Annotated in this window: 116 protein-coding genes, 3 tRNA genes and 1 pseudogene (1 of these 120 running past the window's edge); 25 read left to right on the top strand and 95 right to left on the bottom strand. The window is 41.3% G+C overall.

The genetic code is table 11. The features are described from left to right. Positions 1-215 carry the 5' end (the start) of a 6-phosphofructokinase gene (locus RF007C_RS08470; protein WP_037299115.1) on the bottom strand. Its footprint begins 1,003 nt before the window's first position, so only the first 215 of its 1,218 coding nucleotides appear in the window; it begins with the start codon at positions 213-215; its stop codon lies beyond the left edge, outside the window. 180 nt (positions 216-395) lie between these two features. Further along, positions 396-1,184 (bottom strand): HAD-IIB family hydrolase, encoded by a 789-nt coding sequence (locus RF007C_RS08465; RefSeq protein WP_037299113.1) that lies wholly within the window; start codon positions 1,182-1,184, stop codon positions 396-398. 112 nt (positions 1,185-1,296) lie between these two features. Here RF007C_RS08465 and RF007C_RS08460 point away from each other — a divergent pair, with 112 nt between their 5' ends. Further along, positions 1,297-1,812: a cob(I)yrinic acid a,c-diamide adenosyltransferase gene (locus RF007C_RS08460; protein WP_037299111.1), complete on the top strand. Its 516-nt coding sequence runs from the start codon at positions 1,297-1,299 to the stop codon at positions 1,810-1,812. 29 nt (positions 1,813-1,841) lie between these two features. On the opposite strand, the gene RF007C_RS08455 is transcribed toward RF007C_RS08460, so the two are convergent. From RF007C_RS08455 to RF007C_RS08415, 9 genes are all read right to left on the bottom strand, one after another. Then, complete coding sequence (locus RF007C_RS08455) at positions 1,842-2,063, bottom strand: hypothetical protein (RefSeq protein WP_037299109.1); 222 nt, start codon at positions 2,061-2,063, stop codon at positions 1,842-1,844. Positions 2,064-2,102: 39 nt separating this feature from the next. Beyond that, a complete protein-coding gene (locus RF007C_RS08450; protein ID WP_037299107.1) occupies positions 2,103-2,609 on the bottom strand; it encodes a Gx transporter family protein in 507 nt (168 codons plus the stop codon). Further along, positions 2,610-2,966 (bottom strand): NusG domain II-containing protein, encoded by a 357-nt coding sequence (locus RF007C_RS08445; RefSeq protein ID WP_019678653.1) that lies wholly within the window; start codon positions 2,964-2,966, stop codon positions 2,610-2,612. Further along, the gene (locus RF007C_RS08440; protein ID WP_037299106.1) at positions 2,959-4,002 is read right to left on the bottom strand and encodes an FAD:protein FMN transferase; all 1,044 of its coding nucleotides are present in this window, start codon (positions 4,000-4,002) and stop codon (positions 2,959-2,961) included. The genes RF007C_RS08445 and RF007C_RS08440 overlap by 8 nt, the downstream gene beginning before the upstream one ends. Positions 4,003-4,115: 113 nt before the next feature. Further along, entirely contained in the window at positions 4,116-5,636 is a 1,521-nt protein-coding gene (gene gpmI / locus RF007C_RS08435; protein WP_037299104.1) for a 2,3-bisphosphoglycerate-independent phosphoglycerate mutase, read from the bottom strand. Positions 5,637-5,695: 59 nt separating this feature from the next. Then, positions 5,696-6,448 (bottom strand): hypothetical protein, encoded by a 753-nt coding sequence (locus RF007C_RS08430; RefSeq protein WP_037299101.1) that lies wholly within the window; start codon positions 6,446-6,448, stop codon positions 5,696-5,698. 4 nt (positions 6,449-6,452) lie between these two features. Next, complete coding sequence (gene tpiA / locus RF007C_RS08425) at positions 6,453-7,229, bottom strand: triose-phosphate isomerase (protein ID WP_019678649.1); 777 nt, start codon at positions 7,227-7,229, stop codon at positions 6,453-6,455. Between the two features lie 16 nt (positions 7,230-7,245). Continuing rightward, positions 7,246-7,470: a hypothetical protein gene (locus RF007C_RS08420; RefSeq protein ID WP_019678648.1), complete on the bottom strand. Its 225-nt coding sequence runs from the start codon at positions 7,468-7,470 to the stop codon at positions 7,246-7,248. Between the two features lie 63 nt (positions 7,471-7,533). After that, positions 7,534-8,754: a phosphoglycerate kinase gene (locus RF007C_RS08415; protein WP_019678647.1), complete on the bottom strand. Its 1,221-nt coding sequence runs from the start codon at positions 8,752-8,754 to the stop codon at positions 7,534-7,536. A gap of 270 nt (positions 8,755-9,024) precedes the next feature. Between RF007C_RS08415 and tsaA the strand changes: the two genes are divergently transcribed. Then, positions 9,025-9,480, top strand: a complete 456-nt coding sequence (tsaA, locus tag RF007C_RS08410) for a tRNA (N6-threonylcarbamoyladenosine(37)-N6)-methyltransferase TrmO (protein WP_037299100.1) — start codon at positions 9,025-9,027, stop codon at positions 9,478-9,480. A 32-nt stretch (positions 9,481-9,512) separates the two neighbouring features. Further along, positions 9,513-10,172, top strand: coding sequence for a DNA alkylation repair protein (locus tag RF007C_RS08405; RefSeq protein WP_037299098.1), 660 nt, complete (start codon positions 9,513-9,515; stop codon positions 10,170-10,172). A 55-nt stretch (positions 10,173-10,227) separates the two neighbouring features. On the opposite strand, the gene RF007C_RS08400 is transcribed toward RF007C_RS08405, so the two are convergent. From RF007C_RS08400 to RF007C_RS08380, 5 genes are all read right to left on the bottom strand, one after another. Beyond that, positions 10,228-11,445: a sodium ion-translocating decarboxylase subunit beta gene (locus RF007C_RS08400; protein WP_019678645.1), complete on the bottom strand. Its 1,218-nt coding sequence runs from the start codon at positions 11,443-11,445 to the stop codon at positions 10,228-10,230. 12 nt (positions 11,446-11,457) lie between these two features. Then, on the bottom strand, positions 11,458-11,856 hold the full coding sequence (locus RF007C_RS08395; protein WP_019678644.1) for a biotin/lipoyl-containing protein: 399 nt from the start codon (positions 11,854-11,856) through the stop codon (positions 11,458-11,460). A 2-nt stretch (positions 11,857-11,858) separates the two neighbouring features. Next, positions 11,859-12,248 carry an OadG family transporter subunit gene (locus tag RF007C_RS08390; RefSeq protein ID WP_019678643.1) on the bottom strand — a complete coding sequence of 130 codons (390 nt, stop codon included), beginning with the start codon at positions 12,246-12,248 and terminating at the stop codon, positions 11,859-11,861. Between the two features lie 12 nt (positions 12,249-12,260). Then, positions 12,261-13,658: a pyruvate carboxylase subunit B gene (locus RF007C_RS08385; protein WP_037299097.1), complete on the bottom strand. Its 1,398-nt coding sequence runs from the start codon at positions 13,656-13,658 to the stop codon at positions 12,261-12,263. Between the two features lie 242 nt (positions 13,659-13,900). Next, complete coding sequence (locus RF007C_RS08380; RefSeq protein WP_037299095.1) at positions 13,901-16,465, bottom strand: translation factor GTPase family protein; 2,565 nt, start codon at positions 16,463-16,465, stop codon at positions 13,901-13,903. Positions 16,466-16,603: 138 nt separating this feature from the next. On the opposite strand from RF007C_RS08380, the gene yunB reads away from it, so the two are divergent. Beyond that, complete coding sequence (yunB, locus tag RF007C_RS08375; protein WP_037299092.1) at positions 16,604-17,248, top strand: sporulation protein YunB; 645 nt, start codon at positions 16,604-16,606, stop codon at positions 17,246-17,248. Positions 17,249-17,251: 3 nt separating this feature from the next. Here the strand turns inward: yunB and RF007C_RS17485 are convergent, their stop codons facing one another. The 9 genes from RF007C_RS17485 to nrdD form a co-directional block, all read right to left on the bottom strand. Continuing rightward, entirely contained in the window at positions 17,252-18,697 is a 1,446-nt protein-coding gene (locus tag RF007C_RS17485) for an HAD-IIB family hydrolase (RefSeq protein ID WP_161634884.1), read from the bottom strand. A gap of 58 nt (positions 18,698-18,755) precedes the next feature. Next, positions 18,756-20,594 carry a glutamine--fructose-6-phosphate transaminase (isomerizing) gene (glmS, locus tag RF007C_RS08365; RefSeq protein ID WP_037299091.1) on the bottom strand — a complete coding sequence of 613 codons (1,839 nt, stop codon included), beginning with the start codon at positions 20,592-20,594 and terminating at the stop codon, positions 18,756-18,758. Between the two features lie 112 nt (positions 20,595-20,706). Continuing rightward, the gene (locus RF007C_RS08360) at positions 20,707-21,198 is read right to left on the bottom strand and encodes a hypothetical protein (RefSeq protein ID WP_037299089.1); all 492 of its coding nucleotides are present in this window, start codon (positions 21,196-21,198) and stop codon (positions 20,707-20,709) included. Between the two features lie 9 nt (positions 21,199-21,207). Further along, positions 21,208-22,290, bottom strand: coding sequence for a zinc finger domain, LSD1 subclass (locus RF007C_RS08355; RefSeq protein ID WP_037299087.1), 1,083 nt, complete (start codon positions 22,288-22,290; stop codon positions 21,208-21,210). Between the two features lie 96 nt (positions 22,291-22,386). After that, the gene (locus RF007C_RS08350; RefSeq protein ID WP_037299086.1) at positions 22,387-23,739 is read right to left on the bottom strand and encodes an SPFH domain-containing protein; all 1,353 of its coding nucleotides are present in this window, start codon (positions 23,737-23,739) and stop codon (positions 22,387-22,389) included. 185 nt (positions 23,740-23,924) lie between these two features. Next, the gene (locus tag RF007C_RS08345; protein WP_037299084.1) at positions 23,925-24,266 is read right to left on the bottom strand and encodes an arsenate reductase family protein; all 342 of its coding nucleotides are present in this window, start codon (positions 24,264-24,266) and stop codon (positions 23,925-23,927) included. Position 24,267: 1 nt separating this feature from the next. Continuing rightward, positions 24,268-27,036: a glycoside hydrolase family 3 protein gene (locus tag RF007C_RS08340; protein WP_037299083.1), complete on the bottom strand. Its 2,769-nt coding sequence runs from the start codon at positions 27,034-27,036 to the stop codon at positions 24,268-24,270. Positions 27,037-27,174: 138 nt separating this feature from the next. Beyond that, entirely contained in the window at positions 27,175-27,726 is a 552-nt protein-coding gene (locus RF007C_RS08335; protein ID WP_019678632.1) for an NADH peroxidase, read from the bottom strand. Positions 27,727-27,794: 68 nt separating this feature from the next. Beyond that, positions 27,795-28,061: an anaerobic ribonucleoside-triphosphate reductase gene (nrdD, locus tag RF007C_RS08330; RefSeq protein ID WP_019678631.1), complete on the bottom strand. Its 267-nt coding sequence runs from the start codon at positions 28,059-28,061 to the stop codon at positions 27,795-27,797. A 101-nt stretch (positions 28,062-28,162) separates the two neighbouring features. Between nrdD and RF007C_RS08325 the strand changes: the two genes are divergently transcribed. Beyond that, positions 28,163-28,831, top strand: a complete 669-nt coding sequence (locus tag RF007C_RS08325) for a Crp/Fnr family transcriptional regulator (RefSeq protein ID WP_037299081.1) — start codon at positions 28,163-28,165, stop codon at positions 28,829-28,831. A 58-nt stretch (positions 28,832-28,889) separates the two neighbouring features. Beyond that, positions 28,890-29,753: an undecaprenyl-diphosphate phosphatase gene (locus RF007C_RS08320; protein WP_037299080.1), complete on the top strand. Its 864-nt coding sequence runs from the start codon at positions 28,890-28,892 to the stop codon at positions 29,751-29,753. Between the two features lie 102 nt (positions 29,754-29,855). Here RF007C_RS08320 and RF007C_RS08315 read toward each other — a convergent pair whose 3' ends face one another. The 8 genes from RF007C_RS08315 to RF007C_RS08280 all read right to left on the bottom strand — a co-directional run bounded on the left by RF007C_RS08315 (position 29,856) and on the right by RF007C_RS08280 (position 39,936). Continuing rightward, on the bottom strand, positions 29,856-31,955 hold the full coding sequence (locus RF007C_RS08315; RefSeq protein ID WP_037299078.1) for a glutamine synthetase III: 2,100 nt from the start codon (positions 31,953-31,955) through the stop codon (positions 29,856-29,858). A gap of 224 nt (positions 31,956-32,179) precedes the next feature. After that, entirely contained in the window at positions 32,180-34,117 is a 1,938-nt protein-coding gene (locus RF007C_RS08310) for a polysaccharide biosynthesis protein (RefSeq protein ID WP_037299077.1), read from the bottom strand. A 377-nt stretch (positions 34,118-34,494) separates the two neighbouring features. Then, entirely contained in the window at positions 34,495-35,121 is a 627-nt protein-coding gene (locus tag RF007C_RS08305; RefSeq protein WP_037299075.1) for a hypothetical protein, read from the bottom strand. Next, positions 35,118-35,792 (bottom strand): CDP-alcohol phosphatidyltransferase family protein, encoded by a 675-nt coding sequence (locus RF007C_RS08300; RefSeq protein WP_037299072.1) that lies wholly within the window; start codon positions 35,790-35,792, stop codon positions 35,118-35,120. Before RF007C_RS08300 ends, RF007C_RS08305 begins: the two co-directional genes overlap by 4 nt. A gap of 1 nt (position 35,793) precedes the next feature. Continuing rightward, positions 35,794-37,119 (bottom strand): B12-binding domain-containing radical SAM protein, encoded by a 1,326-nt coding sequence (locus RF007C_RS08295; protein WP_037299071.1) that lies wholly within the window; start codon positions 37,117-37,119, stop codon positions 35,794-35,796. After that, positions 37,116-38,762 carry a class I adenylate-forming enzyme family protein gene (locus RF007C_RS08290; RefSeq protein ID WP_037299070.1) on the bottom strand — a complete coding sequence of 549 codons (1,647 nt, stop codon included), beginning with the start codon at positions 38,760-38,762 and terminating at the stop codon, positions 37,116-37,118. Before RF007C_RS08290 ends, RF007C_RS08295 begins: the two co-directional genes overlap by 4 nt. Further along, entirely contained in the window at positions 38,746-39,405 is a 660-nt protein-coding gene (locus RF007C_RS08285) for a lysophospholipid acyltransferase family protein (protein ID WP_037299068.1), read from the bottom strand. Before RF007C_RS08285 ends, RF007C_RS08290 begins: the two co-directional genes overlap by 17 nt. 15 nt (positions 39,406-39,420) lie before the next feature. Next, positions 39,421-39,936, bottom strand: a complete 516-nt coding sequence (locus RF007C_RS08280) for a nitroreductase family protein (RefSeq protein WP_037299067.1) — start codon at positions 39,934-39,936, stop codon at positions 39,421-39,423. Between the two features lie 239 nt (positions 39,937-40,175). Here RF007C_RS08280 and RF007C_RS08275 point away from each other — a divergent pair, with 239 nt between their 5' ends. From RF007C_RS08275 to RF007C_RS08260, 4 genes are all read left to right on the top strand, one after another. Beyond that, positions 40,176-42,650 (top strand): hypothetical protein, encoded by a 2,475-nt coding sequence (locus RF007C_RS08275; protein WP_037299065.1) that lies wholly within the window; start codon positions 40,176-40,178, stop codon positions 42,648-42,650. A 107-nt stretch (positions 42,651-42,757) separates the two neighbouring features. Continuing rightward, positions 42,758-44,371, top strand: coding sequence for a sensor histidine kinase (locus tag RF007C_RS08270; protein ID WP_037299064.1), 1,614 nt, complete (start codon positions 42,758-42,760; stop codon positions 44,369-44,371). Next, a complete protein-coding gene (locus RF007C_RS08265; protein WP_037299062.1) occupies positions 44,368-44,994 on the top strand; it encodes a response regulator in 627 nt (208 codons plus the stop codon). The genes RF007C_RS08270 and RF007C_RS08265 overlap by 4 nt, the downstream gene beginning before the upstream one ends. A 109-nt stretch (positions 44,995-45,103) precedes the next feature. Then, positions 45,104-46,426, top strand: a complete 1,323-nt coding sequence (locus RF007C_RS08260) for a threonine/serine ThrE exporter family protein (protein WP_152537162.1) — start codon at positions 45,104-45,106, stop codon at positions 46,424-46,426. 239 nt (positions 46,427-46,665) lie between these two features. Here the strand turns inward: RF007C_RS08260 and RF007C_RS08255 are convergent, their stop codons facing one another. After that, positions 46,666-47,337 (bottom strand): UDP-N-acetylglucosamine pyrophosphorylase, encoded by a 672-nt coding sequence (locus RF007C_RS08255; RefSeq protein WP_037299059.1) that lies wholly within the window; start codon positions 47,335-47,337, stop codon positions 46,666-46,668. Between the two features lie 198 nt (positions 47,338-47,535). Between RF007C_RS08255 and RF007C_RS08250 the strand changes: the two genes are divergently transcribed. After that, positions 47,536-48,426 (top strand): SGNH/GDSL hydrolase family protein, encoded by an 891-nt coding sequence (locus RF007C_RS08250; protein ID WP_037299058.1) that lies wholly within the window; start codon positions 47,536-47,538, stop codon positions 48,424-48,426. A gap of 37 nt (positions 48,427-48,463) precedes the next feature. Here RF007C_RS08250 and hisE read toward each other — a convergent pair whose 3' ends face one another. The 24 genes from hisE to pyrH form a co-directional block, all read right to left on the bottom strand. After that, complete coding sequence (gene hisE, locus RF007C_RS08245) at positions 48,464-48,802, bottom strand: phosphoribosyl-ATP diphosphatase (protein WP_028516514.1); 339 nt, start codon at positions 48,800-48,802, stop codon at positions 48,464-48,466. Beyond that, complete coding sequence (hisI, locus tag RF007C_RS08240; RefSeq protein ID WP_037299057.1) at positions 48,802-49,152, bottom strand: phosphoribosyl-AMP cyclohydrolase; 351 nt, start codon at positions 49,150-49,152, stop codon at positions 48,802-48,804. Before hisI ends, hisE begins: the two co-directional genes overlap by 1 nt. 30 nt (positions 49,153-49,182) lie before the next feature. Beyond that, entirely contained in the window at positions 49,183-49,971 is a 789-nt protein-coding gene (locus RF007C_RS18245) for a GNAT family N-acetyltransferase (RefSeq protein ID WP_343203234.1), read from the bottom strand. Positions 49,972-50,010: 39 nt separating this feature from the next. Next, the gene (locus tag RF007C_RS08225) at positions 50,011-50,403 is read right to left on the bottom strand and encodes a cytidine deaminase family protein (protein WP_019678611.1); all 393 of its coding nucleotides are present in this window, start codon (positions 50,401-50,403) and stop codon (positions 50,011-50,013) included. Positions 50,404-50,406: 3 nt separating this feature from the next. Beyond that, positions 50,407-51,162: an imidazole glycerol phosphate synthase subunit HisF gene (gene hisF, locus RF007C_RS08220; RefSeq protein WP_019678610.1), complete on the bottom strand. Its 756-nt coding sequence runs from the start codon at positions 51,160-51,162 to the stop codon at positions 50,407-50,409. Positions 51,163-51,289: 127 nt separating this feature from the next. Then, a complete protein-coding gene (hisA, locus tag RF007C_RS08215) occupies positions 51,290-52,015 on the bottom strand; it encodes a 1-(5-phosphoribosyl)-5-[(5-phosphoribosylamino)methylideneamino]imidazole-4-carboxamide isomerase (protein ID WP_037299055.1) in 726 nt (241 codons plus the stop codon). Positions 52,016-52,038: 23 nt separating this feature from the next. Continuing rightward, complete coding sequence (locus tag RF007C_RS08210) at positions 52,039-52,494, bottom strand: pyridoxamine 5'-phosphate oxidase family protein (RefSeq protein WP_037299054.1); 456 nt, start codon at positions 52,492-52,494, stop codon at positions 52,039-52,041. 1 nt (position 52,495) lies between these two features. Then, a complete protein-coding gene (locus RF007C_RS08205; RefSeq protein ID WP_037299052.1) occupies positions 52,496-53,191 on the bottom strand; it encodes a tyrosine-protein phosphatase in 696 nt (231 codons plus the stop codon). Further along, entirely contained in the window at positions 53,188-53,790 is a 603-nt protein-coding gene (gene hisH, locus RF007C_RS08200; protein ID WP_037299051.1) for an imidazole glycerol phosphate synthase subunit HisH, read from the bottom strand. The genes RF007C_RS08205 and hisH overlap by 4 nt, the downstream gene beginning before the upstream one ends. Next, on the bottom strand, positions 53,790-54,371 hold the full coding sequence (gene hisB, locus RF007C_RS08195; protein WP_019678605.1) for an imidazoleglycerol-phosphate dehydratase HisB: 582 nt from the start codon (positions 54,369-54,371) through the stop codon (positions 53,790-53,792). The genes hisH and hisB overlap by 1 nt, the downstream gene beginning before the upstream one ends. Positions 54,372-54,383: 12 nt before the next feature. Continuing rightward, positions 54,384-55,442 (bottom strand): pyridoxal phosphate-dependent aminotransferase, encoded by a 1,059-nt coding sequence (locus RF007C_RS08190; protein WP_037299049.1) that lies wholly within the window; start codon positions 55,440-55,442, stop codon positions 54,384-54,386. Positions 55,443-55,501: 59 nt separating this feature from the next. Beyond that, the gene (locus RF007C_RS08185) at positions 55,502-56,272 is read right to left on the bottom strand and encodes a hypothetical protein (protein WP_037299047.1); all 771 of its coding nucleotides are present in this window, start codon (positions 56,270-56,272) and stop codon (positions 55,502-55,504) included. A gap of 2 nt (positions 56,273-56,274) precedes the next feature. Continuing rightward, positions 56,275-57,561, bottom strand: a complete 1,287-nt coding sequence (gene hisD / locus RF007C_RS08180) for a histidinol dehydrogenase (RefSeq protein WP_037299046.1) — start codon at positions 57,559-57,561, stop codon at positions 56,275-56,277. After that, positions 57,558-58,187, bottom strand: a complete 630-nt coding sequence (gene hisG, locus RF007C_RS08175) for an ATP phosphoribosyltransferase (RefSeq protein WP_037299045.1) — start codon at positions 58,185-58,187, stop codon at positions 57,558-57,560. The genes hisD and hisG overlap by 4 nt, the downstream gene beginning before the upstream one ends. Next, positions 58,184-59,380: an ATP phosphoribosyltransferase regulatory subunit gene (hisZ, locus tag RF007C_RS08170; protein ID WP_037299044.1), complete on the bottom strand. Its 1,197-nt coding sequence runs from the start codon at positions 59,378-59,380 to the stop codon at positions 58,184-58,186. Before hisZ ends, hisG begins: the two co-directional genes overlap by 4 nt. A gap of 75 nt (positions 59,381-59,455) precedes the next feature. Then, a complete protein-coding gene (locus RF007C_RS08165) occupies positions 59,456-63,781 on the bottom strand; it encodes a PolC-type DNA polymerase III (RefSeq protein WP_037299043.1) in 4,326 nt (1,441 codons plus the stop codon). A 64-nt stretch (positions 63,782-63,845) separates the two neighbouring features. Beyond that, a complete protein-coding gene (ispG, locus tag RF007C_RS08160; protein ID WP_037299042.1) occupies positions 63,846-64,883 on the bottom strand; it encodes a flavodoxin-dependent (E)-4-hydroxy-3-methylbut-2-enyl-diphosphate synthase in 1,038 nt (345 codons plus the stop codon). Between the two features lie 22 nt (positions 64,884-64,905). Further along, complete coding sequence (locus RF007C_RS08155) at positions 64,906-65,820, bottom strand: ribonuclease Z (protein WP_037299041.1); 915 nt, start codon at positions 65,818-65,820, stop codon at positions 64,906-64,908. Next, entirely contained in the window at positions 65,813-66,886 is a 1,074-nt protein-coding gene (locus RF007C_RS08150; RefSeq protein WP_037299040.1) for a M50 family metallopeptidase, read from the bottom strand. Before RF007C_RS08150 ends, RF007C_RS08155 begins: the two co-directional genes overlap by 8 nt. A 28-nt stretch (positions 66,887-66,914) precedes the next feature. Further along, a complete protein-coding gene (locus RF007C_RS08145; RefSeq protein ID WP_037299039.1) occupies positions 66,915-68,066 on the bottom strand; it encodes a 1-deoxy-D-xylulose-5-phosphate reductoisomerase in 1,152 nt (383 codons plus the stop codon). Between the two features lie 95 nt (positions 68,067-68,161). Continuing rightward, positions 68,162-69,049 carry a phosphatidate cytidylyltransferase gene (locus RF007C_RS08140; RefSeq protein WP_037299037.1) on the bottom strand — a complete coding sequence of 296 codons (888 nt, stop codon included), beginning with the start codon at positions 69,047-69,049 and terminating at the stop codon, positions 68,162-68,164. Then, positions 69,049-69,789 (bottom strand): polyprenyl diphosphate synthase, encoded by a 741-nt coding sequence (uppS, locus tag RF007C_RS08135; RefSeq protein ID WP_037299035.1) that lies wholly within the window; start codon positions 69,787-69,789, stop codon positions 69,049-69,051. Before uppS ends, RF007C_RS08140 begins: the two co-directional genes overlap by 1 nt. An 11-nt stretch (positions 69,790-69,800) precedes the next feature. Beyond that, positions 69,801-70,355, bottom strand: coding sequence for a ribosome recycling factor (gene frr, locus RF007C_RS08130; RefSeq protein ID WP_019678593.1), 555 nt, complete (start codon positions 70,353-70,355; stop codon positions 69,801-69,803). Positions 70,356-70,386: 31 nt separating this feature from the next. Next, positions 70,387-71,097 carry a UMP kinase gene (gene pyrH, locus RF007C_RS08125; RefSeq protein ID WP_019678592.1) on the bottom strand — a complete coding sequence of 237 codons (711 nt, stop codon included), beginning with the start codon at positions 71,095-71,097 and terminating at the stop codon, positions 70,387-70,389. 268 nt (positions 71,098-71,365) lie between these two features. Here pyrH and RF007C_RS08120 point away from each other — a divergent pair. From RF007C_RS08120 to RF007C_RS08100, 5 genes are all read left to right on the top strand, one after another. Next, positions 71,366-71,454: transfer RNA gene (locus RF007C_RS08120), tRNA-Ser, on the top strand. A gap of 35 nt (positions 71,455-71,489) precedes the next feature. Beyond that, positions 71,490-71,579, top strand: a tRNA-Ser gene (locus tag RF007C_RS08115). Positions 71,580-71,711: 132 nt separating this feature from the next. Further along, complete coding sequence (locus tag RF007C_RS08110; protein WP_019678591.1) at positions 71,712-72,269, top strand: RNA polymerase sigma factor; 558 nt, start codon at positions 71,712-71,714, stop codon at positions 72,267-72,269. Positions 72,270-72,282: 13 nt separating this feature from the next. Further along, positions 72,283-74,076, top strand: coding sequence for a hypothetical protein (locus RF007C_RS08105; protein WP_037299034.1), 1,794 nt, complete (start codon positions 72,283-72,285; stop codon positions 74,074-74,076). A gap of 168 nt (positions 74,077-74,244) precedes the next feature. Next, positions 74,245-75,198 (top strand): glycoside hydrolase family 5 protein, encoded by a 954-nt coding sequence (locus RF007C_RS08100; RefSeq protein ID WP_037299032.1) that lies wholly within the window; start codon positions 74,245-74,247, stop codon positions 75,196-75,198. Between the two features lie 37 nt (positions 75,199-75,235). On the opposite strand, the gene RF007C_RS08095 is transcribed toward RF007C_RS08100, so the two are convergent. Both RF007C_RS08095 and RF007C_RS08090 read right to left on the bottom strand, forming a co-directional pair. Next, complete coding sequence (locus tag RF007C_RS08095) at positions 75,236-77,182, bottom strand: hypothetical protein (RefSeq protein WP_037299030.1); 1,947 nt, start codon at positions 77,180-77,182, stop codon at positions 75,236-75,238. Positions 77,183-77,193: 11 nt separating this feature from the next. Beyond that, entirely contained in the window at positions 77,194-77,751 is a 558-nt protein-coding gene (locus RF007C_RS08090) for an RNA polymerase sigma factor (protein WP_037299029.1), read from the bottom strand. Positions 77,752-77,993: 242 nt separating this feature from the next. Here RF007C_RS08090 and RF007C_RS08085 point away from each other — a divergent pair, with 242 nt between their 5' ends. Further along, a complete protein-coding gene (locus tag RF007C_RS08085; protein ID WP_019678586.1) occupies positions 77,994-78,629 on the top strand; it encodes a glycerol-3-phosphate acyltransferase in 636 nt (211 codons plus the stop codon). Between the two features lie 81 nt (positions 78,630-78,710). Further along, complete coding sequence (locus RF007C_RS08080) at positions 78,711-80,066, top strand: MATE family efflux transporter (protein WP_037299027.1); 1,356 nt, start codon at positions 78,711-78,713, stop codon at positions 80,064-80,066. 41 nt (positions 80,067-80,107) lie between these two features. Here RF007C_RS08080 and RF007C_RS08075 read toward each other — a convergent pair whose 3' ends face one another. The 5 genes from RF007C_RS08075 to RF007C_RS08055 form a co-directional block, all read right to left on the bottom strand. Next, positions 80,108-80,722 (bottom strand): rubrerythrin family protein, encoded by a 615-nt coding sequence (locus tag RF007C_RS08075; protein ID WP_037299025.1) that lies wholly within the window; start codon positions 80,720-80,722, stop codon positions 80,108-80,110. 56 nt (positions 80,723-80,778) lie between these two features. Continuing rightward, positions 80,779-81,000 carry a hypothetical protein gene (locus RF007C_RS08070; RefSeq protein WP_019678583.1) on the bottom strand — a complete coding sequence of 74 codons (222 nt, stop codon included), beginning with the start codon at positions 80,998-81,000 and terminating at the stop codon, positions 80,779-80,781. A gap of 107 nt (positions 81,001-81,107) precedes the next feature. Continuing rightward, entirely contained in the window at positions 81,108-82,856 is a 1,749-nt protein-coding gene (locus tag RF007C_RS08065; protein WP_037299023.1) for an NADH-dependent [FeFe] hydrogenase, group A6, read from the bottom strand. A gap of 14 nt (positions 82,857-82,870) precedes the next feature. Then, on the bottom strand, positions 82,871-84,730 hold the full coding sequence (locus RF007C_RS08060) for an NADH-quinone oxidoreductase subunit NuoF (RefSeq protein WP_051456604.1): 1,860 nt from the start codon (positions 84,728-84,730) through the stop codon (positions 82,871-82,873). Between the two features lie 70 nt (positions 84,731-84,800). Beyond that, entirely contained in the window at positions 84,801-85,295 is a 495-nt protein-coding gene (locus RF007C_RS08055; RefSeq protein WP_019678580.1) for a complex I 24 kDa subunit family protein, read from the bottom strand. Positions 85,296-85,899: 604 nt separating this feature from the next. On the opposite strand from RF007C_RS08055, the gene RF007C_RS16965 reads away from it, so the two are divergent. Beyond that, positions 85,900-86,076 (top strand): DUF4250 domain-containing protein, encoded by a 177-nt coding sequence (locus RF007C_RS16965; RefSeq protein WP_019678579.1) that lies wholly within the window; start codon positions 85,900-85,902, stop codon positions 86,074-86,076. A 50-nt stretch (positions 86,077-86,126) separates the two neighbouring features. After that, positions 86,127-87,584, top strand: a complete 1,458-nt coding sequence (locus RF007C_RS08050) for a dockerin type I repeat-containing protein (RefSeq protein ID WP_037299019.1) — start codon at positions 86,127-86,129, stop codon at positions 87,582-87,584. 72 nt (positions 87,585-87,656) lie between these two features. On the opposite strand, the gene RF007C_RS08045 is transcribed toward RF007C_RS08050, so the two are convergent. The 23 genes from RF007C_RS08045 to RF007C_RS07940 all read right to left on the bottom strand — a co-directional run bounded on the left by RF007C_RS08045 (position 87,657) and on the right by RF007C_RS07940 (position 107,562). Beyond that, positions 87,657-88,226, bottom strand: a complete 570-nt coding sequence (locus RF007C_RS08045; RefSeq protein ID WP_037299017.1) for a manganese efflux pump MntP family protein — start codon at positions 88,224-88,226, stop codon at positions 87,657-87,659. 225 nt (positions 88,227-88,451) lie between these two features. Further along, on the bottom strand, positions 88,452-88,952 hold the full coding sequence (locus tag RF007C_RS08040; RefSeq protein WP_037299015.1) for a GNAT family N-acetyltransferase: 501 nt from the start codon (positions 88,950-88,952) through the stop codon (positions 88,452-88,454). Between the two features lie 65 nt (positions 88,953-89,017). Next, positions 89,018-89,752 (bottom strand): YebC/PmpR family DNA-binding transcriptional regulator, encoded by a 735-nt coding sequence (locus RF007C_RS08035; RefSeq protein ID WP_019678575.1) that lies wholly within the window; start codon positions 89,750-89,752, stop codon positions 89,018-89,020. A 4-nt stretch (positions 89,753-89,756) separates the two neighbouring features. Next, a complete protein-coding gene (locus tag RF007C_RS08030; protein ID WP_019678574.1) occupies positions 89,757-90,179 on the bottom strand; it encodes a Mini-ribonuclease 3 in 423 nt (140 codons plus the stop codon). A 1-nt stretch (position 90,180) separates the two neighbouring features. Next, a complete protein-coding gene (gene obgE, locus RF007C_RS08025; protein WP_037299013.1) occupies positions 90,181-91,458 on the bottom strand; it encodes a GTPase ObgE in 1,278 nt (425 codons plus the stop codon). Positions 91,459-91,525: 67 nt separating this feature from the next. Beyond that, positions 91,526-91,810, bottom strand: coding sequence for a 50S ribosomal protein L27 (rpmA, locus tag RF007C_RS08020; RefSeq protein ID WP_019678572.1), 285 nt, complete (start codon positions 91,808-91,810; stop codon positions 91,526-91,528). 2 nt (positions 91,811-91,812) lie between these two features. Next, the gene (locus RF007C_RS08015) at positions 91,813-92,124 is read right to left on the bottom strand and encodes a ribosomal-processing cysteine protease Prp (RefSeq protein WP_037299011.1); all 312 of its coding nucleotides are present in this window, start codon (positions 92,122-92,124) and stop codon (positions 91,813-91,815) included. A 2-nt stretch (positions 92,125-92,126) separates the two neighbouring features. Continuing rightward, the gene (gene rplU, locus RF007C_RS08010) at positions 92,127-92,438 is read right to left on the bottom strand and encodes a 50S ribosomal protein L21 (RefSeq protein ID WP_019678570.1); all 312 of its coding nucleotides are present in this window, start codon (positions 92,436-92,438) and stop codon (positions 92,127-92,129) included. A gap of 252 nt (positions 92,439-92,690) precedes the next feature. Continuing rightward, positions 92,691-93,893, bottom strand: coding sequence for a DUF6348 family protein (locus RF007C_RS08005; RefSeq protein ID WP_019678569.1), 1,203 nt, complete (start codon positions 93,891-93,893; stop codon positions 92,691-92,693). Positions 93,894-93,940: 47 nt separating this feature from the next. After that, on the bottom strand, positions 93,941-94,906 hold the full coding sequence (prmA, locus tag RF007C_RS08000) for a 50S ribosomal protein L11 methyltransferase (RefSeq protein ID WP_037299009.1): 966 nt from the start codon (positions 94,904-94,906) through the stop codon (positions 93,941-93,943). Between the two features lie 15 nt (positions 94,907-94,921). Next, positions 94,922-96,157 carry a dockerin type I repeat-containing protein gene (locus tag RF007C_RS07995; protein WP_037299008.1) on the bottom strand — a complete coding sequence of 412 codons (1,236 nt, stop codon included), beginning with the start codon at positions 96,155-96,157 and terminating at the stop codon, positions 94,922-94,924. 15 nt (positions 96,158-96,172) lie between these two features. Further along, the gene (locus RF007C_RS07990) at positions 96,173-98,476 is read right to left on the bottom strand and encodes a transglutaminase domain-containing protein (RefSeq protein ID WP_037299006.1); all 2,304 of its coding nucleotides are present in this window, start codon (positions 98,474-98,476) and stop codon (positions 96,173-96,175) included. Between the two features lie 3 nt (positions 98,477-98,479). After that, positions 98,480-99,568: a DUF58 domain-containing protein gene (locus tag RF007C_RS07985; protein ID WP_161634883.1), complete on the bottom strand. Its 1,089-nt coding sequence runs from the start codon at positions 99,566-99,568 to the stop codon at positions 98,480-98,482. 83 nt (positions 99,569-99,651) lie between these two features. After that, a complete protein-coding gene (locus RF007C_RS07980; RefSeq protein ID WP_019678564.1) occupies positions 99,652-100,587 on the bottom strand; it encodes an AAA family ATPase in 936 nt (311 codons plus the stop codon). A 214-nt stretch (positions 100,588-100,801) separates the two neighbouring features. Continuing rightward, a complete protein-coding gene (locus RF007C_RS07975) occupies positions 100,802-101,506 on the bottom strand; it encodes a hypothetical protein (RefSeq protein ID WP_037299003.1) in 705 nt (234 codons plus the stop codon). Between the two features lie 63 nt (positions 101,507-101,569). Continuing rightward, positions 101,570-102,487, bottom strand: a complete 918-nt coding sequence (gene tsf / locus RF007C_RS07970; protein WP_037299001.1) for a translation elongation factor Ts — start codon at positions 102,485-102,487, stop codon at positions 101,570-101,572. Positions 102,488-102,571: 84 nt separating this feature from the next. Next, positions 102,572-103,333, bottom strand: a complete 762-nt coding sequence (gene rpsB / locus RF007C_RS07965) for a 30S ribosomal protein S2 (RefSeq protein ID WP_019678561.1) — start codon at positions 103,331-103,333, stop codon at positions 102,572-102,574. A 159-nt stretch (positions 103,334-103,492) separates the two neighbouring features. After that, a complete protein-coding gene (locus RF007C_RS07960) occupies positions 103,493-103,792 on the bottom strand; it encodes a YlmC/YmxH family sporulation protein (RefSeq protein WP_019678560.1) in 300 nt (99 codons plus the stop codon). A 146-nt stretch (positions 103,793-103,938) separates the two neighbouring features. Then, positions 103,939-105,000: a leucine-rich repeat protein gene (locus RF007C_RS07955; protein WP_037298999.1), complete on the bottom strand. Its 1,062-nt coding sequence runs from the start codon at positions 104,998-105,000 to the stop codon at positions 103,939-103,941. Between the two features lie 95 nt (positions 105,001-105,095). Beyond that, complete coding sequence (locus RF007C_RS17265; RefSeq protein WP_019678558.1) at positions 105,096-105,266, bottom strand: LPXTG cell wall anchor domain-containing protein; 171 nt, start codon at positions 105,264-105,266, stop codon at positions 105,096-105,098. A gap of 100 nt (positions 105,267-105,366) precedes the next feature. Next, positions 105,367-106,818 carry a [FeFe] hydrogenase H-cluster radical SAM maturase HydG gene (hydG, locus tag RF007C_RS07950; RefSeq protein ID WP_037298996.1) on the bottom strand — a complete coding sequence of 484 codons (1,452 nt, stop codon included), beginning with the start codon at positions 106,816-106,818 and terminating at the stop codon, positions 105,367-105,369. 18 nt (positions 106,819-106,836) lie between these two features. Next, on the bottom strand, positions 106,837-107,304 hold the full coding sequence (locus RF007C_RS07945) for a pyridoxamine 5'-phosphate oxidase family protein (RefSeq protein WP_019678556.1): 468 nt from the start codon (positions 107,302-107,304) through the stop codon (positions 106,837-106,839). A gap of 9 nt (positions 107,305-107,313) precedes the next feature. Continuing rightward, positions 107,314-107,562, bottom strand: coding sequence for a TM1266 family iron-only hydrogenase system putative regulator (locus tag RF007C_RS07940; RefSeq protein WP_037298995.1), 249 nt, complete (start codon positions 107,560-107,562; stop codon positions 107,314-107,316). A 412-nt stretch (positions 107,563-107,974) separates the two neighbouring features. On the opposite strand from RF007C_RS07940, the gene RF007C_RS07935 reads away from it, so the two are divergent. From RF007C_RS07935 to RF007C_RS07925, 3 genes are all read left to right on the top strand, one after another. Further along, complete coding sequence (locus RF007C_RS07935) at positions 107,975-108,445, top strand: hypothetical protein (protein ID WP_037298993.1); 471 nt, start codon at positions 107,975-107,977, stop codon at positions 108,443-108,445. Positions 108,446-108,719: 274 nt separating this feature from the next. Next, positions 108,720-109,226: a hypothetical protein gene (locus RF007C_RS07930; RefSeq protein ID WP_037298990.1), complete on the top strand. Its 507-nt coding sequence runs from the start codon at positions 108,720-108,722 to the stop codon at positions 109,224-109,226. A gap of 132 nt (positions 109,227-109,358) precedes the next feature. After that, positions 109,359-109,440 (top strand) — tRNA-Leu (locus tag RF007C_RS07925). Between the two features lie 201 nt (positions 109,441-109,641). Here RF007C_RS07925 and RF007C_RS17745 read toward each other — a convergent pair. Then, positions 109,642-109,818 carry a hypothetical protein gene (locus RF007C_RS17745; protein WP_193385752.1) on the bottom strand — a complete coding sequence of 59 codons (177 nt, stop codon included), beginning with the start codon at positions 109,816-109,818 and terminating at the stop codon, positions 109,642-109,644. A gap of 87 nt (positions 109,819-109,905) precedes the next feature. Here RF007C_RS17745 and RF007C_RS18310 point away from each other — a divergent pair, with 87 nt between their 5' ends. Next, positions 109,906-110,475: an N-6 DNA methylase gene (locus RF007C_RS18310; RefSeq protein WP_152537161.1), complete on the top strand. Its 570-nt coding sequence runs from the start codon at positions 109,906-109,908 to the stop codon at positions 110,473-110,475. On the opposite strand, the pseudogene RF007C_RS07915 reads toward RF007C_RS18310, so the two are convergent. From RF007C_RS07915 to RF007C_RS07895, 6 genes and pseudogenes are all read right to left on the bottom strand, one after another. Continuing rightward, positions 110,409-110,585 (bottom strand): annotated as a pseudogene (locus RF007C_RS07915) (macro domain-containing protein); the annotation flags it as partial. The gene RF007C_RS18310 and the pseudogene RF007C_RS07915 overlap by 67 nt on opposite strands. Positions 110,586-110,825: 240 nt before the next feature. Continuing rightward, positions 110,826-111,488 carry an alpha/beta hydrolase gene (locus RF007C_RS18060; protein ID WP_242836289.1) on the bottom strand — a complete coding sequence of 221 codons (663 nt, stop codon included), beginning with the start codon at positions 111,486-111,488 and terminating at the stop codon, positions 110,826-110,828. Between the two features lie 20 nt (positions 111,489-111,508). Next, positions 111,509-111,880 (bottom strand): hypothetical protein, encoded by a 372-nt coding sequence (locus tag RF007C_RS18055; RefSeq protein ID WP_051456597.1) that lies wholly within the window; start codon positions 111,878-111,880, stop codon positions 111,509-111,511. Positions 111,881-111,942: 62 nt separating this feature from the next. Beyond that, positions 111,943-112,692, bottom strand: coding sequence for a hypothetical protein (locus tag RF007C_RS07905; RefSeq protein WP_242836288.1), 750 nt, complete (start codon positions 112,690-112,692; stop codon positions 111,943-111,945). Positions 112,693-112,774: 82 nt separating this feature from the next. Next, on the bottom strand, positions 112,775-113,452 hold the full coding sequence (locus RF007C_RS07900; protein WP_037298987.1) for a CPBP family intramembrane glutamic endopeptidase: 678 nt from the start codon (positions 113,450-113,452) through the stop codon (positions 112,775-112,777). A 195-nt stretch (positions 113,453-113,647) separates the two neighbouring features. Continuing rightward, on the bottom strand, positions 113,648-114,253 hold the full coding sequence (locus RF007C_RS07895; RefSeq protein ID WP_430344444.1) for an SOS response-associated peptidase: 606 nt from the start codon (positions 114,251-114,253) through the stop codon (positions 113,648-113,650). Between the two features lie 640 nt (positions 114,254-114,893). On the opposite strand from RF007C_RS07895, the gene RF007C_RS07890 reads away from it, so the two are divergent. Next, positions 114,894-115,343: hypothetical protein (locus tag RF007C_RS07890; protein ID WP_037298985.1), on the top strand; the 450-nt coding region annotated here is incomplete at its 3' end.

Genomic DNA, 115,343 nt, shown 5'->3' with positions numbered 1-115,343 from the left:
GCAGAAGGCGTTCTCAGCAGAAGCTGATAATTTACATCGCTGGATATTTTTTCCGAAAGATCAACCATTTCGTCGTTAATAATACCCTCGATACCGTTTAAAACACCGTATATCTTATCAATACTTGCTTCCTTCTGAGCTGCACTATAAACGCCTGCCAATGAAGCATTTATAGCGCAGGTAGGTCCACCTGACTGAGCAACTGCAATATTCATTATTTCTCCGTAACTGGTCAAAAACCAGAACGTCCCTCCCCTGAATTATTTGCCATAGGCATCATTTATATTATAACATAAGCCGTATAGGCATTTCAAGGACAAGAAACGCCAAAAAAAACGGGCAAAAAAGCGCAATATTTGATTATTATAGCAATATTTGCATAATATATGCAGTTTTTATATCAGATCAAAGTGCTTCAGAGCATTATAGATACCGTCATTTTCGATAGGAGTTGTTATGTATGAAACATACGGATATAAGACTTCTGCTCCTCCCATAGCAATACTGTTAGGAACAGCCTTCAGCATCGAAAGATCATTCATACTGTCCCCTATTGCATAGGCATTTTCCAAAGGTATACCGAGTATATCAAGAATTTTTGCAATACCCGTTGCCTTGGAATATCCAAGAGGAACATTTTCATAAAAACCATTACCGCGATCGATTATAGTATAATTCTTGCCAATTTCCCTGTTGAACAGTTCCATATCGCTGTTTTCATTTGTCCATATGACGAATTTATCGAATATAAACTCATCATCTTCTACTCTCCTACTGACATCGATCCCGCTGTCAACGAACACTTCCATAAAATAACGCAGCCCATCTGTCATAGGAGCCTTATCGTCAAAGAAATAACCGTCAGTATGTTCATATACAGGTGTGACATTGCATTTACGCATCAATTGGGCTATACGAAGACATTCATCTTTTTCTATGATACTTCTGAACATTAATTCGTTATTGTATTCTATATATGTTCCGCAGCCGCAGATATACCCGTCAAACCCAAGCTCTTTTATTCGAGGACTAATATTGAATGCTGTGCGTCCCGAATTTATAAAAGTAAGATTTCCGAGTTCACGTGTACGTTTTATAGCATCGCGGGTACTCTGTGGTATAAAGGCACGTTCATCTTCAGTGGCAATAGTGCCGTCTATATCGAAAAATACTATTGATTTCATTAAAACACTCCTTAATTGCATATCAAATATTATTATATTCCATAAAAAAATGAATGTCAAGTATTGCGTATATTCGCACATTATGCTATAATGGCATAAAGGAGAGGATATCATGCTTCACATTTATTACGGAAACGGAAAAGGAAAAACAACAGCCGCGATCGGTCTTACCATAAGAGCTGTAGGTGCGGGAATGAAGGCTGCTTTTTTTCAATTTCTCAAAAACGGTTCTTCGTCTGAGATCAACATTCTGCGTAATATAGGTAATATTCATGTCATGTGCTGTGAAAAGTGTAACAAGTTTACATATGCCATGAATGAATTCGAAAAAAAGGAAGTAACTCTGTGCCATAACGAAATGCTGAAAAAAGGTATTGATCTGCTTAAATCCGGCGAAATACAGCTTGTAGTGCTCGATGAGTTCCTTGATGCCTGCAATAAAAAACTTATTGACCATGAGCTATGCAATTTATTTCTTGATCATTGGACAGACAAGGCTGAAATAATCATAACAGGAAGAGATCCCTCCCAGTCAATGATAAACAAAGCTGATTACATTACAGAAATGAAAGCTGTAAAGCATCCTTTTAACAGAGGAATATCTGCCCGCAAAGGCATAGAATACTAAAAGCTGCCATTAGATATGGCAGCTTTTTTTCATCTTATTTCTTTTAATTCTTCAACAATAGACATATCATCAGCACAGATCTTTATATTTGATAATATAGTCTTGTTTTCGGGACTTATAACTTTTATTTCGATTATTGTTCCTTCACGTACCTCACCCATAGCAGCCTTAAAAAACATAGGCAGTTTCGGATGATTTGCAATAAATCTTTCAAAAAGAGATTTCAGCTTTAAAGCGTTCAATGGATTCATTATATTTTCACCTCAGTGATAATTATAGCACATAAAATATCATTTTTCAACTGTTTTGTCAGGTATATGACGTTTTATAATGTACTGTGCGCAAAGTCCTGTAAAAGCTCCTGCAATTGTACCCGTAATTATAAGAAAAGGATAAAATGAGAGCACAGCAAATGACCGCATCAAGAGGATCGCCATCAATATCTGGCCTGTATTATGAAGTATAGCACCAATTACGCTGCTCAGCCATATAAAGTTCAACGGAATGATCCTGCGTATCAGCAGCATACAGATCAGACAGAACATGGCACCTGCCATGCTGTACATTATTGCAGAAACATTTCCGCCGAACAGGCTTCCGAGAATTACTCTTGTAATGACGAGCAGTATAGTTTCCCTGGCATTGTACTTATATACTGCGTATACTGTTATAATGTTTGCAAGCCCGAGTTTTGCTCCGGGAATAGGAAGCAGGTCCGGAATCCTGAGCTCGATAATAAAGATAATGAGAGCGATTGCCGTCAGAAGCGAAAGCCGTGCAATTTTTTTTGTTTTCATTTACTTCTGCTCCTTATCCGCGAAACGTATAACAAGTTTGTGTGGAAGACAAACTATCGGAATATTCTCCGAGCGAAGAACTCCTGCTTTTACGCATGTATGGTCGGGGCAGTCCGCATCTGTTATACTTATTTTTCCGTCCTCTATCCTTACCTCATTCCAGCCGCCCTGCTGACCTGCAATTCTGAATGTTCTATTCTTTTCTTCGGAGAGATCAAAACTGTAAATAATTTCATTGTTCTGAACGATCTCGACATATGTCCCCTTAGGCTTGCGTACAATAATAATTACTGCTATCACCGAACCTATAAATAGTAATAAAACAGAAACAAGAAGCACTTTTACACTTTTAGTCAAGCTTTATCACCTCTGCCTCCATATCACTGATATTGGAAAAACTTTCAATCAGACCTTCGGTATAAAATATTATATTATCGTCAGTAACAAGAATCAGATCATAACCATCGTTATTGCGCAAGAAATCTTTTGTATTCTCGTATCCTTCAACAAAAAGCGCTGTTGACAAAGCGTCACAGTCAAGTCCGCAGTCTCCAATCACTGTCACCGAAACAAGGCCGTTATCTGCTGGTCTTCCGTCAGCAGGATCCAGAATATGCCAGTATCTGTTCCCGTTATCATCAGTAAAAAAACGCTCGTAATTTCCTGAAGTTATGACAGCTTTATCAGATATTGTTATAACACACATATCTGTATCAGGGGAAAAAGGGTTTCTCACAGCAACTTTCCAGTCAGAACCGTCAGGCTTCGAACCAAGAGCCTGTACATTGCCGCCTAAGCTTACAATTGCGGATTTCACACCGTTTTCCTTGAAAATTTTCATAATTTCATCGCCTGTATAGCCCTTTGCAACAGCTCCAAGGTCTATTTCGGCTTTTTCCGGAACAATAATAGTATTTCCCTCAATATCAATTTTACTGTAATCTACATATGAAAGCAGTTCATTCAGAACGCTCTGTTCGGGAATTTTATACTCTTCTCCAGTAAATCCCCATTCTTTCAGCACAGGATATAATGTAATATCAAGGGCACCGTTGGTTTTATCACCTATTTCGATAGCCTTGTTCACAAGCTTTGCTGTATCGTCACATATCGTAACAGCTTCACCTTGGCTATGATTTATTGACCATATATCGCTTGACTCAGAAGTTACAGAGAGTTCGTTTTCCAGAGAATATACTCTTTTCTCGGCTTCTGAAAGCGCTTTTTCAGCATTGCTCCCATATGCTTTCATATTCATAAATGTATCCATTGCAAATACATCGCGCGTCATCGATATATCATCCGAGACATTCGGTTCAGCTTTACTTTCACACCCGCAAAGTAAAAAGACGATAAACACAGACGTCATAACAACTGTTTTAAATTTTGCCATATTTTAACTCCTAATCATTACTAAAAAACATTATAGCATATTTTGTTAGTATTTGCAACCACATTTGATTTTTTGCAAGAAAAAGCGGATCATATGATCCGCTTTTTATGTTATTACTTCTTTATAAGGCTCTTTCCTGTCATTTCAGCAGGCTGAGGAACTCCCATTATATCAAGCATTGTAGGTGCAAGATCAGCTAGCACACCACCATCCATGAGTTCTCCCTCTACGCCAACTGCGATAAGAGGAACAGGATTTGTTGTATGAGCAGTAAACGGACTTCCATCAGGCTCCATCATCTTGTCAGCATTACCGTGATCGGCTGTGATAAGAGCTGCGCCACCCTTTGTAAGTATCTTGTCCACCATACGGCCTACGCAAGTGTCTGTAGCTTCAACAGCCTTTACAGCTGCATCGAATATACCTGTATGACCAACCATGTCACAGTTTGCATAGTTGAGTATGATAACATCATACTTGTCAGAATCGATAGCCTCGCATACAGCATCGCAAACTTCATAAGCGCTCATTTCAGGCTTAAGATCAAATGTAGGAACGTCGGGAGACTTGATAAGAATTCTGTCCTCTCCCTCGAACTGCTTCTCCTCGCCACCGTTAAAGAAAAATGTAACATGAGCATACTTCTGAGTTTCAGCGATACGAAGCTGTGTCTTGCCGAGTTTAGCGAGATACTCACCCATTGTCATAGTGAGCTGCTCAGGCGGATATGCAACTGAAACATTAGGCATTGTAGCGTCATACTGCGCCATGCAGACAAAATTAACGTGGAAGAAGCCGTTTCTTCTTTCAAAACCTGCAAAATTAGGATCAACAAATGAACGTGTGATCTGTCTTGCTCTGTCAGGACGGAAGTTGAAGAAGATAACGCTGTCATCAGCCTTTATCTGTGCACCGCACTCAATAACAGTAGGAAGCATGAATTCGTCTGTAACTTCATTTGCGTATGAATTCTTGATAGCCTGTACAGGATCAGATTCCTTAACGCCCTCACCGTAAACCAGTGCAGCATAAGCCTTTTCAACTCTGTCCCAGGCATTGTCTCTGTCCATAGCATAGAAACGTCCCGAGATAGTTGCTATCTTACCAACGCCTATCTTTTTGAGCTCAGCAACAGCCTCCTCCATATACTCAGCAGCTGATGATGGAGGAACATCTCGTCCGTCGAGGAATGCATGGATGTACACCTTGTCAAGGCCGTTCTTCTTAGCCATCTCAACGATTCCGTAGAGATGCTCCATATGGCTGTGAACACCGCCGGGAGAGAGAAGTCCCATAAGGTGAAGAGCACTGCCCTTTGCCTTACAATTGTTCATAGCGTCCAGAACAGCTTTGTTATTGAAGAAAGTACCGTCCTTGATATCCTTCGATATCTTAACGAGCATCTGATAAACTATGCGTCCAGCACCGATATTTGTGTGACCGACCTCTGAGTTACCCATCTGTCCGTCGGGCAGTCCTACATCAAGACCGCTTGCTCCGATTATAGTGTTCGGGCACTCAGCCATATACTTGTCAAGATTCGGCTTTTTTGCGGCAGCTATAGCGTTGCCGTATGTATCCGGATTGTAGCCGAAGCCGTCCATGATTATAAGTGCTACAGGTTTCTTTGACATTCTAATTTTCCTTTCATACATAAGGGCGGAATCGCTCCCGCCCTTTCATAATTATGTGTTTAAGTCCAGAAAACGACAAGTCCCGAATCATAGTCGAGAAGGCAACCATGAGTATAATAATCTCCTGCGATATAAATCTTTGCATTTTCCATATTTTTGAATTTTTCTCTATGGATATCATCAAGTCTCCAGAAAACATGATCAGGAAAGTTTTTTGGATAGAAAAAAACTTCATTTTGAAATTGATAATAGTCATGCTCCTTACATTCGCCAGAAGCTATATTAACATCTGGAATAGTTTTGAAATTTTTTTCATACTGCATAAGTGTATCATTATCCGTGTAGAACATAAGATACACCGAAGGGTGATAATCCTGAGCAATACTGCCAAGCTGAGTAATAAATTTATACTCACGACACTCTAACGGTAAATGCTTAGGTAGCATTTCGTCAATATTCGAACTTAATGTATAAACTCCATAGGTGTATATGATCTTTTTGGGAGTATAAAAAAACTTGTTATATTTAAATTTCAAACCAATATATGGTAAGACAACAAATAATAAGCTTATCAATACAAAGGCTATGCGCACCGTCCACAATGGAATTTTATATTTTCCATCTTTTTGATTTTTTCTATATAACACAGGAATCATTAAAAAAAGTACAAGCAGTACAATGAAAAAATACGGAAATAAGCCTGCGACGGATAACGTCCATATACCTACAAAGCACGAGCTTAAAACGAAAAATAAACTTATAATTAAATTTGCAATCCAAAAGCCAGACTTTTTGGGCTTGTCATTTTCCATGCAATTAGCCGTTTACAGCAGCCTGAACGATAGTATTGAAATCAGCAGCCTTCAGTGAAGCACCGCCGATGAGACCTCCGTCAATATCTGGCTGTGCAAGAAGCTCTGCTGCATTGCCAGCATTCATAGAGCCGCCGTACTGGATGGTTACAGCATCAGCTGTAGCCTGATCATACTTCTTAGCGAGCTGTGCACGGATAAATGCACAAACTTCCTGAGCCTGGTCAGGTGTAGCTGTAAGACCTGTACCGATAGCCCATACAGGCTCGTAAGCGATAACAACGTTCTTTACCTGCTCAGCAGTTACATCCCAAAGATCAAGCTTGATCTGACGAGCGATAACCTCCTCAGTGATGTTGCACTGACGCTCCCACTTGAGCTCACCAACGCATACAATAGGCTTAAGACCAGCCTCAAGAGCAGCCAGAGTTCTCTTGTTTACTGTCTCGTCTGTCTCGCCGAAGTACTGTCTTCTCTCGCTGTGACCGATAACAACGTACTCAACTCCGAGTTCTGTAAGCATATCAGCGGAGATCTCACCTGTGAAAGCACCGCTCTTTTCAAAATGAACGTTCTCAGCGCCAACCTTAACATTGCTGCCTGCTGTTGTATTGATAGCTGTCTCAAGGTTTGTAAAAGGAACGCAAGCGATAACCTCGATCTTGCCCTCAGCATTTGCTACGAGAGGCTTAATAGCTTCGAGAAGCTCCTTTGCCTCTGGACGAGTCTTGTTCATTTTCCAGTTACCGGCAATAATAGCCTTTCTGAGTGACTTGTTCATGTTATTTTACTCCTTTTTAAAATTTTACTTCGTCGTCATCGTAATAAGGAAGCATGTCCGGTTCCTGCGGGTATGTATTATTACCGTTATTGCAGCCGATCTTCACGCCCTTCTTTATCGGAGAAAACATAAAACCTACGATGACGCCTATGAGAAAACTGCAAAGTGCAAACAGCCATAATGCTGCACTGCTGCTTCTGATCTCCTCATTGAATTTACACATACAATTACATTTTTTCATAATAGTTTCCTCATTTACTGCAACAAGGGCGAATATCTCTATCCGCCCTATTGTTGATATGGTTTACTTTTCAGCGATAGCTGCAACACCGGGAAGTACCTTGCCTTCAAGGTATTCAAGTGAAGCACCGCCGCCTGTTGAAATGTGGCTCATCTTGTCAGCAAAGCCGAGCTGAATAGCAGCTGTAGCAGAGTCGCCGCCGCCGATGATTGTTGTAGCATCAGCCTGTGCAAGAGCCTCACAAACAGCAACTGTACCCTTCTTGAGGGTAGGATTCTCAAATACACCCATAGGTCCGTTCCAAACAACTGTCTTAGCAGACTTTGCAGCCTCAGCAAAGATAGCAGCTGTCTTAGGTCCGATGTCAAGACCCATCTTATCAGCAGGGATCTTGTCAGCATCAACATAGTCTACGCTGATCTCTGCATCGATAGGATCCGGGAATGAATCAGCAACAGCTGTATCAACAGGGAGAAGGATCTTCTTGCCGAGCTTTTCAGCCTTAGCGAGCATTTCCTTACAGTAGTCAAGCTTTTCTTCGTCAACAAGAGACTTACCGATAGAGCCGCCCTGTGCCTTAATGAATGTATAAGCCATACCGCCGCCGATGATAAGTGTATCACACTTTTCGAGAAGATTGGAGATAACATTGAGCTTATCAGCAACCTTAGCACCACCGAGGATAGCAACGAAAGGTCTCTCGGGAACCTCTACTGCATTACCGAGATACTGGATCTCCTTCTGCATAAGGTAACCAACAGCTGTTTCCTTAACGAACTTTGTAACACCTGCTGTGGAAGCATGAGCTCTGTGAGCAGAACCGAAAGCGTCCATAACGAATACTTCACCATCGATAAGATCAGCAAGCTCCTTGGAGAAGTTCTCGCCGTTCTTTGTCTCCTCGTCTCCGCGGAAACGTGTATTCTCAAGAACTACGATCTCGCCGTCCTTCATTGCAGCAACTGCCTTCTTTGCGTTGTCGCCTACAACAGTATCATCAGCTGCAAAGATAACATTTGTCTTAACGAGCTCGCCGAGTCTCTTAGCTGCGGGAGCAAGTGAGAATTTAGCCTCAGGACCGTTCTTGGGCTTTCCGAGGTGTGAGCAGAGAACAACCTTTGCACCGTTCTCTACAAGCTTATTGATAGTGGGAAGAGCAGCCTGGATTCTGTTATCATTAGTGATAACGCCGTCCTTCATAGGAACGTTGAAATCAACTCTAACGAGAACCTTTCTGCCCTTAACGTTAATGTCTTCTACAGTAACCTTGTTTAATCCTGCCATGGGTATGACATCCTTTCGTAATATGATACATTCTTAGCTGTTGTTATATTATTAACAACGTACATTTCTATTTTACACTATTTTGAAAGATTTTGCAAGCCTTTCCGTAATTTTTTTCATGTTAAAGATGTAAAATTTTTTTGGTCGGAGCCAATATATAAAAATCTCCATGTTAAAACACTGTTCATTCGATAAAATAACATATTCTGTGTTGACAAAGTATTTTATGTAAAGTATAATTTATAAAAAGTTATATTTAAGGAGAAACAAATGGAAAACTTTATTATGTCACCTGTCGGAACGGTAAAAAACAATGTTCATGAAAAGAAAGACATATCATGGGGTGTGGATATTTCGACAATTGAAATAAAAGCTGAATTCATATCTGGTCTCAAAGGTCTTGAAGACTTTTCACACTGTATCATTCTTTTCTATCTTGATCAGGCCAATTACGAATGTGAAAAACACCTTCAAAGGCGACCTCAGAACCGCTCTGATATGCCTTTAGTCGGAATCTTCTCGCAACGAAGCAAAGATCGACCGAATAAGATCGGCATAACAGCTGTGGAAATAGTTTCCGTATCAGATGACGAGCTTGTTGTAAAAGGGCTCGATGCAGTTGACGGAACACCGGTTCTTGATATAAAGCCGTATTATCCTGTATACGATAAAAAAGACGCATCTGTACCCGAATGGGCAGATTGCCTTATGAAAAATTATTTTTGAAAATAACCAAACAATTATGAACGGAGATTTCTATGGATAAATTCAACGTAATCACAGAATTGTTTAAGCAATCAAAAGACTCGGAAAAAGCTTCTGCAATGTCAGCGTACATGAAAAACAAGTTTGATTTTTACGGTATACCATCACCTGAAAGAAAAGAACTGTGTAAAGACTTCATTAAGTCTGAAAAGGCTGCCAAAGGAATCGACTGGGAGCTTCTTGATAAATGCTATGAAGATAATCACAGAGAAATGCAGTATCTTGTTTACGATTATCTGCTCGCCATGAAGAAATATCTTTCTTATGAAGATATTGATAAAATAAAGACATATATCACTGCCAAATCATGGTGGGATACTATTGATTTTCTGTGCAAAGTCATTGGCGATATAGGTTTAAGAGATAACAGAGTTGGCAGAATGATGATCGATTGGTCAAAAAGCGATAATATCTGGCTTAAAAGAACAGCTATCCAGCACCAGCTGACATATAAAGATAAAACCAACACAGAGCTGTTAGAAGAAATAATCCAAAATTGTCTTGATACTGACGAATTCTTCGTCAATAAAGCTATCGGCTGGGCGTTGAGGGAATACTCAAAAACTTCTCCTGAATGGGTGAAGGTCTTTATAACCAAGTACCAAAACGAGCTTAGCAGTCTCAGCATAAAGGAAGCAAGCAAATACATATAAAAATAAACCCGAAAGCAAGTCTTTGCGACCGCTTTCGGGTATTTTTATACTTTTATCACTTAAATACTGCAAGGAGGAAGCCTGCTGCGATAGCAGAGCCGATAACACCTGCAACATTCGGACCCATAGCATGCATGAGCAGGAAGTTTGAAGGATTAGCCTTCTGACCTTCCATCTGAGATACACGAGCAGCCATAGGTACAGCAGAAACACCTGCGGAACCGATAAGAGGATTTACCTTGCCGCCTGTAACCTTATACATAATCTTACCGACAAGAAGTCCGCCTACTGTTGAGAAGCAGAATGCTGTAAGACCAAGAACGATTATCTTGATAGTCTCAAGTGAAAGGAAACGCTCAGCAGCTGTTGTTGCACCAACTGAGATTCCGAGGAATACAGTTACGATGTTCATAAGGGCATTTTGTACTGTATCAGAAAGTCTCTCTGTAACGCCGCACTCTCTCCAAAGGTTTCCGAGCATAAGACAACCAATAAGAGGAGCTGTAGAAGGCAGAAGAAGTATTACGAACATTGCAACAATGATCGGGAAAAGTATCTTCTCTGTCTTGGACACAGTTCTTGACTGCTCCATTTTGACTTCTCTTTCCTTCTTGGTTGTGAGAAGCTTCATAAGCGGAGGCTGAATCATAGGTATAAGAGCCATGTATGAATAAGCCGCAATAGCGATAGGTCCAAGAAGCTCGGGAGCCAGCTTTGTTGTGAGGAAGATAGCAGTAGGACCATCGGCACCGCCGATGATGCCGATAGAAGCTGCCTGATTTCCGCTGAATCCAAGGCAAACAGCTCCGAAAAATGCAAGGAATACACCCATCTGAGCAGCAGCTCCGAGAAGGAGACTCTTAGGATTCGAGATGAGAGGACCGAAGTCAGTCATAGCGCCAACACCCATAAAGATGAGTGAAGGATATATACCTGCCTTTACACCGATGTAAAGGATATCAAGAAGTCCGCCGTTACGCATAATAGCGCCGTAGCTGTGATAATCGGGATGATCATGGTTAAGGAAATTATCCCAAAGGTCCATGTGATAAAGTGCGTCTGCCGAACCTGCGCCAAAATATGAAAGATTTACGAGGAGACAGCCGAACGCTATACCAACGAGAAGAAGAGGTTCAAACTTCTTCTTTATTCCGAGATAGAGGAGTACGCAGGAAACCGCTATCATTATAAGGTTTTTCCAGCCTCCGTCTACGAGAAAGCTGTGGAAACCGGAGCTTTCCCAAAGGGTTTTCAGGGTTTCAAGTATGTCCATTTTCTGTCCCCCTTATGCTATAACAACAAGAGGAGCACCAGTATCTACAACTGAACCCTTGCTTGTAACTACCTGTGCAACTGTGCCGTCCTTCGGAGCAACTATCTCGTTCTCCATTTTCATTGCCTCAAGGATAATAAGTATCTGTCCGGCCTTTACTGTGTCGCCCTGAGCAACATCAACTCTGAGGATATTACCCGGCATAGGAGCAGTTACAGTCTCGCCTGCTGCAAGATTTACGGGAGCAGCAGGTGCAGCCGCAGGAGCGGGAGCTGCCGCCGGAGCAGCGGCAACGGGAGCAGCTGCTGCAGGTGCAGGAGCAAGTGCCTCATATTCATCAAGCAGAACAGCCTTTCCCTGCTCTACCTCAACCTCATAGGTTTTACCGTTAAGAGTAACTTTATACTTCATGATTATTTGACCTCCTTAATGGAAATAAAGTGCAGCTCATTGAGCGGCTTCTGCATTTTATCGGCAACAATTGCCATTATCATTGCAGCTTCCTTATCAGGAACGTCAAAGAGCTTTACATGACCTGCCGAACCGGGTGCAAGCGGAAGTTCAGCCTTTGTTTCAGCAGCAGGTTCAGCGGGAACAGCCTTCTTTGCAGCAGCTTCGGCAGCTGCTTTGGCTTTTGCATCCTTAGACTTGAATATAGCACCTGTGCAGTAAAGAACTATCATAAGAATGACAAGGCCGGCAAAAACAACAGAATAACCAAAAACGGCTGTTACCGCTGCATCACCTATAGAAAGTTCATCAGCTTTTTCAACTGCGGCAGGAATCAGCATATTATCTAACATACCTCTTCCTCCTTACATTTCTTCGATAGTGTAAACAGCTTCGTTTTCTTCCTTAGCCTTGCGGTCATTAAGGAATTTTACGGTCTGATCGGGATAGCAGATGTAGCTCATTACATCTTCCTCACTTCTGCAAAGGTCGCCTAGAGCTTCTCTTGCAGCTGCGAATTCTTCACCTGTACGCTTCTGATCCTCGATACGGCAGTCAACAGCTTCACCGTCGCCAAGAACCTTCTCTACAAGCTCCTGCGCAATAGGAGCAGGAGGATTACCGTATTCGCCCTTTATGTAATTCTTGATCTCCTTGGAAATGTTCTTGTATCTCTCACCTACAAGCACGTTTGTAACAGCCTGATTGCCGACCATCTGTGAAAGAGGTGTAACAAGCGGAGGATAGCCCATATCGGCTCTTACCTTCGGGATCTCCGCGAGAGCGTCATCAAATTTGTCCATAGCGTGCATATCTGTAAGGTTAGCTATCATATTTGAAAGCATACCGCCCGGAACCTTATATACTAGAGCCTGAGCGTCTGTTCCGAGGCTCTTGGGATTGAGCTGACCGTTGTCGATGTACTTCTGCTTTATGGGCTTAAAGTAGTCATTTACCTTATTGATTATATCCTCGTTAAGGCCTGATTCTATGCCATACTGCTCGAGAGCATAGAACATAGTCTCAGTTGCAGGCTGTGATGTACCGCCTGAGAAGCATGATGTAGCTGTATCAATTACATCAATACCTGACTCGATAGCCTTTGTAATTGTCATGTAAGCCATACCTGTTGTGCAATGAGTATGAAGAATAAGGGTCATATCGCCGATAGCGTCCTTGATGCCCTTGATAAGGTGTTCTGCCTCGTATGGAGACATTGTGCCAGCCATATCCTTGAGGCATATAGTATCAAAGCCCATAGTCTTGAGCTCCTTGCACATCTCGATGTACTTGTCAACGGTATGTACAGGACTCTGAGTATAAGAGATACAGCCTGATGCAATAGTCTTTTCAGTTGCATACTTCTTTGTAGCATTCAGAGCGGTCTCAATGTTTCTGAAGTCATTGAGAGCATCGAAAATACGTATAACATCGATACCATTCTTGATAGAGAGCTCAATGAACTTCTCAACTACGTCATCATGGTAGTGCTTATAGCCCAGAAGATTCTGACCTCTGAGAAGCATCTGAAGTCTGCTGTTGGGAAGATTTTTTCTCAGATTACGGAGTCTCTCCCAAGGATCTTCACCAAGATAGCGCAGGCAGGAATCAAATGTAGCTCCGCCCCAACATTCTATGGAATAATAACCTGCCTTGTCCATATCGGAAAGGATACCCTCATAATCCGAATAAGGCAGACGCGTAGCCATCAGTGACTGATTGGCATCACGTAAAACAGTTTCTGTCAGTTGCACTTTTTTCATGTACAAGCCTCCTCAAAATAAATCTGCATTGCAGAAAAAATACTAAACTACGATCAGAGGTAAAGAAATATATTTATTTCCTTAAAAAAACCCCAATCAAATCTTATTATAACATATCCGATTTTAAATTTCCACTATTTTTTCATATTTTATAATTATTTTTTTAATTTAAGCAAATAAGAAATCTATTTAAACAAAAAAAAAGAAAATCAGACCTGTTTCGGGCAGATCTGATTTTTTTGTTATAAGCTGTCAATAAATTCGTGTATTGCTTTCTCAGCAACCCGATATCTTTTCCTGAATTCCTCTGCTGAGATTCTCATTGCTCCGTTTCCAAGAATTATCATTTGTTCCGTACCGTCCGAAGTTGCAACGCGGACGCGGTGATTCTTTGAAAGCTCATGTGAAACGCGCTCAATATATGTATCAGCCGTTTCTGACTCCTTGGTGTATACAATATTAATATTACAATATTTTTCAACATCCCTGTGTTTTCCCTTGACTTTATAGGCATCAAACACAAGTATCAGTTCACAGCCTGCATAGCCCTGATAATTGCACATACGATTTATTAGTTCTCCCCTTGCAGCATCAAGGTTCTCCTCAGCTATCTTTTTTAGATCATCCCATGCAAAAATAATATTATAACCGTCAACAAGAAGATAATCTGGTCCGTCATACTTAGGCAGTCTGACCTTTTTATCCTCGACAGAAACAGCTTTTGTCTTTTTAAAGGCACGAACAGGGTCACGATTGATCTTTCCGTATGTCCTCTCAAATATTTCCATGAGCTCTTCATCACTTACAGCTTTTTCCACTAATCTTCTTGCTTTTTCGCTGTTTGATGTACTGCTCTGCTCTTCTTTCTGTTCAAGATAAAGAGGGAGATGCATATTATCATATACCTCGTCCCACTTTACTATATATCCAGCACCATGAGAACAAAAGACAGAATCAGCGCTGTTTTCGACGTCACTGTCGCAGTCGTATCCGATCATAACTATTACATCATTAGTGTTATGGCACTCCTTATAACCCGCTATATTGAATGATAGTCTCCCCTTACCGCGGGTATACGATATAACTTCTGACTGATAATTGCCGATCTCCGAAACAGGCGCACAGCCTTTTATCAGTGAATTATCTCCCATATTTACAGGTGCATCGAATTCTGCCGACATCTGCTGCAAATCAGCAATCGCTCTTCCCACATTTTCTGTCGGGACCTCAAGCTCATAGTCATAATACGGTTCAAGAAGGACTGATTCTGCATTTCTTAATCCTTGTCTTATGGCGCGATAGGTCGCTTGTCTGAAATCTCCGCCTTCCGTATGCTTCAGGTGAGCTTTTCCGCTTACAAGCGTAAGCTTCATATCAGTTACCGCCGAACCTGTAAGCACACCAATATGACTTTTCTCGGCCATATGTGTAAGGATAAGCCTTTGCCAGTTCCTGTCAAGGTCATCTTCAGGACAGACAGATGAAAATACCAGTCCGCTGCCCAGCGGAATCGGTTCGAGAAGAATATGCACCTCTGCATAATGCCGAAGAGGCTCATAATGTCCCACTCCCTCCACAGGATAACGAATCGTTTCCTTGTAAGTAATTGCTCCGTCCGCAAAAGAAACTTCATAGCCATATTTTTCGAGTACAAGTTTTGTCAGGACTTCCGTCTGAACAGCCCCCATAAGTTGTAAATGAATCTCTTTACTATCCTCATTCCACAAAATATGAAGCATTGGATCCTGATCTTCAAGTATTCGGAATTCATTCAGAGCTTCACTGCAATTTTTCTCTTTTGGGAGAATGACTCTGTATGTCATAACAGGTTCAAGCGAAGCCCTATCGGAATTATTCTCAAATCCGAGGCCTTGTCCCGGATAAGTACCGGTAAGTCCTGTTACTGCGCATATTTCTCCTGCATCTGCATAATCGGCTGTTTTGAACCTCTCGCCTGTATAGAATCTTACCGAGCTAATTTTACAGCTGTATTCATTACCGTCGGAATCGCTGTAATGCATCTCATCGCGCATTTTCAGCTGTCCGCCTGTAATTTTCATATGAGTAAGTCTGCTGCCCTTTGAATCATAAGAAATCTTATATACCTTGGCACCGAAGTCATTTCCGAACAGCTTTGAAAGCGTATAACGCTCAATTATATCGATAAATTCGTCTATTCCGTTGATTTTCAATGCTGATCCGAAAAAACACGGGAATACTTCACGCTTTTTTATAGCTTCAGCGATCTCAAATGATGTAAGCTCTCCAGATGACAGATACTTTTCCATCAGCTCCTCGGAAACCGTGGCACTATTCTCTGCAATTTCATCATCGTTTCCCGAAAAATCAGCACATGATAACGAAAGTCTTTTTCTGAGCTCACCAATTATATAAGACTTGTCCGCCCCAATGAGATCCATCTTATTTACAAAAATAAAAACAGGAATCTCATATTTTTTTAGAAGCTTCCAGAGCGTCGCAGTATGGCTTTGAACGCCGTCTGTTCCGCTAATGACAAGGATAGCATAGTCAAGTACACACATAGTTCTCTCGGTCTCAGCCGAAAAATCAATATGTCCGGGAGTATCAAGAAGGGTAAAGTGAGTATCATTGACATTAAACTCAGCTTGTGAAGAAAAAATGGTAATACCTCTTTCTCGTTCAATGGAATCTGTATCAAGGACAGAATTACCGTCATCAACTCGTCCCGGCTTACGAATAACACCTGTTTTGTAAAGAATAGCCTCAGCAAGCGTAGTTTTTCCTGAATCTACATGAGCAGTTATACCTATTATAATATTCTTCATCAGATCACCTCGGCTGTTTTTTTCGTTTTATTGTAACATAAAACCAGAGATTTGTCTATACAAAATAAAATGTTACACATTAAAAAGTACGTACGAATATAATATCTTATACAATAAGGCTGCAATACAGGAGGAATTATGAAAAAAAGATCCAAAACTCACATAAATAAGAAAACAAAAGGTATGATAGGCGGATTAAGCATTATAATTATACTGCTTTTCTCTTTTTATAAAATTGATAACTCTATCAGGCCTGTTGCAAGGATACAGGCAGTACATTTTGCAGAAAAGACCGCAAACGAAGTTATAGAGGCAACTCTGACCGATTATCTTTCACAAAATAAATTTACATATTCAGACTTTGCGGTTTTATTGCTTGACGAAGATAAAAAGGTATCTTCCATTGAAATGTTATCATATAACATAAATAAAGTACAGGCGGAAGTGACGCTGAAGATCAATCAAAGCCTTGAAAGAAACGGCAAACGAAGTACACAGATTCCATTTGGCTCGCTTACAGATAATTCATTGCTTATCGGCAAAGGTCCTAAGCTGAAAATAAACGTATCTCCTGTTGGCTCAGCATCAGTTGAATTGAAAAGCGACTTCAGGGAGGCAGGGATAAACCAGACCTGCCACACAATATATGCCGTAATCAAAGTGAAAATGTCTTCTTCTGTACCAATGTACAGCTATAATACAGAAACTGAGCTAAAATTTCTCATCGCCGAAAATATAGTTGTAGGACAAATACCGTATATTACAGCTTTTTCACAGAAATAGCATTTACTTGTTTCCTTCAGCACATACCCATTTCTTGCCTTCAATTGTATGAACAGCTACATCTATAAAGCCCGCATTTTCAAGCAATGCACGAAATTCTGCAAGTGTAGGATTGAAAAGATCATACTTTTTTATTCCTTCTATATCATCCTTATCAAGCTCGGCATCTCCGCTTATATCCGCTACGATGAGAAATTTACCGCCTTTGTCCAGAACACGGTAAACTTCTTTAAGGTTTTCCTGAGGATCAGGCCAGAAATAAAAACTTTCAATGGTTATTATCTTATCCAAGGAATTGTTTTCAAAAGGCAGCATTTCTACTGATGCGCTGATTATGCTTACTTTTCCACATTCAACGTCTTTTGAATTATGTTCTGTTGACAGTTTTACCGAAAGATCAGAATAATCAACACCATAAATTTTTCCGTTAGCAACTTCTGATGACATTTTTCGTATAGCCTCTCCGGCACCGCAGCCAATGTCAAGTATCCTGTCATCTTCTTTAAAATCAAAAAATGAAAACGCCCATGCTGTAACAGGAGAATGTTTTTCGCTCATTCCGTTAAGCATTTCTTTTCCGGCTTCTCCATGGGGCTTACGAGGGTTTCCAAGTTCAGTGACCGAAATTTTTATATCTTTCATATTCGCATTCCTTTCAAGCCATTTTGCAACGCCGTCGTCATTGTTGCTTTCGATAATACCTGTGGCGAGTTCTTTTAACTCATCAGCTGCATTTTCTACTGCGTAGCCTTCATCGGCTGCTTCAAACAAATCCGTATCATTAAGTGCATCACCGAAAACAACCAGCCTGTCGCATCCAAGGTGAGCTTTCAACTGCACGGCAGCACTGGATTTTGTTGCTTTCAGCGGCATAATCTCTAACCATTGTTCACCAGAATAAATGTCCTTCTGAAAAACACAATGATACTTTTCCTTATACTTATCATAAAAAGGCAGGAGTCGTTCTTCGGTGTCAATACAGGTCAAATAGAATATCTGACCTTTGTGGAGCTCAGCAGATGTTTCAACAGGATTTGTCCTGCTGTCCCCTTTTCTTGAATTGACAAAATCTTTCATCCCATCATTGATCTTGTCCTTTACAAACGAAAATTTTTCGTTTCCGTTCTGAATGGAATAAACTGTTGGATATATTTCATTCGATAACATCTCATCAATGACCGAATGAACATCTTCTCCGAACAGATTTGAAAGCATTTTTTCACCTGTAGCTGTATCAATAACAAATACACCGTTATATACGATCACAGGAATACCTGATTTTATTCCGCTTGTTACTTTACGCGCTGTATTTAATGAACGTGCCGTTGCATACGAAAAAAAAATGCCATCGTCTATAAGCTCGTTTACTGTTTTTGCAGTATAATCCGAAACTCTCTGATTACTGTTAAGAAGAGTTCCGTCAAGATCAGAAAGATAAAGTGTCTTCATATAATACTCTTTTCTATAATTCAAAAAGGCTGACGTCAGACGGCAGCCTTTAAAAAAATTATTCTACTGTTACACTCTTTGCGAGGTTTCTCGGCTTATCAACATCATAGCCCTTTGCCACGGAAACATAGTATCCAAGGAGCTGAAGCGGAATTACCGACAGACTGCCTGCAAAATGAGAATCAGTCTGAGGAATATATACCGTAAAATCAGCAAGATCTTCCATGCTGTAATTTCCGTATGTTGTAAGTCCCATCAGTGAAGCACCGCGGCTCTTTACCTCGACCATATTGCTTACAGTCTTTTCGTAAAGCTCCTGCTGTGTAAGAACGCCGATAACCGGAATACCTTCCTCGATAAGGCTGATAGGGCCATGCTTAAGCTCACCGGCAGCATATGCTTCGGAATGAATGTAGCTTATCTCCTTCATTTTAAGGCTTCCCTCGAGTCCGATGGCATAATCGATTCCACGTCCGATAAAGAAAGCATCCTTGGCGCCTGCAAGCTTGTTTGCATACCACTGTATACGCTCCTTATCCTCAAGGATCTTCTCGATCTTATCGGGAATGGTATAAAGCTCCTTAAGAAGCTCGCAGCATTTTTCTTCTGTCATTTCCTCACGGGCAACAGCAAACTGAAGTGCAAGTAGATAGCCCGCAATAAGCTGAGTGCTGTAGGCCTTTGTAGTAGCAACAGAAATCTCGGGACCTGCAAGAGTATAGAATACGTTATCAGCTTCACGTGCTATGGACGATCCGACAACATTAACAATACCAAGCGTCATAATTCCCTTTTCCTTCGCTTCTCTGAGAGCTGCAAGGCTGTCAGCGGTCTCGCCGGACTGACTAATAATTATTACAAGGCTGTCCTTTACGAGAGTCATCTTTCTGTATCTGAACTCAGAAGCAAGTTCAACTCTTACAGGTATAGATGTAAAATCCTCGATAACATACTGAACTGCCATTCCTACATGATAGGCACTTCCACAGGCAACGATGTAAATCTGGCTGATCTTTTTCATCTCATCATCTGTAAGACCAATAGAAGAAAAGTCTATCTTTCCGTCCTTTACAACAGAATTAATGGTATCACGAACTACCTTAGGCTGCTCATGTATCTCCTTGAGCATAAAATGCTCATAGCCGCCCTTTTCAGCAGCTTCAGCATCCCACTTGATCTCTGTGAGAGGCTTTTCGATCTCCTCTCGATCAATATTATAGAATGTTACTCCGCCCTTTACAAGCTTTGCGATCTCCATATTGCCTATATAGTATACATTCCTTGTATACTTGAGTATAGCAGGAACATCAGATGCAACATAAGTTTCACCGTTTGCAATACCAATTATCATAGGGCTGTCCTTACGTGCTGTGTATACCTCACCGGGATAATCCTTGAACATTACACATAAAGCGTAGGAACCTCTTATACGGATCATCGCACGTGCAATTGAATCAACAGGGCCGAGATTATACTTTTTGTAGTAATAATCAATAAGCTTTACAGCGACCTCGGTATCAGTCTGTGATATAAACTCATAACCACTCTTTGAAAGCTTTTCCTTTAATTCCTGATAATTTTCGATAATACCGTTATGAACAGCAATAACATTTTCATCTTCGCTGCTGTGGGGGTGGGCATTAAGTGCAGAAGGTTCACCGTGTGTAGCCCAGCGTGTATGACCTATACCGCAGTCGCCTTTTACGGCATCACCGTTATTGGTCATTTTCTTAAGTTCTTCAAGTTTTCCTTTAGCCTTAACGATCTCGGTCTCGCCTTCGCCGTCACGAACAGCAATACCAGCTGAGTCATAGCCTCTGTATTCAAGCTTTGAAAGTCCGTCGAGCAGTATGGGAGCTGCCTGTTTACTTCCTGTAAAGCCGACTATTCCGCACATAATTTTTTCCTCCAGAATTATTTTTAGGTACTTAAAATCCGCTTACTGCATCCAAATCTAAAATGCCAGATTAGAATTATTATACTATATTTACAAGCATTTGTCAACCATGTTATTTTCTTATATTCGGATTATTCATTGGAACTGTATTAACTCTCGCGATAGGCGTCTGCTCTCTTTTTTCACCAAGATAAGAATCCGTATTCACCCTGAGTTTTATGCCGTTTTCTTTTCTGTAATCAGACGCTCCTGTTTTCTGATGTACAGACTTCATGCTTGATTTCATAATCGAAACCACAATAAATGCAACAACTATTCCTATAATCAGAGAAATGAAAAAAGAGCGAACAGGATTAAACGTTTTAACAGGTTTTGCCGCATAGGAAGATGTTGAATAATCTTCTGTTTCGGCATATCCGTCATCAGCATCCTCATACGCATCTGCGGTATCACCAGAATCATCCTCTTCATCAACAAATTCAAATTCATAATCGGCAGATGCTGTCAGCCCAACATTATATCCGAAAACTCTTTCTGAAGCAGCACCAACGGAGAAAAGCATTCCTAATGAAGCAGCAACAGCTGCGATCTTTTTTAACTTCATACTTCCTCCTTATAATCCAAGCAGCAATGACAAGCCGAAGCAGGCAGCTGTAACACCTGCGGCAATAACAAAGAACCATTTTGCCGCAGCACCGGAATCTACAGGAAGATCTCCTACAAATTTACCGGTCTGACCATTCATAGCAAAGGTATATTTATTGCCGTTCCATGTAGTGTTGAGCAGCCATACGGGATACAGCGCATATTTGGCCTTTGCATTATGCAGCTTGATATTACCGCTTTCTTTATTGACAACATCATAGCCATGTACGGTGCTGTCGATGATCTGCTGAGTAGTATTTTTTATTCTTTTATTCGCTCTTTCAACACTGTCTTCAGCTGATACATCGTATTTATCGGCGAGAAAGCCTGACAGGTATGCTGTCTGGAACTCAACAGCTTCATTAAAGTTGAAAGGCTCAATGGATTCCATAAGTTCATCCTTCATTTTTGTGGAGCCATCCACAGGAACACATTCAAAATCTACTGTGCCTTCACGCTGCAGAGAAAAGAATTTTCTTTCAGTATAGCTGAATTTTTCATCGCTCCAGCGTTTGATCTTTTCAGCTTTATACAGCATATTGGCTTCCGCTTCTGCGTCAAACAGCCATACCGGTACGTATACGCCCTTGATTTCATCAATATGATTCTGATCCTTAAATACCTTCGGAAGCAGCTTTCGACCGCTGATATGGTTTTTTAAAGCTTTTTTTGCAGCTTCTTTATCATATTTGAAGGGAATTACATAATCAGGCTTCAGATCTCCTGAGAAATTACCTGACATGACCACCGGATTATCGCAGTACGGGCATTTTGAAGCAGCCGTAGTTGAATCTATGATGATCTCGCCGCCGCAGGATTTGCACGTATATACGCGCATACCTTCTGTTTCTCCGTCTTTCCAGTCTGAACCTGCCTCCGACTCCCATTTCATTTCATCCGGCTTTGAATTTTCAAGAGCATTATCGTGCTCTTTAAGGGAATCAACGTCAAAAACAGATTCGCAGAATGGACACTTCATTTTTTGTGATCCGCTGTCAAATTCAAGCTTTCCCGCACAGGCAGGGCATTTATATTCTATAATGTCAGACATTTTTTCACCTCTGTTCACTGATCTGAAAAGCTATCAGCATTTCAGACCCATCAAATTTGAAACAGGCGGACGCTAAGGTCCGCCCGTTATGTATTTTTACTTTACGATATCATCATCGGTGAAAGGATCGCCGCATTCAGCGCAGAACTTAGGAGGATTGAACGGATCCTCAGGCTCCCATCCGCACTTATCGCACTTGTAGAGAGGAGCGCCTTCGGGCTTCTTCTTTCCGCACTCTGAACAGAATTTACCCTTATTTACAGCGCCGCACTCACAAGTCCAGCCCTCGGGAGTAAGCTGTACAGGCTTTGCTTTACCGCATGTTGAGCAGAATTTGCCTGTATTTACAGCGCCGCACTCACAGGTCCATGATGCTGCTGAAGGAGCAGCTGCGCCGCCTATGGGTGCATGTGCAGGCTGCTGTGGCTGGCTCATCTGATTCTGCTGGGCCATGCCAAAGAGTCCCTGTGCATTGGTTCCGCCCATCTGCTGAGCCATACCCATGCCGAAAAGTCCCATAGCAGCACCATTAGGGTTGTTGGCAGCATTCTGCATGGCCTGAGCCTGAGCTTCAACAAGAGTTGCAGCTGCATTGCCGGGATCACGGTTCCATGCTCTGTCCTCAAACTCCTGGATTCTCTTGGTATCTTCCTCGGAGATTGTTGCGGAATTGATATTAACAGTCCAGATCTTAAGACCTCTCTTTTCGGTCCAGATAGGATTAACTTCTGTTTCGATAGCAGCCTTTACCTCGCGCTGTCTGCCGGGAAGCTCATCATATCTGATGCCTGAAGCAGAAATTGCAGCAAATGCAGGCTGAAGTGAATCAAGAAACTCGCTCTTGAGCTGATTATCAAGCTCCGAACGCATATAGCGATCTGTAACATTTCCACATACATTTACATAGAAAAGTACAGGATCAGCAATCTTATATGAATAAATACCGTTGCAGCGAACACCGACAGTAAAGCTTCTGCCGAGATCCTGATAAGCCATTCTGAACGGAACGGGATTCTGTGTACCGAACTTATTGTCGAGAATCTCCTTCATGTTGAAGAAGTATACTCTCTGATCCTTGGCAGCGGTTCCGCCGTACTTTATACGCTCCCACATTTCCTTAAATGTAGCCTTAAGACCGGCACCGAAAGAGCTTGAGAAGATACTGGGTGCAGTTCCTGTCTGGTACTTGTATACGCCTGGCTCTGTAGCAATTTCAGTTACAACGCCCTGATCTACCATGATCATTGCCTGACCTTCATGAACAACGATACCGCTTCCGTCGGAAATAACGTTATCATTGCCTTTAGTATTTGAGGAATGCTTTCCTAACTGCTTCTTTCCTCTTACAACGAGGCAATCAGTCGGAATTGATTCGCATACGAAGAATTCCAGCCATGTATCTGCGAGTGTCTGACTTGCTCCAACGAGAGCTGCCTTTATAAGTCCCATAATTATAGCTCCTTTCGGGAAAAGATCCCTATAAAATTAATATTTTGCGGAAAACAGGTGCTTTCCGTTTTAATTCTGCCAGTTAACAACTAACATATTACAATTATAACATATTTCTGAAAAAAAATCACTACCTTTTTGACAAAAATTCAACCAAAAGAATATATTTTTATTTTTTAACAATATTATTCCCATTCTTTCCATACATCGGGACAATACCCGATGGTTGCTTTTTTGCCGTTCCTGACAATGGGAGTGCGTATAATCTGAGGATTTTCCAGTATTTTTTCTTCCTTGTCCTCAGCAGTCAGGTAGTTGAGCATTACAATAAGATCTCTGTCTTTTGATGCCTGATCTATCATTTCATCTGTTCCGCCAACGGCATGGCTGACACTGATGAACTCTCCGTGACTCATTCCTTTTTCCTTCATATCAATAAATTGGTACTTGATACCACGTTCTTTAAAGTAACGCTCTGCTTTTTTGCTGTCAAAGCACTTCTTTTTTCCGAAAATCTGTATATTCATCTTATTCCTCCGCTGCAAAAGCTATATCCATATTTTCCACTTTTTTGACTAGTTCAAAGTCTATACTGCTCATGTCCAGACCGTTTTGTGCAAAATAGATCCGTATAGCTGTATATTTTGAAAACATCGGTATTTCACATGAAAGTGATACAGGTTCTCCGTTTGTACCGTTCCATGTCAAAGTGCCGCATGGAGTTCCCATTGCAAATAAGGTCACAGGTATCTGAGCAAGAGAGCTCTGGGTTGAAGACGCCGTAACAGTCACTTTATACCAGCCGGGAGTATTAACAGTCAGAGCAAAGGAGTAATTCCTTCCTTTAACGCTCGTTACACCGTTAAGATCAATTGCAAGCTTATTTCCAAGCTCATAGAACACAACAGGTTCATCAGCATCACATTCCGACTCCGAACGGTTGATTATCTCCACTGTATCACCGTCTCCCGTTAAGCGCTTCATAGCTTGCGTGCCCATCACGAAACCAAGTATATTTGCTGCATTCCTCTGAAGCTCGCCTCTTGTCAGTTCTCCGCTTTCGAGAGCACTCATTATATCATTATCCACCTCGGAACTGTCAGGACATACCATGTAAACGTCATTCTGTGCTTTTGCCATAGGCACATAATAACTGCGTTTGGGTTCAAGCCCCCGATAATTTACATTTGCCCACCAGTCGGTCATTGTAAGTCCGCTGAACTTCCATTCATTCCTAAGGATAACAGTATTAAGATCAAAGTTTCCGGCAGTCCACAAACCGTTTATAGCTCCGTATGTTGTCATGATCGTAGATGCCTTTCCGTTTTTTACAGCGATTTCAAAGCCTTTCAGATATATTTCCCTGAGAGCTCTTTCAGAAACTACCGAATCAAGGAAATGGCGGTTCGTTTCCTGGTTATTTGCGCAGAAGTGCTTTATCGTTCCTGTTACACCCACATTGTGAAGTCCGCTTAACTCGGCCGAAGCCATCTGACCCGTAAGGAAAGGATCTTCTGAAAAATATTCAAAATTGCGTCCGTTCAGAGGGTGACGATGTATATTCATTCCGGGCCCGAGAAGACATTCGACCTTATTTGCAATCATTTCTGTTCCCATGAAGCTGAAAAGCTCTTCAACCAATTCTCTGTTGAAAGTCGAAGCTATTAGTGTACCGTTTGGCAAACTAAATGCTTTAGTTCCGCAATCAAGTCTCAATCCTGAAGGGCCATCCGAACAGCAGCAAGCAGGAATACCAAATTTCTCAAGTTCATCAGATACTCCTCCGAAAGCTGAGGCAGTTCCGGGAGTAACACGAGGACTACCCATACCTTCGCCTCTTATGATGCAAGAAAGGTCATGATCGGAAAGCTGAGCAATAAACTCCTCCATTGTATTTCTTCCATCCCTGACATCACATAACTTGATACCTCTGTCTCCTGTATAAGCAATATCTCCGGGAAGTTTATCGATCATGCGTTTTTTCTCATCAACATTGCTGAGCGGTACACTTTCCATTATCTTTGATACACCAGCAGCAGTTTCAACAGCCTTAATACGCTCAAACGCCTCAACAGGCGCAAGAGCCTGAGCGCACTGTTCGATTATTATATCATCATCAATTGTAAAAGAGAAAGTATTCGGGCAGTTTCTGACATTATTACCGATATGTAAAATATATTTTCCCTTTTCAATTATCCAGCAGTGCTTGCCTTCACTATCATCATAAGAAGCGAGATCTTTGCTATTTATCTTTATCTTTAATGACTGAGACTCATTCGGAACAAGTTCCTTTGTTTTTGCAAAGCCGCAAAGAACTCTTTTGGCTTTTCCGAGCCTGCCATGCGGAGCCTCACAGTATACCTGAACTACCTCTTTTCCCTTGAAACGTCCTGTATTTGTTACTCTGACGCTGATAATACTTTCATCGTCGTATTTTTTAGCATATGTAAGCTCTATTTCAAAAGTAGTATATGATAATCCGAAGCCAAAAGGATAAAGCACAGCTTCCTTGGCAAATGTTTCAAACCATCTGTATCCCACAAAAATATCTTCCGTGTAGAAATCCTTGTTTTTATTGCCAAAATAAGGATCCGACGGATAATCTGCAACCTTTAGGGCAATCGTATCGGGAAGCTTTCCTGAAGGACTTACTTTACCCGTAAGCACATCCGCAGTTCCCTTTCCTCCGGTCATTCCGCCCTGCCATACATACAGCAGTGCATCAGGAGCAACTTCTTCAATTTTCTCAAGGTCAATGAGACCGCCAACATTAAGCAGTACAATTACTTTTTCAAAATGTCTGCGCACTTTCTGAAGCATATCAAGCTCTTCATCAGTCAGAAGATATGAACCTTTCTCGATTCGTGCATCCTGCTCTTCACCTGCTGTTCTGCCTATAATAACTATGGCTTTACTGCTTGCTGAAGCAGCCTGCTCAACTTTTTTTTCATCAAGAGGCATTTCTTTCTGGGACCATGGTTCTCCTCCCCAGCCATCGCCAAGATCAAACGGATTTTCCTCATCCCATTTTTTGTATATATCAAGAAGATCATTATTTATTTTTACTCCCGATTCCAAAAGGCCGTCAAGTATTCCCGTAACTTTTGATACATTCACCATTCCTCCCGAGCCTGTACCGCTTTTATAATAATGAAGCTGTATACGCCCGAAGACAGAAATAGTTTCATTTAGGTCGATAGGAAGGGCATTATTATTGTTTTTAAGCATTACGATGCCTTCCGAAACAGTTTCAGCTGCTTTTTCGATGTATTTGTTCCAATCAAGTATCCTTTTCATAGCATTACCTCACTGTGAAAAAATATTATGAATACATTATATCAAATTTTACATATTATTTCAAGGGTTTTGGTTAAATTAGCAAAAACCATGATAAAAATAGCGGGAACACGTCCCGCTATCAATAAACTGTATTTATCAGCCAAAGTATCTCTTGAGGAGTCCTTCAAATGCCTTGCCGTGACGCGCCTCATCTTTTGCCATCTCGTGAACAGTATCGTGGATAGCGTCAAGATTGAGCTCCTTAGCTCTCTTAGCAAGCTTGAGCTTTCCTTCAGTCGCACCATGCTCTGCCGCAACTCTCTTCTCAAGATTTTCCTTTGTGGAAGATGATAGTATTTCTCCGAGCAGCTCAGCAAACTTTGCAGCGTGCTCAGCCTCTTCAAATGCAGCCTTTTCCCAGTATGCACCGATCTCCGGATAACCTTCACGATAAGCAACTCTTGCCATTGCGAGATACATACCTACCTCTGTACACTCGCCGCTGAAATTAGCTCTGAGTCCGTCAAGGATCTCCTTATCCGTTACTGCCTTTGCAACTCCAAGTTCATGCTCGCAAGCAAAAACAAGCTTTTCACCAGCGTCCTTCTCTATGAATTTTGAACCGGGAACTCCGCACTGGGGGCACTTCTCAGGCGGTGCATCTCCTTCGTGAACGTATCCGCATACAGGACATACATATGTTTTCATTGTTTTATACCTCCGTTTTTTTATTTTTAAGTCATAAACACCTGTAAAACCACAAGCGTCTCAGACGATCATACTGAATGTTTTACTCTGTCGTGTTCTTCAGCGCGTTTGCCATTATTGAAACGGTCAAGTGTACCTACAAGGTATCCTGTTATTCTCCTGATCCTGTCGAAAGGGACATCCTTGGCAAAATCATAACGAAGATCAACGTATTCGCCGTCAGTCTTTACAGTCATTCCGATAATTTCTCTGTCAGAGTATTTCTTTCTGCCATAGTCGATATATGCATTGATCTCATTCTGAGAAAGCTGTTCACCTACAACATTTACTTCCATTGTTATTGACCTCCATTAGTATAGTATTGACTTTTGTCTGAATATATTGTATCATATAGAATATAAAAAATCTGTTGCATCTGCAACAACGGAGGAGTTTTATGTTACCTGAATATAACGTACTTTTTAAGGGTATAGATCAAAACGACTGCCGCAGAATGATAAGCTGCTTTAACGCGGACATAAGAAAATTCAAAACAGGCAGCAAAATAATGGATTATTCAGATAATCCGGATAAACTCGGCATTGTACTCAGCGGAACCGCAGTAATGGTACGCTACGACATAAACGGAGTGCGCTCTATAATGGAGTCGCTCGACGAGCAGAGCGTATTCGGTGTTTACTTTACTTTTACAGCCTCTCAGCGCAGCGGTATCGAGATCATTGCCGAAAACGAGTGTGAGATAATGTTTGTAAGACGTTCGAAAATCACAAAAAGATGTGAAAACGCCTGCCAATGTCATTCACGTGTTGTAGAAAACCTTTTGGAACTTATGTCTGAAAAAGCTATTTCTCTGAACGAAAGAATAGAAGTACTCAGCCAGCGCTCTATTGAAGATAAGCTTATCAGCTGTCTGAGTATAATCGAAGAAAAGACACCAAAAGGAAAAACACCTAAAATTCCTTTCTCAACCACAGCACTATCTGATTATCTTTGCGTTAACAGAAGCGCACTTCAACGAGAAATGACCAGATTGAAAAAAGCTGGCATACTTACTATATCAAAACGTAAATTCACTCTGGTAAGAAATCACGATTCTGACAATTGACAGTCAACTGCAAATATGTTATAATATAGCTTGTATTTTATTCTGAAAGGAACATTTTATTATGATTTGGGAGATAATAAAAACGGTCATTCTCGGTATTGTCGAAGGCATAACCGAATGGCTGCCCATAAGCAGTACAGGTCATCTCATACTTGTAGGAGAATTCCTTAACCTCGACAAATCAGATGAGTTCAAGGAAATGTTTGATGTTGTTATCCAGCTGGGAGCTATTATGGCTGTTGTTGTGATATTCTGGAAAAAGCTATGGCCTTTTGGCAAGAAAAACAATTCACATCCTATTAACAAATCGCCCTTCGGGCAGATGATCAAAAAAGATATATTCATGATGTGGTTCAAGGTTCTGGTAGCTTGTCTGCCAGCTGCTGTTATCGGTCTCCTTCTTGATGACTGGATAGACGAGCATCTTTATAATCCGTGGACCGTTGCGATAGCTCTGATTGTTTTCGGTATCGCCTTCATTATCATCGAAAACTGGAACAAAGGCAAAAAGCCCAAAATAAATACTATTGCCGAGCTTACATTCAATACTGCTTTTATAATCGGTGTTTTCCAGCTTATTGCGGCAATTTTCCCGGGTACATCCCGTTCGGGTGCTACTATCGTAGGTGCACTTCTCATCGGAGTTTCAAGAACAGTTGCAGCTGAATTTACATTCTACCTTGCAATTCCTGTTATGTTCGGAGCAAGCCTTTTGAAGCTTGTGAAATTCGGATTCAACTTCAGCGGAAGCGAGCTTGTGGTATTACTGACAGGCTGTGTAGTTTCCTTCCTTGTATCCATATTTGTTATCAAATTCCTCATGGATTACATTAAAAAGCACGATTTCAAGGTGTTCGGCTGGTACAGGATCATTCTTGGTCTGCTTGTACTTGCTTACTTTGGATGCAAAGCTATATTTTAAAAATTGAGGCAGCTTATACGGCTGCCTTTTTTATTAATCTGTAGGGGATAATAAAAAAGGTCACAAACATAAGTTTTGTGACCTTTTGATTTTTTTATAAACTCAAACATTATAGATGATCTCGGAATATGCAGGTATAGGCCATTTTGCAGAAGGCATATTCAGCTCTATCTCATCTGCGATATTTCTCATAATATCCATTTCAGCAAGAACAACATCATGGAAGAACTCGGCCTGCTTCTGAATTCCTTCAACGGCATTTGCTTCGTTTATACGCTGTTCGAGTCTTTCGATAGAATCATAGAAGCTGTCAGCAAGCTCATTGAGCTTTTTAGCGATCTTTCTGTCAGTATTGCAGCCTAAATCTATCTTTTCCTTTACGGCAATACCGTCACAGAGAGTATGAACATAGTCCATGGTTGCGGGAAGAAGCTGCTTTCTTGCCATTTCGACCATTGTACGTGCTTCAATACGTATTGTCTTGGAATACTTTTCGAGATGTATCTCTTTTCTTGCTGTAACTTCATTCTGATTGTATATCTCAAATTTACGGAAGATCTTTATATTCTTCTCATCTGTATAATGAGGCATACAATCAACGGTTGAAACATAATTCGGAAGTCCGCGTCTTTCGGCCTCCTTAACCCATTCAGGAGAATAGCCGTCGCCGTTGAAGATGATACGTCTGTGTTCCTTGAGTACACTCTTGAGAAGCTTTCTGACCTCTGCGTCAAAATTGTCTTTTCCCTTGTATGGCTCGAGAATTTCAGTAAACTGACTTAATTCTTCACATACAATGGTATTAAGAAGAACATTCGGACAAGCAATATTATCGGAAGAACCGACCATCCTGAACTCAAAACGGTTACCCGTGAAAGCAAACGGAGAGGTTCTGTTTCTGTCTGTTGAATCTTTTGGGAATGAAGGAAGAGCATCAACACCGATCTTGAAAGCTCTTGCCTCTGTCTTGTATACAGCAGAATCGTCTTCGATTGCCTGTAGTACAGCTTCAAGCTCCTCACCGAGGAACATGGATACAATGGCAGGAGGTGCTTCATCAGCGCCAAGTCTATGATCGTTGCCAGCTGATGCAGCCGAAAGTCTCATAAGATCTGCATACTCATCTACACCCTTTATAAGAGCACAGAGTATTGTAAGGAACTGAAGGTTATCCATGGGCGTATCGCCGGGATCAAGCAGATTCTGACCGTCATTCGTGGACATAGACCAGTTATTATGCTTACCTGAACCGTTTACACCTTCAAAAGGCTTTTCGTGAAGAAGACAAACAAGACCGTGCTTAAGCGCTACCTTTTCCATTACTTCCATGGCAAGCTCATTCTGATCTGTACCGAGATTGGAAGTGGTGAATATAGGAGCCATCTCATGCTGTGCAGGAGCGACTTCGTTATGCTTTGTCTTGGAATAAATGCCGAGTTTCCAGAGTTCTTCATCAAGGTCTGCCATATATGCCGCAATTCTCGGGCGAAGATTTGCGAAATACTGATCGTCAAGATCCTGTCCCTTAGGAGGCTTTGCGCCAAACAGGGTTCTGCCTGTAAGGATAAGATCCTCACGCTGATCATACATTTTTTTGTCTATAAGGAAGTATTCCTGCTCTGCGCCGACAGTTGAAGTGACCCTGGTAACTCTGTCGTTGCCAAAAAGCTTCAGAAATCTTACAGCTGTCTTGCTGAGAGCCTGCATAGAGCGAAGGAGCGGAGTCTTTTTGTCAAGAACTTCTCCGGTATACGAAACAAAAACTGTAGGGATATAAAGGCTTCCTTCTTTAACAAAGCAGTATGAAGTAGGATCCCATGCCGTATATCCCCTTGCTGTGCTGGTCCTTCTCAGACCGCCTGACGGAAATGATGAAGCATCAGGTTCTCCCTTTACGAGTGCCTTACCCGAAAATTCCATAATAGCCATACCGTTCGGAGCAGGACTTATAAAGCAGTCATGCTTTTCAGCCGTTGAACCTGTCATTGGCTGGAACCAGTGGGTATAATGAGTAGCTCCTCTTTCTATAGCCCAATCCTTAATGGTATTAGCAACCACATCTGCTGTTTCCATATCTGCAAGAGGCTCATTGTTCTGCATGGTCCTCTTAAGAGCTTTATAAACATTTTTTGGAAGTCTTGTTTTCATGACCTCCTCATTGAATACATTGCAGGCAAACATCTCGGGAATATTAACTGACATATACATTTCCTCCTCAGAGCATTCTTACTCTATATACAATACTCCATTATATTTAAAAATTATACCACTGCTTCGGGGATTTGTCAATATTACAGCCGGCATGGAAGTGTACTTTTTCCCCTTAATACAAAATAAATATACCTCACCGTTGAAATAGGTATATTTTGACAATTTTAATATAAAAACTGCTGTTCCGAAGAACAGCAGTCATTATATATCTTATATCAGGCAGACTCAACAGTCTTTTCAATGATCTCCTTCTTGAGTTCCTTATTGTTGAACTCATCAGGATTAATAAATGTCGGAACCATATCATGAAGAGCATCAACAGCAACCTTTTCATTGTTTTCCAGTGCAGCGTTGCGCAGTGAATTAAGACGGAATGCAAAAGTAGCTTCATCGATCTCGATCTGTTTGCCTATAAATATGAGCTTGTTGGATGTCTTCTGAAGTCCTTCCTCATTCATAAGAAGCTCTTCCTTTATCTTTTCGCCTGGACGAAGGCCTGTAAATCTGATCTCAACGTCCTTATAAGGCTCTTTTCCATACATACGGATAAGATTTTCCGCAAGAGTAACGATCTTTACGGGTTCGCCCATATCAAGGACAAATATCTCTCCGCCCTTAGCAATAGCAGCTGCCTCCATAACAAGATTTACAGCCTCGGGAATAGTCATAAAATAACGTATAATATCAGGATGTGTAACAGTAACAGGTCTTCCCTGCTCTATCTGCTTCTTGAATAGCGGTATAACCGAACCGTTTGAACCCAGAACATTGCCGAAACGCGTTGTAACAAATTCTGTTTTTCCTTCATGCTGCTGAGCAAGATACTGTACTATCATCTCACAGCAGCGCTTTGAAGCACCCATGACATTTGTCGGATTAACCGCTTTATCGGTAGAGATCATCACAAATTTTCCTACATCATGATACTGAGCAAGAGTTGCAACGTTGAATGTACCGATAATGTTGTTTTTAATCGCTTCCATAGGAGACACTTCCATAAGCGGAACGTGTTTATGAGCTGCCGCATGGAATACAACATCGGGCTTATATGTGTCAAATATCTGATTCATCCGGAAATAATCCCTAACGGAGGCAATAAGAGTAACCAGTGACAACTCGTCACCGTATTCCATTTTGAGCTCCTGCTCGATCTCATAGGCATTATTTTCGTAAATATCAACTATTATTACTCTCTTCGGAGTATACTTAGCAATCTGACGTACAAGCTCTGAACCGATACTTCCTCCGCCGCCTGTTACCATGCAAACCTTACCGCTGATAAAGTTTCTGATATCGTCGTTATCGAAGGTTATAGGATCACGGCCGAGAAGATCCTCCACCTTAATATCACGTATCTGATGTATGATTGTCTTATTATTCTCATCAAATACGAGATTTCCGATAAACGGAACCACCTTGACAGGGATCTTTGTATCAGAACATATATCGAGTATGCGCTTTCTTTCACCGTCAAGACACGAAGGTATGGCAAAAAGTATCTGCTCGATCTTCTTTTCCTTTACAAATCTGTGTATCTCAGCAGTGGTGCCGACAATTTCAACTCCGCCGATCTCCAGGCCGATTTTATCACGGTCATCGTCAATAATACAAACAGGATTGAAAATAGTAACCTGCTTGTCATCTGAATACGGGGAATGCTGAGCATTGTATATCTCTTTTATTATCGTCTTGCAAGCTTGTCCTCCGCCAATGACCATAGTGCGTTTTCCTTTATATACCTTTGGCTTGGCAAGGGTTATAAATGCGCACTTGAAAAGATATCTGAAAAGACAGATGCCTACGGTGATGAATGCTAAATGAACTGCTGTATATAGTGGGTAGAATGAATTATCAATAATAAATAAAATCGATGCAGAAACTACAATACCAACGATCGCGCCGTAAATGCATGTAAGATAGTCTTTTCTGTTGAAATAACGCCACATTTTGCTGTAAGCTCCTGTAATAAGAAGGCTTCCAAAGCAGCATATTGCGCTTACAGCACCTGATATTATCAATAGGGATTCATCAATTTTCCTGTCAAAGAACGACAGAATAAAATTTGCCATCAGAGCAGCGATACAAACAATAAAAACATCAGCAACTGCAAGTATTATCTTACGGCATTTGAAATTTCTGAAAAACTTTTTCATTATGTAATCCCTCCAACAGCGACACTGAACGCATACTGCAAATTAAAATTATTTTATTATATAAATAATACAAAATCTTCAATACAGCAAATAAAACATTTTATAATTATATGAATCCCCATCTACTCTTATATACATTTATTATACTGACTGTTACAAAAAAAATCAATACAAAAACACAAATCAATAAAAATCAGCAGCTAAAATTGTTATAATGCACAAATAACACTTATTTAATCGGTTGCATATAAGTCAGACTGCTCTTTTCGAGAGTTTATACCTGGTAATATGAGCAGCACATTATACGATTTGTACACTTTGTTAAAAAGTAATCATATTGACAAAAACATATCAAAGAATAAATGAGTAAAAAAACATTATTTCTTGTAAATAAGCCTCAAAACGAGCGTAAGCAAAAGCTTGCTCATATCACTAAAATACTTTATTGGCTCAAAACTGCGCATATATTTGTTATATCTCTCTGACGGCTTTCTTCTGAGTCTTCCCTCAAAAAGAAAATTCTTTTCAAGAAGTTCGTCTATATCCTTTATCGAATACTTATAGTACGCCACAGGCATATCAGCAGCTCCCGACAATTCAATGACCTTAGCAGTAAAAGACATACAATTATTAGCCTTATATATTCTGAAACCATGAAGCAGAGGCATTGTTGCCATTGAAAAAAGGTTGAAAACTTCATCATTGTCATTTTCACATTGTTCAATGAATCCGAGCACCGCATTATAGTGCGTATTATCAGGACAAAGCCTGAATACCTTTATTTTTACATCTTGATGCTTTCCGAAGGCATAATAATCCCTGTATTCATGTGTAAATCCTGCATCAAAGGGAAAGCTATGATACCTTCGCGAATAGCTTACAAAATCTGTAAGACTTCTGTCAAGGCTGACCGCGATATGGGTATATTCATAGCCTGTAAATCGTCTCGCAATGCTGCCGAGTCCAGTATGAGCGCGTATAAGAACGATATATATTTCTTTCATTTTTTATCAGTCTCCTTCAGACGTCTGAGGAGCCCTATCTGCATTCTGAACATCTCATAATACATTGGAATCATACCTATAAACATTACAATATCCATTACAGTAAATCCTGCACTTCCGATACAGATAATTTCTCTGTCACCGAATATGATTCCAAGGATACAGACAGAAGCATATGCGAGGTGCGCTTCGATTGGTCCGAGGCGCGGGAAAAGAAATTCATTGTAATATATGATATAATTCATCATTGTTACATTGATGATACCGTAAAGCGGCGCAGCAAAAGCCGCAACTGCCATGTGGCAGTATGGAGTCAGACCGAAAGAAAGAAGCAGAAATGTTGAAAACAGGACATCCGTTATCAGATCAAAATATGCTCCTTCTCTTGAAGACATTCCCCTGCTTCTTGCCACATATCCGTCAAGATCATCTGCTACAAGATGTACTGCAAGACCGATTATGGTACCAATGAAAAAAAACGGACTTATATTAGCAAGAAGTGTTGCTATAATTGCGAATAATCCTCCAAATGCACCAATAAGAGTCATATCATTTGGTGTCAGGCTTTTGGGTATATGAACGCCTACGTGCTTGTATAAAAACTGCTGAAAACCCGTTTCAAGCTTGCTCGGTATAATCTTTTTTAAAGGATTGGTATATTTTGTTCCCATATTATCCTCCAAATTTAAATAGATTTTTCAGCATGGACTTTATATAATAGCCATAATCAAGAAAATCGTATATACCTTCACGTTTTCCCTTCAGAAACAGCTTTACTACCAGAATGTGATAATACATATAATAATTTCTCACACTCATCTTCTCGGGCTTTGCAACTACGTGAAGATAGTCCCAATGGCTCGGATCATCTGTGATAAGTCTTCCGCGGTATTGTTCATAAAGTTCTGATGACATCTCCGGTGTAAAGATCGAAATAGCCGTGTGTCTGACTTTATGCCTTTTTATCCATTTATATATACTTCTGAAATCCTTGGCCGTAAAATCGAGATCCACAATGAACATTCCCATTATGTTTATACCGACTTCGTTCAGGATACGGACAGCCTCAGCATTTGTTTTCATGCCTGTTTTTTTATTATAATTCTTCAGCCTTTTGCCGTCAGCCGCTTCAAGTCCAGTAAGAATATAGTAAACCCCTATATCCTTGAGTTCCTGCATAAGATCAGCATTAGCAGCTATAAAATCAGCTCTGCCATAGCATACAAATTTCTTTTTTATACCGCGCAGACGTATTAGATTTATAAAACGTTCTATTCTTTTTCTGTCGAACAGGAAATCATCATCTATTATATATATATTATCACAGTTAATTTCTGCAATTTCGTCAACAACATTATCTATATCCCTTGCAGAGTATTTTCCGCAATTCATTTTGCTCCTACAGCAAAAACTGCATTTGTAGGGGCAGCTGTAAGATGTTCTGATGTGAGCACAGGGTAAAAGTTCAAGATAACGGTATCTGTCGGTATGCTCGTAATAATAGCTTCGGTCTGCAAGCGGAAGCCTGTTAATATCAAAGGGAACAGCCTCTTTTACTGTCCACTTTCCGTTTTTTTGTATACATATACTGTTTTCGGGTTCTATATCATTCAGGATATTCACTATATTAAATATATCAAAGGAAGTAACAACGTAATCTATATAGCTGCAAAAAAAACGTCTGTAATTGAGCTGAACATGAAGTCCTCCAACTATGGTTATGCAATTCATGTCTTTCGCCGCAAGGCAGTATTCTTTCATGAAGTTTTCCTGTCTTGTGCGGCCGCAAATATATACTGCAAACGGCTCTATTTCATGAAGTTTGTTGATAAACGGCTCTTTTTCCACTTGTCCGTCCCAGATAAAGGGGTCAAAGCCCTCTTTTTTCAGCAAAGCAAAGATATACTCAAGTTCAAGAGGCTCATTATCTATGACACCTGCAAAATTATATTTTGTGCGTGAGATCTCAGGGTGTACAAGAAGAACTTTTTTGTTCATTTTCGCATTTCCTCCGTAATAAGCTCGTTGTATGCGATCTTACCAACAAGAGTTTTCGGGAAACTGTCAACAAATTCGATCTCCTTTGGAATTGCATATGCCGATACATTGTTCTGCATTAATTTTTCAAGCTCTGATCTTACTTTTTCCCGAGAAGCACCTTCTCTGAGCATAACGAATGCTTTCACCCTCTGTCCTCTGAGTTCATCGGGAATCCCCACTACAGCACACATAGCAACGTCTTTATGTGAGCTTATTACGTTTTCTATTACCTGCGGATATATATTGTATCCGTTTGACACTATCATACGCTTCAGTCTCTGGCGGAAATATATGTATCCATTTTCATCCTTGCAGCCAAGATCGCCTGTATACAGCCATATATAGCCGTCGCTGTCTTTCACGAGGGTATCAGCCGTTTCATCGGGCTCCTTATAATATCCTTTCATAACCGTAGGTCCGCGTAGAATGATCTCGCCTGTTTCTCCGTCAGGCAATTCCCTGCCGCTTTCAGGATCTATGATCTTATAAAAAGTATCCGCATACGGCAATCCGCAGGTTCCAGTCAGCGTGCATTTATCCGGGGTAAGACAGCTTCCTGTAACACATTCCGTTAAGCCGTAGCCTTCCCTGACAGTACATTTGCAGCCGTGTACCTTAAGCATCTCATTGAGCTTTAGTTTGGTGTTTTCTGCAAGTGAATCGCCGCCGGAGATGACGCATTTGATAAAATCAAGCTGTTTTCTTTCAAATCCGTCGCTCCTTAACATAGCTTCATATATTGCGGGGACGCCTGCAATAACTCCTGGTCTGTATTTAAATATAAGCTTATCAAACTCGGCAACATTGAATTTTGGCAGTATTACAGCAGTTCCGCCGAATGTGAGAACTGTATGTATACAAACACCAAGTCCGAAACCATGAAATACAGGCATTACCGAAAGGACTCTGTCACCTTTTTCAAGACAGCCACAGGCGTCAATGCTCTGAAGTGCCAGTGCATTGAAATTAAGATTTGTAAGCATTATTCCCTTAGGCTTACCTGTGGTACCTCCGCTGTACAGAATAGCTGCGCAATCATCGGCTCCGCCGTGAGTATTATAATACTTGTCCCCAGGAGCTGCGCGCAATATAAACTGCTTCCAATCAGTGAATTCACTTTTTTTCACACGCTCCTTTATTTCTTTGAGCTTATATCCTGCTTTGTATAAAACAGGCATCTCATCAGCAGGAGATATTACAACAGCAAGTTTTACATTAGCTTTTCTGACTACCTTTCTGAGCTTATCTGCGATAAGATCAACAGCGAATATATATTTGCTCTCTGTAAGTTTAACATAATTGATTATTTCGTTTTCCGAAGACAAAGGATGGATCATATTAGCAACGGCTCCGACTTTGCTTACTGCATAAAACAGGTAAACCGCCTGTGGTATATTGGGAAGACATATGGATACACTGTCTCCCTTGTTTACGCCTGCCGCTGTAAGAGCACAGGCGCATCGATTAATTTCACGTATCAATTCACGGTAAGATATTGACCTTCCGAAGTATTCAAGAGCACTGAGGCTTCCGTATTCCTTGGCACATTTTCTTATATGATCGTATATAGAACACTCCGGATATTCAAGATGTCTTTTCATATTCAGTCCTCCACTCATCATAGGATGAAAATCTTTTACTCTTTAGTTCATCCTGCGGCATTATCTTCATTAAAAGCTCAGCCACAGAATTGTATATTTCTCTGTTGATTGTATCCGTATCTTTCCCTGCGGGATAAACAGGACTTCCGATTTTTATTGTTACTCTTCCCCTGAAGGGCTTATACTTACCTGATATAGCATATGGGATAACCGGTGCCCCCGTCCTGTATGACATAACAGCAGCTCCGAATTTGAAGGGCAGGAGCAGCTCAGAGGTATTATTTCTCTTTGCTTCCGGAGAAACATTTACTATTTCTCCTTCTTTAAGTGCTCTGACTGCTGCATCAAGTGCGTCAGGATTACGTGCGCTGTGAAGATCTACGGGTATCGTTCCCGCGCCGCGGAAAATAAATCCGAATTTACCGTCGTGAAGTTCTTTTTTAGCAAGGGTACATACAATCCTTTTTGTACATACATCAACAAATATTGGATCAAAAGCGTGTTTATGATTGCCTGCAAGAACAGCAGCTCCGTCACTCGGAATATTTTCCCTGCCGATTATTACAGGCCTGAAAAGAATATGAAAAAGTGGTTTGAATATCAGTCTTAATCCCCTATATATAAGTTTATTTTCTTTTTTCAACAAGGCTCACCTTCATTAAATAAACCTTACTGTAGCATCTAAAGGTTTACATTCTTCATGCAGATGCAATGGCCCGGAATCCTTTGAAGGATAACCAACAGGCATAATAAGTACCGAGCTTTCATTTTCGGGAATCCCAAGCTCTCGTTCAAGTCTGGAATTAGAAAAGTAATTGACCCAACAGCTGCCAATGCCAAGCTCCCATGCCTGGAGCATTACATGAGTGGCTACAATACTTACATCTTCTACACCCGAACGAACTCCGCTTTCCAATGGATTCTTCCAGTCCTCATCCTTATTATAAGTAAAAACAAGTATTGTTCTTGCACCGAAAGTACATTTACTTATCTCTCGGAGCTTGCTCAGCATCTCATCACTCTGGACAACATATATCCTCTGAGGCTGGTAATTACAGCCTGTAGGCGCTGCATTCGCTGCTTTCAGTATAATCCCGAGATGCTCTGAAGTTATCGGCCGGTCGTCAAAGCTTCTAACTGAGTATCTGCCTGACGCAAGTTCCATAAATCCCATAGTACATTCCTCCTCTATCATAATGTATTATACCACTTTTAGATATTTCTTTCAAGTTAGACCGCTTACATAATAAATGATAACACAAACCGCATCGCTTTTTAAAGTGTCATCAGTCACTCAGAAAGTGACATTTGTCACTATATAAGTGACGAACGACATCTTACTTTTTTAAGCAAGCAGTGTTATCATATAATCACAGAAGCAAACCACCCCGATAAACAGAAAGGATGATGATTATGTTAATCACATTGTTTATATTAGCAGTTATTGTACTTCCTTTTGCGATCCCGCTTATAATTATATCATTAAGTAACTCCAAGGAAGAACAGCCGACTCCATACAGAACAGCATATCCTGTCAACAACTATTATAACAGGAATATGCCTCAGTATCTCAATCAGCCATATCCTAATGCTATAACACAGCCACCATTCCCTGTGATGCCTCAGGGCGCAAATATCACACCTCCGCCTGTACCTGTTAGACCGATACCCCCAAAAAAGAACAAGCCAGACATGACTGTTTCAAATATTTTATTCCTTATAGGAACAGCCTTCATCGTTCTTTCGGGACTTGCATTTGGTGTTGCAGGCTGGGTACATACAACACATATAGGCAGAGTTGCTATAATCGCAGCAGCCTCAGCTGTATTCCTGATACTTTCGGTTGTTATCAGCAAGGCCCTCAGGCTTTCGGGAACATCAGTTTCATTCTATATTCTCAGCACTGGTCTCGCAGCGACCTCATTCCTTACAGCCGGATATTACAAGCTAATGGGTGAATGGTTCTCATTTAGCGGAGACGGTGTATTTGCACTTATTGCTACATCATGTCTTATAGCTTCAATAATGCTTTATGCAGGAAATGCTGTATTCCAGAAGCTTCCCCTTATATGCACCGCACTTTCCACCACAGTTCTTACTGTACTTTTCGGCATTGTCCAGGTATGTGACGATATTGAAATAGCTGCACCTGTTTTCATCGCAGCTCAGGCATTAATCATTGCAGCACTTTACGTATTCAAGGCAGCAGAAGGTAAAAAGTATGAACTTCCGATAAAAATTGTCGGAATCTGCGCAGCAGCTTTATACGGAGGCATTGCTTTAATCTATGTTCTTGCATCATTCTTCGATCCTACTATATCCTCTATTACAATAATTACAGTTATAATTGCTCAGCTGATGTATTACGGAATCATCAAAAAGATAAACGGCCTTATATACGCAGAATCGATCGTATTTTCATTTTTAGCACTCATTATCGGCATATATACAGCAAATACTGCATCAGACAAGACAGCGACACTTACATTCTCAGGTATTATGATCGCAAGTTATCTTATCCATCGTTTTGTCCCTGCTTTAAGATCAACATTTACAGAAAGCTCAACTCTCAGCGTTTCAGCTTTCGGAGCACTTATGTGTCTGACATCAATGACAAGAGATTCATTTATGCCTGAAATTATAATGGTAATGATAAATTCAGCTTTGATCGGTACATATGTATTCGATAAAAGCAAGGCAAAACAGATCGCAGCAGGCGTTACTGCTCCGTTTATACCTTTCCTTGCTTCGATCAGACTCGGCGATATGATTAGCGGCAATTTTTCAACCGGATCAAATGCATATACGATCTGTATGAGCGTATTTTCGATGATACTTATTATATCAGCGGCTATCATGAATTTTATGCCCAGGATAGCTCCCGTCTTCAACACAAAATACCCACGTAAAACCAATGCAGCACTTTATACGGATCTTTCATTTGCAGGCTTTATCCTGATGTTCCTCTCATGTGCAAAGGAACTCACATATATTCCCGCTGCTATATGCCTTATACATTTTGCAATGTCAAATAAGCTCCGCAACAACATTACAGCGGTCTTCTCGTCTATATCATTTGTTATTGCGATCCGCACAATTTTAAGAAACTCGAATATCCAGAGCAGCACAGTAAATCTCATGGTAATGATGTGCATACTTATACTCTACATGGGCATTTCAAGATTTGTTTATCATAATGCTACGATCTGCTGCACTCATGAAAAGCTCGTAATTGATCCGATGCTTGCAGCAGGCTGGCTTCCCATAGCTTTAATGCTCGGAACAACAAGAACAGCTTGTTTCTTTACCCTTTTAGGTTCTGCAATATACTGCGGATGCTTCATAAAAAAGAACACCTCTCAAACTACTGCATCAATACTTCTTTCTACCTCAACACTGCTCACAGCAGCAGCGCTTATTGCAAGACCTTTCTTCCTTCCCGAATCCAGAGAAGTATCCAGCAAAATAACAATCGCAATCATCGCACTTACAGGACTTGCCTGCCGTTACATATGGCGTGAATTCAAAGAAGCATCAAAGTATTCTTCAAATACCATATTTATTATGTCCTTTATAGCTCTTCTCTTTGATGCAATGATTTTTGATACCGCATTGAATACGATATTTGTAATGGGAATAATGATCCTTGTTCTTATTATATCAATAGCTGTAAGATCAAAGACATGGTTTATCGCATCAGCAGCAAGCCTCTTCACTATAACAGTTTATGCAACAAGAGAATACCTCATGGCACTTCACTGGTGGATATACCTCTTCATAGCAGGTATAATCCTTATAGGAATCGCCTCTATCAACGAATACTGCAAAAAGAACAATGAAACATTAAAGACCTCAGTTGCCAAGAAATTCAGCGGCTGGTCATGGTAAGATATTAACGCTCCGATTTATTCGGAGCGTTTTTATATACAGTATTTTTTACGATTTCTGTTGATATTTAGAAAAATGTATGTTATAATTCAATAAGGAGGTGCAAAATGATAGCAAACATAGTCTCAGCAATTCTTCTTTTCCTTGGACTTTGCGGCATGATAGGCTCACTCACATGGATCATAAGGCGCGGCAACCAAAACCGACTTACGAGATTATTCCTGAGCTGCCAGATCTCAATAGTTCTCTGGCTTATATCAGAGCTTCTGATCCTATTTTCTTACACCAAACAGCAATACTGGATCAGCTACATAATCGGAAATTTCGGCATAAGCTGTTTCGGACCACTTTGGCTGATGCTGTCAGCCGAATATACAAACACAAGTGCTGTTGTAAAAAAACTTACAAGACTTCTGCCCCTCATTTCGATATTTGCTATATTTGTTGTAATCACTAATCCGCTACACTATCTCTACTACTCTGTATTTGAAGCAGGAAGCGCAGAATATGGTCCTTTGTTCTATACTTTTCAGGTCATATATTACACATGCATCATAACGGGTATATCAATAATCTGCCTAAAACACACAAAACGCTCTGATCAGATGACAAAGCAGTCCATACTTCTGATACTTTCAGCTGCAATACCTCTTGGCATTAATACACTTTCACTTACCGGAATACTAAAATCAAAAGCAACTCTTACCCCACTCTTCTTTGGAATATCGAGTTTACTTATAATAATAGCTCTTGGAAGATACGGACTGCTAAATATCAATAATCTTGCTATACGTGATACTATCAATAACATCAACAGTGGTGTAGTTATTTTCGATATAAACGGAAATATTTCCTATAAAAATAAGTATGCGGGCAATATTTCATTCCTTTCGGGTATCCATAATATCGCTCAGCTTGTAAAAACTCTGAACGATGTAACTGCAGAAGAGATCTCGCCTGATTTCTCTTCAACGGAAATCAAATTTGAAAATGATTTTTATAATCTTAAACAGAGCTATTGCGAAAATAAAAACGGCAATACAGTTGCAAGAATAATTACCATAAACAATGTTACTGAATATCATGAGCTGGCTCATGCTGAAAAAAAGCTCAGTCTCGAACAGGAACGGAATCGCATAGCTCAGGAAATGCACGACTCGGCGGGTCATACCTTCACTATGATAAGCTCTCTCGCAAAGCTTCTAAAATTTGAAGTCGAACAGGGCAAACAGGATACTTTGAAAATTATGGAAAATATCTCTGAAATCGACGGACTTTCCAGAAGTGGTGTAACTCAGTTGAGATGTACCATAAACAATCTTAGGGATGACGAATTCATGACATCCGTAGTCAGAGCAGTAAAAACAGTTACCACAGCAGTCCGAGGCGTTGACATTGACCTCTGTATACAAGGTGAGGAAGACGAACGATACGGCTTCTGTATCAAGGAAATGTATGACAACTGCCGTGAAACAGTTACGAACGCTCTGAGATATTCCGATGCAACAAGAATAGATATAATACTCAAATTTCTCGAAGAACGTATCGAAATGTACATACTTGATAACGGCAAAGGCTGTAATGATATCTCAGAACATAACGGTCTAAGGGGAATACGCGAAAGAACTGAAGCACTCGGCGGTACAGTAAGATTTTCTTCTGTAAAGGGCGAAGGCTTCAATACAATAATCAAGATACCGATCAAAGAGGTGGAAATATGATAAATGTTATATTAGCAGATGATGTAAAGATACTCCGTGCAGGTCTGAAAGCTGTTCTTGCAAGTGATAGCGATATAAATGTTGTTGGTGAAGCTTCAAACGGTAAAGAAGCTTATGAAATGAGTGTTAGAATGAAGCCTGATGTAGTGCTTATGGATATGAGAATGCCCGATTACGACGGAAGTTATGGTACCAAAAAGATCAAGGATACTCTTCCGAACGTAAAAGTTCTCGTTCTTACAACTTTTGATGACAAGGAAACTGTGGATAAAGCTATTGCAAGCGGTGCTGACGGTTATATCCTGAAGGAAATGGATAACGAAAAGATTATCAATTCCATCAAAGCTGTCTCAGGCGGAATAAATGTTTTCTGTGACAATATATTCCGCTCTATCAAAAAAGAAGTATTTGTTCAGCAGGATGCTAAGAATTTTGACCTTACCGAACGTGAAATTGATTTTCTGAAGCTTATTTGCGACGGAGCTGATAATAAAGAGATCGCATCAGAGCTTTTCCTTGCAGAAGGAACCGTAAGAAACGGAATATCCCGTCTTCTTGAAAAACTCGGCTTGAAAGATCGCACACAGCTTGCTGTCTTCGCAATAAAAAACAACATAATATAAATAAAAAAGCGGAAGATTTTTTCTTCCGTTTTTTATTAAAGTGTTGCATTTCTTATATAAAGGTGGTATAATGTCAATTGGTTCAACTAATTTTACAGAGAGGTGCTTTATGAGTAAATTCAGAAAACAGCATATGTCTATTGACTGGCATGAGATAGTTGACAGCGAAAGTACCGAGCCGGCCCTGAACGCTTCCCTGAGCGAAAAAGCTACTCTTGTTGGAAGAATAGGGCTTATGATGCTTTCAGTAGGTACTGCCGCATGGCGTGTAAGAGCATCAATGAACAAAATCGCCCGCGCGCTGAAAATAACCTGTAATGCGGACATAGGTCTCCTTTCTATCGAATATACCTGTATAGGCGGAGGAGAAACATATACAAACGCAATTTCACTTAATACAACAGGAGTCAATACCGACAAACTCAATGAGCTTGAAAACTTTGCAGACGGTTTCGCAGAACGTGCAGAAAAGTATTCTGTCCAGCAATTTCACATGATACTCGATAAATTTCAGGATATGAAAGGCAATTACAAGGCATGGAACCTTGGTCTTGCTTCCGCTATAGCCTGCTGTGCCTTCACTTTTCTGCTTGGCGGAGGCATTGTTGAAATGATATGCGCCTTCTTCGGTGCAGGTGTCGGCAACTTTATACGAAAGAAAATGCTTGAAAAGCATATAACTCTTTTTGCAAATGTTTCAGTCGGAGTTGCGTCTGCCTGCTGTACTTATGTTTTGCTGATAAAACTTGCAGAACTTCTGTTTAATTTTTCTGCGATACATCAGGCTGGTTATATCTGCTCTATGCTTTTTGTCATTCCCGGTTTTCCCCTTATAACAGGCGGACTTGATCTTGCAAAGCTTGATCTGCGCTCAGGTATAGAAAGAGTGACCTATGCCTTGCTTATAATAAGCGTTGCTACTCTGACAGGCTGGGTATCTGCGCTTATTTTCAATTTTCATCCGCAGGATTTCGAAACATATAAGCTTGATCCTCTGCTGCGTGCAGCCTTGACACTGATTACAAGCTTCTGCGGAGTATACGGTTTCTCTCTCATGTTCAACAGTACAAGAAAAATGGCAGCTATTGCAGGCATGATCGGAATGATTTCCAATACGCTCCGACTTGAGCTTATTGATACTGCGCATATTCATGTAGGACTGGCTGCATTTATCGGAGCACTGACCTCAGGCCTTCTCGCATCGGCTATACACAGATGGATAGGTTATCCAAGAATTACATTAACTGTTCCTTCCATAGTTATTATGGTTCCTGGAATGTTTATGTATAAAGGTATTTATTACATTGCACTTAACGATATTTCTTCCGGAGGCCTGTGGCTTACAAAGGCCGTCCTGATAGTGACAGCTCTTCCCCTTGGCCTTATATTTGCAAGAATACTTACCGATAAGAACTTCCGTAAGAGCAGCTGACAATATAATACACTCATAAATAAAGGCTGCCATTACGGCAGCCTTTATTTTCAAGATATTATCTCGTAAATTTCGGTGAAGACTTCATCGTCAGCGTTAAAAGTGTCTTCAAGATCAACAAATGTCTTATCAGCAGACACTTCCGTCCGTTCATTCCTACTGAATGAGACTGTAATGCCTCCGTCAGGAGCAATATTTATTACCATGCAGGTGCAATACTTTCATTCTCATCCAATGACTCACGATCTGGATTTATGTACGATCGTTCCGCCTGTCTTATAAATGCTCTCGGATGGTATCACTCCCCTTACACAGCTTGTGGGATAAATATTTGAATTACGTCCTATAATTGTTCCGGGATTGAGTACACTATTGCAGCCCACTTCAACAAAATCGCCCAGCATTGCTCCGATTTTCTTTATGCCGGTCTCAAGCTGCTCATCAGACGACTTTATAACTACATTTGTCTTGTCGGATTTTACATTTGACGTGATCGAACCCGCACCCATATGAGATTTATAACCGAGTATACTGTCACCGACATAATTATAATGCGGAGTCTGGACATTGTCAAAAAGAATTACGTTTTTCAGCTCTACGGAATTTCCTACAACGCAGTTTTCTCCGACGAGTGCACTTCCTCTTATAAAGGCTCCATGACGCACCTCAGTACCTGCTCCGATAATACACGGAGCTCCGAGATATGCAGTCGGAAATACTTTAGCACTCTTATGAATCCATACATTTTCCGAAGGATTATCATATTCATCTGAACTGAGAGTATTACCAAGTTCAATAATAAAAGAGCTTATCCCCTTGAGAGCCTCCCACGGATAAGTGAACTTAGAGAGATAATCCTTTGCCGCCGTATGTGAAAGATCATAAAGATCCGATATTTTAACGTTGTCCATAAAACACACTCCTGATTTTCATAAATAATGCACATAATATTATACTCTGTTTGCTGCATAATGTCAAGAAAATATATGTGAATTTTATCTTTAATCTATGACTTTACTTTTCTTGAAAAATATGGTAAAATATATTCTGCACTATTTTTCAGTGTTCTTTTACGGAATATATCCGTTTTCTCACAGGAAGTGAAATAAATGAAAAGTAAATATATATATATACTGAAAAATCCGCTGATGACTGTTATGCTTTTTATCACAGGTATTATGTGCTTTTCGCTCACATCTTCAAGTAAATCATCTAATGATATCACAGTAAGAAAAGAATTTATAACAGCTGTAAATACTGCTTCATCAGCTCTTGAAAAATCAATTCCGGATATTATCATTACGACAACGGTTACAACGACATCTACCACGACCACAACTACTGTAACAACTTCAAAATTCGAGGTTTGTGTACCGACAGTCAGCTGTGGCAGCTCGCCGAACAGCAGCTTTTATCACGAAAGACTTGCAATTGCAGGAGATTCTTTGGCTCTCGGTTTTAATGTATACGGTTTTATTCCTGATATTCACAGTATTTCAGGCGAATCAGTATCAATGTGGAATCTTGATTATTTCACATTTGATATGGGACAGGGTGAAATGAGCATGATCGATGCTATTGATTATGTTCACCCGAGGCTTCTGTATATTTCCGTCGGAATGAATGATGTAAACCTTAATTACCCCGAACCATACATAAAACGTTATCGTGAGGTTATTGACGAGATAATAATACGTATGCCTTACGTTAATATAGTTGTTGCAGCAATAACCCCTGTTTGTTCCTACTGTGATATTGTCCGCAACGACATAATAAGAGAGTACAATTCGGCTCTTGAACAAATGGTTAAGGATATGGATTACGAACAAGTTGTCTTCTTTGACGCTTATTCGGTCGTCTGTGACAAGAACCTTGATCTTCGTGAAGATTACACTTCAGGTGATGGTATGCACCTGTATATTCCATGTTATACCGATATACTCACAGCTCTCTTTGATTTCCTTGACACCACTGATTTCAAAGAAAGACTTGATAGATGAATAAACGCCTGAGAAATATTATTCTCAGGCGTTTTTATCATGTATTCTTGTCAACCTCATGGAATTTCTTAAGATTTCCGATTTTTTCGTTTCTTTCGTCAAGTACACGCTCAACGTCAGACCAGTCAAGACCCTGATTTGCGCAGAGCACCATAACATGATAAAGAAGATCGTTTATCTCGTTCATAAGCTCATCATTATCGCCGTTCTTTGCTGCGATAACAGTTTCGGTAGCTTCCTCACCGACCTTTTTGCAGATCTTGTCTACGCCCTTTTCAAATAGGTAGCAGGTGTAGGAATTTTCAGCGGCAGTTCCGTTTTCAAACTGCTTCTTCCTTTCCTTGATAACCTCAAAAATCTCCTGATATACTGTCATTATTCATTCTCCTCTGTATTATATATTTCGTTGAAAAAACAGCTGTAACTGCCTGTGTGACAGGCAACTCCGGTCTGCTCAACATTTACAAGCAGTGTGTCATTGTCGCAGTCTCCGTATATAGAAACGACCTTCTGTAAATGTCCGGATGTTGCGCCCTTATTCCAGTATTCCTGACGGGAACGGCTCCAGAACCAGGTATATCCTGTTTCAAGAGTCTTTTTCAGGCTCTCCTTGTTCATATATGCAAGCATAAGAACCGTTTTTGTATTGACCTCATAACAAATCGCAGGGATAAGCTCTCCTTTTTCAAAGAATTTGTCGAGATCATTCATTTCTATTTTTATCATACTTACTCCTTTATAAATAGCTTACGCATCTCATGTCCAGAGTGATGTTATAAACATCGGTGAAGCATCATCGGCTTTTCTGAATCCGCAGTTTCCGTAAAACTTAAGCTCATCGTTGTAGGCAATTACTGCGATCCTGAGATAATCCCTGTAATGCTCCTTAACCATGTCCACAAGTGTGCGTCCGACTGTTAGTCCATGATATTCAGGATCGACAAGCAGATAATGCACGTATGCGTTCATTATACCATCATCCATGGCACATATCATACCAATAAGCTTTTCGCCGTCCCATGCACTGTACACAGTACTGAAATTTTCCATCGCGACCTTTAGCTTATCCGGGAAATGCCCCGACGACCATTCGACCGAAAGAAAAAGCCTGCGAAGCTGTTCAGCCGTAAACTCATGAATATCCTTATATATGATATTCATACTGCTTTGTTCTCTTACTTTATCCAGGCTATCAACACGTCTGACAGTGAAATACTTGCTGAATTCCGCTTCCCACATATTCATCTCATTTTCAATATCTTCACCGTTTTGACTGTTCATTATGAACCACACATTTTTACAGCCTGTTTTAGACATCTGCGGCAAAAGATAGGCAAATCCCCATTGAACATCAGCTTTTTCGTCTTCAAAACCATTTCTGGCATCAATGACAAAATCGGATTTCTGCTTTCTCAACAATTCAAGAGCAGCTTCCGTAGGCTGACGATAATTCATCAGATGAGCTTCTTTTTTCCATGTAAGAAGTACCAATTCATCATTTTCAAGGAATTCAACATCTGCGTATTCCGATGTATAATATCTCATATTTCCCCCTGTTGCAATAAAAATACTATGCTTAGACCTTTATATCCACCATTCAGGCGTTAACTCACCCAAAGTCATTATTATCCCTTTGGAATAATCAATCATTATTTCAATATCCTTATATGATTCAGGCATGAGCTGCACCATAAGTTCACGACAGGCACCGCAGGGAGCACCTCTCCCCTCAACAGGAGGTATACAAAGAACTTTGTCTATTTCCTGTTCGCCGTTTGTGATCATATTGAAAATCGCATTTCTCTCAGCACATATTCCAAGAGAAGAACAGGTATCTATACATACACCTGTATATATCCTGCCTGATTTACTGAGAACAGCAGCTGAAACCTCGCCTGCCGTAACATACTCAGAAATACGTCTCGGTGCAAGGACAGATTTTGCAGCCGCATACATTTCTTCCCATATTCTTTCCATATCTTATCTCACGATAACTCCTTTACCGCGGCAGTAGTCCTTTACTTCACCGACAGTCAATTCCTTAAAATGGAAAAGTGAAGCAGCCAGTGCAGCTGTTGCACCGGTCTTTTCAAAGACCTCATAGAAATCATTGATCTTGCCTGCACCTCCGCTGGCAATAACAGGAATTGAGCAGTTATCGCAGACTGCTTTGAGCATAGGGATATCAAATCCCTCCTTAGTACCGTCAGCGTCTATGGAGTTAAGACATATCTCTCCTGCACCAAGCTTCTCAATAGTGTGAACCCAGTCGATAAGGTCGATACCCATATCTTTTCTGCCGCCGTTAATATAGACAGTCCATTTATTGTCTGCAATCTTCTTTGCATCGATACCTACACAAATGCACTGGCTGCCAAAGATGTCAGCTCCGTCCTTGATGAGCTGCGGATTCTGAACAGCCTGTGAGTTTACAGACACCTTATCAGCGCCTGCACGAAGAGCTTCTCTTATATCGTCTACTGTCTTGATACCTCCGCCAACTGTCAAAGGCACGAATACCTTCTTGGCTGTATCTCTGACAACATCGAGAAACACTCCTCGTCCCTCGAATGAAGCTGTAATATCATAGAATACTATTTCATCTGCCCCCTGCTTGTTGTACTCCTCCGCACACTCTACAGGATCACCAACATCACGGACTCCCTCAAAATTAACTCCCTTTACTACCTTACCGTTTCTTACATCAAGGCAAGGGATTATTCTTTTTGCAAGCATTACTTCACTTCCTTTTATAAATTCAGACCTATTCATTCGGTCTTTTCGTTTTTGTACATCCTTATCGGTAAATATACCGTAATAGGCAATGCTATCGCCCATGTTTTGGATATTTATCCTATTTTTATCATTTCATCGCATATTCTACAGCTTCTTTAAGGTTAAGTGTACCCTTATATATCGACTTACCACAGATAGTTCCGTAAAGCCCCATTTCCTTGCAGGCGATAATATCATCCATTGTGTGGACTCCGCCGCTTGCAACGATATTTGCTCTGCCCTCGGTAACGTCAGCCAGCTTTTTGAGTTGCTCGCGGTTAACTCCCGAAAGAGTGCCGTCCTTGGAAATATCCGTGAATATAAAGTACTTCACGCCCGATTCTATCATTTTGTTTGCAAGGTCGATATAGTGTACATCAGAGCTTTCAAGCCAGCCTTCTGTTGCGACCATTTCATTCATAGCATCGATCCCTACAACTATCTTCTCGCTGCCGAACTTCTCAACAGCTTCGCAGACAAGTCCCGGATTTTTAAGAGCAACAGAACCAAGAATAACTCTTCTGATACCCATATCAAGGTACTCCTGTATAGTCTTTATGCTTCTGATGCCGCCGCCAAGCTCAACTTTAAGATTTGTCTTTTCAGCCACATCTGTATAGATCTTTGTATTAACAGGCCTTCCTTCTTTTGCTCCGTCAAGATCGACCATGTGTATCCATTCGGCACCAGCTTCTTCAAAGCTTTTTGCGGTTTGAAGATAATCGGAAGCCACCTTCTCCACTGTGGAAAAATCACCTTTGAACAAACGGACGCAATTTCCGTCTTTAATATCTATTGCGGGAAAAATTAACATATATAATCTCCTTAATTTACGTTTTAAACTCCTGAGTATTCATTACAGCTGTAATATTCGGCTTCGATATCATATGTCTCAATATAAGGGACTCCGTCAAAATATATCCAGCGTTCTATAAACACAGGCTCCACAGCAAAAAGCCTTTCATCCTCCAATGATGTGTAGGCGTCATAGGAGCCTTTATAGCACTCACGAAAAGCATAGCAAAACACATCATTATCAAGCGGACTTCCGATCTCTTTGCATATACCTTCGATCTGGATATTATCAATACAGAGCGCAACATTTTGATTGACGGAAATCTGTCGGTATTTTCTTAGTTTCTTGTCAGTCTGAAAATAGAACTTTCCATCTATCTGTACAACACTCATCATCCTGGATGAAACCTTGTCCTTTACAGATGTTGAAAGCACCATTTTTCTTGCTTTTCCAAAATCAGCAAAAAAAGACCGAAGCTTTTCTGAAAACTGCTCCATATCAAATTCCTTTCAGCAGCTTGTTTCGTATCATATCAGCGTGTTCAGCCGATAATCCGATATGCTCAAAATAGCCTTCTATACTTCCGAAACGCAAAGTAAAAAGGTCTATAAAGCCGCTCATACTCTTTTCATTGGCAAGAACGATGTTTCTGTCAACCTCAGGGTGAGCTTCAAGAAACGCTTTTAGCCTTTTCTTGTTATATTCACGGCTGACAACATAATCACTGACAATAATATCCCTTTCAACACCGCAAGCCATAAGAATTACAGCACTCACAACTCCAGTCCTGTCTTTCCCTGCCGTGCAATGGAAAAGGACACCTTCCAGAGCTTCAGCAAGGACTTTCATAACATTTGGCATATTTTCTGCTGCAGCTATGCTGATATACGACACCGGAACTGCTTCAAGGCTCTCCGGAACTCCGCTTCCCTCAGTTATTGGAAAATGGTAATACTTAAATCCTTTCAAGTCCGCAAGGCCGTTAGGAGTTTTCAATATCTCTTCCTCTGTGCGCATATCAATTATAGTAGTGATACGACACTCAAGAAGCTTCTCGATATCCTCGGCTGTCTGATCTGCAATAACATCACTTCGCCAGAATACCCCGAATTTTGTGATATTTCCGTCAGCTGTTTTTTTGCCGCCAAGCTCCCTTGTATTGAGTGAACATGAAAGCAGGCTTTTGTATATCATATAAGTTCTCCGAAGCTGCGCAGTATTTTCAGACCTGTTTCACCGCTTTTTTCAGGGTGGAACTGTGCTCCGTAAACATATTTTCCATCATAAACCAATGCAGGAACTCTGCCGCCATACTCAACATAAGCAGCAATATCCTTATCTTCACAATGTGCCTTATAACTGTGGACAAAATATACATACTCATTTTCGCCAACATTCTCAAGAAGCGGGCAGGAATTGAGCTTTTCAAGCTTGTTCCAGCCCATATGAGGGATTATGAGATCAGGCTCTTCCATTTTGCGGACACTGCCGCCGATAAGACCAAGACCATCACATTCCTCAAACTCATATCCTTTCTCGAATATGAGCTGCATACCAAGGCATATGCCGAGAAAAGGCTTTCTTGCCGCCTCTTCTTTTATAGTATCCACCAGGCCTGTAGCCTCGAGTTTTTTCATAGCAGCAGGGAAAGCGCCAACTCCGGGAAGTATCACAGCATCGGCAGCCTTTACAGACTCCTTGTCACTGACAAGTCGGCTTTCAAGCCCGAGATAATCCAAAGCATTCTTTACACTGAAAATATTACCTGCACCGTAGTCTATTATAGCTATCATCAGAGAACTCCTTTCGTTGAAAGAGTCGATCCGTCAGAATTTTCGGTGACCGCTGTTTTGAGAGCGTGAGCCACAGCTTTGTATACAGCCTCTGCCTTGTGGTGGTCATTGCTTCCGTAAAGGAGGTTTATATGAAGTGTCATTCCTGAATTGAAGGCAAACGCACGGAAAAACTCCTCTGTCATGCAGAGATCGTACTCACCACAGCTCTGATTTGTAAAATCGCAGTTGAAAACAAGAAACGGCCTGTTGCTAAGGTCAAGACTTGCCATTGCAAGAGACTCGTCCATCGGGATATATGCTGTACCATAGCGGACAATACCCGATTTATTGCCCAGAGCCTGTCCCAGAGCCTGTCCCAGAGCGATACCTGTGTCCTCGATCGTGTGGTGACAGTCTACGTGAAGGTCGCCCTTGACCTTGACTGTCATGCTTATACCGCTATGTACCGAGAGAGCTGTGAGCATATGGTCAAAGAAACCAACTCCAGTATCAATGTCAGCTTTTCCTTTACCATCAAGTTCAACAGAAATCTTTATCTGCGTTTCTTTGGTATTCCGCTCAAAAGATGATTTTCGCATAATTACCTCCTTTTATTTTTTGAAATAAGAATCAAGTACCTCTATAAGCCTATAATTTTCCATTTCAGTACCTGCCGTTATCCTTATCGCACCTTTGAATTTTCTTATTGCAATAGAATTGTCAAGCATATACTTATATATTTCTTCGTATTTGTCCGTTACAATGAAAACAAAATTTGTACAAGGCTCAAAAATCTTTTCAAAACAAGAATACTTTTCATTTATCGACAAAATATCCTTGTAAAGCTTTTTAGTATTTCTGATGATTGTATCGCAGCATTCAGCAAGATATTGTTTTTCACTTAGTATATCGGAAACGATCGTCTGAGCTACAGTATCATTGTTATAAGGTGATTTTGCAGCTCTTATCGCATTGGTGATAGTCCTGCTTGAAACTGCAAAGCCAAATCTTACTGCTGCAAGTCCTATAGCCTTTGAACAGGTCTTCAGTATAATGAGATTACTGTACTTATCCACCTCAGAAAGTATGGACTGATCCCAGAAATCCATGTAAGCCTCGTCAAGAATAACAAGGACATCTTCAAGAGACTCGATTATTTTTCTGACAGCAGTCCTGTCAAGACCGAGAGAAGTCGGATTGCAAGGGTTGGAAAATATAAGCCCCTTCGCCTTTTTTTCCTTGCAGAAGGCAATAAGCTTATCTGGATCAATAGTCAGATCTGCTTCCTTCTGGTATGTCTCTACATTAACCTCATAGAGCTGAGCATAGAACTCATACATTGAAAAATCATAGGACACGTTCACGATAGTGTCACCTGCCTCAAAGAAGCAGCCTTCGATAATGCTGATAAGCTCGTCAGAGCCATTGCCTGCACTGATAAGCTCCTCCGGAACATTATAAAGCTCCGAGAAAGCCTTTATCGGAGCCTTAGCAAGGCAGTCCGGATAACGATTAAAATCAATTTGTGAAATACTCTTTGCGATCTTCGATTTCAACTCGTCATTTAGATTAAAGCAGCTCTCGTTTGCGTCAAGTCTTATATCATAGTGTCCTGTTATTGGATCGTAGGGCACTAAATTTACCAGCTTTTTATTCAGTTTGTAACTCATAATTTATCCTTTCCAAAAAAACACCTATAGGGCAGCTGTATTTCAAGCCGCCCCATAAATTATCCTAAATGTGTGAATTCCACCATTTTTTCGGTCTTATTTATAATAACTGCGCCGCTGTGAGGGTGATTCCAGTTATGAACGGCAGAAATAAAATATACTGTCGAATTGTTTTCATGTCCCTCCCAGAATTTATTATCATAAGATACATCAAGAGTACTGTCACCTTCATAGGTCGCACTTGCTTTCGGGCTTATCTCCTTGACCTGCACTCTGCGTGAATCATTAAAATCAGAAAGCGGAATCGTATAAATCGCCTGTGCAGAATACTCATTTTCATACCGGGCTATCTGCTCAGCAGAGGTCTTGAAGTGAACACGGAAATGCCCCGTTCCCTGCAAAAAGCTTGGCAGATATTCTATACTGTAATCGCTTATATCATCAGGAAGCTTATCAGGAAAACAATCCGAATGACCATTGTGTATAAGGTCAACATACTTCCTTTGAGCATTATACTTCCACGAGGTTGTCGAACGGAATCCCTTTGCAGCAGTTAATAGAAAAAACAGTATTATCGTAACAGCAATACTGAAAAGAATCATTAGTTCAAAGAATCTTTTTCTTCCTTTTATGACGCATTGAAGCAAAGCCAGAGCCCATATCACTATCATTATAGTAGTGATAAGTCCCACTCCGACCATTACATAGGTAAATGCAGATATCAGCGTCATAAAAACAGCAATAAAAAGAAATATACTGTCTGATACTTTGTTTTTCCTTATCGCTTCAGCTTCTTTTGCATTTTCGGGCACAGTTTTTTTACCGAACATTTTTATTCAAATCTTACCTTGATAGCGTTAGCGTGAGCAGTAAGTCCCTCGCGCTCTGCGATAAGAACGATGTCGTCCTTTGCCTGTCTGAGAGCATCCTCAGTGTAGTAGGTATAAGCTGTACGCTTTGTGAAGCTTGCTACACCGAGAGGCGAGAAGAAACGAGCGGTACCGCTTGTGGGCAGAACGTGATTAGGTCCTGCATAGTAATCACCGAGAGGCTCGGAAGCATAGTGACCGAGGAATATGGAACCAGCGTTGTCAAGGCTGCCAAGAAGCTCAAATGGGTTCTCCATAAGGACTTCAAGGTGCTCGGGAGCTATCTCGTTTGCCAGCTCTACGCACTTTTCGCGGCTTTCAGCTATGATAACAGCACCGTAATCATCAAGTGACTTCTCAATGATGCTCTTTCTAGAGAGATATTCCTTCTGACGGTCTATCTCTTTGATAGTATCATCAGCAAGCTTCTCACTGGTAGTAACCATTATAGCCGATGCAAGTACATCGTGCTCAGCCTGTGACATAAGATCGGCAGCAGCAAACTTAGGATTAGCAGTGCCATCGGCAATAACAAGTATTTCACTGGGACCTGCTATCATATCTATATCCACAACTCCGTAAAGAAGCTTCTTTGCGGTCGCTACATAAATATTTCCGGGACCTACTATCTTGTCGCACTTCGGTATCTCCTCAGTACCGTACGCAAGAGCTGCAATGGCCTGTGCGCCGCCTGAAAGGAACACTCTGTCCACGCCGCAGATAGCAGCTGCAACGAGGATATCCTTGTTGGGAGTACCGTCCTTGAGGGGAGGAGTTACCATGATTATCTCTTTAACGCCTGCAATCTTTGCAGGAATAGCATTCATAAGAACACTTGACGGATAAGCAGCTGTACCGCCGGGAACGTAGAGTCCTACTCTGTGGAGACCGCGTGTACGCTGTCCCATGATTACACCGTTATCCTTGGCGGAGATAAAACTCTGCTCAACCTGTCTCTGGTGGAAATCGGCAATTTTCTCCTGTGCATTGAGAAGAGCGTCAACAAACTCCTGATCTGCTTCTGTGAGAGCATCATTGATGACCTCGCGTGGAACTTCGTAATACTGCGGAAGGTTTCCGTCAAATTTAAGTGTATAATCCTTAACAGCCTTGTCGCCGTTGTTCTTTACATTTTCTATGATCTCAGTAACAACTTCTGTGACCTTCTTGTTTGTCTCGCCGCTTCTCTTTTTAAGGTCAGCGAGGAAAGCCACTTCGTCAGTACCGTTTGCAAATATTTTCTTCATCAAAGATTCTCCTCTATAAGTGTGATAAGTCTGTCTATTTCAGCGTGTCTCATCTTCAGGCTTACGGTGTTTGCGATAAGTCTTGCAGAGATAGGTGCAACGTCCTCGATAACTTCAAGTCCGTTTTCTTTAAGAGTAGTACCTGTCTCAACAATATCAACGATACCGTCTGCAAGTTCAAGGAGAGGTGCCAGCTCAACAGAGCCCTCTATCTTGATTATCTCGGTATCCATCCCCTTCTTCTCAAAGAAGCTTCTTGCCACGTTGGGATACTTTGTTGCGATAGTCTTTATACCGTAACCACTGTAAAAGTCGTAGCCCTTCTTAGTAGCAAGAGCGAACTTGCACTTTCCGAAGCCGAGATCAACAAGCTCATAGAACTTACCCTTCATCTCCATAATGGTATCCTTGCCAACAACGCCCATGTCGCACACACCATGCTCCACATAGGTGATAACGTCATTTGCCTTTGCAAGAACTACTTCAAGATTAGCATCAGGTACAGGAAGAATAAGCTTTCTTCCCTTTTCGCGTACAGCTGTGCAGTCAAATCCAAGCATCTCAAGAAGTCCAACTGTATCCTTTTCAAGTCTGCCCTTAGTAAGAGCCATTCTTATAGGCTTGTTCATATGTTGACCTCCTTGCTCTCTCCGTCTATAACAACTACTTTTGCAATCTTCTTTTCCATAGCATACTCACGAACGCTTTCAAGGTCATCAAAAAGTGCATTTTCCACGATAAGCCCCTGTTCGCGGAGTTCACGGGCAGTTTTGAGTGCTGCGACCTCACAGCCCTCCTCGGCATATACAATAACGTCAGCCTTCGGCTCGGCAGGAAGAACGTCGCTCTTCTCAAACAGCTTAGCAACAGCATTGATATTTACCGCAAAGCCGATAGCAGGAACATCATATCCAAACTCGGAGATAAGCTTGTCATAGCGACCGCCGGAGAGAACTTCCTCACCGTGTCCCTGTAAATAGCCCTTTATAATAAGACCTGTGTAGTAGTCTGTCTTGTTTACAAGTCCAAGATCAACGGTTATTGAACCGTCACCGCCGCAAAGCTCGGAAGCATCGGTATATACCTCCTTAAGCTCGTCAAGGATACGCTTAATATTTTCATCAGGCATGAGTTCCTCAGCCTTATCAAATACTTCTTCTCCGCCGAAAAGTGCGGGAAGCTTTTTGAGAGCATTGGTAACAGGAGAATTTCCGAAGCTGTCAAGCATATCATTAAGCGCAGGGAAATTCTTGTTTTCGATAAGCTTTCTTATAGCCTCTTTATCCTTATCGGAAGCCTCAAGCTTTCCTACGAGCTCTTTAAAAATGCCTATATGTCCGAGCTCGAGCGAAAACTCCATTCCGAAGGAGCTGAGAGAATCAACCGCTGTTGAAATAACCTCAAGATCAGCCATTTTAAGCTGGGAACCTATCAGCTCAATTCCTGTCTGTATAACTTCATCGCTTCTGCCCTTGAGAGATGGCTCGGTAGTATAAACTGCCTGAGCATAACAAAGCTTCAGCGGAAGATCTGCGTCTCTGAGTCTTGTTGCAACTATTCTTGCAATAGGCATAGTATTATCAGGACGCATAACAAGAAGTCTTCCCTTGCTGTCTGTAAGCTTATAGAGATTTTCCTGCGGGAAATAGCGGGAATTCAGATTAAATACATCATAGAATTCCAGACCGGGAGTAATCGTCTCGCTGTATCCGATGCTTCTGAAAAGTCCCATAAGTGAATTTTCTATATTTCGTCTTACTATACACTCACCAAAAAGGAGATCCTTTGTTCCTTCAGGAGTTATAAGATCATAATTCTTCATATTTACCTCCTTATTACAATCGCTTTAGTCTGCTAACATGATAATATGATAACATATTACTAAAAGAAAGTCAAGTTAAAAGAAGGACATCTGTGTTGATTCAGGCAAATCACCAAATGCTCCTATGGTTTTCAACATATCTATTGTTGTTTTTGACGCTCCGCTCTCGGACTGGAATTCCTCTATTGACATGAATCCGCCCTTCTGCACAGCCTCGTAAATGCCCTTGGCAGCATTGTCTCCAACTCCGCTCATTGCAGAGAACGGTATTCTCAGCTTACCGTCTTCAACGAGGTAATCAGTAGCATGAGACTTGAAAAGATCGATGGGCAGAAATTCATAACCTCTTGACATCATTTCATTGGTGATAAGAAGTATATCATAAAGAGCGCTGTCCTTGTTGGTCCTGTCGTTGCCAAGAGCTTTTATCTCTTCTATTTTAGCACGAACTGCACCTATGCCCTTAACTGCCAGCTCTGCATCAAAATCTTCGCCTCTTACAGAGAAATATGTAGCATAGTACTCAAGAGGCATATGCAGCTTGAACCAACCAAGCTTTATAGCTGCGATAACGTAAGCCGCCGCATGAGCCTTCGGGAACATATACTTGATCTTCAGACAGCTCTCAATGTACCATTCGGGTACATTGTGGTCGCGGAGCATCTGGATTATCTCAGGTGTGAACTGCTTCGGTGCCTTGCCTTTACGAGTCCATTCCATTATCTGGAACGCCATTTTCGGCTCAACACCTTTATATAATAAGTAAGTCATAATGGAGTCACGGGTTCCGATAACGTCGGAAATCGTACATACACCATTATCTATAAGGTCTTTAGCATTTCCCAGCCAAACGTCAGTACCATGTGAAAGTCCGGAGATCTGAAGGAAGTCACTGAACTTAGTAGGCTTAGCATCCAGAAGCATCTGTATGGTAAAACCTGTACCCATTTCAGGTATGCCGAGGCTACCTGTCTTGCAGTATATATCCTCGGGAGTAACTCCCAGCACATCGCAGTTTGTACACATACGGATTACGTCCGGATCTGAGGTGGGAACGTCCTTGATCTTGATACCTGTAAGATCTTCAAGATGCTTGTACAATGTAGGAACAACGTGTCCAAGCTCGTCAAGCTTAAGTATCGTATCATGAAGGGAGTTGAATGTGAAATGAGTAGTTATGATCTCCGAATCCGCTGTATCGGCAGGATGCTGAACGGGAGTAAAATCATAAACATCATAATCTGAAGGAACAACGACCATTCCTCCGGGATGCTGACCTGTGGTCCTCTTGATACCCGTACAGCCGATAGCAAGACGGCTCATTTCAGCGTTGTTAAGAGTTATGCCGTTTTCCTCGCAGTACTTCTTAACATAACCGTAGGCGGTTTTTTCGGCAACTACGGATATTGTACCTGCTTTAAATACATTTGATTTACCGAAAAGCTTTTCAGTATATCTATGCGCCCAGAACTGATATTCATCAGAGAAATTTAGGTCAATATCGGGCGCTTTATCACCGTCGAAACCAAGGAAGGTCTCAAAGGGTATATCATGTCCTTCACGGTTCATGTCCTTTCCGCAGTCAGGACATTTCTTAGGCGGCAGATCGAAGCCTGAACCGTAAACACCGTCCAGCAGGAACTCACTGTGTTTGCAGTTCGGACAAACATAATGGGGCGGAAGCGGATTTACCTCCGAGATTCCGGCCATAGAAGCCACGAATGAGGAACCAACGGAACCACGAGAACCAACGAGATATCCATTATCTACAGAATTCCATACAAGCTTCTGGGCTATGATATAAAGCACCGAGAAGCCGTGCTTTATAATAGATGAAAGCTCACGGTCAAGGCGCTTTTCAACAAGCTCCGGAAGCGGATCACCGTATATTTCATGTGCCTTATCATGAGTGATCTTTACAAGTTCTTCCTCAGCGCCGTCGATAGTCGGAGTAAACGTTCCTTTGGGTATCGGACGCACAACCTCTATCTGATCGGCAATAAGATTAGTATTCGTTATAACTACTTCTTTTGCTTTTTCATCGCCAAGATACTCAAATTCTGCGAGCATTTCCTCTGTTGTCCTCAGATATAAAGGAGCCTGCTCTTCAGCATCCTTGAAGCCCATGCTTGCAAGGATTATCTTACGGTAAATAGCGTCTTTAGGATCCATAAAGTGAACATCACAGGTTGCACAGGTGGGTTTCCCCAGTCTGTCACCCATTTCGACGATATATCTGTTGAAATCCCTCAGTTCATCATCATCTCTTGCAACTCCGTCACGAACCATGAACTCATTGTTTCCTATGGGCTGTATTTCAAGATAATCATAGAATCCGGCAAGAGAATCGATATATTCCCGATCTCTCATATTAAGCATAGCCTGGAAGACCTCGCCCGCCTCACAAGCGCTTCCGTAAATAAGTCCTTCCCTATGCTCTATGAGCTTGGATTTCGGAATAAGAGGCTTCTTGTAGAAGTACTCAAGGTTACTGAGGGATACGAGCCTGTAAAGATTTTTAAGTCCTGCCTGATTGCGTACAAGAATTATGAAGTGGTAGCTTTTCAGCTTTTTGACCTCGATCTCGTCCACAAGAATATTGAGCTGCTGAATAGTGGAAAAGCTTCTTTCAGTTTTAAGTCTGCCAATCAGCTCTATATATATCTTGGCAAGCATAAGAGCATCATCAGAAGCACGATGATGATCAAATTTGCCTAATTTAAGCTGCTTAGCAACAAGATTAAGCTTATGACGTCCCATATCAGGCAGCATCGACTGACACATTACAAGTGTATCCACCCAAGTATACGGAAAATCAATATTCTGACGAGTACATACCTGATTTATCATATTGGTATCATATCTTGCATTATGAGCTACAAGTACAGGCTTATCACCGCAAAATTCCATAAACATACGAAGTGCTTCAGCTTCATCGGGAGCATTTGCAACATCCGCATCACTTATTCCTGTAAGCTCTGTTATACGCTCGGGGATATGAAATCCGGGATTAACTTTTGTGTTGAAGCTGTCAACGACCTGAAGATTTTTAAGCTTGACAGCACCGATCTCCGTAAGGCGGTCATTTCTGAAGCTCAGACCTGTGGTTTCAACGTCAAAGATTATGATCTCGTCGTCAAAACTGCGGTCATCATCTCCATAAACTACCATTTCACGTTCAATATCATTTATAACATAAGCCTCCATGCCGTAAATGACTTTGAAGTTTTTTGGCATATTATACATACAGTCGGGAAAAGCCTGTACACAGCCATGATCTGTTATAGCCATAGCCTGATGTCCCCATTCAGCGGCTCTGTTAATAAGCTTAACAGGATCTGTAACAGCATCCATGGCTGACATATTGGTATGACAATGAAGTTCCACGCGCTTTTCGGGATAATTGTCCATTTTGGGGATCCGTTTAACTTTGATGAGCGAATTTGCCGATATAACAATATCACGTGCATACGAATCATAGTCAAGTTTACCGGATACAAGAACAGTTGCACCGCTTTTTATTGAACCAAGCTTTAATTCTTCAACTTCTTTATTCGTTGCGAATATCTTTACCTTGAGTGAACCGCTGTAATCGGTGATATCATAGGTAACGACTGTTTTCTCGTTGCGTACTTCTTTAAGCTCGGAGGCAAAAACATCACCAACAACAACAGTTTTTTCTCCAAGCTGCTGTACAGCCTCACAAATAGGTACAGGTTTTTCACGTATAGCCCTGCCTTTGATTACCTCAGCCGACTCAGCATCAAATTCCTTATTAAGTGCTCCGATGTCAATTGTAGCTGTGGGTATAACCGATTTCATCTCTTCCTGTTTTATCTCATCAGCAGTCTTATCGGGAATGAGCTGATCACTGTAATCCGGCATATCAGCTTCAATACGTTCGATCATTTCATCAAACTGTTCCTTGCTTACGGAGCTTTCACCGTCAAGCAATACCTTTATCCTCACACCGAACTGATTGTATATCATACGTGAAAAGCTCAGACAGAAGCTGAATTTATCCAGTATATCCCTTCCGCCATGAACTATCCTTATCCTTAGCTCTCCTTCGGAAAGTCTTACGTCGGCATCATCAAGGAATCCGTTGACAACAGGAATATCACGTTTTATAAGCTTTATAAGCTCCCCATAGCATTCCATCCCAAACTTTTCAGAGGGATAACGACAGGCAAGACGCACCTGATCAACTTTAATTGCAGTTTCCATTGCCTTTTCAAAGGCAAAAACGTCATCACTCGGAACTACATCATCAAAGCGTGCGTGAAAACGTATACTATCCAGCTTCTCGGTATATGTAAGCTTGAATATCTCGCCGCTGAGAACTGTCTCAGGCAGATCAGAGGTATATTCCTTTAAGAATTCGGATATTTTTACTTGCATTTGTCAACGTCCTTTAAACAAAAATTGATGTCATGATCTCAAAGATCATGATCATTATATATGATTATAAAAGCTCGATCTCCTTCAGAAGCTCCGGAACAATATCTTCTTCTCTGACCTTACGCTGAGAACCGTCTTTTTTGAAAATAATTGCACAGCCGTCGCCGCCTGCGATGCCAATATCTGCTTCACGAGCTTCTCCGGGACCGTTTACGATACAGCCCATAACAGCAACCGTTATATCTTTATCCATGTCCTTTACAGCTTCTTCCACCAGCTTGGCGGCCTTTACCAGATCAATGCGGGTTCTTCCGCAAGTAGGACATGATACAAGTCTGACACCGCCGCGCTTGCCAATGCTTTTTAAAATATCCTTTGCGGCATATATCTCGCGTACAGGATCATCAGTAAGAGAAACACGTATTGTTTCACCTATGCCATCACATAAAAGCGAACCGATACCTATAGCTGACTTTATAAGTCCCATTCGTTCCGTTCCTGCCTCTGTTACACCGAGATGGAGCGGATAATTGCATTTCTTTGCAGCAAGTCTGTATGAAGCGATCATCTTGCTGACATCGGAGGACTTGATAGATATAACAATATCATTGAAATCAAAGCGTTCAAGCATTGCTGCATGATTAAGAGCACTTTCAACAAGAGCCTCAGGTGTAGGAGAACCGTATTTCGCAAGAAGCTCCTTTTCAAGCGAACCCGAATTAACTCCTATTCGTATCGGTATAGCCTTTGATCTGCAAGCATCAACAACAGCTTTTACCCTGTCCATACCACCGATATTTCCAGGATTAATACGTATTTTATCAACGCCTGCGGCTGCTGACTCAAGTGCGAGCTTGTAATCGAAGTGAATATCTGCAACAAGGGGGATACTGACAGCTTTTTTTATGGCAGGAATAAGCTTTACAGCCTCCATATTCGGAATAGCCGCACGAATGATCTCACAGCCTGCCTTCTCAAGCTCGACCGCCTGTTTTACGCTTCCTTCTATATCATCCGAACGCATATTGAGCATTGACTGTATATATATGTGTTTTCCGTCGAGGACACAGTCCCCTACCTTTACAGGTCTGACATTTCTCATAACATTCCTCCATCAGAATAATCTATAATGTTAGCTTTGCACCATCTGAAGTTACCAACGTATCGGCAAATATTTCTCTGAGCGTTTCTTCGTAAACCGAAGGCTCCTTCTCAGCAGGACTGTAATGTGTGAGCCAAAGTCTTTTTACACCTGCACATTTTGCAATAGCGCAGGCATCCTGCATAAGCATATGCCTCTTTTCATTCATAGATGCCTTCTTTTCGGGATTCCCGTACATACCCTCACAGATAAATATATCCGCATCCGAAGCAAATACACCGATATCATCTATGGGAAGAGTGTCCGTAACATAGGTAATTTTAAGAGGGACTTTTCTTTCTTCGGTAACATCTTCGGGAGCGATAATAGTGCCATCCTCAAGTATGATCTTTTCACCGCAGTGCAGCTTCTTCCAGTACTCAACAGGCACTTTCAGCTCCTTTGCCTTCTGCGGAAGAAAAGTAGGTTTGCGTTCAAAAATAAGACTGTAGCCCACACACGGGACTCTGTGAGAAAGGGGCTGTACTGCGATTTTTAGCAAAGGATCGATCATATCTGCTGAAAAGATGACCTGACGATCCTCGGGCAGCCCATAAAAACGCACTGTGTACGGAAGGCCTCCGCATATAGTCATCAGATTTTCCAGTATGCTTATGCTGCTTTCTGGAGCAGCAATATCAAGAGGTTCGGTACGCGAACTGTTACCGATGGACAAAAGAAGTCCAGGAAGTCCCGATATATGATCCGCATGACAATGTGTGATAAGAATGAGATTTATCCTGCTCATTTTAAGGCCATGCTTTGCAATTGCAACCTGTGTACCTTCGCCACAGTCTACAAGAATAGCTTTACCGTTATAACTTACATAAAGACTGGTCAGAAATCTGTCTTTCAGCGGCATCATGCCGCCTGTTCCGAGAAGACAAACGTCAACCATGACTGCCTCCGCTTATGAGTTTAACAATGTCATTATAAGTTGCAAATATCATAACACCGAAAAGAAGTACCATTCCCGCTAAGTGAACATATCCCTCGTGCTCTGGCTTTACGGGCTTTCTGCGGATAAGCTCTATAAAACAGAAAAGCAGACGTCCGCCGTCAAGTCCCGGGATAGGCAGAAGGTTAAAGATACCGACATTTATGGAAATGAGCGCAGTCAGGTAAATAACATTATAAAGAGCGTCAATAAAGCTTTTAGTATTCTCGGCTGAAGAACTGATAACAGACACGACACCTACAGGACCAGAAACATCTTCCTTCTTCATATTTCCCGTAAACATCTGCTTGAGAGAAAGACCGACAATATGTGTCATTGACATAAAAATGTCACCTGAGCCTTTTATAACAGTAAGAGGATTCTTGTTCTTATAGATAACTCCGAAATCGACGGCTCCTCCGCCCTCTTCCTTCTTGTGGAAAACTACATCATCAATGGTCTTCCTGCTTCCGTTACGTTTAACAATAACTCTATGTCCCTTTGATTTGTCAAGAGTATCAAAAATATAGTTCAGATCAAGTGTACTGTACACTCTTGTACCATCAATAGAAATAATCTTATCATCTCTCATAAGGCCTGTTTCATAGCTCTCGGCGATATAACTTATCTCCCCGTTATCGCTCTGTGCTTTGCAGAAATCACTGATTATTGTTGTAGGCACGGCGTCCATCATGCTCACAAGAACAATCAGCATAACAAAACCGAGCACAAAATTCATACCTGCACCGGCAGCAAGTACAATAATACGCTTCCAGAGCTTTGCATTACGGAAGCTTCTCGGATCACTGTTTGTAGAATCCTCGCCTTCCATAGCGCAGTATCCTCCGACAGGCAGAAGTCTGAGAGAATATTTGGTTTCGCCCTTCTTTTTCTGAAGTATCTTTGGTCCCATACCGATTGCAAACTCAATAACCTTTATACCGCTGAGCTTTGCACAGATAAAATGACCGAACTCATGTACTGTTACAATAAGTCCGAAAACAAGAATCGCAATTACAATACCCATTTGTTTATTCCTTTCTTAATACAGGAGTTTATTTAGCTTCTATATGTTTCCTTACATACTCCCTTGCAGCCTTATCCGACTTCATTACATCATCATAGGTCCTGATATCCGATATATCAAACTTATCAAGAACAGATGAAACGATCTCACCGATCTCAATAAATTCAATCTCATCATGCAGAAATGCCCGGACTGCCTCTTCATTTGCCGAATTAACAAGGCACGGATAAGCTCCTCCGCGCTTGATCGCTTCAATTGCAGCCGAAAGGCACTTAAATGTTGCATAATCAGGCTTTTCAAAGGTCAGCTTTCCGTAATCGGTAAGCGAAAGCCTTCCTGTCGGACAGCTTACTCGATCGGGATATAATAAAGCATACTGAATAGGTATCTTCATATCAGGAACACCAAGCTGAGCGATCACAGAATAATCATTATACTCAACAGCAGAATGTACAACGCTCTGACGATGTACCACAATCTCTATCTGATCAGGAGCAAGATCAAATAACCACTTTGCTTCGATAAATTCAAGTCCTTTATTCATAAGTGTAGCAGAGTCTATGGTTATTTTATTCCCCATGTCCCAGTTGGGATGATGTAAAGCCTGTGCTTTTGTAACCGTTTTCAGCTCATCATAGCTTCTTCCGAAGAATGGTCCGCCTGAAGCTGTAAGTATAATTTTGCTCAGCTGTGAACGTTTATTTCCCTGCAGGCACTGAAAAATAGCAGAATGTTCACTGTCAACAGGATATATCCTTACTCCTCTGTCCGCAGCGGCCTTCATTACCAGCTCGCCGCCCGCAACAAGAGTTTCCTTATTGGCAAGAGCGATATCCTTACCCGCACTGATAGCAGTAAGCGTAGGAAGAAGTCCTACCATACCAACAACAGAATTAAGGATTATATCAGCCTCATCAAGAGAAGCAAGAGTACATAATCCGTCCATACCTGTCAGCAGCCTGACATTCATATCACCGATCCTGCTTTTTAGATCGCTGTATTTGTCTTCGTTATATATGCAGGCATAAGAAGGCTTGTATTTTCTGATCTGCTGCTCCAAAGCTTCAACACTGCTGTGCGCGGCAAGAGCTGCAACCCTGAGTCCGTGTTTCTCGCACACCTCAAGAGACTGTGTACCGATAGAACCTGTCGAGCCAAGTATCGACACCGTTTTATTCATTATATTTTCCCCTTTTCACGGAAATAACTTCCAGATGGTTATTTTCTTAAAGTCCTTTATAAAATGCGAAAGGGACTATCCGCAAATAGTCCGTTTCATAAAACACCAAAAATGGTGATAAATACATAAAATGTGGGCAGCACAAAGAGAACGCTGTCAAAGCGATCCATAAGTCCACCGTGTCCCGGCATTATCTTTCCGTAGTCCTTGAATCCGATCTGACGCTTTACCATTGAAGCAGAAAGATCACCGACCGTACCTATAACAGCGCATACTGCTCCCGTTATGAATGCGACAGCTGCTCTTTTGCCTGTGAATCCATAATATAATGAAAAAGCAACCGCGTAAGTTATGGCCGTTGTAAGGATACCGCCGACAAGTCCTTCAATAGTTTTCTTCGGACTGATCTCAGGACAGAGCTTGTGTTTGCCGATGGCTACTCCGGTAAAGTATGCTCCCGTATCTGCTATCCATGCACCGCAGAGTCCCATAATAAGCAGGAACAACCCGTTTTCGGAGTCATATCTTTCTATACGAACCATAGTATTCATAGCCTGCGGTACAAGTATCATTACAGCAAGTACAAAGAATACCTGCTCGTAACGTATCTCCTTATGCTTTTTGAGCCAGGTTATGAAGACAACAAAGGCACAAAGGAGTACTATGCCGAACACATATATATTGTAATCGTCCGCCAAACGCCATGCATGGAAGTCGTGATGCACATTTCCTTCCTCATAGACAGGTCCGGCAATAGAAAGCTTTGTAAGATAGCCATACAGTGTAGGCACTGCTATACCGCATACCTCTGCCGCCAAAAGTATCGGGATACACTTGTGGAGCTTCACTGCGCGTAGAAGCTCAAAAAGCATAACCGCAATTATAGCTGCTACTGCAATTGGCAGAACTATGGTATCATGAAAGAAAAGTACAGCCCCCAGCAGTACAACGCCCACTGCTCCCGAAATGATTCGTGTCAGCATCATACACCTCCGAAGCGGCGGTTTCTGTTGCCATACTCGATAAGCGCCTTGTCAAGCTCTTTAGGCGTAAAATCAGGCCAGAGAATATCAGTATAATAGAATTCAGCATATGCACACTGCCATATGAGATAATTTGAGATTCTCTGCTCTCCGCTGGGACGTATAAGAAGATCGACATCGGGATAACCGGTTGTATAAAGATTATCAGAAACAGCCTGTTCGTCAATGTCTGCGGGAGAGATCTCGCCTTTTACAGCTTTCTCCGCAAGAATCCTTGCAGCACGTGCTATTTCATCACGTCCGCCGTAGTTTACAGCCATAAGGATAGTCATTTCTGTATACTGAGCAGAATCCGCCTCGAGCTTTTCCATCTTTTCACGTATATCAGGATCAAAAGCGCTCTTGTCCCCAAGAAAAACCATACGTGTGTTCTCGCTCAGAAAATTTCGTACATCGGCAAGATAATCACGGAAAAGGTTCATAAGAGCGCCGACCTCATCCTGTGAGCGCTTCCAGTTTTCAGTTGAAAAAGCATAAAAACTTATGGTTTTAAGTCCAATATCCTTACAATGGCGCACTATCTTCCTGAAATTCTTTGCGCCCTCGCGATGTCCGAGTGAACGTGGCAGACCGCGCTTTTTAGCCCATCTGCCGTTTCCGTCCATGATAAAACCCACGTGCTCGGGAAGAACCTCGGGCAAAGCAAGCTCTGTTTTTTCTTTTTTACCGAATAAAGCCATTATAACTCCTATTAAACAGTCATGATCTCTTTTTCTTTATCTGCGACCATCTTATCGATGTCGTCGCACATCTTATCTGTAAGATCCTGAACCTTCTTCTCGCAGTCCTTGAGGTCGTCCTCTGTGATCTCCGAGTTTTTCTTCATAGTCTTGTACTTTTCCATTGTGTCACGTCTGATAGAACGGACAGTTACCTTACACTCTTCACCGTACTTCTTTATGCTCTTGCAGAGCTCCTTACGGCGATCCTCAGTCAGCTGCGGAAAAGCAAGACGAATAACATTTCCGTCATTTACAGGCTGAATGCCGATATCAGAAGCCTGGATAGCCTTTTCGATAAGCTTGAGAGTTGACTTATCCCAGGGCTGAATAACAAGTATTCTTGCCTCTGATACAGATATTGCAGCCATCTGGTTTACAGGAGTAGCTGCTCCGTAATAATCTACCATAACCTTATCAAGAACGGCAGGATTTGCACGTCCTGCACGGATTGAGGCAAATTCATTTCCGAGAGCATTAAGGCTCTTATTCATTTTTTCCTTTGCGATATTAAGCTGTTCTTTCATTAATGTAACATTCCTTTCAGTATAAATTTTATCAGTCTTCGGAAACTACTGTTCCGATATTTGCGCCCATTACGGCATCGTAAATATTATCGGGACGGCTGAGATCAAAAACGAGCATCTTCATATGATTATCCCGGCACATAGCAGCTGCTGTACTGTCCATTACTCCGAGATCCTCCCCTATCACCTGTGTAAAAGTGAGAGTCTCATATTTCTTTGCGTCATCATACTTATGCGGATCCTTATCGTAAACACCGTCAACAAGAGTTGCTTTAAGAAGAATATCAGCATCGATCTCAACTGAACGCAGAGCAGCTGCTGTATCAGTCGAGAAGAACGGGTTACCTGTTCCGCAGCCGAATATAACTATTCTGCCCTTATCAAGGTGCCTTACAGCTCTGTTGCGTATATAAGGCTCTGCAATAGCAGCCATCTGAAGAGCAGTCTGCACTCTTACAACACAGCCAAGGGACTCCAGTACATCAGCAAGAGCAAGAGCATTCATTGTAGTTGCAAGCATTCCCATATGATCAGCACGGGTTCTGTCCATAGCTCCGCTTGAACGACCTCTCCAGAAATTGCCTCCGCCTACGACAACAGCGACCTGAGCACCTGCATCTGAACACTTTTTGATACTCTTACATATCTCTGTAACGACATCATAATTCAGGCCTGTCTTATTATCGCCTGCTAGAGCTTCTCCGCTGACCTTTAATAAGACTCTTTTATACTTTGGTTCCATATAAGCACCTCACAAAAAATATATCTAATGTTTATTTTACACTAATTTCAATGATATGTAAAGTATATTTTCCGAAAAATCCGAAAAAAAATACAGCATTCCCTCAAATTTCCTCGAAAAACCGCATATGCTCTTTTATCAACGTCAAATATCGTTATACTGCACAAAAATGTTGAAAATTTCTTGTCACTGTAAAAGTTCATTTTTTCTTGACATCTTCCCCTCATCGTGATATAATAATAAAGCTGATTAAGTCAGCAGTACATATGGAGAGGTATCGAAGCGGTCATAACGAGGCGGTCTTGAAAACCGTTTGACTTAACGGTCACGTGGGTTCGAATCCCACCCTCTCCGCCAATTTTTTTATCGGTGAGTTTCTCGCTCGTCGGTTTGCGGATTTACCCAAGTGGTGAAGGGGCTCCCCTGCTAAGGGAGTAGGTCGGGAAACCGGCGCGAGAGTTCAAATCTCTCAATCCGCGCCAATCAAAAACCTGTATCTTTTGATACAGGTTTTTTTATTTTTTCAAAAAAGTGTTACACTTTTCCTCTTTCTGAGTATGTATTAGTGAAGACATTCTGCAGAACGCTTTATATTGAATGAAAGGAGGCGCATTATGACAGACGAGGATATACGTGAAATTATGCATCACTCTCCGGATACAGGCTTCAGAGCCTTATTCGAAAAGTACCATCGCTATGTATATACAATAGTACACAGAATCCTCAGTGAAAAAGGCTGCTCAAAGGATATAGACGATTGTGTTGTTGATGTTTTTTCAGATGTGATAATCCATTATGATACTTCAAGTGAAGGTTCATTGCAGGCATATCTCGGCACATCAGCCAAAAATAAGGCTATCAGTCTGAAAAAATCAATTTTATCCAAAACAAGTAATTCTGTTTCAATTGAAGATTCCGAGCTTGAGCTTGCAGACAATAGTTCATTGGCAGATAATTACGAGCGTTCAGAGCTTGTAAGTATTCTTCTTGACAAAATTGATACGCTTGGCAAGCCCGATTCGGATATTATCATTAATAAATTCTTCTTCAGCCGCAATTCACGCGAGATCAGCGATATTGTCGGTCTTTCCCCTGCTGCTGTCAGAGTACGCTGCCGAAGAGCACTCAAGAAGCTTAAAAAGCTCCTTGAACCACTTGATATTACTCTATAAAGGAGGAAAAGTCATGAAAAAAAGGAATATAAGTGAAGTTCTGAAAAATGCAGATACCAATAATTTAAAGCGTATTGCAGACTCATATGATATTATCAGTGAAGAAAAAAAAGAAAAGCTGTATTCACGTATAGCTAAAAATACAGATATTAACCCTGATACAGAGTTTATCGACCGTGTTTCGGGAGTTGAAATCCGCAGATCTTCAAATATTGCCAGGTATATCTGCTCCGCTGCTGCTTGTTTAGCCATTATCGGAGCCGTTTCCGCAGGTGCCTTTGCTAATGGTTTAAAAAAGATCCCTTCATCCGAATCCGAACCCTTATCCACAACTACGGAAACTACAACCAACGCTCCTACCGAGCCTACGACTAAAATGGAAGGCCTTCCGCCCGAATTCGACGACGAAGCCAAACTCCATGTTTTCGATATTATGATAAACAGCGCGGATAATTTCCATAAAGTATCCGGACAATACGTAAAAAAGAATACCTGCAGTGATATAATGATCGATATATGCGATTATCAGATAGATAACGACAACAAAAAAGCATATAGCCACGTTTCACGTGAGAATTTAACGTCTCCTGTCGAAAACGTTGTAAATGACGCACCTTTTGACAGTCTTGTCGACGCATACATGGGTGAACTGAATATCTACTGTACAGATACCGCAAATTACTGCCTGGATAATGTCAATAAAACATATACAATAATGGCTGAGTCCGATGAATACACAGGAAAAGGGAAAAAGCTTGATTCGAGGACAGTTGCGGGTATAATCTATAAAAAAAAATTAGATAATGATTATGAGTTTGATTTTGATGATGAAACTGTTTTCCGCAACCATTCACTTCTGTACGATGCCGCTGCTTACTCTGTTTATCCCTATGATTTCGCCTTGACCAATCTTTCGGACTTCACATCATGGGAAATCAAAGGCGAGGAGTCCTATGCCGGCAGGAACTGTTACCATATCGAAGGAAAAAATCCTCTTTATCCGTATGATAACGATACTGCAATTGATCTCCTCGCACTTGTAGATAAGGAAACCGGCTGTCTGCTGAAGTATATTTTATTTACCCCCGATGGCAGCTACTACGAATGGATGGTTACAAAAAATATCAAATTTAATGACGAAGCTGAACCTGTCTCTGTTGATTTTTCCGAATATACCAAGATGAATTTTGAGCCTGTCTCAGACGAGATCAAATATAACAGCAAGGGTGAATCCTACGGTGAAACTTCCCTGTCTATATCAGCATATGATTACGATGATCTTCCTGATCTCATTGCTTTCCATGCCTCGTTCAATTCCCCAAAAAAGGAAGGCTATGCGCGTAAGACCGAGCTTTTTGATGCTTTCCCCATTTCACCTTATGACGAAAGCAAGCGCTATGCTTCGATTATAAAAGGCGAAAATACTCCTGCGGGCATAGATATAAATATATACGACTCTGAAGGTGAAAAAGTTCTCTACACAGTAACATACTATAACCCGCCTGTTGATGATTTCCCCTGGCTTGGACACACAGACGCGAACCTAACCTTCGGTCCAATGACCGATGACAGCTACGAGCTTCTTCCTGACCTTATAAGATACGCTGTTCCTGACGATCCGGATGATACCGTATGTTATATACACAAAAGCGATATACAGGATATACTATATGAACTGCCCCGTGAAATACACATGGGATACCGCTTCAGATGGAAAAAAGATTCCGATACAGGCCTCAGAGAGATAAACTGCTATAATCTGAACGATGTATTCTCCGGTGTACTCGTATACGATCCGCAGAATTGATTATTTCAAAGCTCTTCCTTACGGAAGAGCTTTTTATTTTATCCGCAAGGTGAAAAAAACAATGCTATTTATCCTCCTCATATGTCATAAATTTATTATTTTTCACAAAAAACAAGTATATTTTTCTTACTTAATCTGCTAAAATATAATCACAGGAGGCGATTAAAGATGAAAAATCTAAATGGTTTCAATAAGGGTGTAAATCTCGGAGGCTGGCTTTCTCAATGCAGCTATGAAAAAGAACACCTAGACACCTTCGTAAATGAAAATGATTTTAAAATTATTGCATCATGGAGCGCAGACCACGTTCGTGTTCCTTTTGATTATAATATTATCGAAAACAATGACGGTACTTTTATAGAGGAAGGCTTTAAATACCTTGATAAAGCCGTTGAGAATTCCATGAAAAACGGGCTTAACCTTATTCTTGATCTGCATAAGACTGCCGGTTTTTCTTTTGACTACTACGGAGAAAGCGAAAACGGCTTCTTTGACTCCAAAGTCTATCAGGAACGTTTTTATCGTCTCTGGGAAGAAATGGCACGAAGATACGGGAAATTTGCTCCAAATGTTGCATTTGAGCTGCTTAACGAGGTCACAGACGCCGAATTCATCGACAAATGGAATATGATAGCCAAGGAATGTATAAGCAGGATAAGAAAAATCGCTCCTGATATTCTTATACTTGTTGGCAGCTACCATAATAACAGCGCTGATACCGTTCAGTTCCTTGACGCGCCTTTCGATAACAATGTAATATATAATATGCATTGCTATGAGCCTCTAAAGTTCACACATCAGGGGGCTTACTGGACAAATGCAATTGACCCCAAGGAACGGATACCTTTTGAAAACAGTGTAACATCCACTGAATACTTTGAAGATCTGTTTTCTACTGCCATTGCCAAGGCCGAGCAGTTCAACAGTGCCCTTTACTGCGGAGAATACGGCTGTATTGATGTAGTCAGTCCCGAAGATACAGTAAAATGGTTCAAAACAATCAATTCCGTATTCAGGAAGCATGGTATAGGCAGAGCGGCCTGGAACTACAAAGCTATGGATTTTGGGCTGTCCGACGCCAGACTTGACGGAGTTCGGAGCCAGCTAATTGAATTACTTTAAAAAGCTATCCCCTTTGCGTGTGCAAAGGGGATATTTTTTATCCTGCGGTTATTTCTGTTGGTTTAGGCTCATAGCCTGTTGGATCAAATGTCTTATATTCTATAGGCTTGTCGATCTCTATACTTGTTACCTTCATAGTCTGAGTATCGCCTGTTTCATTGGAGGTACAGACACTTCTCATGATTATTCCCGTTCTCATGTCGACCAGCATCTGTTTATTATATCTGCTGTTATTCTGATGTATCGCTACACATTCTCTGCCAAGAAACTCCTCAGTACCCTCGATAAACCAAGTATCAAAATCAAACATTCCGTCCGCGTCAGGGTGCAGGCACTCGTTGCTGCACCCTGTCAGGATACAGTTTGTAAACGCTCCTGCAAGTATTATCTCTCCGCCAGGAGCATAGCACTCTATGATACGGTCATTATCAGGAACGTATTCGGTCTCATATGTCTGAACATATTCATTGTCCTCAGTGTAGAACTTTGTCTTATGGTCAACTGTGATCCACTGTGTATCATTTATATACCATGTGATATGATCGTTGCCTGATTCTGAGTTCATTACAAATTCATTGTACATATATTTACCGCGGTTATCGGCTATGCTGCGCTCGGTAGATTCATAATAGCTTCCATTTTCCTCACCGGTTTCCTCATAGCTTGCATCTGCCGTATCATAATAACGGAAGCCGTTATTCAGCATATGATATACATAGCTCTTATTCTCAACTGAATTGAGCTCCTCAGTGTTCTCTGAGCTTATTATCTGCTTGATATATTTCTCTTTGTCGATCTTTTTGAAGGTATAAGTGCCATTCTGCCATGCTTTTTCCAACTCATTTACAAGCTCCTTCGCCTCTTCATAGCTTGCACATATCCTGCGTTCATGGAGCTGAAGCTCGGCGAATTCTTCCTCATTATGAGTCTCTTCAGCAGGCTGGGTAGTGGGCTCTGGGACAGTTTTTTCCACAAGATCGGCATTGACATCAAATGCAGCTATTCGCCATGATTCGTCCTTAGGTATGATCTGTATCTCTGCCGTTACTTTTCCACCGTCAGCTCTTTCATATACTCTCTTGCAGGTCACAAGACCTTTATATGCTTCAGGCTCATCTTTTTCCGAAAAGTACTGTGTATCTCCGGACAAAAGCTTGCCGCCTTCAGTAAATTTCGAAGATATAAGCTTATATTCGCTGAAATTGTAGAGCTCCTCAAAGCCCTTGTCGTAACTTGCCGTTGGTTCTATAAGACTGAGCGCATATATCTTATCATTATAAACAATAAATTTAGCCAGATACTTTTCGATCCTGCTGTCATCTTCAAAATCATATCCTACTTCAAAATTACTGAAGTCCTTACCTAAATAATCATTATACAACTCATCACAGAAAGTTTCGCTGAGTTTTGAAGTTAATTCAATATGTGTATCGAGCTCATTATCAGTCACTGCATAATATTCTCTGGTTTTATTCACTGTTGAATCGCTGGTTTCATCATAAACATCAACTTTAAACCAGATATGATCCTCATTATCTGCTCCGACAGGATACTGTGTTCTCATGATCTGCTCATAATTGCTTATAAGAGTGTCAACAACTTCGTTTTTATCCACATTGTTATTCTGTACTATAGCGTCCGTTGAAAGCTCTTCAACATCGCTGCCATGATCCATATGCTGTACTTTCTGCGATCTTGAAAGCAAAACGCCGCCCAATGCTCCTCCAAGAAGCACAAAAGCCGCAGCAGCTCCGCAGATAAAACGTATCCAGCTCGGACGATTATACCTTTCTACGCCTTCAGCTTCTTTTATGAAACCATCATCGTTTATTCTTGTATCCTCATCCTTCATAATATTATACTTTCTTTTGCTTTTCTCATATATTTTTTCTTTTTCTTTTTCCCCTGCTGCCTTATACTTATCCGCAATTCTTTCTATATCATCATCATTATCACTGAACAGATAATCAAGCTGATCTTTCATTTTATCTCCTCCTATCTTGTAAATCCGGCTGCAAACAGCATATCTTTCAGACGCTTTATTGCTCTGCTGCATCTGACTCTTACGTTGTCTGCCGATAGTTCGACTATCTCGGCTATTTCCTTTGAACTCCTGCCAAAATAATACTTCTGGATTATAATCGTGGAATCCGGTTCTCCAAGCTCATCCACCTTCTCATACAGCAATCTGCGAAGTTCTGATTCCTCGGCTGATCGAGTGACATTATCCTCTGCAACGAGCTCGCCTGCATCATCAAGCGACACATTACCATTATGTCTGCTTACTTTCCGGTATGTATCTATCGCTTTTCGCCTTGCAACCGATGCTGTAAAGGCTTTAAGCTCTCCTTGTATAACAGACTGTTTATCGAAATATACAAAGCAGTTAGCAAATACATCGCTGACACACTCATCTATATCATCTAATGAAACACTGCCCTTGAGCTTTGCGAATACGATAGTATATACATAATTGAAGTATTTATCATAAAAAAATCGCTGGCCAGCTTCTGGATCGTTCTTCAGCATCTGCTGCAACTCGTTATCCGTCATTTTCATCTCTCCTGATCATGTATACATTTTCCCCTTTCATATATTCATATCGTTAAGTACTGGCTGTCTGAAACAGCATAGCATATATTTTTATTTTTTAACATAGAAATCGACCTGTTACCTATAAAAAATTTATACAGGGGCTTTACATTTGCTGCGGAATATGGTATTATATTAGTAAATGTGAGACGAATGGTACATTTTTATTCCGTCATTTCTGCTTTATCTTACAGGGGGTCAATATGCAGATAATATTATCCGCTCTTATCGGTTACCTCATCGGCAATATCAATCCTGCATTCCTTATAGGAAAGATCAAGGGATTTGACATACGCCAGCGGGGATCGGGTAATGCGGGAGCTTCAAACACTGTTATAACTATGGGAAAAAAAGCAGGCCTTTTTGTTGCTGTTTTTGACATTTTAAAAGCCGTTGCAGCTTCATTGATCGCCGCTTTCTTATTTCCGCACGTCAGATATGCCAAGATACTGTCAGGTTCTTGCTGTATACTCGGTCACATCTTTCCTTTTTTAATGAAATTTCACGGTGGAAAAGGACTTGCATCACTGGGAGGTACCATTCTTGCTTTTAATCCTCTTGTTTTTGCAGGCCTGCTTTCCTTCGAAATAATACTCGGTTTTTCTATGGACTATGTCTGCGTCGTACCTGTTACAGGCTCGGTCATTTTTACTATGATATATGCTCTGCTTACAGGCGATCCCATCGGCACCGCAATTCTATCCGCGGTTTCCCTTGTGATCCTGTTCAAGCACATCGAAAACTTCAAACGTATCCAGAACGGCACTGAAGCTCATATAAGCTTTTTGTGGAAAAAAGATCAGGAGATCGCAAGAATAAGAAAAAACGGAAGTACTTAAAAAGTCCCTTAGGGGGCTTTTTCCTCTTTATTGCGCAAGCCGCGGCGTAAGGCAATCATGCGGCAGACAGGAGTCTTTTTTATGCAAGGAAGATCCTCGGATATGTGCGAAGGTCCTCTTATCAGCAAGATCATATTATATACCATACCTATAATTTTAACCGGTGTTTTGCAGCTTCTTTTCAATGCAGCCGACCTTGTAGTTGTCGGAAGATGCTGCGGAAGCAACTCGGTTGGTGCGGTAGGCTCAACAGGTGCCCTTATAAATCTGATGGTCAATATGTTTATCGGCCTTTCAGTTGGCGCAGGCGTTACGGTAGCTCATGGTATAGGCTCAGGCAGAAACGATGACGTAAGCAAAACTGTTCATACTGCCATTCCTACTGCTCTTATCAGCGGCGCAGTTTTGACCGTGATAGGTGTATTCTTTTCCGAATCATTCCTTCAGATGATGAAAACTCCGTCTCAGCAGCTGCATCTTGCAGCTTCTTATATGCGTATATATTTCTGCGGAACCATCGCAAGCATGATCTATAATTTCGGTTCTGCCATACTCAGAGCTGCCGGAGATACAAAAAGTCCACTATTTTTCCTTACAGCCGCCGGTGTGCTGAACGTTCTCCTCAACCTTATATTTGTAATATTTTTCAAAATGGATGTAGCCGGCGTTGCACTAGCTACAATTATCTCCCAGATATTATCGGCTGGGCTCATAATAATTGCCCTTATGAAAAGAGAAGATGCGTGCAGACTTGAGATAAAGAAGCTGCATATTTACCGGCGACAGCTCAAACGAATTCTTCAGATCGGATTTCCCGCAGGTATACAGGGTTCGCTTTTTTCTGCCTCAAATGTTATAATCCAGTCATCCATCAACTCATTCGGTCCGATAGTTAATTCCGGAAATGCAGCTGCTCAGAATATTGAAGGTTTTGTTTATACTTCAATGAATTCCTACAGTCAGACTGCTCTTAATTTTACCGGCCAGAACTTCGGAGCAGGCAAAATAGACCGTATAAGAAAAATAATGTGGATCTGCCTTATCTCTGTATTCTGCACAGGTGCAGCACTTGGTCTGATCGCTTTATTCTTCGAAAAAACACTTCTCGGTATATACATAACCGATTCTCAGGAAGCAATAAAATACGGAATGGTAAGAATGACATACATTATGCTTCCTTACTTCCTTTGCGGACTTATGGACGTTACAACGGGACTGATACGAGGACTCGGAAGCTCTGTACTGCCAATGCTGATAACAGTAGCCGGAGTCGTAGGTATAAGACTTGGCTGGATATATATTGTATTCAGAATCCCCGAGTATCACTCTATTAAAAGTCTCTATCTTTCATATGCGATTTCATGGGCAGCAACATTCCTGACAGAATTATTTGTTTTCAAAATACTGATGAGAAAAATAAAAAAACAGCAGAAATAACATAAGAAAGCCTGAGAGCTCTATGCTCCCAGGCTTATTTTTTACCCTACAACATCACAGGACGTAAACGCCGCCTCTTCTTCACGTATGAAATATCCACGTGCAGAACTGCAAACAGGACATTCGGCAGGAGGCTCGCTCCCTTTATGAATATGACCGCAGTTCAAGCACATCCAGCATTGTTCGGTATCATTGCTGCGAAAAAGCATATCAGCCTTATAAAGTCCGGCGTAATACTGAAAACGTGCTCTGTGGATATTTTCTATCTCAGCGATCATACTGAATTTCTCAGCTGCTTCTGTAAAACCTTCTTCTCTTGCAATGCGTGCAAAATCAGGATAGACCTTACTGAATTCCTTATCCTCTTCATTTGCCGAAGCGTCAAGAAGCTGCTGAATCTCATCAAATACATCAGCGGGAAAACCTGCAGAAATATCAACAGTACTTCCCGAGCCAGCCTTCATAAGCTTCCAGAACACCATTGCATGACGTTCCTCCTGTTCGGCTGTAAAGCGAAACATTCTTTCAAGCCCGATAAGCTTCTGCTGCTGTGCAATGAGTGCTGCCTGATAATATCGCTGCCGCGACTGACATTCTCCTGCAAAAGCTCGCATAAGGTTTTTTCTCGTCTGACTTTCATTATAGTTCATCTGCATGATATTACCTCCTTTTGGAAGTATTATACCCACGCAGATAATTGTTTATTCACTTATCAGTCATCAAGGATCGTATAACGATACTTCATAATATTCTCAGGATCCTTCAGACGGATATTCTGGATATGTCCGCACTGAGGACAAGCATCACAAATCACCTGACTTCTCTTCGGTTTCAACTTCTTTTCTTCACCTTCAGGATAAAACTGTACAAGATATGGTGAAACAAGCGTACCGGAAACAACCTTAGCAGCACAGTATTCACATACTTTATCCATAAAATGCCCCCCTAATGATTTATATATAGTATTATATCACTTTCTACATACTATGTCAATAAAAAGGGCGGACTTTACGTCCGCCCAATAATGAATTCAGCTTTTAGTCATATTTCATTGACTTTTCTCTTAACATAAGATGTATGGAGAACCTCATGTGCCTTGTGGCTGCCGGGCTTCTCAAAGAATTCCTCATATACCTTCTTGATAGCAGGATTCTCATGAGACTGTCTGAGAGGCATAGACTTATCAAGGTTATAGAGAACCTTAGCTCTTTCCTCTCTGATATCAACAAAGTTTCTGATGCCCATGGGAACCTGAGGCTGACCGCCGCCGTTTACACAGCCGCCGGGACAAGCCATGATCTCAATGAACTGAGCATCACACTTACCTGCTCTGATATCGTCAAGAACCTTTCTTGCATTAGCAAGACCGCTTGTAACAATTACCTTTACCTTATTGCCTGCAACGTCATATGTTGCTTCCTTGATATCCTTTGTACCACGAACCTCGGGGAGATCTGTTACGTTCTCGCCTGTGAGTGTATATACAGCTGTTCTGAGAGCAGCCTCCATAACGCCGCCTGTAGCACCAAAGATAACAGCAGCACCGGTTGAGATACCGAGCGGATCATCAAACTTCTCCTCGGGAAGTGAATTGAAGAGGATACCTGCACGCTCGATCATTCTGCCCAGCTCACGTGTTGTAAGAGCGTAGTCAACATCAGGTACGCCAGCTGCGTTCTGATCAGGTCTGCCAATCTCGAACTTCTTAGCTGTACAAGGCATAATTGATACCATAACAAGATTCTTGGGATCAATCCCCATCTTCTGAGCGTAGTATGTCTTAGCTGTTGCACCGAACATCTGCTGAGGTGACTTACAGCTTGAAAGGTGATCGAGAAGATCAGGATAGTAGTGCTCACAGAACTTGATCCATCCTGGTGAACATGAAGTGATAAGAGGAAGTGTTCCGCCGTTTGAGAAACGATCGAGGAACTCAGTAGCCTCTTCCATGATAGTAAGGTCAGCAGCAAAGTCTGTATCGAAAACCTTATCGAATCCGAGTCTGCGGAGAGCAGCTGCCATCTTTCCTTCTGCATTTGTACCGATAGGATTGCCGAAGCACTCGCCAAGACCGGCACGAACAGCAGGAGCTGTCTGTACGAGAACTGTCTTCTCGGGATCTGCGATAGCTGCCATAACTTCCTTGGTATAGTCCTTCTCTGAGAGAGCGCCAACAGGACATACTGCGATACACTGTCCGCAGGATACACAGCTTGTCTCGCCGAGGCCCATATCAAATGCAGAACCGATATATGTCTTGAAGCCACGCTCGTTAGCACCGATAACGCCGATGCCCTGTGTCTTTGCACATACTGCTACACAGCGGCGGCAAAGAATACACTTGTTGTTATCACGATACATATGGGGAGCAGAATTGTCAACCTCATACTCGTTCTTAACGCCGTCGTAAACTGTAGCATCCTCAACGCCATAGTCCTTAGCGAGCTTCTGAAGCTCACAGTTGCCGCTTCTTACGCAGGAGAGGCACTTTCTGTCATGAGTTGAAAGAATGAGCTCAAGAGTTCTCTTTCTGGACTCGATAACCTTGGGTGAGCTTGTAAGGATCTCCATATTATTGGAGCAGGGATATACGCAGCCTGCAACAAGACGGAAGCCTCTGCCCTCGTTAACCTCTGTAACGCAGATACGGCAGGCACCGATCTCATTGATCTCCTTCATATAGCAAAGTGTAGGAATTTCAAAGCCGGCCATGTGAGCAGCTTCAAGAACAGTAGTGCCCTTGGGGACTTCTAATTCAACACCGTTGATTTTTACTGTAATATTTTCCATTACTATTCCTCCGCTTACTTCTTGATGATTGCCTTGAACTTACATGTAGCGATACAAGCTCCGCACTTTACGCACTTATTCTTGTCGATCTCCATTGCAGCAAGCTTCTTGCCGGGTGCAATGTAGTCTGTTCTTGTGATAGCGGAAGCAGGACACTGCTTAGCACACATACCACAACCGATACACTTATCCTTTTCGATCTCGAAGCTGAGGAGGTCCTTACATACGCCAGCAGGACACTTCTTATCAACAACGTGAGCGATATACTCATCACGGAAGCATCTGAGTGTGGAAAGAACAGGATTAGGAGCAGTCTGGCCAAGACCACAGAGTGAGTTAGCCTTTATATGGTAAGCAAGTTCTTCGAGCTTATCGAGGTCCTCAAGATTTCCCTTGCCCTTTGTGATCCTGTCAAGTATCTCCCACATTCTCTTTGTACCGATACGGCAAGGAGTACACTTACCGCAGGACTCGTCAACAGTGAATTCAAGGAAGAACTTAGCGATATCAACCATACAGTTATCTTCGTCCATAACGATAAGTCCGCCTGAACCCATCATTGAACCGATACCGATGAGGTTATCGTAGTCGATTGGAATATCGAAGTTTGAAGGATCGATACATCCGCCAGAAGGTCCGCCTGTCTGAGCAGCCTTGAACTTCTTGCCATTAGGGATACCGCCGCCGATCTCCTCGATAACGGTACGGAGTGTTGTTCCCATAGGTACTTCAACGAGACCGGTGTTCTTGATCTTACCGCCGAGGGCGAATACCTTGGTACCCTTTGACTTCTCAGTACCCATTGATGCAAACCATTCTGCACCGTTGAGGATGATCTGAGGAATATTAGCATATGTCTCAACATTGTTGAGGATAGTAGGCTTCTGGAAGAGACCTTTTTCAGCAGGGAAAGGAGGTCTCGGACGGGGCTCACCACGGTTGCCCTCGATAGATGTCATAAGAGCTGTCTCCTCACCGCAAACGAAAGCGCCTGCACCGAGACGGAGGTCGATATCGAAACAGAAGTCAGTGCCGAAGATGTTCTTACCGAGCATTCCGGTCTCACGTGCCTGCTTGATGGCAATATTAAGACGCTCAACAGCGATAGGATACTCTGCACGAACATAAATGTAACCCTGTGTTGCGCCAATAGCGTAACCGGCGATAGCCATAGCCTCAAGTACAACATGGGGGTCGCCCTCGAGTACGGAACGATCCATGAATGCGCCCGGGTCACCCTCGTCAGCGTTACAGCAAACGTACTTCTGGTCAGCATCGGGAACGATATTTCTTGCAAGTTTCCACTTCATACCTGTGGGGAATCCACCGCCTCCACGTCCGCGGAGACCAGAATCAAGGATAGTCTGGATAACGTCCTCAGGAGTCATTGTTGTAAGAACCTTGCCGAGAGCCTCATAACCGTCACGGCCTATGTACTCGTTGATGTTCTCAGGATTGATAACACCGCAGTTTCTGAGAGCAACACGCTTCTGGTTCTTGTAGAATGAAGTATCGTCGAGAGCCTTGATCTCATCGCCTGCTACTGTTTCCTCATAGAGGAACTCCTTAACAGGGGTACCGCCGATGAGATGCTCGTCAACGATACGTGAAATCTCTTCTACCTTAACGCGTGAGTAGAATGAGCCCTCGGGATATACGATCATGATAGGACCGCGCTCGCAAAGTCCGAAGCATCCTGTCTTAACGATCTGAACTTTATCTGTAAGTCCCTTTTCTGCGAATTCCTTTTCAAGCTCTTCAATGATCTTGGGAGAGCCTGAAGAAGTACATCCTGTACCGCCGCAGACAAGGACATGTCTTTCATATTTTGAAGAAGCATTGCCATGTGTTCTGAGAGCAACTTCGCCCTTCATGCTGTCTCTGACAACCTTGAGTTCTTCAAGAGTCTTCATAAGTTAACCTCCTAAATGGTAATGTTTGGAATTAAGCGTATTTTTCGATGATCTTATCAACGTCGTCAACAGTGAGACGGCCGTAAACGTCCTCATTTACTGTGAGAACAGGTGCAAGTCCGCAGGCACCGATGCAGCGGCAAGCGTCAAGTGAGAACTTACCGTCAGGTGTGCACTCGCCTCCGCCTATTCCAAGCTTTTCCTGGAGCTTATTGTAAATATCTCCGGAACCCTTAACATAGCAAGCTGTACCAAGACAGACAGAAATAGTGTATTCACCCTTTGGATAAAGAGAGAACTGAGCATAGAAGGTTACAACACCATAGATCTTCTCAAGCGGAATACCTGTGTTGTCGGAAATAATTGCCTGAACCTCAATTGGAAGGTAGCCGTAGATTTCCTGAGCCTTCTGAAGGATAGGCATCAAAGAACCCTTATCGTTCTTTTTTTCCTCGATAACCTTGAGAAGCTCAGCCTCCTGCTCGGGAGTACCCTTGAAGGGAACAGTTGATTTAGCTGAATTCATTTAATGGACCTCCTTATTTTAGCTGTGAAAAATGTAACAATGTCATATATAAAATATAGATGAGACAAAATATCACATCTCACATATCTTTAATATTATATCATATATAATAGAAAATTTCTATCTCCAATTTAGCCTAATTAAAGCCTATATTACTGTGCATTTTACACAATAATGCACATTTTTATTTTTCATATAAACTCAACATTTACAAGTGTCAATGTTGTTGGTTCTTCTCTATTATTTCTATTCCGGAGCACTACATTAAGTTAATGTCAATGTATGAATATTTCTTTAATAAAATATAATTATTTCCTACTAAAAGTTGTTAAGGAATACATATGCGATTCCGTAATACCGTTCGAAAGTTTCTCATTTATTGCCATCATCAAAAAGCCTTTATTGAAGTTAAAGAAAAATACATATTTACTAAAAGTTCGTTTTTTATATTTTTCAAAATTTATTGACAAATCTCTTTTCCTATTGTATATTATTTTTATAACATACAAATAAGCATCATATATTGCTTATTTCACCTTTTTCCGCGAATGTCCTGCACTGCATTCCGCGGAAAATTTCAGTCGCTTCGGCAAAGGAGTCAATTATGAGTTTACCAAATGATCCGGTTATCCTTCTGAGTTATATAAATACTCTTCTTCGTGATGAATATCCTTCTTTTGAAGAGCTATGCAAGAGTCTTTGCGTTGAACAGGATTATATATCATCTAAGCTGGGCGGCATAGGATACTTTTACGATCCTAACGCAAATTCATTCAAATAATGTCTTTTTGAGACGATTGATCGGTGCAAAAGCACCGGATGGGAGGGCTTATGAAACACTTATCAAAATCATTTTTTGCATTGAGCACATCAGCGGTCATTGCATTCTGTTCCTTCAACAGCGGATTTGCAACCGGAGCTGATACAGAAGAAAAGACTACTTGTACAATCCATTACGATCTCAGCGAGGAAGGCGTTTACATTCCTGCTGACGAAGACGGCAACGTCCCCGAACTCACAGACATCGAAGTAAGACCTAATTCATCGGAATTTATTACTAATATTGTCCCCGAAAGAGAAGGCTATATTTTCAGTTGCTGGTCAGCAGATGATATAGTTGGTTACAATGCAACCGACGTTTTCCGTGTAGGTGAAAGTGATATGACCTTTAAACCTGTATGGGTCGACGAAGAGGACACTGTTTTTCATAAGGTAACCTTCAGAGTTGAAAATGACGGTGTTATTGATACAGAAGCCGAAAAAAGTGTTCCGCCTAAAAAATTCCTTAAGGGACGCTGCGTTAATGTTCCCATTCAAGTCTTTCCTAAAGCCGGCTACAAACAGATCGGATGGAAATATAACGACATGGAGTTTTTTGTAGGCACTAAAGTCATTGTCCATGATGAAGATATGATTTTCGAAAGGAACCTCAAGAAGCTCTATAATCTTATCTATTCCGTCGGTGACGCCGACAGAATAAACGGAGCAACTTCACAGACATATGAGATCGCAGAAACACTTTCCACCGAACTTCAGGCAACCGATCGTTTCTCAAGAAACGGCTTTACAATCGAAAGCTGGCACTGTGAAGAGGACGGAAAAGACTACGAGGCACTCTCCACTTTTACAATGCCTTCCCACGATGTTCATATGTTCCCTAACTGGAAGCCTATAAGATATGTTGTAGTTTTCAAGCCTACCTCTTCTACTGCCGACTACATCAAGGTTCCCGGATATACCGATACTTCAATAATAGCACCGGAATGCACTGTATCAAATGAAGGTTTCGTATTCGGCGGCTGGCAGAATGGTGATACTATTGTTCAGCCGGGTGAGGAATATGTCATAAAGGGAGCAGCTCCGGGACTTGGCATTTCCTTCAAGGCAATATGGAATGCGCAGGGTTCTGATATAACCACTACAACATCTACTTCAACAACAACAACAACTACTACTACTTTTTCTTCTTCTACTTCTTCAACCACAACTTCTGATACTACCACATCATCTACTACTTCATCTGAGCCGTCAACTACCATATTCTACGGTGACGCCAACTGTGATGAGAATGTCGATCTTGCAGACGCTATACTCATCATGCAGTCTCTTGCTAACCCCAACAAGTATGGAATCGAAGGTACTGATGAAAAGCACCTAACATCTCAGGGCAAGCTCAACGGCGATGTTGATCCCTCCACAAAGGGACTTACATCAGACGATGCACTAGCAATACAGGAATATCTTCTCAAAAAGATAGAATCACTTCCTCTTGTTATCAAGGAAAAATAAAACAGACTGCCGAAGCAGTCCTTAATAAATAAGCTAACCGAGGGTATATTCAAAAAGCCCTCGGTTTTCTGTTTAAATAACTCCAAGTCCTTCGAGAAGAAGCTTTACGCCTATAAGCACAAGTACAGTTCCGCCTGCAAATTCAGCTTTCTTTTCATATTTACTTCCGAATTTATGGCCGATAAATACGCCCAATAGCGAAAGTATAAATGTAATTATTCCGATAACCGATACAGAAAAAATCAAATTCGTCTTTTCAGCAGCAAATACTATACCTACCGCCAAAGCATCTATACTTGTAGCTATCGCAAGAATAAAAAGTTCCTTCAAATCAAGCTTGTATTCCTTGTCATTCACTTCATTTTCATCGCGCTTACAAGCTTCCAATATCATTTTTCCGCCAATAAAGGCAAGCAATCCAAAGGATATCCAGTGACTGTAAGAGCTTATTATCTTTTCAAAACGGCTTCCGAGGAAATATCCTATCACAGGCATAAGCCCCTGAAATACGCCGAAAAACAATGCAGTTATTACGCCGCCTTTCATATTGAGCTTTTTCATAGAAAGTCCCTTACAGACCGAAACAGAAAAAGCATCCATTGCCAATCCCAAAGATAACAAAAGTAATTCAGCAATACCCATAAAAATACCCTCTCAAAAAAAATCGGATACAAAAGTACCCGAACGATGTCAGCATACAGCAAAAATCCGTATGCAGACCTCATTATCCAAGGCGAACTCGTACCGATAAAATCGATACGTCTGCTTTCCGCATAACTTGCGGTTAAGCTCCGCCTCACACAACAATGGTTATTATACATTATATTGATACGGAAGTCAACTGATTCATGTTAGCAGTCAATAATCTTATAAAGCAAAGCTCATAATGTAATCATCCATAACATAGCCGCAGCCAATATCTTTCACAGTCTCTTCTATCACTTTAAATCCTATCTTTTTATAAACAGCTATTGCATGATCGTTATGTTTATTTACTGTAAGATATACTTCTGTATTTCCGTATTCCCTGGCTGTGTCAAATACATTTTTCAGCATCAGGGATGCAATCCCTTTTCCTCTCTTATCCTTTCTCAAGTAGAGTTTACTCAGAAACAAGCGTTTATCCTTTTCGGGCTTTACTCCAATATATCCACACAGCTCATCATTTTCACGAACTGCATAATAGCTGTAATCTTCATTAATGATCTGCCTGGTCATCGCATTATATGATTGAAACATCCCGACCATATAATCGATCTGACCTTCACTTATTATATCAACAAAGCATTCATGCCATATTTCAGATGCCAGCTCAGCAATTTCTTTAAGCTCGGTATCATTGCTCACTATCCTTATGGTTACAGACATAAAACTTCTCCTTATAAAAAATGAAGAATAAAGATAATATCTCTATTCTTCATTTTCTGTCGTTATTATTCTTCTTCCGGCATCTCCCAGTTATGATATACATTCTGTACGTCGTCGTTTTCCTCAAGATGTTCAAGAAGAAGATTCATCTTCTTGATATGCTCCTCATCTGTAAGTGTTGTATATGTAGACGGGATCATTTCAGTCTCAGCAGAGATAACATTATATCCCTTGCCTGTAAGGCCTTCACGGAGAGCGTGAACACTCTCAGGAGCACACTCGATCTCAACAGTCTCCTCGTTGATATCAAAGTCCTCTCCACCGAATTCAAATACATCCTCCATGACCTTATCCTCGTCAAGACCTGTGTTCTCAAGGATAACGATACCCTTGTTTGTGAACATGAAAGATACGCAGCCGATAGTACCGAGATTACCGCCAAACTTATCGAAATAGTGACGTACCTCACCTGCTGTTCTGTTACGGTTGTCAGTAAGGCACTCTACGATAACAGCAACACCATTAGGACCATATCCCTCGTATGTTATGTTCTCGTAATTGTTCTTATCACCGTCTCCTGCTGCCTTCTTGATAATACGGTCAATATTATCGTTAGGAACATTATTAGCCTTTGCCTTAGCGATAAGATCACGAAGTTTCGCATTGTTGTTAGGATCGGGACCGCCTTCCTTAACTACAACTGTGATCTCACGGCCGATCTTTGTAAAGATCTTACCCTTTGCAGCATCGGTCGCCTCTTTTTTACGCTTGATATTATTCCATTTTGAATGACCTGACATAGTTTTACACTCCTATCTGTTCATTTTCAATTATATTTGAATTTATAATAACTTCAAACAGTTCTCTGACGCGTTCGTTTTTACCTGTAAGGAAAAGATACCCAAAAAGGCACTCAAGCGCTGTCGCTCTTCGGTATTCAGCTGCATCGGCATGCTTTGGAACGGTATTTCCCGTAGCATTCCTTCCCCTTTTAAGTATTGCAGTTTCATGCTCTGAAAGCTTTTCCGACACTATATCATAAGCCTTTGACTGGAACTCAGCACATACAAGCTTAATCTTTGCAGAATGAAGCTTTGCAACAGGCATATTAGCTTTCCGGAGAAGAAATTCTCTTACAAGTGTATCATAAACGCTGTCTCCAAGAAAAGCCAGAGTCAGCGGACTGTATGAATTAGCTTCACGCTCAGTCAATATCTCTCTGTTCATATCAGTTTACAAAGTCGAACTCAAAGCCTTCAAGGCTTACGGTATCGCCCTCCTGTATACCCATTTCTTCAAGCTTTGCAATAATTCCGCTGTTAATAAGTACTCTCTGAAAATACTGAAGCGATGAATAATCATCAGGATCAACAGTACGCATTATAGGCTGTATCCATGGAGCATCGACGTAATACACATCATCTTCAACGGTTATCTCAAACTTCTTGTCCACACCAAGCATTTCATTAAGCTCTTCCTGTGGAATAGGTTCAGCTTCAAATTCCTTTATGGGAGGCAGGGTATCAAGAACTTCGGAAACCTTATTTATCAGTTCTGAAGTTCCCTGCGTGGTAGCTGCTGATATACAGAAAAATGGTATATTCTTTTCCTCGATAAATTCACGGAATTTTTCGATTTGTTCCTCAGAAGCCATATCACATTTATTGGCAGCAACGATCTGAGGTCTCTCCGCAAGCTCGGCATTGAACTTAGCAAGCTCAGCATTTATAACGTCAAAATCATCACAGGGATCTCGTCCCTCGATGCCCGAAACATCGACCACATGAACTATGAGACGACATCTTTCAACGTGTCTGAGGAACTCATGCCCGAGTCCGACACCGTCGCCGGCGCCCTCTATAAGTCCGGGGATATCTGCCATTACAAATGATTTTTCTTCATCGACTCTTACAACACCGAGAACAGGAGTAAGAGTTGTAAAATGGTAATTTGCTATCTTTGGCTTTGCGGCGCTTACAACAGAGATAAGTGTTGATTTACCAACATTAGGGTATCCCACAAGTCCTACATCGGCAAGAAGCTTCAGTTCCAGTGTTACCTCAAACTCCTCACCGGGATAGCCGGGCTTTGCAAACTTAGGTATCTGACGGGTAGAGGTTGCAAAGTGAACATTGCCCTTTCCGCCCTGTCCGCCCCTTGCTAGAACTTTGGGTTCATCTGTTGACATATCTGCCATTATTCTTCCGCTTTTCGCGTCACGAATTACAGTACCTCTCGGAACCTTTATTACAAGCGGCTGTGCGCTTTTTCCCGTACAGTTTCTACCGCTGCCGTTCTCACCGCGCTCTGCCACATATTTTCTTTTATATCTGAAATCTATCAAGGTCGAGAAATTATCATCGACCTGAAAAACGACATCTCCGCCGCGTCCGCCGTCGCCGCCGTCGGGGCCTCCTGCCGCTACATACTTCTCACGGTGAAAGGACACCGCACCATCGCCGCCGTCACCTGCTTTGATCTTTATCCTCGCCTGATCAACGAACATTTCCGACCTCCGTTTCTAAAGAAAAATCCCAAGCTAATGCTCGGGATTTATTGTCACGTTATGGCTGTTACTGCTCAATCTCGTAAACAGAAACCTTCTTACGGTCACGGCCGTAACGCTCAAACTTAACCTTACCGCTTACTGTTGCGAATAATGTATCATCTGAACCGATACCAACACCGTTGCCGGGATGGATATGTGTACCTCTCTGACGAACGAGAATGTTGCCTGCCTTAACGAACTGACCGTCTGCTCTCTTTACGCCAAGTCTCTTAGCCTCAGAGTCACGGCCGTTCTTAGTAGAACCAACACCCTTCTTATGAGCGAAGAACTGCATACTGATCTTTAACATACTTACACCTCCGAAATAATGATTTTGATCGTGTTTGGGAACTCTTCCAGTATAGCCTCTAAATGCTGTTTAAGCACATACAGCAAACGATTGGAAATATCTCCATCGTTCTTACATATACATTCGATGATATTATCACCTATGCTGACTTCAGACTCACAGCCCAATTCTTCAAGAATGTTAACTGCAAGCTGAACTGCTGAAGAAACAGCCGCACAGGCAACATCTTCACCTGCTTCAGCATAACCCGAATGACCGCTGAATTTGAATCCTGTCAGATTTCCCTTCTTTTCATAAAATTCTGCGCGGATCATGATCAAGCCTTGATAGCTTCGATCTTTACCTGAGTGTAAGGCTGTCTGTGTCCCTGCTTCTTCTTCTCACCCTTCTTGGGCTTGTAAGTGAAAACAGTGATCTTCTTAGCCTTGCCGTTCTTCAGAACCTTAGCGCTTACTGCTGCACCATCAACATAAGGTGTACCGATTTTAAGTCCATCGTCTGCTCCGAGAGCAACTACCTTATCAAAAGTAACTGTCTCATCAGCCTCTGCTGCAAGCTTCTCGATGAAGATAACATCTCCCTCGTTTACCTGATACTGCTTTCCGCCGGTTTCAATAACTGCGTACATATTGTGGCACCTGCCTTTTCAATAAACTCGCTGTTACAGGCGCTGAGATACAGCTTTAAGAGCCTGTTTACAAGCGGCAATAATATTTTATCACAATCATAAGGCTTTGTCAAGCATTTTTTTGCAATATTCCGAAAAAACTTTCCTTGGATACGTATTATAAAATGCTATCCCAAAAATAATACAAAGCCATAGCATTCCTGGAAAACAGTAAAACTATGGCTTGTAGTCATATGTGAGATTTAAAGCCTTTTACCAGACTCTGTATCCCTCGTGGCCTATCTTATATGATGTACCGGGAACATAAAGCTCCTCCGGCTTGAGATCCTTTCCGTTCTCCTTTGCACCTTCAATAGCTTTTCTCAGTTCTCTAAACGCTACACTGTTGGTAACAATACGAGACACATCCTCCTGCGAAGGTCTTGTGCCGAGATATTCAAGAACAGCCTGCTGAAGATAAAAATAAGTACGAAGCTGTGTCTTCTTGAACTCGATGCTCTGCTGCTCATCACCATCACCCTCGAGAAGGAAAAGGCTGTCTCCCTCGCGGTATCCAAGAGTGAGCTTTGCAAAAATCTCGGGAACGAATACCCTGATCTCGGCAGCAATATCTTTGTTGCCTTCTGTAAGCTCTTCAATCCTGTTAGCCATTGCAACATAATCCTCGTGAGATCTGATATTGACCATAGAAGTAATAGTCTCTCTTGCAGCATTCATAACAAGCTCTTTTTTGAAAGGACACTGATCATCTTCGCGCTGTACGAATATAGCGTACTGCTTCTCTGATACAAATGTCTCTTCAGCATCCATTTCTTTCTCTACATACTCCTTGAAGTATTCGGGTAGCTGTACAAGAACAGAGCCGTTGAGACGAACCTCTATGATCTGTCTCTCCTTGAACTTTGCAAGATATATCCTGAGCCAGTAGTACTTCTTAGATCCCAGATACTTCGGGATCTCATTTCTGATAAAGTTAATGAGCATAGTAGGCTGCTTGTCCTTTACTCCGATTCTTACAACAGACTGGCAGTACATATCAAAATCATAATGCTGTCTGAGATAATCAACAGAAATATGCTGAGGATTCTTCTTGGTCATTGACTGATCAAGGGGATGCCATACGCCGCCGTGGAATATCTCCACAGCCATATTAGCAGCTTCCTCATCTGATTTGCCCTGTGAATCAACAGGTTCGATAAGAGGCTCGTCAAAATCGTCATGCTTTACTATGAAAATTGTCTGGAGTATCTTAAGGCCTTCGCTTTCCTCCATTCTGCCTATCTGAACATCGATAGTAAAGCCTTTGGGCATGATAACACAGTCATCATAGAGAGTACCGTTAAGCTTGGCATTAAGTGCATCAAGCACAAGCTTCTTTATACCTTCTCTTGGATCTGCTGCTGTTACAGCTGCCTCTTCCTGCTGATTATTGTTCTTCTTCTTAAAAAGTCCCATTTTCTATTCTCCTTAATAAATGTTATCAATATATGCTCTGCATAATATTAAACTGTTAATTTGACCGCAGCCCAGCCCTCACGAACTTCCGGCTCGGGATCCTTAAAGCCGACAGACTTTAAGGCATCAATGACTTCATCCATACGTTCCTCAATAATACCTGAAACAATGAGTACTCCGCCTTTTTTCAGGTAGCGAAGGAAACATTCCTTCATAGAAATAAGAACATCGGCAACGATATTAGCCATGATCATATCATACCTATCATCGATCTCATCGGCAAGCTTTTCATCTGTAAGGATATTACCGAAATACGTCCTGTACAGATCGGTCGGGATATTGTTTTTTACCGCATTCTCACGCGCTGTTACGGCTGCATTCTCCTCAATATCGACGGCAATGGCACTTCCGGCACCGAGAAGCATAGCTCCGATGGAAAGAATACCGCTTCCGCATCCCATATCAAGCAGTTTATCACCTTTTTTAAGGTATTTTTCAAGCACTTCAAGACAAAGTCTTGTGGTATGATGCTTACCGGTACCAAAGCTTGACGCAGGATCAATTTCAAGTATAATTCTGCCGTCACTATTGTCATACTCCTCCCATGAAGGCTTTATAACAAGCTTTTCGCCAACTTTGAAGGGCTTGAAGTACTGTTTCCAGTTGTTTGCCCAGTCTTCTTCACGAATGCTTGTCATTTCAGCCTCAAGACGTCCGTAAATATTTTCGGTATCAGCATTTTTCATTTCCGCAAGCATAGACTTTATTGCCAGAAGCATTTCTGCTCCCTGGCCATTTGACGGAATATAAACCGTGATGCATGTTTCGCACTCCGAAAGTCCCATGAGATCATCGTCTATATAGTCCCACTGACCGTTTTTATTTTCAAGGAACTCCTTGAAGTCTTCGGAATCCTTTATTGAAAAACCTTTTATGCCTATATCGGTAAGCTTAGAGCATAAAAGCTCGATTCCTTGTGTCGTCGTATAAATATTGACTTCTGTCCATTCCATTTATTATTTTACTCCTTAACTGCATATACGCATGAGATATAATATTACATCGGTTTCGTCCACTGCACCGTCACCGCTGAGATCAGCAGCAGCTATCTCGGTGGTTGTCAATAGAGAGATGCCATCGGGAAGCTTCGAACGTCCGATGATATATTCATTGATAAGCGCCAGATCATAGCTGTCTGATACGCCGTCATCATTGATGTCACCCACTGTAAGCTTTCTGCTGTTTCCGGCATATAAAAGTTCTTTCAGTTCTACCAAGCCTTTCTTGCCGCCGACCTTTACTTCGCCGAAGCCTTCGGTTATTCCCGTGACATTGATAACATTACCTTCTTCAAGAACAGCAATAATACTCTTTTTCTCTTTATCGTCGGTGAAAACCTTCACTTTCTTGCCGTCAGGACAATAATATTCGCCCTTTTCATATACATCAGAAGTGACCGAAGTATGCTGGGAAGTGACTGCCTTAGATGTAGTAACGGCAGCAGATGTTGTGCTCATCTTAGATGTAGTTGATTTAGTCGTGGTAGTAGTTGTGGTTTTGACCGAGGAAACAGTTGTTGTAGTTATTGCAATTGATGTTGTAGTGGAAGAAGGAACAGCCTTTCCATCAGGATCAACGGTGTAAAGCGGAGTAAATCCGCTGTATGGATTCTTTCCTTTCAGAAGCTGATAAACTTTAATATTGGCATTTTTGTAGGCCTTGAACATAAGAATCTCATCCTTGGCAGGATCAGCCATATATACATCATCGCCTATAACTCCGTCTATATAGACCCAGTGTCCTCCAACATTGCAGATAACATATTCGCCCTTATCAAGCTGCGCCTTTATTTCTGCAGCCTTTCCCTTTTCATCCGTAGATTTAAAGTTTAAATTGGCAGAATCTATGCTTATCTCCTTGACAACTTTATTGACGGAAGCCCATGAGCTTAAACCGCCCGAGCCATTAAAAGCACCGATATCATTGAGCTGTTTTGCAAAGACGCCGGGATTAAATGTTTCAGTATCTCTTGCACCTGATGCAACAGCGACCATAGCAATGGAGGTTACATAGCAGCCTGAGCTGCGAAGTGTAGAACCGCCGATAGCAGTACTTCCCCATCGGCTGTCAAGCTGACGCCATAAGCGGAAGTCCTCAGCCGCATGAGCCGCCTGTGCAGGCCTGTACACTCCTGCGAACATTCCCAAAAACATAAGGAATGTCAGCAGAATACATCTTATTCCTTTTTCTTTTACCGTTCGCATAATTAACCTCCGTTCTTAGGTTATCCGGTTTGTTATGCCCCTTCCTTTTTTAGTTTCTTTGTATGCATTATAAGCACATATGTATGCTCTGACAGCAGTTTCTCTATCACTCTCTCCCAACTTCTCCTCACCATAGAATGCTCTGTCAAAAACTTCAACCGCATCGGATATATCCGCTCCTGATGTACTGCGAACTATCGAAGCAGCTTCCGACGAGGTATTGACATTTTCAATATCATAAATCCTGCATATCCTTTGAATTGCAGCTTTAATGACGGCTTCCGGTGAACGTCTGCCTGACATGAATATAAATATCTTATGTGAGAGCCAGGGATATACCAGTACAAAGAGAAGAACAATAAGTCCTCCTATAAGTATGATAAGTCCTGCTCTTGAAAGCATATCTGTAGCAGTCTTGGAGCCTTTACGAATGTTTGCGTCTGTAATAGTCGGCTCAAAATCCATCCATCCGTAGCCCTTTATATAAAGCTGGGGATAACCGTGAGCGTCCTTTGTTGTAACAATATAATTAGTATTGTCATTGATTATTCCGTTTGCTCTCTGGTTCATATTGTAGCCTGCACAGTATCTTGCAGGTATACCCGCTGCACGCGCAAGAAGAACCATTGCGGTAGCGTACTCATAGCACACTCCTGTCTTTGTTTCGAAAATGAAATCCTCTGCATTCTCGCCTTTCTTCTTTTTATAGCCGAGATTATAAACATAGTTATTATTATAAAAATATCTTTCAAGCAAACGGGCTTTTTCAAAATCGTTATCAATACCATCCGTAAGCTGATCAGCCAGTTCCTTTATACGTTTATTATCACCGTATTCAAGGAGCAAATCGCAATACTTATCATAGTAAAGGTAATCATTTCTGAAATACCCATAAGCATCATCACTGTCAAGTTCTTCATCTGTCTTTGAACTTTCAAAAACCTCTTCCGTATCAGTAAGAAGCTGTTCATAATCATATTTTGCAAGATTATTCACAAACTCCCTGTTCTTTGCACTGTTGAAGAAGGTATCCGCACTGTACTCAAATCTGAAACGCTCGGAATTGTCAAAATTCGAGCCAACAGAAGATACCGTTCCGCCTGAAAGTGTTGCTATGGTTCCGCGTTTAGAACAAGCTGACATTCTTACTGCATTCTGAGGTACAGGAGCCATATCATAAGCATTTGAAAGTCCTGACGAGCCCAAGACAGTATATATCGAAACCGTACGCTGTTCAGGAACATCGAGTCCGTCCTTCAGATATTTTGTAAGTCCATATTTTTCAGCATATTCACTGTCAAGTGAAGCCGCCTCAAGAAAAGCATCTGCCAGTCCCATTGGAGAACCGATTGCAATATTATTATCAGTTGTTTTCTGCCTGTAATACAGGTCAATATCATCAGGCTTCCAGCTATCATTATCAAAATAATAAGTAGAATATGTTCCCATTTTCAGATGAAGATCATCAGCGGAAGAAGCCTCGTAAATATTTACTGTCCTTATGTTGCCGCGAAAACGCTGTCCGTCGGAAGTGTCACGGAAAACATTAAGCATATTATTCAGCTTATCAGTGAGTATATCGGCATTTATAAGCGTTTCAAGTGTAGTTCTGTCAGCTTCTATCGCAGGCTTTGGGAAAAGTGCTGCAGCAGATGCAAAAATAACAGCATACACTGCAATCGTTTTCCACGATCTCCTTCTGCTTACAAAAAGCGTATCCTCGTTATCCTTAAGCTGCCGGTAATATACCATGAGAAGTATATATCCCACAGCAAGAAGAATAATGAACAGTGTAGGCATTTTCTCATATTCCTTGCCGTATATAGCAAAAGGAATGATAAAGATAAGAAAATTCATAAATATCCTGTATCTTACACGCGTAAAGTAATATATTACAGAACACATAAAAACAGTAAACAAGATATAGAACGCCATAGTGAACATAAAATTATAATCCACTGAGTCCTGAGGCGTAAGGAACCATAGTCCCCAGGTGATCGGGTAATCTTCTTGTCCCCAGTTTATGGCTGTTCTGAAAGAATACGCAAAGCACACGCCCACCGCACTATACAGAAGAAATCCAAGCAAATGCCGCTTCTGCATAAAATCAAAAATCCTGAACAGTAACCATCCTATGACAAAAGTAGCAGCTCCGCATCCTAATGCCAGGATATAACCATGATTATCGACCTTTTCATGATCGCGGTAATGAAACATGAGCGCGGTCATAACAAGAACCGTATACCATAATACAGGATCTATCATAGTCCTGAGCAGAAATGATCTCAGTCTGAAATTATTTGTTTTGGTTTTTTCCATTATTTATACCAGTTTAAAATTATTCTCCTCATCAAGATACCAGAGAGGAAGCGGACTCTGGTTTGGTGTAGCGGGCGATAATCCGATAATACATGAATTATCCGGATTTTCAAGTCCTGCCGTAACAGCGTCAAAACCGATACCCGCATCAGTAGTACCGATAACGCAGGAACATGGCGAGCCTCCGATAGAAGAGAGCGCAACTCTGCGGCCGGCTTCAACCTTAACAGCAAGAACTTTTAACAAAAGCTGATCCGGATAATCAGGGTTGTCAACACTTTCGCATATACACTCGCCGGAATTTGTACGGTACACAAAATTACAAGCAATCCCCTGTTCAATAAGGAGCTTCAGTAAGCCAAAAACCGACCGTATAAGCCGCTCCTCACCGATCACAGCATTTACAGGAGGTACACCGATTCTGCGGAAAAGATCGAGCACGATCATAGGCTGTACCGCAGCAGCTGCTTCATCAAGGCGTACCATAAGCTTTGATTTTTTTGACGAAAGCTTCCAGTTTATCCTCTTCATAGGATCTCCGAGCTCATATTCACGATGCTCATATCCCGGGAAAGTATTCGCAGAAAACATCATTGCTGTATCGTTTTCCTCATCGTCATCACTTGTCATAACAATATCTGCTATCGATCTGAAAAGCTGCGATGAAGCCTTAATATCGGGTATTTCAGGAATTACTCCCACAGAAACTGGCTGAGGCAGAGAAGTTTTAACATTAAATTTTAAAAATCCAAGAAATCCGCAGGAATAAACTGCGTTTATACCTACCTCTCCGTTCCCTCCGGTTACAGCATCAAGATCAACGGTAAATGATCTCTTTCGTTCATTCAGCATAGTAAGCTTACGCTTTTTTATATTCTGTCTGAAAATTTCAGATGCATACGGCACGATCTCAACAATAGCAAGAGGAAATACGCCTGTTTTGCTGACAGTTACATTTACCGCAAGCTTGCTGCCCTTCTGTACATAAGCGTCACAGCCAAATGTGACTTTTATCCTTTTTTTTGCATAAAGGGTGAAGAAAAGTGAAACAAGAGGTGCAAATGCAACAAAAGCAAGTAGAATAATGCCCATTTCTCCATCTATATAAAATGTAAATATATAAACAAGAAACGCAACAGCCAGAACGCTTATTATGCTTTTAATATGCTTGAACATCAGCTCATAGCGGGGACCTGGCAGGTCCTGAGTAAATTCGAGATATAAGCCTCGCCTGTACCAAATGCAGTTTTGCCCTGAGGAGAGAGAATTATCCTGTGCGCAAGTACAGAAACAGCTGTATTCTTTACGTCATCAGGAGTAACATACTCTCTGTCATAAATGAACGCAAAAGCCTTGGCCGCTTTAAAAAGTGCAATACTTCCGCGCGGACTGATACCAAGAATAGTATTTCTGTCCTGACGTGTGGAAGATACCAGCTTTACAATATAAGACTTTACATCATCTGTAACTCTGATGCGCTTTACAGCTTCCTGCATAACTGCAATATCCTCAACGTGCATGACAGGTTCGGTAATATTATTGATAGGGTTATAATTTTCGGTTCTTTCAAGAATAGAAACCTCTTCCTCAACGGAAGGATAACCCATTGAAAGTTTCATAAAGAATCTATCCATCTGAGCCTCGGGAAGATGGAATGTTCCATAAGTCTCCACAGGATTCTGCGTAGCCATAACAAGGAACGGCCTCGGGAGCTTATGTGTAACACCGTCAAGACTGACCTGTCTTTCTTCCATAGCTTCAAGAAGAGCAGACTGTACCTTTGGCGAGGCACGATTTATTTCATCCGCAAGGAGAAAATTACACATTACCGCACCATCACGGTAAACAAATTCTCCCTTTGAAGAATCAAGCATAGTAAAACCGGCAATATCCGAAGGCATTATATCAGGTGTAAGCTGAATACGATTGAACTTTCCACCGATAGAACGGGAAAGTGCAGTTATCAGCTGCGTTTTTCCTACTCCGGGAACGTCCTCAAGCAAAACATGGCCCTCACAAAGCAGTGAAGCTATCAGCCTGATTATCGTATCATTTTTTCCAACAATTACCTTTCCAACAGAATCGGCAAGCTTGCTGATGTTTGAATTCATAATTTTTACCCCAAATCTCTGATTAGATTATCCAATTAAATCTATTATAACATATTTTCCAAATTACTTCAAGGGAAAACCATACGAAAAAAAAACTGTATTATTGTAACATCTCACAATAACACAGGCATTATAATGTGGAAAATTTGTCCAATTAATTGTTTTCGGCAGCAGTTGCCGCTGATTTTTGCCGCAGTATCAGCAAAAGATAATATCAATATTTCCCCTTTTTGTTCCGGCGTATCTTTATCAGGAATATCCATACGACCAGAAGAGAGGCGGCGGCTGCAATTAAAAAGAGCCGGTATGACGCGGAGTCCATATCTGTACTGACAGGATCATCAAATATCAGCAGCGGGGCGATCTGATCCTCAGCAAATCCAGATTTTATTGCAGCTTTTTTAAATTCACCGATATCATATTCGTTAAATGATTTAGAAGAAACACGTCCGTTTATATAAAATGTACCGGGAATTGTATCCGAACTGCCGTTCATATAGGCTTTCCACTGAGCACAAAGCTCGTCAAGCTCTCTCTTTTTATTCTCATCGCCGGTATAAAAAGAGTAGACACGGTAGTTTTCGGGGACATAGCTTCTGTCATTCCTCATTTTTTCGATATCATCAGAGCCTGCATTATCTAATATATAATAATACAGATACGATATCTCATAATGATACCGTCCCGGTCTTATATATGTTTTAACTTCCTCTGTTCTGTAAAATGACAAAACGCGACCTGCATACCCGTCTATTCCCCTGTTCTCAACGCAGCAGTTAAGATCATCTGTATTTACACTATAGCGCTCATCCCCTTGAACCGCATCGTGTTTTCCCATACACCCGCATAAAAGTATAACAAGAGGAGCCATAAGCGCTATCAATAACACAGCTCTTTTAGGATTTGAAGTTAATGCCATTATTTTTTCTCCCTATATCAAAAACAGCGGCAGAACGCTCTGCCGCTGTCTTAAAAGCCCTTATTACTTGATCATCTTAGCGATCTCATCAGCAAGGTTGTCTTCCTTCTTCTCAACACCCTCGCCGCGCTCGTAACGAACAACGTCAACGACCTTGATAGAACCGCCGAGCTTCTTAGCCTCAGCGTCAACATAGCCCTGAACAGAGAGCTTGTCATCCTTAACGAATGCCTGCTCGAGGAGGCAGTTTTCTGTGTAGTACTTGCCTACCTTACCCTCAACGATCTTAGCACGAACCTGCTCGGGCTTTGAAGCCATCTTAGGATCCTCAGCCATCTGAGCCATCATGATCTCCTTCTCCTTCTCAAGTACATCAGCAGGAACCTGCTCACGGCAGAGATAAGGAGCATTAAGTGCTGCAGACTGCATAGCTACATCCTTACCGATCGAAGCTACCTGATCAGCAGAAAGATCTGTATCCATCTTTACGAGAACGCCGATGCTGCCGCCATTGTGGATATAAGAAGCAAGCTTGCCCTCAAGTCTTACAAAACGACGGATAACAATGTTCTCACGGATCTTCATGCCAGCGAGTTCTGTAAGAACTTCGCCTACTGTATTATTGCCGCCGCTGATCTGCATCTCCTTGAGAGCTTCAACGTCAGCAGGATTCTTTTCAATGATTGTGTTTGCTACATTAGCAACGAAGTTTCTGATATCGTCTGTGTTAGCAGCGAAGTCAGTCTCTGTGTTTACCTCGAGGAGAACGCCTACTTCGCCGTTTACAACAGCAGTAACTACGCCCTCAGCAGCAGCTCTGCCGCTCTTCTTAGCCTGTGTAGCAAGTCCTTTTTCTCTGAGGAACTCGATAGCCTTGTCCATATCGCCATCATTTTCTTCGAGAGCCTTCTTACAGTCCATCATACCAACGCCTGTGGACTTCATGAGTTCTTTAATTTCTGCAACGGAAACCTTTCCCATTGTTATTACCTCCTATTTATTATTATATCCGCAAAAACCCGAAGTGTTAGTTCGGGTTTTTATTGTTTCAATGTTTAGTGATGATCAAGCCTCAGCCTCTGCTGTCTCCTCAGCAGCTTCCTCTGCGGGAGCCTCCTGAGCATCATCAGCAGCTGCTGTGTCATCGCCCTGTCTGCCTTCGATAACAGCGTTAGCGATTGTACCTGCAATAAGCTTTACAGCTCTGATAGCGTCATCGTTACCGGGGATAACATAATCAACTTCGTCAGGATCGCAGTTTGTATCTACGATAGCAACGATCGGGATGTTGAGCTTCTTAGCTTCAGCAACAGCGATCTTTTCCTTGCGGGGATCAACGATAAAGAGTGCTGCGGGGAGCTTCTTCATTGTCTTGATACCGCCGAGGAACTTTTCGAGCTTCTCGATCTCGAGGTTGAGCTTTACAACTTCCTTCTTGGGGAGAAGAGCAAATGTGCCGTCCTCTTCCATAGCGTGAAGCTGCTCAAGTCTCTTTATTCTTGTCTGGATGGTCTTGAAGTTTGTAAGCATACCGCCAAGCCATCTTGCATTTACATAATGTGCGCCGGCTCTTGTAGCTTCCTCCTTAACAGAGTCGCCAGCCTGCTTCTTTGTACCTACAAAAAGAACCTCGCCGCCCTGTGCTGCAATGTCACGAACGAACATATAAGCCTCTTCGAGTTTCTTAACTGTCTTCTGAAGGTCAATGATGTAGATTCCGTTTCTTTCTGTGAAAATGTACGGTGCCATTTTCGGGTTCCATCTTCTTGTCTGGTGTCCGAAGTGAACGCCTGCTTCAAGAAGCTGTTTCATTGATACTACTCCCATGGTGTAGTCCTCCTTAAAATTGGTTATTATTAATCCTCCGCGTATCTTAACTCAGCAGCAACACATTCTCATGTGCACCAACCGCTGAAAGAACACGCGTGCGAATTGCCTTAATATTATATCATTTTCTGCATAATATTTCAAGTATTTTTGCAACAGCTATTTCAACAAACTTAAAAATCGTTTTCTTTGTTTTTTTGTAAACTTCGTCTCAGACGAGCCTTTTTGCCGTTCTATCAGCAAAACATCGTCGCCGATCACCTTAATATCCTGACATGAAATATATGTATCATCATCACGCCCAAGAAGCCCTAAAAGCTTGACTCTGCCGTAAATTATAAAAGCCCTTACATTTCCGCTTGCAATATCGAGTTCTATATCATCAATAAACCCCAAGCGCTCACCTGATGAAATATCTATTACTTCCCTGCTGCAAAGCTCTTCATATCCGAAAAGCATAAAATCCCCCCCATACAAGGATATGTCATGATAACCGCAGCAAGAACAATTCAATAAAAAATCATGCCTGTCAGCCGCTCAGAACCAAAAGGCATGATTTGATTATTATATACTTAATAATATGCTATTCTGCTGAACTGCAGAGTTTAGCTGCAGAAGAAGTATTCTTCAGGCGTATAGTCACCGCCGCTCGAAAGATAAACATAATATGCCATTATTGCACTGGCATCAGCCGAATCGATAACGAAATCATCATTAATATCAGCTTTCAGCTCCTGAGCTTCGGTAAATCCCTTTTCATGCTTGCCGGAAGATCTGCTTACATACTCCTGAAGTACCATTGAAGCGTCAACAGAAGTTACCTTACCATCATTATCCATATCGCCGTATTTGAAATCAAACTCAACGAAGGGGATCTTATTTGCATGGGCATAACGCTCTGCTTCAGTGTTTTTGGCACCAAAAATCTTAGTATTTGTTATACCGTCGTAATTACCGCTATGAAAACGGTATCCCAAAGAATACGGCTCAAGCTCTTCTACGGAAGGCGGGATAATAATCCTCTTCTGGTCATAGTCATTCAGAGCGGCTTCGCCTACGACCTTCTTGACTCCATTACATAAGCGAAGAGTATAAAGTCCTGTCATCATCTGACAAACATGGCTTGACAATGTTTCAACATACCCCGGAATTGTAAGGCTGTTAACCTTGGAGCACGACTGAAAAGCACACAATCCGATAGATGTAAGGCAACGGTTCAGCTTTACATCGCGAAGAGCAGTGCATCCATTGAAAGAAGCAGAATCAAGCTTCTCAAGACAAGCCGGGAAATTAACAGTTCTAAGATTAGAACAATCCTCAAAGGCATGATCGTTTATCTCTCTTATAGTAGAAGGAAGTTCTACTCTGATAAGATTCTCTTTCTTTATAAATGCACTGTTTCCGATAGAATCGACTATTATGCCTTCAACTGTTTCGGGTACGACAGCTTCTCTCTTATCAGCCTTCCATTCCTTAACACGAAGACGAGGTTCATCGGTTTTATACAGTATATATACTATATCATCCTGTTCAAATTCAGTACCGGAAGCGTATTTTTTCTCTGTTGTCTGCGAATTATCATAATCGGCAGCAAAAGCATGATAAGGCATCATTGAAGCTCCTATCAGAGTGCCTGTAAGCAAAGCAGCTAAGATCTTGTTTTTCATAATCTTCTCCTATCGTAATTAAGTATTGTGTGTATTGGAATCCATGGCACTCAACAAATATTCTCCATTTAAAGCTTTATGCTTATTTCAGAAGATCATTCGTCATCTCCATCATCGTCATCATCGTTTTCGCCCTTTTTCTTTGCAAAAACAGCTGTACCTACTGCAAGAAGCAAAGCAGCTATAATAATGCCGATAAGAACCCCCTTAGGGAATGTATCACCGGTCTGCGGAGCAGAAGCAAGCATCATTAAGGTATTAAGCATTTTATTGTCCTCCATATTGTATATAATATCTAAACCATTGTAACACATTGAATTATATTTGTCAAATGCAAAAGCCCTGCTTTTTGCAGGGCTTTTAAGATCAAAATCTGAAATCGCGCTTTCCGCCGTTCTTTATCTCGTCAAGATATTCGATCGCGCGCTGTCTGCGCTTCTCATCAGGTACATTCTGTATCTCTCTTGCAATAAGAGCCTCACCTACTGCTCTTGTTTCGGGAGAAGCATAGTCAGCAAGGTACTCCTGTAAAGTCATCAAAGCATTCGGATGACAGCAGTTCTGTATCTGTCCGACTTTGCAGAGAGCCATAAAGCGGTCACCTGTACGTCCTTCACGGTAGCAGGCGGTACAGAATGACGGAATATGTCCCTGATCCATCAGCCATTTTACAACTTCATCAAGTGAACGCTGATCCGATACATCAAACTGCTCTGTGTCGTGAGGACGCTCATCGGGAGTATAGCCTGCATATCCGCCGACAGAAGTTCTTGAACCGCCTGATATCTGTGAAACACCAAGCTCAAGTACCTTCTCGCGACAGGCTTCGCTCTCGCGGGTGGAGATTATCATGCCCGTGTATGGTACGGCTATTCTGATACAAGCTACTATCTTTGCAAATGTATCATCGTCGATACCGTTGTCGAAAACATTGGGATCAATATCAGACGCTCCCCTCAGACGTGGAACACTGACAGTGTGAGGACCTACGCCGTGAACAGCTTCAAGGTGCTCAGCGTGCATGAGAAGTCCTGCGAATTCGTATCTGTACTTGTCAAGTCCGAAAAGAACACCCAGACCTACATCGTCGATACCGCCCTCCATAGCTCTGTCCATAGCCTCAGTGTGATATGCATAGTTGTGCTTCGGTCCTGCAGGATGAAGAACCTCATAGCTCTCCTTGTGGTATGTCTCCTGGAAGAGGATATAAGTACCGATGCCTGCTTCTTTGAGCTTGCGGTAGTTCTCAACGGTTGTAGCAGCGATATTAACGTTTACGCGGCGGATAGCTCCGTTCTTGTGCTTGATAGAGTAGATAGTATTAATACATTCAAGGATATACTCGATAGGATTGTTTACAGGATCCTCGCCCGACTCGATAGCAAGGCGCTTGTGTCCCAGATCCTGAAGTGCGATGACCTCCTGACGGAGCTCCTCCTGTGAAAGCTTCTTACGGGGTATCTCCTTGTTCTGGATATGATAAGGACAATATACGCACTTGTTTACGCAGTAGTTGGAGAGATAGAGAGGTGCGAACATTACTATTCTGTTTCCGTAGAATGCCTGCTTTATCTCCTTTGCAAGCTCATACATCTTCTCAGTCATCTCAGGGATATCGCAGGCAAGAAGTACGCTTGCCTCACGGTGAGATAGTCCTGCACATTCTACTCCCCTGCCTGTCTTCTTTGGCTTTGCCTTTTCAAGTATCTGTTCTATGAGTTCACGGTTATGCTTATTCTGCTCGGCATACTCTAAAGTTGCCAGTATCTCCTCATCGTTTATAAAATCGTCCGCATTCATAGATCTTACATCATACATATATATTTCCTCCTGTACTTATTTTGCCTTGCATGACATTGTTTTTACTTCAAGTCTGAATACAGCAGTACGGCTCAGTACTTCATCATCGTACTCAAGACCTGTTCTGCCTGCCGCCTGCTTCATCACATTTTCAAGGGCGGTTTTCTTTTCTTCGGCACCGTCTATGAGTGAAAGTTCACCTGTACCGATAACGCTCATAAACCTTGCGGAATGACCGCAGGCTGTATCTGCTCCTATAAGCTCATAGTTCCCGTCTATCTCAAATCCCACAGACGGTGTGTTTTGGGCAAGCTCATACTTTCTGCCTGCCATAGCTCCGTGAAAATATAATGTGTAGTTCCCGTCAGTCTCGTTAAATCCGTAGTTGACAGGCACGATATAGACCTCTCCGTTATCACAGAAGCCTATTCGCATTATCTTTTCTGCCGATATGAAGTCTTTAATCAACTCATTATCAATTATCTCGCGGTCATTTCTTCTCATTACGCTCTCCTATTTCTTGGATATCGCAGCCTTGACAGATACGCCCGCTATCTGTCCAAGCCGTCCCGTGAGACTGCTTATCACGTCAGGCTGTGCGTCAAGAGCCACGGATATGAGAGATATCCCTCTTTCTTTGTATGGCAGCCCCATACGTCCGATGATTATATCGCTGTAATCATGTAGAACATTGTTAACCTCTACAGCGGCTGCCTGTTCATCAATAACAATAGCTGCCACAGCAATACGTTTACTATCCATTTCTCCTCCTTTCGATAAAAAAGCAGTTAACAAAAAATCCGCCCATAAACGGACGGAGAATATCTGCATATATAAAATATGTCACAATAACTGCCATCCGATAGCAAGGTTCTCACCCAGCTGTCCGAAAACAATAGGAATTATAAGCCAAAGGCAGAATAAATCCTGTCTTCCGCTATTTATATTTTATCACTTTGTTATTTATTTGTCAATTGCATCTTGTTAGTAGAGACTAAAAATCATAATGATATAATATTGTTTTTTTATCACATATTCTTCCTTTATTATTTGTTAAAATGCACCAATCCAGACTCAGCATTTTGAAATAAATATATAATTTTTCAAAAATCACTGGACAAAATAATTTATTTGTGATATACTATTTTTAGATTATTTTTTGAGGTGATTTTTAATGGGTTTATTCTCATTTTTCCAAGGTGGAGCTAAATATTTCGATAAGAAAATTGAGCCAAAGTGTGATTACTGCTCTTTTGGCAAACGTACCAAGGACGGCAACCGAGTACTCTGTGAAAAAAGAGGTCTCGTTGAACAGAACTATTCATGCAAAGCGTTCATTTATTCTCCCCTCAAGAGAATTCCTGTAAAACAGCTCAGATTTGTTGGAAGTATCGCTGATGACGATCTTTATATCGAATCAAAGGGCGATCGTACAGAAAAAGAAGCAGCTGAGAAGAAAGCAAGCGATGATAAGGACAATAAATCCAAGGAAAAAACGCCTGCTCAGAATAAACCAACTGAGGCAGCTGTTGCGCCTGCTCCGGAACAGAATAATGATTCAGAGCCGAAGGAAGAGAAGGAAGCTTCTGCTGAAAACGCTAAAGAAGCAGGTAATGCAGCCGAAAACAATGCTCAATCAGAATAATTACAGATTTAAATGAAAGAGGAGTTCTGCTCCTCTTTTTATTTGTTTGCAGATGGATATATTACCTGCTCCCTTGATGAGATGTTACTTTCCGATGCTTTTCATAAAATTGTGTTAAAATCAATTTCACTGACACGATCAAAATGAGATTCTTCTTTCAAATAATTTGCAGATATATTCTAAGAAGCCATATTAATTTATGCTTGACAAACTGTCAATTAAAATGTATAATATTTATTGTTACTTTCACTTTTTCAATGAATGAGGTGTTTGCATGGACTTTGAACAAGAACTGGCACATAATCGTATTTCACTGGCAAAATGTAAGAAAGTATACAACGTTGTCTCTATAATTTACCTTGGCTTATATGGAGTCTCACTTTTCGGTTCAATATACTTCATGATATTATCTCTTTTTGACCCATCATATTTCGCACTGATTATTATTAATGCCGGTGTAATATTTACAGGTTTTATGGGAGCATACAAGAAAAATGACCTGTTTGCAGCTCTTGCTCCGCTGATTGCATTAATCGACTTGTTCTTTTCAGCATTTGCGATACTTTGCACGCCGATAGCTATAGCTTGCGGAGTATGTACTATTATTGCAAACAGAAAGTATAGATGGCTTGAAAAGCAATACGGCTTTCCCTATTTTAATTCACGCTTTATAAATCAGGTTATTGACAGAGATCAGTGGAATATAAAAGATCCATATACTCAGCAGCTTGAAGAGTTAAAGAAAAATAATAATAATTCAGAAAAAATGGATGAATTATAATATTCTTATAGCGTACCTTTTTCCGTTCTTTAAGCAATAAACATTTGAATGAACCCCAAAACTGAGCTTTCAGGATTTTATATCACAAAAACTCTTAAATAAAATATATATGTTTTTTTAAGAGTTATATATGCGGGTGTGGTGAAATTGGCAGACACGTTAGATTTAGGTTCTAATGCCGTAAGGTGTGCAGGTTCAAGTCCTGTCACCCGCACTAAATAACAAAACGCCTGATTATCGGTTTATACCGATTTTCAGGCGTTTTTCTTATATTCCGAATACGATGTAAATTCGATATTTGTACTAAAAAACGCGTAAAAATCACATATTTTCCAACGAAATCACACGGATATTCTCCAGATACTATTATAATTTTAAGGACGGCGTTATGCCGTCCAATAAGTCTTTGATATATTTATTCTTCTAAGAATTTCTCAATAACGACCATAATCTCCTCAAGGCGCTTACCACCGATACCCTTGATCTTGCTCAGCTCTGCTTCAAGAGCCGAAAGGTCAATTGTTTTCCCCTGTTCTCCGATCAGCTCATCCCCGTACTGGAGAATGAACTTTGTCAGCTCCTCTCGGTTCATTTTCTTGATCTTTCGGTAAGTATCCCTGTCGATAATTTCTTTCTGTACCGTATATAACTCCTTTATCGTAATGGATGGTGAAATTATATGAGCAAAACTCAATTCAATGCATTACATAAAAAACGTTTTGGTCAATATTTCTCAGGTAAAAAAGTGGCAGATATGCTCTTCTCATTATTACCAAAGAATCAAGAGTGGAAAACAGTTGTCGATCCGATGGTAGGAATCAGAGATATGCTTATGTCCGTTCAACATTGCACTTCAGTTCCACTAATGCTTGGAGTCGAAATCGACGAGACAGTCGCCAAAGATTGCACTGAAAGAGTTCCAAATGCAACTATAGTAAACGGTGATGCATTCAAAACCCCTGAATTAGTTACTAACGAAGGATGGGATTTGGTGATTACGAACCCACCTTATGTCCGGTATCAACTTTTAGCGGAAGACGATGAAACAATGCCATCAGCACAGGATATTCGTAAAAATTTGATCAATCAGATTCAAACGATTCCTTATCTTACTGATGTCGAGAAATCTTTGTTTCTAAGTATATCGAAAAACTATTCTGGCCTTGCGGATATGGCAGTTCCGGCTTCTCCTGTTCTGCAGCCGCCGAGAGTTCTGCATTCCGCCAGCAATTCAGGACCTGCCGCATGATGTATAGCACCGTCAACTCCGCCTCCGCCCAGCAATGATGCATTTGCAGCGTTTACTATGGTATCGGCTTTGATCTTTGTTTTATCGTTCCTTATGATTCTGAAAGGCATACAAGCAACCTCCGTTTCGCACTGATTTATACAATTATAACATATATGATGCAGATTATCAATACGTATACAGTTTGTTGGCCTTTAGTTATTAAGGCATTGATCAACTTAAAAAGGCATGAATGATTTTTATTGCATAAGACAGAAATCACACAACAGGCTGTGATGACTTTTGTCTTGTGATAATAGTTACATAAATAAGCACTGCCCCAATGCGGGGCAGTGGCTGTCATAACTATATCATTTTATTCTGTCTATCAGCTTTTCAATTTCCTTTACGAATTCTTCCGGTTTCTGGTCGGATATTTCATGACTTGCGGGGATATTCACTTCTTCGCAGTTGCCGAGGCTCTTACAGTATTCACTTATTTTTTTCCTGTGTTCTTTATGCTCTTCACTTTGGCTTTCTTCAAAAAGCTCCTGCGCAAGTTCTTCATCGACCTCGCCGTAGAGGAACATCAGGTATTCTCTTGCATCTTCAAGCGTTTCATAATCGTTTGTTATGTACACCTTAGGAATGTCGTTTGCCTGTATGGAATCCCACGCTGTTCTCATATTGACATTGTAGTTCCTTACTTCTCCGTAATTGGGGACAGATGCCTTCTCGAATGCCAGAGCGTCTTTTGAGTATTCGCCGTACTCGTCATATTCTTCTGCAAATAAAGCATTCTTCACTGTCGTCCAGCCCGTATTGTTCGCAAACGTGCCGATTGTAACGGCTGCATCCCGCATGAATTTCGGAAGGCCTTCTTCAGGCATTTCTTCATTAGCAGAGCTGATGCTGTTATTAAATATAACTCCCGATACTTCTTCGGGATATTTGTTCTCCCAGTATGTCACATATGGGCCGCTCATGGAATGAGCCATAAGTATGTATGGTGCTTCGACACCTGCGTTTTTCAATGCGGTACGTGTGCTTTCAACTATATACTCTGTTGTGACATCTTTTTTGTCTCGCCCGATATGCCGTAGCCCGGACGGGTCACAGCAACAATAGATATATCATCATCGAGATACCCGGATAGTTTCTTCATTTCAATAGGTAAGGTGGCATCCCAGCTTCCAGGCATTGAAATGATCTTATACTTCCCGTCACCGAAGATATTTACGTTCATGTCGAAGTCGCCTGCGGAAACAAGATTAACGAAGCCGTCCGCTTTAAGAATATCCATATTCTTTTGACGCAATGACTTTTTCATGAAGGCGAAGATGATCGTTAAAATAACAAAGAGAATCAGCAGAACAAGGAACATCCGGCCGATCACCTTAAAGACCTTTTTTATTACTTTTTTCATAATAATCTCCTTTTATGAATTATCAAATGATTTCTGAGCCAATGACTCTGTGAAACTAAGAATTATCTGGAATAAACGGAATCAAAGTCTTTGCCTTTGTTCAGTTTATCGAGTAATTCCAGCAAGCCTTTCTGCTGATGCGTATCCATCCAAACGCTTACCTCATGTTTCGCATTCAGATAACGGAAACGCCTGTCCTCTAAAGGATCTGCATAAAATTCAGAACCTGTATCCATATCTTCAAGGGGAACCGTGTTTTTTCCGTTATAAGTCTGTTCAATCCACGCCTTCAGCCCATATTGCTCACGATAATCATTTTGCGTGGCAAGTCCCTCATCAAACCATGTGGGAATACTTTTCAGTGCTTTCACATTAAGACGAGTGTGCAGCTCTGCATGAGTGAGTTCATGTGCTATTATGTCGATATTAAGGTATTCATCTGAAACAGAAATGTAGTTTTTCTTCGTATATGAGGTTTTCGTATCATGATCTCCGTCAAGCTTTGAAAGCAGCTTATCATCATCGCAGAAAATTATGATCGTTGTATCGGTACATTGTAATTCTCCGAAAAATGCTCTGTCCCGTTCCAATGCTTCTTCCGTGAGCTGAATAGCTTCTTTGATATTACCGGAATAGTTTTTGTTGACATAAATATTATCTGCTACTTTTTCAAAGGAACTGCGGTACGGAACTGACATTCGATATCCTAACCCCGTAAATTGAAAAATATAGACAGCCGCCAATAACAACAGCAGTATCAAAGAAATGCAACAGCATAATATGATTTTCTTTTTCTTTGATTTTATTTTCATATTTATTTCGTCTCCTTTTGTTTACAGTATCGTCCGTGAGTTTTGCAGACTCCGTTTATGTTTTTCAGTTCTGCTACATTCATCAGAACATATTCAGCAGAAAATCCCATATCATGTGCAGAGCCACGGGAATGAGAATATTTCTGCTTTTCAAAAAAGTTATACTGAATATGATACTCAGAATGATGATATAAACAAAACCGAAGTGAAGAAAAGCATCTCCCAGTATGCCTTGCATGGTCCATGTCGGGATATGTATTGCCACGAACATCAGTGAATTCAGCAGTATCGCCTTCCACTGATTCTTTTTGTTCTTGCCGACTATAGCATTTAGCAGCCAGCCGCGGAAGACCATTTCTTCTGTGATGCCGACAAATGAAAAATCTATGACCTGTTCTGCACCAAAATCGCTGCTTAGAGATAATGAACCTTTCATACGATACGCACTGACAAGAGGATAGAGCACAAAGAGCAAGAATACGGGCAGATAATGCAGCCATTTCACCTTTGTCGTAAACATCTCTTTGAGCCCGATATAGACATCGTCTTTGTAATGATGTACAAGAAGTGCTGCCGGAAGTATCCATACAAGATTTTTGATAACAACCTCTTTTACGATCTCTGAACTGACTATTCCAGGAATAAGGTCATTTATGACAGGTTTTCCGAAAAATTCATATAGTGCCCATATTGTGTAAAAAGCAATGATATAAATGATGAGTGCTTTGTTTTTTGATATATTTTTTTCAGTAGTTCCCATATTGATTTCTTCTCCTTCTGGTTTATGCAACTATTATATCACTTGACGTAACGTCAATGTCAAGCATGTATTTTTAAAATATAATATTTAGGCTATTTATACAGATGTACTCATGAGGGTTTGTCAAAAATGCTGTATGACGTTACATTGATTGACATTCACGGTATTTCTGTTTCAATTATACAGCAAAAGATATTAAGAAGTACTTAAGAGATCTGAGGACTGCTCAAAGACCATGTTTGTTAGTGCTTTCTCAACTATAGTACTGGGATCTCTGTTAGGACGTATCCAGTCCTGAAGACTATTCTTATCAAGTATGACAGGCATGCGGTCGTGAATATCTGTTACACTGCCAACAGCTTCTCTGGTGAGCACAGTGAACATCGGTACTTGCATACCATCATGCTCCTCATAACGATAAAATCCTGCTATATATGTAATGTCTGAGCCTTCGGTCTGTATGGCGAATTTGACCTTCTTAGTATTGCAATGCTCAATCATGTTACGGCTATCGTCTTCATATACAGGATATCCCCATTCATAATACCATGATGCAGGAATAACACACCTTCTCCTGTACCATGAATCTTTCCACAGAGGCTTGCTGTCAGCAGTCTCTACGCGACAGTTGGCAAGCAGTTTAGGGGTAGCCTGATGTGTAAATCCCCATGCCATAGGAAATACAGCCATGTTTCCGTATTTATTTGGTGCGAGAACAGGCACGATATCTGCCGGATACAAGTCACCGGACATGATAAGGCTCTTTCCAAGCGTTATCGACATCTGCTGAGCCAAGGACATTTTTCTTATCTTTATGAGAACCTAAGCCATTTCCATAGGTTCTATTCTCAGGGACATACACATGAAATATGTATGCTAAAATAAAACTGAGCCAGATATGGCACAAATGATAATAAAAAAGTGAGCCACTAATAATAATAATCCTGTATAATAAGAGAAAGAGCTTGTGTACAGGAGGAACAAGGAGTGGCAATAGCAATGGAGATCTATGAAAAGATCAGATATTAGAGCAGTCAGAGAAGTAATATCTCCGGCTGCTGTTTTTTGTATAACATAACAAAAAACGCAGAAGCGTTGATATTGTTTGCAAAAAGTCTTTATATATGTTGATTGATTATGTTATCATACAGCTGTAAAGATTCTTTTATATTTAACAAAATCAAAGCGGCTCTTATTAAATATATTGAGCTAGTCGTGTGCCATTTGCCTGCCGATTACAAATCTGTAATTATCCGCATTCGGTAGAAAAAATATGCTACAATGACTTTGTCATTAGAAAAAAGGACATAAATGCTTCCAATAAAACATAAAACAGAAGCAAATATATCTGCATAGGGGGATTGATGATATGTTGTAGCAATGGTTTTTCTGAAATGCACAGATAAAAGAAACGGCTTAAATTAAAAAGGAGGAATTGAAATTGTCTAATCGAAGAATACTCAAAAAAATGCTCAGCTTTACCACAGCAGCTCTTACCTGTACAAATCTGATGTTCGCAGGTAATTGCGGTCAGCTCTTTTCACAGGAAGGTCTTACAGTATTTGCAGCAGAAACAGAAAACACTGAGATAAGTATCGACAAAACATATTTAAAGGTCGGAGAGACTCTGAAGATCAATAATTCGACAGGAAGCATGATAAGATGCCTTGCGGACGGCAGCGAGGTCGATCCTGAGAGCTTTGTCCTTACAGAAGAATTCTATGAGAGGTGGATAGAAGTTCAGGAATTTGACGGTGAAGGATACGAAACAGTGGACAAGGTATACTTCAGCAAGCTTCCAGTTATTTATATCAATACAGATGACGGTCAGGTCCCTGCATTTAAAAAGGACGCCAAGAGCGGCGAAATGTTCATACAGAACAACGAAGAA

The organism is Ruminococcus flavefaciens 007c, from assembly GCF_000571935.1.
Taxonomy (GTDB): Bacteria; Bacillota; Clostridia; order Oscillospirales; family Ruminococcaceae; genus Ruminococcus; species Ruminococcus flavefaciens_F.
The sequence above is the reverse complement of the archived record's forward strand: the minus strand, read 5'-3'. Positions and strand labels throughout refer to the sequence as shown.

Bases quoted from the DNA above. Each gene is read 5' to 3' on its own strand.
- RF007C_RS08465 (WP_037299113.1), bottom strand. From the start codon at position 1,184: ATGAAATCAATAGTATTTTTCGATATAGACGGCACTATTGCCACTGAA.
- RF007C_RS08460 (WP_037299111.1), top strand. From the start codon at position 1,297: ATGCTTCACATTTATTACGGAAACGGAAAAGGAAAAACAACAGCCGCG.
- RF007C_RS08455 (WP_037299109.1), bottom strand. From the start codon at position 2,063: ATGAATCCATTGAACGCTTTAAAGCTGAAATCTCTTTTTGAAAGATTT.
- RF007C_RS08450 (WP_037299107.1), bottom strand. From the start codon at position 2,609: ATGAAAACAAAAAAAATTGCACGGCTTTCGCTTCTGACGGCAATCGCT.
- RF007C_RS08440 (WP_037299106.1), bottom strand. From the start codon at position 4,002: ATGGCAAAATTTAAAACAGTTGTTATGACGTCTGTGTTTATCGTCTTT.
- gpmI (WP_037299104.1), bottom strand. From the start codon at position 5,636: ATGTCAAAGAAACCTGTAGCACTTATAATCATGGACGGCTTCGGCTAC.
- RF007C_RS08430 (WP_037299101.1), bottom strand. From the start codon at position 6,448: ATGGAAAATGACAAGCCCAAAAAGTCTGGCTTTTGGATTGCAAATTTA.
- tpiA (WP_019678649.1), bottom strand. From the start codon at position 7,229: ATGAACAAGTCACTCAGAAAGGCTATTATTGCCGGTAACTGGAAAATG.
- RF007C_RS08420 (WP_019678648.1), bottom strand. From the start codon at position 7,470: ATGAAAAAATGTAATTGTATGTGTAAATTCAATGAGGAGATCAGAAGC.
- RF007C_RS08415 (WP_019678647.1), bottom strand. From the start codon at position 8,754: ATGGCAGGATTAAACAAGGTTACTGTAGAAGACATTAACGTTAAGGGC.
- tsaA (WP_037299100.1), top strand. From the start codon at position 9,025: ATGGAAAACTTTATTATGTCACCTGTCGGAACGGTAAAAAACAATGTT.
- RF007C_RS08405 (WP_037299098.1), top strand. From the start codon at position 9,513: ATGGATAAATTCAACGTAATCACAGAATTGTTTAAGCAATCAAAAGAC.
- RF007C_RS08400 (WP_019678645.1), bottom strand. From the start codon at position 11,445: ATGGACATACTTGAAACCCTGAAAACCCTTTGGGAAAGCTCCGGTTTC.
- RF007C_RS08395 (WP_019678644.1), bottom strand. From the start codon at position 11,856: ATGAAGTATAAAGTTACTCTTAACGGTAAAACCTATGAGGTTGAGGTA.
- RF007C_RS08390 (WP_019678643.1), bottom strand. From the start codon at position 12,248: ATGTTAGATAATATGCTGATTCCTGCCGCAGTTGAAAAAGCTGATGAA.
- RF007C_RS08385 (WP_037299097.1), bottom strand. From the start codon at position 13,658: ATGAAAAAAGTGCAACTGACAGAAACTGTTTTACGTGATGCCAATCAG.
- RF007C_RS08380 (WP_037299095.1), bottom strand. From the start codon at position 16,465: ATGAAGAATATTATAATAGGTATAACTGCTCATGTAGATTCAGGAAAA.
- yunB (WP_037299092.1), top strand. From the start codon at position 16,604: ATGAAAAAAAGATCCAAAACTCACATAAATAAGAAAACAAAAGGTATG.
- RF007C_RS17485 (WP_161634884.1), bottom strand. From the start codon at position 18,697: ATGAAGACACTTTATCTTTCTGATCTTGACGGAACTCTTCTTAACAGT.
- glmS (WP_037299091.1), bottom strand. From the start codon at position 20,594: ATGTGCGGAATAGTCGGCTTTACAGGAAGTAAACAGGCAGCTCCCATA.
- RF007C_RS08360 (WP_037299089.1), bottom strand. From the start codon at position 21,198: ATGAAGTTAAAAAAGATCGCAGCTGTTGCTGCTTCATTAGGAATGCTT.
- RF007C_RS08355 (WP_037299087.1), bottom strand. From the start codon at position 22,290: ATGTCTGACATTATAGAATATAAATGCCCTGCCTGTGCGGGAAAGCTT.
- RF007C_RS08350 (WP_037299086.1), bottom strand. From the start codon at position 23,739: ATGGGACTTATAAAGGCAGCTCTCGTTGGAGCAAGTCAGACACTCGCA.
- RF007C_RS08345 (WP_037299084.1), bottom strand. From the start codon at position 24,266: ATGAATATACAGATTTTCGGAAAAAAGAAGTGCTTTGACAGCAAAAAA.
- RF007C_RS08340 (WP_037299083.1), bottom strand. From the start codon at position 27,036: ATGAAAAGGATACTTGATTGGAACAAATACATCGAAAAAGCAGCTGAA.
- RF007C_RS08335 (WP_019678632.1), bottom strand. From the start codon at position 27,726: ATGAAAACATATGTATGTCCTGTATGCGGATACGTTCACGAAGGAGAT.
- nrdD (WP_019678631.1), bottom strand. From the start codon at position 28,061: ATGGAAGTAAATGTTGTAGGTGAACAGCTTTCTCAGAATGAGATCAAT.
- RF007C_RS08325 (WP_037299081.1), top strand. From the start codon at position 28,163: ATGTTACCTGAATATAACGTACTTTTTAAGGGTATAGATCAAAACGAC.
- RF007C_RS08315 (WP_037299078.1), bottom strand. From the start codon at position 31,955: ATGTCAGTTAATATTCCCGAGATGTTTGCCTGCAATGTATTCAATGAG.
- RF007C_RS08310 (WP_037299077.1), bottom strand. From the start codon at position 34,117: ATGAAAAAGTTTTTCAGAAATTTCAAATGCCGTAAGATAATACTTGCA.
- RF007C_RS08305 (WP_037299075.1), bottom strand. From the start codon at position 35,121: ATGAAAGAAATATATATCGTTCTTATACGCGCTCATACTGGACTCGGC.
- RF007C_RS08300 (WP_037299072.1), bottom strand. From the start codon at position 35,792: ATGGGAACAAAATATACCAATCCTTTAAAAAAGATTATACCGAGCAAG.
- RF007C_RS08295 (WP_037299071.1), bottom strand. From the start codon at position 37,119: ATGAACAAAAAAGTTCTTCTTGTACACCCTGAGATCTCACGCACAAAA.
- RF007C_RS08290 (WP_037299070.1), bottom strand. From the start codon at position 38,762: ATGAAAAGACATCTTGAATATCCGGAGTGTTCTATATACGATCATATA.
- RF007C_RS08280 (WP_037299067.1), bottom strand. From the start codon at position 39,936: ATGGGATTTATGGAACTTGCGTCAGGCAGATACTCAGTTAGAAGCTTT.
- RF007C_RS08275 (WP_037299065.1), top strand. From the start codon at position 40,176: ATGTTAATCACATTGTTTATATTAGCAGTTATTGTACTTCCTTTTGCG.
- RF007C_RS08270 (WP_037299064.1), top strand. From the start codon at position 42,758: ATGATAGCAAACATAGTCTCAGCAATTCTTCTTTTCCTTGGACTTTGC.
- RF007C_RS08265 (WP_037299062.1), top strand. From the start codon at position 44,368: ATGATAAATGTTATATTAGCAGATGATGTAAAGATACTCCGTGCAGGT.
- RF007C_RS08260 (WP_152537162.1), top strand. From the start codon at position 45,104: ATGAGTAAATTCAGAAAACAGCATATGTCTATTGACTGGCATGAGATA.
- RF007C_RS08255 (WP_037299059.1), bottom strand. From the start codon at position 47,337: ATGGACAACGTTAAAATATCGGATCTTTATGATCTTTCACATACGGCG.
- RF007C_RS08250 (WP_037299058.1), top strand. From the start codon at position 47,536: ATGAAAAGTAAATATATATATATACTGAAAAATCCGCTGATGACTGTT.
- hisE (WP_028516514.1), bottom strand. From the start codon at position 48,802: ATGACAGTATATCAGGAGATTTTTGAGGTTATCAAGGAAAGGAAGAAG.
- hisI (WP_037299057.1), bottom strand. From the start codon at position 49,152: ATGATAAAAATAGAAATGAATGATCTCGACAAATTCTTTGAAAAAGGA.
- RF007C_RS18245 (WP_343203234.1), bottom strand. From the start codon at position 49,971: ATGAGATATTATACATCGGAATACGCAGATGTTGAATTCCTTGAAAAT.
- RF007C_RS08225 (WP_019678611.1), bottom strand. From the start codon at position 50,403: ATGGAAAGAATATGGGAAGAAATGTATGCGGCTGCAAAATCTGTCCTT.
- hisF (WP_019678610.1), bottom strand. From the start codon at position 51,162: ATGCTTGCAAAAAGAATAATCCCTTGCCTTGATGTAAGAAACGGTAAG.
- hisA (WP_037299055.1), bottom strand. From the start codon at position 52,015: ATGTTAATTTTTCCCGCAATAGATATTAAAGACGGAAATTGCGTCCGT.
- RF007C_RS08210 (WP_037299054.1), bottom strand. From the start codon at position 52,494: ATGGAGCAGTTTTCAGAAAAGCTTCGGTCTTTTTTTGCTGATTTTGGA.
- RF007C_RS08205 (WP_037299052.1), bottom strand. From the start codon at position 53,191: ATGATATACAAAAGCCTGCTTTCATGTTCACTCAATACAAGGGAGCTT.
- hisH (WP_037299051.1), bottom strand. From the start codon at position 53,790: ATGATAGCTATAATAGACTACGGTGCAGGTAATATTTTCAGTGTAAAG.
- hisB (WP_019678605.1), bottom strand. From the start codon at position 54,371: ATGCGAAAATCATCTTTTGAGCGGAATACCAAAGAAACGCAGATAAAG.
- RF007C_RS08190 (WP_037299049.1), bottom strand. From the start codon at position 55,442: ATGAGTTACAAACTGAATAAAAAGCTGGTAAATTTAGTGCCCTACGAT.
- RF007C_RS08185 (WP_037299047.1), bottom strand. From the start codon at position 56,272: ATGTTCGGTAAAAAAACTGTGCCCGAAAATGCAAAAGAAGCTGAAGCG.
- hisG (WP_037299045.1), bottom strand. From the start codon at position 58,187: ATGAACAAGCCTATAAGAATGGCTCTTACTAAGGGCAGACTTGAAAAG.
- hisZ (WP_037299044.1), bottom strand. From the start codon at position 59,380: ATGAAGAATTATGATCTTATAACTCCTGAAGGAACAAAGGATCTCCTT.
- RF007C_RS08165 (WP_037299043.1), bottom strand. From the start codon at position 63,781: ATGCAAGTAAAAATATCCGAATTCTTAAAGGAATATACCTCTGATCTG.
- ispG (WP_037299042.1), bottom strand. From the start codon at position 64,883: ATGAGAAATGTCAGACCTGTAAAGGTAGGGGACTGTGTCCTCGACGGA.
- RF007C_RS08155 (WP_037299041.1), bottom strand. From the start codon at position 65,820: ATGGTTGACGTTTGTCTTCTCGGAACAGGCGGCATGATGCCGCTGAAA.
- RF007C_RS08150 (WP_037299040.1), bottom strand. From the start codon at position 66,886: ATGGGTATTGTAATTGCGATTCTTGTTTTCGGACTTATTGTAACAGTA.
- RF007C_RS08145 (WP_037299039.1), bottom strand. From the start codon at position 68,066: ATGAATAAAACGGTGTCGATACTTGGCTCGACAGGTTCTATCGGTACA.
- RF007C_RS08140 (WP_037299037.1), bottom strand. From the start codon at position 69,049: ATGCTGACACGAATCATTTCGGGAGCAGTGGGCGTTGTACTGCTGGGG.
- uppS (WP_037299035.1), bottom strand. From the start codon at position 69,789: ATGGCTTTATTCGGTAAAAAAGAAAAAACAGAGCTTGCTTTGCCCGAG.
- frr (WP_019678593.1), bottom strand. From the start codon at position 70,355: ATGAAAGAACAGCTTAATATCGCAAAGGAAAAAATGAATAAGAGCCTT.
- pyrH (WP_019678592.1), bottom strand. From the start codon at position 71,097: ATGGAACCAAAGTATAAAAGAGTCTTATTAAAGGTCAGCGGAGAAGCT.
- RF007C_RS08110 (WP_019678591.1), top strand. From the start codon at position 71,712: ATGACAGACGAGGATATACGTGAAATTATGCATCACTCTCCGGATACA.
- RF007C_RS08105 (WP_037299034.1), top strand. From the start codon at position 72,283: ATGAAAAAAAGGAATATAAGTGAAGTTCTGAAAAATGCAGATACCAAT.
- RF007C_RS08100 (WP_037299032.1), top strand. From the start codon at position 74,245: ATGAAAAATCTAAATGGTTTCAATAAGGGTGTAAATCTCGGAGGCTGG.
- RF007C_RS08095 (WP_037299030.1), bottom strand. From the start codon at position 77,182: ATGAAAGATCAGCTTGATTATCTGTTCAGTGATAATGATGATGATATA.
- RF007C_RS08090 (WP_037299029.1), bottom strand. From the start codon at position 77,751: ATGACGGATAACGAGTTGCAGCAGATGCTGAAGAACGATCCAGAAGCT.
- RF007C_RS08085 (WP_019678586.1), top strand. From the start codon at position 77,994: ATGCAGATAATATTATCCGCTCTTATCGGTTACCTCATCGGCAATATC.
- RF007C_RS08080 (WP_037299027.1), top strand. From the start codon at position 78,711: ATGCAAGGAAGATCCTCGGATATGTGCGAAGGTCCTCTTATCAGCAAG.
- RF007C_RS08075 (WP_037299025.1), bottom strand. From the start codon at position 80,722: ATGCAGATGAACTATAATGAAAGTCAGACGAGAAAAAACCTTATGCGA.
- RF007C_RS08070 (WP_019678583.1), bottom strand. From the start codon at position 81,000: ATGGATAAAGTATGTGAATACTGTGCTGCTAAGGTTGTTTCCGGTACG.
- RF007C_RS08065 (WP_037299023.1), bottom strand. From the start codon at position 82,856: ATGGAAAATATTACAGTAAAAATCAACGGTGTTGAATTAGAAGTCCCC.
- RF007C_RS08060 (WP_051456604.1), bottom strand. From the start codon at position 84,730: ATGAAGGGCGAAGTTGCTCTCAGAACACATGGCAATGCTTCTTCAAAA.
- RF007C_RS08055 (WP_019678580.1), bottom strand. From the start codon at position 85,295: ATGAATTCAGCTAAATCAACTGTTCCCTTCAAGGGTACTCCCGAGCAG.
- RF007C_RS16965 (WP_019678579.1), top strand. From the start codon at position 85,900: ATGAGTTTACCAAATGATCCGGTTATCCTTCTGAGTTATATAAATACT.
- RF007C_RS08050 (WP_037299019.1), top strand. From the start codon at position 86,127: ATGAAACACTTATCAAAATCATTTTTTGCATTGAGCACATCAGCGGTC.
- RF007C_RS08045 (WP_037299017.1), bottom strand. From the start codon at position 88,226: ATGGGTATTGCTGAATTACTTTTGTTATCTTTGGGATTGGCAATGGAT.
- RF007C_RS08040 (WP_037299015.1), bottom strand. From the start codon at position 88,952: ATGTCTGTAACCATAAGGATAGTGAGCAATGATACCGAGCTTAAAGAA.
- RF007C_RS08035 (WP_019678575.1), bottom strand. From the start codon at position 89,752: ATGTCAGGTCATTCAAAATGGAATAATATCAAGCGTAAAAAAGAGGCG.
- RF007C_RS08030 (WP_019678574.1), bottom strand. From the start codon at position 90,179: ATGAACAGAGAGATATTGACTGAGCGTGAAGCTAATTCATACAGTCCG.
- obgE (WP_037299013.1), bottom strand. From the start codon at position 91,458: ATGTTCGTTGATCAGGCGAGGATAAAGATCAAAGCAGGTGACGGCGGC.
- rpmA (WP_019678572.1), bottom strand. From the start codon at position 91,810: ATGTTAAAGATCAGTATGCAGTTCTTCGCTCATAAGAAGGGTGTTGGT.
- RF007C_RS08015 (WP_037299011.1), bottom strand. From the start codon at position 92,124: ATGATCCGCGCAGAATTTTATGAAAAGAAGGGAAATCTGACAGGATTC.
- rplU (WP_019678570.1), bottom strand. From the start codon at position 92,438: ATGTACGCAGTTATTGAAACCGGCGGAAAGCAGTATCAGGTAAACGAG.
- RF007C_RS08005 (WP_019678569.1), bottom strand. From the start codon at position 93,893: ATGGGACTTTTTAAGAAGAAGAACAATAATCAGCAGGAAGAGGCAGCT.
- prmA (WP_037299009.1), bottom strand. From the start codon at position 94,906: ATGGAATGGACAGAAGTCAATATTTATACGACGACACAAGGAATCGAG.
- RF007C_RS07995 (WP_037299008.1), bottom strand. From the start codon at position 96,157: ATGCGAACGGTAAAAGAAAAAGGAATAAGATGTATTCTGCTGACATTC.
- RF007C_RS07990 (WP_037299006.1), bottom strand. From the start codon at position 98,476: ATGGAAAAAACCAAAACAAATAATTTCAGACTGAGATCATTTCTGCTC.
- RF007C_RS07985 (WP_161634883.1), bottom strand. From the start codon at position 99,568: ATGGGCATTATTCTACTTGCTTTTGTTGCATTTGCACCTCTTGTTTCA.
- RF007C_RS07980 (WP_019678564.1), bottom strand. From the start codon at position 100,587: ATGAATTCAAACATCAGCAAGCTTGCCGATTCTGTTGGAAAGGTAATT.
- RF007C_RS07975 (WP_037299003.1), bottom strand. From the start codon at position 101,506: ATGGCATTAACTTCAAATCCTAAAAGAGCTGTGTTATTGATAGCGCTT.
- tsf (WP_037299001.1), bottom strand. From the start codon at position 102,487: ATGGGAAAGGTTTCCGTTGCAGAAATTAAAGAACTCATGAAGTCCACA.
- rpsB (WP_019678561.1), bottom strand. From the start codon at position 103,333: ATGGGAGTAGTATCAATGAAACAGCTTCTTGAAGCAGGCGTTCACTTC.
- RF007C_RS07960 (WP_019678560.1), bottom strand. From the start codon at position 103,792: ATGCTTTTCGGATATGAAGAGCTTTGCAGCAGGGAAGTAATAGATATT.
- RF007C_RS07955 (WP_037298999.1), bottom strand. From the start codon at position 105,000: ATGAAAAACAAGATCTTAGCTGCTTTGCTTACAGGCACTCTGATAGGA.
- RF007C_RS17265 (WP_019678558.1), bottom strand. From the start codon at position 105,266: ATGCTTAATACCTTAATGATGCTTGCTTCTGCTCCGCAGACCGGTGAT.
- hydG (WP_037298996.1), bottom strand. From the start codon at position 106,818: ATGTATGATGTAAGATCTATGAATGCGGACGATTTTATAAACGATGAG.
- RF007C_RS07945 (WP_019678556.1), bottom strand. From the start codon at position 107,304: ATGAGAAGAAATGACCGCGAGATAATTGATAATGAGTTGATTAAAGAC.
- RF007C_RS07940 (WP_037298995.1), bottom strand. From the start codon at position 107,562: ATGGATAGTAAACGTATTGCTGTGGCAGCTATTGTTATTGATGAACAG.
- RF007C_RS07935 (WP_037298993.1), top strand. From the start codon at position 107,975: ATGGGTTTATTCTCATTTTTCCAAGGTGGAGCTAAATATTTCGATAAG.
- RF007C_RS07930 (WP_037298990.1), top strand. From the start codon at position 108,720: ATGGACTTTGAACAAGAACTGGCACATAATCGTATTTCACTGGCAAAA.
- RF007C_RS17745 (WP_193385752.1), bottom strand. From the start codon at position 109,818: ATGAACCGAGAGGAGCTGACAAAGTTCATTCTCCAGTACGGGGATGAG.
- RF007C_RS18310 (WP_152537161.1), top strand. From the start codon at position 109,906: ATGAGCAAAACTCAATTCAATGCATTACATAAAAAACGTTTTGGTCAA.
- RF007C_RS18055 (WP_051456597.1), bottom strand. From the start codon at position 111,880: ATGAAAAAAGTAATAAAAAAGGTCTTTAAGGTGATCGGCCGGATGTTC.
- RF007C_RS07905 (WP_242836288.1), bottom strand. From the start codon at position 112,692: ATGAAAATAAAATCAAAGAAAAAGAAAATCATATTATGCTGTTGCATT.
- RF007C_RS07900 (WP_037298987.1), bottom strand. From the start codon at position 113,452: ATGGGAACTACTGAAAAAAATATATCAAAAAACAAAGCACTCATCATT.
- RF007C_RS07895 (WP_430344444.1), bottom strand. From the start codon at position 114,253: ATGTCCTTGGCTCAGCAGATGTCGATAACGCTTGGAAAGAGCCTTATC.